General features: G+C 70.5%; 81 protein-coding genes (1 of these 81 cut by a window edge). 36 read left to right on the top strand and 45 right to left on the bottom strand.

Annotated features, from left to right (window positions below; all coding sequences use genetic code 11):
* Together IG98_RS0123760 and IG98_RS0123755 are read left to right on the top strand one after the other, a co-directional pair.
* On the top strand, positions 1-2,413 hold a 2,413-nt coding region (locus tag IG98_RS0123760), incomplete at its 5' end, for an ATP-binding protein (RefSeq protein ID WP_037971070.1).
* Positions 2,414-2,416: 3 nt separating this feature from the next.
* Positions 2,417-3,049, top strand: a complete 633-nt coding sequence (locus tag IG98_RS0123755; RefSeq protein WP_030916154.1) for a response regulator — start codon at positions 2,417-2,419, stop codon at positions 3,047-3,049.
* A gap of 22 nt (positions 3,050-3,071) precedes the next feature.
* Here IG98_RS0123755 and IG98_RS0123750 read toward each other — a convergent pair whose 3' ends face one another.
* Both IG98_RS0123750 and IG98_RS0123745 read right to left on the bottom strand, forming a co-directional pair.
* A complete protein-coding gene (locus tag IG98_RS0123750; protein ID WP_030916153.1) occupies positions 3,072-4,286 on the bottom strand; it encodes an NYN domain-containing protein in 1,215 nt (404 codons plus the stop codon).
* Positions 4,287-4,562: 276 nt separating this feature from the next.
* Positions 4,563-6,881, bottom strand: a complete 2,319-nt coding sequence (locus tag IG98_RS0123745; RefSeq protein ID WP_211264072.1) for a zf-HC2 domain-containing protein — start codon at positions 6,879-6,881, stop codon at positions 4,563-4,565.
* A 159-nt stretch (positions 6,882-7,040) separates the two neighbouring features.
* Here IG98_RS0123745 and pyrE point away from each other — a divergent pair, with 159 nt between their 5' ends.
* Positions 7,041-7,577, top strand: coding sequence for an orotate phosphoribosyltransferase (pyrE, locus tag IG98_RS0123740; protein WP_030916149.1), 537 nt, complete (start codon positions 7,041-7,043; stop codon positions 7,575-7,577).
* A gap of 116 nt (positions 7,578-7,693) precedes the next feature.
* On the opposite strand, the gene IG98_RS0123735 is transcribed toward pyrE, so the two are convergent.
* Positions 7,694-8,119: a hypothetical protein gene (locus tag IG98_RS0123735; RefSeq protein ID WP_030916148.1), complete on the bottom strand. Its 426-nt coding sequence runs from the start codon at positions 8,117-8,119 to the stop codon at positions 7,694-7,696.
* A 332-nt stretch (positions 8,120-8,451) separates the two neighbouring features.
* Here IG98_RS0123735 and fbaA point away from each other — a divergent pair, with 332 nt between their 5' ends.
* From fbaA to IG98_RS0123715, 4 genes are all read left to right on the top strand, one after another.
* Positions 8,452-9,474, top strand: a complete 1,023-nt coding sequence (gene fbaA / locus IG98_RS0123730; RefSeq protein WP_030916146.1) for a class II fructose-bisphosphate aldolase — start codon at positions 8,452-8,454, stop codon at positions 9,472-9,474.
* 169 nt (positions 9,475-9,643) lie between these two features.
* A complete protein-coding gene (locus tag IG98_RS0123725; protein ID WP_030916144.1) occupies positions 9,644-10,063 on the top strand; it encodes a DUF3151 domain-containing protein in 420 nt (139 codons plus the stop codon).
* A gap of 150 nt (positions 10,064-10,213) precedes the next feature.
* The gene (locus IG98_RS0123720; protein WP_030916142.1) at positions 10,214-11,497 is read left to right on the top strand and encodes an adenylosuccinate synthase; all 1,284 of its coding nucleotides are present in this window, start codon (positions 10,214-10,216) and stop codon (positions 11,495-11,497) included.
* Between the two features lie 188 nt (positions 11,498-11,685).
* Positions 11,686-12,612, top strand: coding sequence for a glycerophosphodiester phosphodiesterase family protein (locus IG98_RS0123715; protein WP_030916139.1), 927 nt, complete (start codon positions 11,686-11,688; stop codon positions 12,610-12,612).
* Positions 12,613-12,621: 9 nt separating this feature from the next.
* Here the strand turns inward: IG98_RS0123715 and corA are convergent, their stop codons facing one another.
* Entirely contained in the window at positions 12,622-13,740 is a 1,119-nt protein-coding gene (gene corA / locus IG98_RS0123710) for a magnesium/cobalt transporter CorA (RefSeq protein ID WP_030916138.1), read from the bottom strand.
* 446 nt (positions 13,741-14,186) lie between these two features.
* Here corA and purD point away from each other — a divergent pair, with 446 nt between their 5' ends.
* The 5 genes from purD (at position 14,187) to IG98_RS0123685 (ending at position 20,726) form a co-directional block, all read left to right on the top strand.
* Positions 14,187-15,419 carry a phosphoribosylamine--glycine ligase gene (gene purD, locus IG98_RS0123705; protein WP_030916135.1) on the top strand — a complete coding sequence of 411 codons (1,233 nt, stop codon included), beginning with the start codon at positions 14,187-14,189 and terminating at the stop codon, positions 15,417-15,419.
* Positions 15,420-15,545: 126 nt separating this feature from the next.
* Complete coding sequence (locus IG98_RS0123700) at positions 15,546-16,580, top strand: hypothetical protein (protein WP_157594476.1); 1,035 nt, start codon at positions 15,546-15,548, stop codon at positions 16,578-16,580.
* A gap of 244 nt (positions 16,581-16,824) precedes the next feature.
* Positions 16,825-18,093, top strand: a complete 1,269-nt coding sequence (gene murA, locus IG98_RS0123695) for a UDP-N-acetylglucosamine 1-carboxyvinyltransferase (RefSeq protein ID WP_030916131.1) — start codon at positions 16,825-16,827, stop codon at positions 18,091-18,093.
* Between the two features lie 225 nt (positions 18,094-18,318).
* Positions 18,319-19,608, top strand: a complete 1,290-nt coding sequence (locus IG98_RS0123690) for a GTP cyclohydrolase IIa (protein WP_084195590.1) — start codon at positions 18,319-18,321, stop codon at positions 19,606-19,608.
* A gap of 176 nt (positions 19,609-19,784) precedes the next feature.
* Entirely contained in the window at positions 19,785-20,726 is a 942-nt protein-coding gene (locus IG98_RS0123685; RefSeq protein WP_030916127.1) for an EamA family transporter, read from the top strand.
* A gap of 42 nt (positions 20,727-20,768) precedes the next feature.
* Here the strand turns inward: IG98_RS0123685 and hisC are convergent, their stop codons facing one another.
* Positions 20,769-21,830: a histidinol-phosphate transaminase gene (gene hisC / locus IG98_RS0123680; protein ID WP_030916116.1), complete on the bottom strand. Its 1,062-nt coding sequence runs from the start codon at positions 21,828-21,830 to the stop codon at positions 20,769-20,771.
* 62 nt (positions 21,831-21,892) lie between these two features.
* On the opposite strand from hisC, the gene IG98_RS0123675 reads away from it, so the two are divergent.
* On the top strand, positions 21,893-22,555 hold the full coding sequence (locus tag IG98_RS0123675) for a Uma2 family endonuclease (protein WP_084195589.1): 663 nt from the start codon (positions 21,893-21,895) through the stop codon (positions 22,553-22,555).
* Between the two features lie 84 nt (positions 22,556-22,639).
* On the opposite strand, the gene IG98_RS0123670 is transcribed toward IG98_RS0123675, so the two are convergent.
* The 5 genes from IG98_RS0123670 to IG98_RS0123650 form a co-directional block, all read right to left on the bottom strand.
* Positions 22,640-23,308: an NUDIX hydrolase gene (locus tag IG98_RS0123670; RefSeq protein ID WP_030916110.1), complete on the bottom strand. Its 669-nt coding sequence runs from the start codon at positions 23,306-23,308 to the stop codon at positions 22,640-22,642.
* Positions 23,309-23,327: 19 nt separating this feature from the next.
* On the bottom strand, positions 23,328-25,145 hold the full coding sequence (locus tag IG98_RS0123665; RefSeq protein ID WP_030916107.1) for a DUF4434 domain-containing protein: 1,818 nt from the start codon (positions 25,143-25,145) through the stop codon (positions 23,328-23,330).
* A 60-nt stretch (positions 25,146-25,205) separates the two neighbouring features.
* Positions 25,206-26,294 (bottom strand): glycosyltransferase, encoded by a 1,089-nt coding sequence (locus IG98_RS0123660; RefSeq protein ID WP_030916105.1) that lies wholly within the window; start codon positions 26,292-26,294, stop codon positions 25,206-25,208.
* Positions 26,295-26,313: 19 nt separating this feature from the next.
* Positions 26,314-27,579 carry a nucleotide sugar dehydrogenase gene (locus IG98_RS0123655; protein WP_030916103.1) on the bottom strand — a complete coding sequence of 422 codons (1,266 nt, stop codon included), beginning with the start codon at positions 27,577-27,579 and terminating at the stop codon, positions 26,314-26,316.
* Positions 27,580-27,708: 129 nt separating this feature from the next.
* Positions 27,709-29,259: a glycosyltransferase family 4 protein gene (locus tag IG98_RS0123650; protein ID WP_245651679.1), complete on the bottom strand. Its 1,551-nt coding sequence runs from the start codon at positions 29,257-29,259 to the stop codon at positions 27,709-27,711.
* On the opposite strand from IG98_RS0123650, the gene IG98_RS45195 reads away from it, so the two are divergent.
* The 3 genes from IG98_RS45195 (at position 29,243) to IG98_RS0123630 (ending at position 33,107) form a co-directional block, all read left to right on the top strand.
* Complete coding sequence (locus tag IG98_RS45195; RefSeq protein ID WP_169750167.1) at positions 29,243-29,767, top strand: hypothetical protein; 525 nt, start codon at positions 29,243-29,245, stop codon at positions 29,765-29,767. The two genes, IG98_RS0123650 and IG98_RS45195, sit on opposite strands and share 17 nt — an antisense overlap.
* A 49-nt stretch (positions 29,768-29,816) precedes the next feature.
* Entirely contained in the window at positions 29,817-30,986 is a 1,170-nt protein-coding gene (wecB, locus tag IG98_RS0123635) for a non-hydrolyzing UDP-N-acetylglucosamine 2-epimerase (RefSeq protein ID WP_030916092.1), read from the top strand.
* 63 nt (positions 30,987-31,049) lie between these two features.
* On the top strand, positions 31,050-33,107 hold the full coding sequence (locus IG98_RS0123630) for a glycosyltransferase family protein (protein ID WP_030916089.1): 2,058 nt from the start codon (positions 31,050-31,052) through the stop codon (positions 33,105-33,107).
* A gap of 555 nt (positions 33,108-33,662) precedes the next feature.
* Here IG98_RS0123630 and IG98_RS45190 read toward each other — a convergent pair.
* The 5 genes from IG98_RS45190 to IG98_RS0123605 form a co-directional block, all read right to left on the bottom strand.
* Positions 33,663-33,965, bottom strand: coding sequence for an ATP-binding protein (locus tag IG98_RS45190; protein ID WP_051752744.1), 303 nt, complete (start codon positions 33,963-33,965; stop codon positions 33,663-33,665).
* Positions 33,966-34,327: 362 nt separating this feature from the next.
* Positions 34,328-34,651 carry a hypothetical protein gene (locus IG98_RS0123620; RefSeq protein ID WP_030916082.1) on the bottom strand — a complete coding sequence of 108 codons (324 nt, stop codon included), beginning with the start codon at positions 34,649-34,651 and terminating at the stop codon, positions 34,328-34,330.
* Positions 34,652-35,039: 388 nt separating this feature from the next.
* On the bottom strand, positions 35,040-35,312 hold the full coding sequence (locus IG98_RS0123615; RefSeq protein WP_030916079.1) for a GlsB/YeaQ/YmgE family stress response membrane protein: 273 nt from the start codon (positions 35,310-35,312) through the stop codon (positions 35,040-35,042).
* A gap of 160 nt (positions 35,313-35,472) precedes the next feature.
* Positions 35,473-37,023, bottom strand: a complete 1,551-nt coding sequence (locus IG98_RS0123610; protein ID WP_084195588.1) for an SPFH domain-containing protein — start codon at positions 37,021-37,023, stop codon at positions 35,473-35,475.
* 32 nt (positions 37,024-37,055) lie between these two features.
* Positions 37,056-37,256: a hypothetical protein gene (locus IG98_RS0123605; protein WP_030916074.1), complete on the bottom strand. Its 201-nt coding sequence runs from the start codon at positions 37,254-37,256 to the stop codon at positions 37,056-37,058.
* A gap of 456 nt (positions 37,257-37,712) precedes the next feature.
* Here IG98_RS0123605 and IG98_RS0123600 point away from each other — a divergent pair, with 456 nt between their 5' ends.
* Positions 37,713-39,710, top strand: a complete 1,998-nt coding sequence (locus IG98_RS0123600) for a flavin monoamine oxidase family protein (protein WP_245651678.1) — start codon at positions 37,713-37,715, stop codon at positions 39,708-39,710.
* A gap of 251 nt (positions 39,711-39,961) precedes the next feature.
* Here the strand turns inward: IG98_RS0123600 and IG98_RS0123595 are convergent, their stop codons facing one another.
* Positions 39,962-40,768 carry an SDR family NAD(P)-dependent oxidoreductase gene (locus IG98_RS0123595; RefSeq protein ID WP_030916068.1) on the bottom strand — a complete coding sequence of 269 codons (807 nt, stop codon included), beginning with the start codon at positions 40,766-40,768 and terminating at the stop codon, positions 39,962-39,964.
* A 159-nt stretch (positions 40,769-40,927) separates the two neighbouring features.
* On the opposite strand from IG98_RS0123595, the gene IG98_RS0123590 reads away from it, so the two are divergent.
* From IG98_RS0123590 to IG98_RS0123575, 4 genes are all read left to right on the top strand, one after another.
* The gene (locus tag IG98_RS0123590) at positions 40,928-43,396 is read left to right on the top strand and encodes a sensor histidine kinase (protein ID WP_051752743.1); all 2,469 of its coding nucleotides are present in this window, start codon (positions 40,928-40,930) and stop codon (positions 43,394-43,396) included.
* The gene (locus IG98_RS0123585; protein ID WP_030916058.1) at positions 43,393-43,800 is read left to right on the top strand and encodes a roadblock/LC7 domain-containing protein; all 408 of its coding nucleotides are present in this window, start codon (positions 43,393-43,395) and stop codon (positions 43,798-43,800) included. The genes IG98_RS0123590 and IG98_RS0123585 overlap by 4 nt, the downstream gene beginning before the upstream one ends.
* A 67-nt stretch (positions 43,801-43,867) precedes the next feature.
* On the top strand, positions 43,868-44,215 hold the full coding sequence (locus IG98_RS0123580; RefSeq protein WP_030916054.1) for a DUF742 domain-containing protein: 348 nt from the start codon (positions 43,868-43,870) through the stop codon (positions 44,213-44,215).
* Positions 44,196-44,771: a GTP-binding protein gene (locus IG98_RS0123575; RefSeq protein ID WP_030916052.1), complete on the top strand. Its 576-nt coding sequence runs from the start codon at positions 44,196-44,198 to the stop codon at positions 44,769-44,771. Before IG98_RS0123580 ends, IG98_RS0123575 begins: the two co-directional genes overlap by 20 nt.
* 61 nt (positions 44,772-44,832) lie before the next feature.
* On the opposite strand, the gene IG98_RS0123570 is transcribed toward IG98_RS0123575, so the two are convergent.
* From IG98_RS0123570 to xylA, 6 genes are all read right to left on the bottom strand, one after another.
* On the bottom strand, positions 44,833-45,204 hold the full coding sequence (locus IG98_RS0123570; protein WP_030916041.1) for a DUF742 domain-containing protein: 372 nt from the start codon (positions 45,202-45,204) through the stop codon (positions 44,833-44,835).
* Positions 45,201-45,590 carry a roadblock/LC7 domain-containing protein gene (locus tag IG98_RS0123565; RefSeq protein ID WP_030916034.1) on the bottom strand — a complete coding sequence of 130 codons (390 nt, stop codon included), beginning with the start codon at positions 45,588-45,590 and terminating at the stop codon, positions 45,201-45,203. Before IG98_RS0123565 ends, IG98_RS0123570 begins: the two co-directional genes overlap by 4 nt.
* Before the next feature lie 114 nt (positions 45,591-45,704).
* Positions 45,705-47,924 (bottom strand): sensor histidine kinase, encoded by a 2,220-nt coding sequence (locus IG98_RS0123560; protein WP_051752742.1) that lies wholly within the window; start codon positions 47,922-47,924, stop codon positions 45,705-45,707.
* A 141-nt stretch (positions 47,925-48,065) separates the two neighbouring features.
* A complete protein-coding gene (locus IG98_RS0123555; RefSeq protein ID WP_030916029.1) occupies positions 48,066-48,725 on the bottom strand; it encodes a DUF998 domain-containing protein in 660 nt (219 codons plus the stop codon).
* 118 nt (positions 48,726-48,843) lie between these two features.
* Positions 48,844-50,214 carry a xylulokinase gene (xylB, locus tag IG98_RS0123550; RefSeq protein ID WP_030916026.1) on the bottom strand — a complete coding sequence of 457 codons (1,371 nt, stop codon included), beginning with the start codon at positions 50,212-50,214 and terminating at the stop codon, positions 48,844-48,846.
* Positions 50,211-51,362, bottom strand: a complete 1,152-nt coding sequence (gene xylA / locus IG98_RS0123545; protein ID WP_030916024.1) for a xylose isomerase — start codon at positions 51,360-51,362, stop codon at positions 50,211-50,213. The genes xylB and xylA overlap by 4 nt, the downstream gene beginning before the upstream one ends.
* A gap of 79 nt (positions 51,363-51,441) precedes the next feature.
* Here xylA and IG98_RS0123540 point away from each other — a divergent pair, with 79 nt between their 5' ends.
* From IG98_RS0123540 to IG98_RS0123525, 4 genes are all read left to right on the top strand, one after another.
* The gene (locus IG98_RS0123540; RefSeq protein WP_030916022.1) at positions 51,442-52,590 is read left to right on the top strand and encodes an ROK family transcriptional regulator; all 1,149 of its coding nucleotides are present in this window, start codon (positions 51,442-51,444) and stop codon (positions 52,588-52,590) included.
* 179 nt (positions 52,591-52,769) lie between these two features.
* Complete coding sequence (locus tag IG98_RS0123535; protein WP_030916020.1) at positions 52,770-53,645, top strand: LysR family transcriptional regulator; 876 nt, start codon at positions 52,770-52,772, stop codon at positions 53,643-53,645.
* A gap of 70 nt (positions 53,646-53,715) precedes the next feature.
* The gene (locus IG98_RS0123530; RefSeq protein WP_030916017.1) at positions 53,716-54,744 is read left to right on the top strand and encodes a tartrate dehydrogenase; all 1,029 of its coding nucleotides are present in this window, start codon (positions 53,716-53,718) and stop codon (positions 54,742-54,744) included.
* Between the two features lie 7 nt (positions 54,745-54,751).
* Positions 54,752-55,639 (top strand): alpha/beta fold hydrolase, encoded by an 888-nt coding sequence (locus IG98_RS0123525; RefSeq protein ID WP_030916015.1) that lies wholly within the window; start codon positions 54,752-54,754, stop codon positions 55,637-55,639.
* Here the strand turns inward: IG98_RS0123525 and IG98_RS0123520 are convergent.
* From IG98_RS0123520 to IG98_RS0123495, 6 genes are read right to left on the bottom strand one after another with little or no spacing between them, the layout of a single operon-like run.
* Entirely contained in the window at positions 55,616-57,472 is a 1,857-nt protein-coding gene (locus IG98_RS0123520; RefSeq protein ID WP_051752740.1) for a S9 family peptidase, read from the bottom strand. The two genes, IG98_RS0123525 and IG98_RS0123520, sit on opposite strands and share 24 nt — an antisense overlap.
* Positions 57,462-58,430 (bottom strand): ABC transporter ATP-binding protein, encoded by a 969-nt coding sequence (locus tag IG98_RS50755; protein ID WP_037971067.1) that lies wholly within the window; start codon positions 58,428-58,430, stop codon positions 57,462-57,464. Before IG98_RS50755 ends, IG98_RS0123520 begins: the two co-directional genes overlap by 11 nt.
* Positions 58,427-59,398: an ABC transporter ATP-binding protein gene (locus IG98_RS50750; RefSeq protein WP_030916010.1), complete on the bottom strand. Its 972-nt coding sequence runs from the start codon at positions 59,396-59,398 to the stop codon at positions 58,427-58,429. Before IG98_RS50750 ends, IG98_RS50755 begins: the two co-directional genes overlap by 4 nt.
* Complete coding sequence (locus IG98_RS0123505; protein WP_030916008.1) at positions 59,395-60,279, bottom strand: ABC transporter permease; 885 nt, start codon at positions 60,277-60,279, stop codon at positions 59,395-59,397. The genes IG98_RS50750 and IG98_RS0123505 overlap by 4 nt, the downstream gene beginning before the upstream one ends.
* Positions 60,276-61,241 carry an ABC transporter permease gene (locus IG98_RS0123500; RefSeq protein WP_030916006.1) on the bottom strand — a complete coding sequence of 322 codons (966 nt, stop codon included), beginning with the start codon at positions 61,239-61,241 and terminating at the stop codon, positions 60,276-60,278. The genes IG98_RS0123505 and IG98_RS0123500 overlap by 4 nt, the downstream gene beginning before the upstream one ends.
* Before the next feature lie 6 nt (positions 61,242-61,247).
* Entirely contained in the window at positions 61,248-62,927 is a 1,680-nt protein-coding gene (locus IG98_RS0123495) for a peptide ABC transporter substrate-binding protein (RefSeq protein WP_051752738.1), read from the bottom strand.
* 178 nt (positions 62,928-63,105) lie between these two features.
* On the opposite strand from IG98_RS0123495, the gene IG98_RS0123490 reads away from it, so the two are divergent.
* Positions 63,106-63,870 carry a TetR/AcrR family transcriptional regulator gene (locus IG98_RS0123490; RefSeq protein WP_211264071.1) on the top strand — a complete coding sequence of 255 codons (765 nt, stop codon included), beginning with the start codon at positions 63,106-63,108 and terminating at the stop codon, positions 63,868-63,870.
* Here IG98_RS0123490 and IG98_RS0123485 read toward each other — a convergent pair.
* Both IG98_RS0123485 and IG98_RS0123480 read right to left on the bottom strand, forming a co-directional pair.
* Entirely contained in the window at positions 63,811-64,899 is a 1,089-nt protein-coding gene (locus IG98_RS0123485) for a M20 family metallopeptidase (protein WP_030916000.1), read from the bottom strand. The genes IG98_RS0123490 and IG98_RS0123485 overlap by 60 nt on opposite strands.
* 201 nt (positions 64,900-65,100) lie before the next feature.
* Positions 65,101-65,553 carry a MarR family winged helix-turn-helix transcriptional regulator gene (locus IG98_RS0123480; protein WP_030915998.1) on the bottom strand — a complete coding sequence of 151 codons (453 nt, stop codon included), beginning with the start codon at positions 65,551-65,553 and terminating at the stop codon, positions 65,101-65,103.
* Positions 65,554-65,625: 72 nt separating this feature from the next.
* Between IG98_RS0123480 and IG98_RS0123475 the strand changes: the two genes are divergently transcribed.
* A complete protein-coding gene (locus tag IG98_RS0123475) occupies positions 65,626-66,135 on the top strand; it encodes a VOC family protein (protein ID WP_030915996.1) in 510 nt (169 codons plus the stop codon).
* Between the two features lie 182 nt (positions 66,136-66,317).
* On the opposite strand, the gene IG98_RS0123470 is transcribed toward IG98_RS0123475, so the two are convergent.
* Both IG98_RS0123470 and IG98_RS0123465 read right to left on the bottom strand, forming a co-directional pair.
* Entirely contained in the window at positions 66,318-67,280 is a 963-nt protein-coding gene (locus IG98_RS0123470; protein ID WP_245651682.1) for an asparaginase, read from the bottom strand.
* Between the two features lie 255 nt (positions 67,281-67,535).
* Positions 67,536-68,453 (bottom strand): SDR family oxidoreductase, encoded by a 918-nt coding sequence (locus IG98_RS0123465; protein ID WP_245651677.1) that lies wholly within the window; start codon positions 68,451-68,453, stop codon positions 67,536-67,538.
* A gap of 307 nt (positions 68,454-68,760) precedes the next feature.
* Here IG98_RS0123465 and IG98_RS0123460 point away from each other — a divergent pair, with 307 nt between their 5' ends.
* From IG98_RS0123460 to IG98_RS54635, 6 genes are all read left to right on the top strand, one after another.
* A complete protein-coding gene (locus tag IG98_RS0123460) occupies positions 68,761-70,161 on the top strand; it encodes an MFS transporter (protein ID WP_169750168.1) in 1,401 nt (466 codons plus the stop codon).
* Between the two features lie 244 nt (positions 70,162-70,405).
* The gene (locus IG98_RS0123455) at positions 70,406-71,644 is read left to right on the top strand and encodes a sensor histidine kinase (RefSeq protein ID WP_030915980.1); all 1,239 of its coding nucleotides are present in this window, start codon (positions 70,406-70,408) and stop codon (positions 71,642-71,644) included.
* Entirely contained in the window at positions 71,635-72,276 is a 642-nt protein-coding gene (locus IG98_RS0123450; protein ID WP_030915977.1) for a response regulator transcription factor, read from the top strand. Before IG98_RS0123455 ends, IG98_RS0123450 begins: the two co-directional genes overlap by 10 nt.
* Positions 72,277-72,282: 6 nt before the next feature.
* Positions 72,283-73,071 carry a DUF4097 family beta strand repeat-containing protein gene (locus IG98_RS0123445; RefSeq protein WP_030915974.1) on the top strand — a complete coding sequence of 263 codons (789 nt, stop codon included), beginning with the start codon at positions 72,283-72,285 and terminating at the stop codon, positions 73,069-73,071.
* A 99-nt stretch (positions 73,072-73,170) separates the two neighbouring features.
* Entirely contained in the window at positions 73,171-73,800 is a 630-nt protein-coding gene (locus IG98_RS0123440) for a TetR/AcrR family transcriptional regulator (protein ID WP_030915970.1), read from the top strand.
* A 210-nt stretch (positions 73,801-74,010) separates the two neighbouring features.
* Positions 74,011-76,413: a GH1 family beta-glucosidase gene (locus IG98_RS54635; RefSeq protein ID WP_063766265.1), complete on the top strand. Its 2,403-nt coding sequence runs from the start codon at positions 74,011-74,013 to the stop codon at positions 76,411-76,413.
* A gap of 21 nt (positions 76,414-76,434) precedes the next feature.
* Here the strand turns inward: IG98_RS54635 and IG98_RS0123430 are convergent, their stop codons facing one another.
* The 9 genes from IG98_RS0123430 to IG98_RS0123390 form a co-directional block, all read right to left on the bottom strand.
* Positions 76,435-80,190, bottom strand: coding sequence for an nSTAND1 domain-containing NTPase (locus tag IG98_RS0123430; protein ID WP_051752735.1), 3,756 nt, complete (start codon positions 80,188-80,190; stop codon positions 76,435-76,437).
* A gap of 607 nt (positions 80,191-80,797) precedes the next feature.
* Positions 80,798-81,442: a hypothetical protein gene (locus IG98_RS47225; protein ID WP_051752732.1), complete on the bottom strand. Its 645-nt coding sequence runs from the start codon at positions 81,440-81,442 to the stop codon at positions 80,798-80,800.
* The gene (locus IG98_RS0123420; RefSeq protein ID WP_030915958.1) at positions 81,435-81,962 is read right to left on the bottom strand and encodes a hypothetical protein; all 528 of its coding nucleotides are present in this window, start codon (positions 81,960-81,962) and stop codon (positions 81,435-81,437) included. Before IG98_RS0123420 ends, IG98_RS47225 begins: the two co-directional genes overlap by 8 nt.
* A 26-nt stretch (positions 81,963-81,988) precedes the next feature.
* The gene (locus IG98_RS0123415) at positions 81,989-91,894 is read right to left on the bottom strand and encodes a cell envelope integrity TolA family protein (protein ID WP_030915956.1); all 9,906 of its coding nucleotides are present in this window, start codon (positions 91,892-91,894) and stop codon (positions 81,989-81,991) included.
* Positions 91,895-91,957: 63 nt separating this feature from the next.
* On the bottom strand, positions 91,958-92,305 hold the full coding sequence (locus IG98_RS0123410; protein WP_030915953.1) for a hypothetical protein: 348 nt from the start codon (positions 92,303-92,305) through the stop codon (positions 91,958-91,960).
* Entirely contained in the window at positions 92,302-92,706 is a 405-nt protein-coding gene (locus tag IG98_RS0123405; protein ID WP_030915950.1) for a YbaB/EbfC family nucleoid-associated protein, read from the bottom strand. The genes IG98_RS0123410 and IG98_RS0123405 overlap by 4 nt, the downstream gene beginning before the upstream one ends.
* Positions 92,707-92,881: 175 nt before the next feature.
* Positions 92,882-93,271: a hypothetical protein gene (locus IG98_RS0123400; protein ID WP_030915947.1), complete on the bottom strand. Its 390-nt coding sequence runs from the start codon at positions 93,269-93,271 to the stop codon at positions 92,882-92,884.
* Positions 93,268-94,173 (bottom strand): SseB family protein, encoded by a 906-nt coding sequence (locus IG98_RS0123395; RefSeq protein WP_245651676.1) that lies wholly within the window; start codon positions 94,171-94,173, stop codon positions 93,268-93,270. Before IG98_RS0123395 ends, IG98_RS0123400 begins: the two co-directional genes overlap by 4 nt.
* 212 nt (positions 94,174-94,385) lie before the next feature.
* Positions 94,386-94,841, bottom strand: a complete 456-nt coding sequence (locus IG98_RS0123390; RefSeq protein ID WP_030915941.1) for a hypothetical protein — start codon at positions 94,839-94,841, stop codon at positions 94,386-94,388.
* Between the two features lie 271 nt (positions 94,842-95,112).
* Between IG98_RS0123390 and IG98_RS0123385 the strand changes: the two genes are divergently transcribed.
* Together IG98_RS0123385 and IG98_RS0123380 are read left to right on the top strand one after the other, a co-directional pair.
* Positions 95,113-95,751 carry an HNH endonuclease family protein gene (locus IG98_RS0123385; RefSeq protein ID WP_211264070.1) on the top strand — a complete coding sequence of 213 codons (639 nt, stop codon included), beginning with the start codon at positions 95,113-95,115 and terminating at the stop codon, positions 95,749-95,751.
* 44 nt (positions 95,752-95,795) lie between these two features.
* On the top strand, positions 95,796-96,020 hold the full coding sequence (locus IG98_RS0123380; protein ID WP_211264069.1) for a hypothetical protein: 225 nt from the start codon (positions 95,796-95,798) through the stop codon (positions 96,018-96,020).
* 79 nt (positions 96,021-96,099) lie between these two features.
* On the opposite strand, the gene IG98_RS0123375 is transcribed toward IG98_RS0123380, so the two are convergent.
* Positions 96,100-96,705, bottom strand: coding sequence for a TetR/AcrR family transcriptional regulator (locus IG98_RS0123375; protein WP_245651675.1), 606 nt, complete (start codon positions 96,703-96,705; stop codon positions 96,100-96,102).
* A 33-nt stretch (positions 96,706-96,738) separates the two neighbouring features.
* Here IG98_RS0123375 and IG98_RS0123370 point away from each other — a divergent pair, with 33 nt between their 5' ends.
* Entirely contained in the window at positions 96,739-97,182 is a 444-nt protein-coding gene (locus tag IG98_RS0123370; protein WP_157594474.1) for a VOC family protein, read from the top strand.
* 6 nt (positions 97,183-97,188) lie between these two features.
* Here the strand turns inward: IG98_RS0123370 and IG98_RS0123365 are convergent, their stop codons facing one another.
* The 3 genes from IG98_RS0123365 to crcB (IG98_RS0123355) all read right to left on the bottom strand — a co-directional run.
* A complete protein-coding gene (locus IG98_RS0123365) occupies positions 97,189-98,298 on the bottom strand; it encodes an acyltransferase family protein (protein WP_030915931.1) in 1,110 nt (369 codons plus the stop codon).
* Positions 98,299-98,380: 82 nt separating this feature from the next.
* Positions 98,381-98,737, bottom strand: a complete 357-nt coding sequence (gene crcB / locus IG98_RS0123360; RefSeq protein ID WP_037971066.1) for a fluoride efflux transporter CrcB — start codon at positions 98,735-98,737, stop codon at positions 98,381-98,383.
* A gap of 1 nt (position 98,738) precedes the next feature.
* On the bottom strand, positions 98,739-98,958 hold the final stretch of the coding sequence (gene crcB, locus IG98_RS0123355; RefSeq protein WP_051752730.1) for a fluoride efflux transporter CrcB. Its footprint extends 287 nt past the window's final position; the window shows 220 of its 507 coding nt (coding positions 288-507); its start codon lies off the right edge, out of view; its stop codon occupies positions 98,739-98,741.

Genomic DNA, 98,958 nt, shown 5'->3' with positions numbered 1-98,958 from the left:
GACCCGCAAGATCGACGTCAACGCCCAGGGCGAGATCCTCGCCCTGAAGACCACCATCAACACCATGGTCGACCAGCTCTCCTCCTTCGCCTCCGAGGTCACCCGGGTCGCCCGCGAGGTCGGCTCCGAGGGCCAGCTCGGCGGCCAGGCCCGGGTCGAAGGCGCCGAGGGCATCTGGAAGCGCCTCACCGAGAACGTCAACGAGCTCGCCGCGCGCCTCACCACCCAGGTGCGCGCCATCGCCGAGGTCACCACCGCCGTCGCCACCGGTGACCTGACCCGCTCCATCACCGTCGACGCCGAGGGCGAGATCGGCGAGCTGAAGGACAACATCAACATGATGGTGGCGGTGCTGCGCGACACCACCACCGCCAACCAGGAACAGGACTGGCTGAAGTCCAACCTGGCGAGGATCTCCCGCCTCATGCAGGGCCATCGCGACCTGATGGAGGTCGCCAAGCTCATCATGAGCGAGCTGACCCCGCTGGTGTCGGCCCGCTACGGCGCCTTCTACCTCGCCGATCCCTTCGGCGACCACGACCTGCACCTCATCGCCGGATACGGCGTGCGACCCGGCAGCGGCCCCCGGCAACGGTTCGCCACCGGCGAGGGCATCATCGGCCAGGCCGCGCTGGAGGGCCGGGGAATCATCCTCAGCAACGTGCCCGCCCGCTACCTGACCATCGACAGCGGACTCACCACCTCGACGCCCGCGCAGATCGTCGTGCTGCCGGTCCTGTTCGAGACCCAGGTGCTCGGCGTGCTGGAACTGGCCTCGTTCAGCGAGTTCAGCGAGATCCACCACGACTTCCTGAACCAGCTCGTCGAGACCATCGGTGTCACGATGAACACGATCATCGCCAACTCCCGTACCGAGGACCTGCTGACCGAGTCGCAGCGTCTCACCACCGAGCTGCGGGAGCGTTCCGACGAGCTCCAGCGCCAGCAGGAGGAGCTGCGCCGCTCCAACGCCGAACTGGAGGACAAGGCGGCGCTGCTGGCCAAGCAGAACCGGGCCATCGAGATCCAGAACTTCCAGATCGAGCAGGCCCGGCGCACGCTGGAGGAGCGCGCCGAGCAGCTCGCGGTCTCCTCGCGCTACAAGTCCGAGTTCCTCGCCAACATGTCCCACGAGCTGCGCACCCCGCTGAACAGCCTCCTCGTGCTGGCCAAGCTGCTCACCGAGAACGCCGACGGCAACCTCACCGCCCAGCAGGTGGAGTTCGCCAGGACGATCCACGGCGCCGGGTCGGCCCTGCTCCAGCTGATCAACGACATTCTCGACCTGTCGAAGGTCGAGGCGGGGCGGATGGACATCCATCCCCAGCAGATCTCCCTGCCCAAGCTCGTCGACTACTTCGAGGCCACCTTCGCCCCGCTGGCCCAGGACAAGGGCCTGTCGTTCACCGTCGAGGTCGACCCGTCGATACCGCAGGAACTCCGCACCGACGAGCAGCGCCTCCAGCAGGTGTTGCGCAACCTGCTCTCCAACGCGATCAAGTTCACTCCCAAGGGTGAGGTACGGCTACGCGTGATCCACGCCGGTCGCTCCGTCGCCTTCGTGGACGACACCCTGCGCGGCGCCGACGGCATCCTGGCCTTCGAGGTGGTCGACACCGGCATCGGGATCGCATCGGACAAGCTGGAGGTCATCTTCGAGGCGTTCCGCCAGGCCGACGGCACCACCAGCCGGAAGTACGGCGGCACGGGTCTGGGCCTGTCCATCTGCCGCGAGATCGCCCGCCTGCTCGGCGGCGAGATCCATGTGATCAGCAAGGTCGGCGAGGGCAGCACCTTCACCCTCTACCTGCCACCGTCCTACGGCGGTCCGTTGGCCTCACGTGACGGGGGGGCGAGCGCCCCCAGTGCCTCCTCCCGCAACCCGGCGCTCATCGGCGTGCTCGAAGGCTCCGACGACCTGCCGGAGCTGGCGCGGGGCGACGACATGCCCCTGCCGCACTTCCCCCCGCAGGGCGAGGGCAAGCCGTGGAAGGGCGACGACCCGCTGACCGGGGCGAAGATCCTGATCGTGGACGACGACATCCGCAACGTGTTCGCACTGACCAGCGTGCTCGAACGCTACGGCTCCACGGTGATCTACGCGGAGAACGGCCGCGAGGGCATCGAGCAGTTGGAACGTAACGAGGACGTCGCCCTCGTCCTGATGGACATCATGATGCCGGAGATGGACGGCTGGGCCACCACCTCAGCGATCCGCCGGATGCCACAGTTCGCGGACCTGCCGATCATCGCGCTGACCGCTAAGGTCATGCGAGGCGACCGGGAGAAGAGCATCGCATCCGGCGCCTCCGACTACGTGCCCAAGCCCGTAGACGTCGACCGCCTGCTGGAACGGCTACGCGGCTGGCTGACCAGAGGCAAGCCGACCGGTGACTCCGACGAAGGCGTGTGATCGATGCCGGACAGAGCCAAGATCCTCCTGGTGGACGACCGGGAGGAGAATCTGATCGCGCTGGAAGCCATCCTCAGCTCACTCGACCTGATACCGGTCCGGGCGAAGTCCGGGGAGGAGGCGCTGAAGGCCCTGCTCGGCACGGAGTTCGCGCTGATCCTGCTCGATGTCCGGATGCCGGGCATGGACGGGTTCGAGACGGCGGCCCACATCAAGCGTCGCGAGCGCACCCGCAACATCCCGATCATCTTCCTCACCGTGGTCGACAGCGCGCCCGACTACGCCTTCCGCAGCTACGCGGCGGGCGCCGTCGACTACCTCACCAAGCCTTTCGACCCCTGGGTGCTCCGGGCCAAGGTCGCGGTGTTCGTGGAGCTCTACAACATGAACCGCAGGATGGCCGAGCAGGCCGCCATGCTCCGCGAGCGCCTCTCCGCCGAGCTGCCGCCCGGTGAGGCGGACGAGCAGGCGACCGTGCTGCCCGAGCTGTCCAAGCGCCTGGCCGCGGTCGAGAAGGAGCTCGCCCGGGTCACCGAGCTGGCACACAAGAACGACGTTCCCGGCCTGGTAGGCCCGATATCCGATCTGACCAGCCGCCTCAACCACCTGCGCGCCGGCTTCGACGCCCTCACCTGACCAGGGTCGCGAAGCGCGAACCTCAGCGGCGGGCGCGCTCCAGGGCGTCCCAGAAGCCGCGGCGCAGGGCGTGGCGGACCTCGTCGTGCAGCAGGAAGTCGATCGGCAGCGAGGAGCCCTGGAGCAGCCGTGCCTCCAGGTCCGAGGGCATCCGGGGCTTACGGGCGAGAACCGCCTCCAGCCACAGGGCGGGGGCGTCCTTGGCGACGGACTCGCCGAAGTCGTGGCCTTCCTTGTGCGCGGCCTTCACCGCGTCGGAGAGGGTCGTCGCGGCACCGGTCCCGGTGCTCTGCGTCGGCACGGGGGCCGACTGAGGGCCGCTGTAGGCGCCCATCTGCGACGCCTGGTAGCTCGGCATGCCGCCGGTGTTGCCCAGCGAGTACTGCGGGGCGGACGGCAGCGGACCGGTCGAGCCGTTGACGGCCGCGTGCGACGGCGTGGGAGCGGGTGAAAGCGGCGGTGTCTGGGGGGGCGAGGCGGCCGGGGCGGCCGGGGTCGCCGGGGTGGTCTGCGACTCCTGGGGGTAGCTCGGATAGGCGGAGGGCAGCGCGTGCTGGGCATGCGCCGCACGGGGTGCCTGGACCGCGGGGACCGGGCCGGTGGCCGGACCGGCCACCGGGGAGCCGTTGCTGCCGCGAGTCGCGACGGGGTGGCCGTTGGTACCGTGCTGGTGGCCGTTGACCGCCAGGGGCGGCGCCTCGTCGCCGATCAGGCTGACGTGCGGCCGCAACTGGCCGGCACCGACCTCGATCAGGTCGTCGCACTCCTGGCGGAGCGTGCGGGAGACGGCCCAGCTGCCGTCGGCGCTGATGTGCACCACGGTGACCCGGATACCGAGATCCTGGGCGTCGCAGACGACCTGCGCCAGGTCCTCGTCGCCACTGACCACGACCGCGTCGCAGACCGCGCCGTTGCGGGCCAGCGTCATCAGGTCGCGATGAACCTGGGCGTCGACGCCCTCGCGGCGCCCGGGGCGGATACGCGACAGGCGGAGCTTGAGGCCGGGGATGTCGGCCAGCGTGTCGTGCTCGGGAGTGCGCCGCCCCTCCACCGTCGCCTCGTACCAGTAACAGCGGAGCAGCGGCAGGCCGGTACGCTCTCTCGACAGCTTGTTGAGCAGTTGGAGCAGCCCCGGGTAATCCCAGGAGACCGCCTCGCGATGGCGGGTTCCGTGCACCGCCATCGCGCCGTCGGACAGCAGGTAACCGGCGTCCACGAACAGCGCGCAACGATCCACCTGACACCGCCCTTCCTACGTGGCCCGATCCTCTGGCTCAGACAAGCCCGAAAGAGCCCAGACAGACGGCCCTTCCTCAGGGTAATCAAGCGACTGACCGTCCGAGGGTGAATCCCGACGATTCCACCCGCGCTCGACCATACGCCGGACCGTTTACGCAGACCGTACCAGTTTGTCCCGTTCGTCAACCCCCTCCGCAGGGTGCTTATACGCCATCCATCTCCGAGGTCTTGCACCGCGTCCGTCCTACCGGCGGCCCGGCCCCCTCGAAGGCGCCTACGGAGCGGTCCGTACGCTCACCGCCGCCGCGCCGAAAAGCAGGACGTCCTGGTGCGTGCTGAGCTCCAGCACCGGGGCGCGGCCGAGGCGTGCCCGGAAGCGGTCCACATCCGTGCCGAAGGTCGCGCGGGTGCCTCTCGCCCCGGTGGCGGATCCGTCGAAGGGATTGCGCGGGTCCCGCTCCCCTCCGGCGGGCCGGAGGGTCCGGCCACCGAGCCTCACCCGATCACCCACGACGCCCGCGTCACCCTCCCAGGTCACCAGGGCCACCTTCGCGGGCGCGTCGGTGGGCGTCAGACCTCCGAGCGGTATCCGCATCGAGCGATGCCCCCGCTCCAGCACCGTCGCGGTGTCGACCACGACGGTCTGGCTGTACGGCCTGCGCGGGTCGGCCACGATGATCACCAGGCTCCACCCGGCATGGCGCGAGAGGCCCGGCCGTATCGAGGCGTCGGCCACCCAGTACGTCCCGCGCGCCCTGCCCAGCAGCCGCGTCACATCGGCGAACGCCTGGTAGCCCCGCCCCACGGGCAGCTCTCGCTCCACCACCCGCGCAGCCCTGACCTGCCGGTACTCCGTCTCCCCCGGCACCTTGAGCTTGATCCGCCCGCTGGGAGGCGCGCTCGCCGACCAGTAGAGCCCCGCCCAGACCACCTTGCCGGCCGCCGGCGGTACGAGCCGGGCGGCGCTTGAGGAGCTCGTCGAAGGATCCCCGTCACGATCGAGGGGACGCATCTCCCAGCTGTTGTTGTCGCGCCGGCCGCCCTGCCCCGCGCGGGCCGCCTCGCACCCTGGCTCCGAGGGCGCGCAGCTCAGCAGGGTGTTGCCGATCGCGGAGACGGCCACCCGGCCGTCGGTGGCGAACCGCGCCGGAGCACCCTCCGCCCGTACGCCGCTGCGCGACCTGGCGGCCACCCGCGTCCCCGCCGTGGAGACCGTGACCGAGGGCACCGCCCCGTAGGCCGCGTCGTCCGACACCAGGACTCTCAGGAAGACCGCCGTGGCCCGGCCCGCCGGCAGCGGACCGCGGACGCACCGGGCACCTCGCCGCCACGCCCGGCAGGACCAGCCGTCGACCGTGCCGACCGGTGTGACGGCACCGACGGAGTGTCCCCCGCGGGATCCGGAGGGCAGCGTCACACCGCGCGGCAACCCTACGTAGGCGACGACCTCCTCGCTCTGCCCACGACCCGCGTTGCGCAGCCGCACCGCCACGATGCCGGCCTCGGACCTGATCAGGGCACCGAGCGCGTCGATCCTGGCCACCAGGCGGGGCGCGAGCCAGGAACCCGTCCGGCCGTCCTGCCCCGTTCCCGTCGGCCCCGGCCCGGTCTCGGCCGGCTCGCCGGCGCCGGCCCCGCCGCTCTCCCCTGCGGACGCCTTCGGCTGTCCGGAGGGTGTCGGTACGACGCCTGGGAGCGCCGGGGCCATGACGATCGGCTCGGAGGCCGCGCTCGGCGGGGGCGCGGGCTCCGCACCCGATACCAGCACGAGCGTGGCCGCCGTCACGACCGCGGTGGTGACCGCACCGGCCATGACCGCGCGTCGCACGGCTCGGGGAGCCCGCCGCCAGCGGCCGGGCAGTCCGCCCCCCGTCGTGACGCCCATCCTGCCGAGCGCCACCAGGTAGGCGGGGAACACGGGACCGACGACGAGCGGGCCGATGACGGAGCGGATGCTCTGGCCGATGCCGGTCAGCTCCGTGAGCACCGCGCGGCAACCCGAGCAGCCCTCCAGATGCTCGTCCACGATCCTGCTCTGTTCCCTGGTCAGGCCGCCACGGATGTGGTGGCCCAGCCTGGCCAGTGCGGGCCGGCACTCGGGCGCGGTCGTCTCGGCCAGGTGGATGCGCAGGCACGCCTGGCGCATCCCCTCCCGCGCCCGGTAGGCGAGCGCGGCCGCGCCGTTCACCGTCAGGCCGAGCAGGAGTCCGGTGTCGTCGGGCCTGGCCCTCTCGACCTCGGCGTGCCACAGGACGAGCTGCCACCTCTCCGGCATGGACAAAAAGGCCCTGGCCACCGGCGAGCCCTCCAGGTCCGCCGTACCGGAGGTGTCACCGACGGTACGGCGGAGGGCGGTGAGCAGGTGGACGCGGAACGCCTGCTCCGGGCCGTCTCCCTGGTCGATCACCTGGTGAACCGCCGCGAACGTCTCCTCGACGACGCTCTCGGCCCCGCTCTCGGCACCGAGGAGCAGGCGGGCCAGCGCGTACGCCGCGGGAGCGTGCCGCTGGTGGAGCACCCGGTAGGCGGCCACGTCGCCGTTCCTGACGGCGGCCAGCAGTTCAGCGTCGCCTTGAGATGTTTTCACACTCATTGTGACCTCACCATTACCCGGAGTTGCCTGCCGGATAATCCCGCAGTCCGCGCCGCGCGTAAACCCGGATCGCACTTTTGCCATCCGGCGGCCGGATCGGCGCCGCTCCCCGGCGGCCCCGGATCGGGCGGTCTTCCGGATCGCCCTAACCTTGGTGCCATGAGCGATCGCGAGAACCTGCTGGCAGAGATCAAGGGCAAGGGTGTGGTGCACGGCAAGGTCGTGTTGTCCTCGGGCAGAGAGGCCGACTTCTACGTGGACATGCGCCGGGTGACCCTCGACGGGCAGGCGGCACCGCTGGTGGGGCGGGTCATGCTGGACCTCACCGAGGATCTCGACTACGAGGCGGTCGGCGGGCTGACGCTGGGCGCCGACCCGGTGGCGACCGCCATGCTGCACGCGGCCGCCGCGCGGGGCAGGACGCTCGACGCGTTCGTGGTGCGCAAGGCGCAGAAGGCCCATGGCATGCAGCGCCGGATCGAGGGGCCGGATGTGGCGGGGCGGAGGGTGCTGGCGGTGGAGGACACCTCCACGACCGGCGGATCCCCGCTGACCGCGGTGGAGGCGTTGCGCGCGGCGGGTGCCGAGGTCGTGGCGGTCGCCACGATCGTGGACCGGGGGGCCTCCCAGGCGATCGCCGATGCCGGGCTGCCGTACCGGACCGCCTACACCCTGGCCGACCTCGGCTTGGACTAGAGGATCGACCGGCGCCTGCCGGGCCTTCCACGGAGGGGACCGGTCTCGGTCACCGCGGCGCGCCTCGTGAGGCGCCGTCCGGCCGATCCTCGCCACGGCGAGGATCGGCCGGAGCACTACCGGTTTCGGGAGACCGTGAACTCCTGGCGCCCCACCTCGCCAGGTGCGCGGACGGTCCCGTTCACCTGGACGCGGACCGCGGCGGAGTCGGCCAGCACGACGTCGACCTTGGGGTCGAAGGACTGGAACTGCTCGCCCCTGGTCATCTCCCGGTCGAGCAGCACATCACCCCCGGTGACCTTCAGGAAGACCGTGGGGCAGTGCTCCCGCAGGCACTCGACGAGGACTGTCGGCACCCGCTCGGCGGTGGCGGAGGCGGCCGGAGAGGCGTCCTCCGGTGACGTGCCGGTGATCGGCGCGGCCGACGGGTCCGCCTCGGCGCCGGAGCTGAGACTGCCGATCAGCGAGAGAACCCCGACCACGATCAGGACGACGAGAGCCAGCGCCGCCAGTCCGGCGAGGACCAGGCGGGCTATACCCATAGGGTCAGACCTGTGGCGTCCCACACAGTGGAGATTAGCGGTTCATGAGGATATTTCACGACTGACCCGGCGGATCAGTCCCGAAGCCCCGAAATCCTAGAAGATCCCCTATAACCAACCAGGTCATACTGGAGATCCCGTACCGGCGAGCGCCAAGAGTCCTCCGGAGGTTTCCTACCGGTGGGCGCCAAAACCATGCAGGGGGCACATCCGTACGCCCCGAAGTGGTGGCGGAGCTATCCGGCTGGGAAGGAACCCGGAATACTGGCCCATGGGCGATGTCCTCATAGCCCCGTGCCAGCTGCCCACAGCCGTCTCCAGGAGATGACACGATGCCCATCGCGACCCCAGAGGTCTACGCCGAGATGCTCGACCGGGCCAAGGCGGGAGGTTTCGCCTATCCGGCCATCAACGTGACCTCGTCACAGACCCTCAACGCCGCGCTCAGAGGGTTCGCCGAGGCGGAAAGCGACGGCATCGTCCAGGTGTCGACCGGCGGCGCCGACTTCCTCTCCGGCACCACGGTCAAGAACATGGTGTCCGGCTCGGTGGCCCTGGCGGAGTACGCCCGTGTCGTCGCGGCCAACTACCCCGTGACGATCGCCCTGCACACCGACCACTGTCCCAAGGACAAGCTGGACGGTTTCGTGCGCCCGCTGCTCGACATCTCCCTTGAGCGGGTCGCCAGGGGTGAGGACCCCCTCTTCCAGTCGCACATGTGGGACGGCTCCGCCGTGCCGCTGGACGAGAACCTTGAGATCGCCAGGGAGCTCCTGGAGAAGACCGCTCGCGCGAAGATCGTCCTTGAGGTGGAGATCGGCGTCGTCGGCGGCGAGGAGGACGGCGTCGTCGGCGAGATCAACGAGAAGCTCTACACCACCCCCGAGGACGCCCTCGCGACCGCCGAGGCCCTGGGCCTGGGCGAGCGCGGCCGCTACATGCTCGCCGCGACCTTCGGCAATGTGCACGGCGTCTACAAGCCCGGCCACGTCAAGCTGCGGCCGAGCGTGCTCAAGGAGATCCAGGACGCGGTCGGCGCCAAGTACGGCAAGGAGAAGCCGTTCGACCTGGTCTTCCACGGCGGCTCGGGCTCGCTGCTTGAGGAGATCCACGAGGCCATCGCCTACGGCGTGGTGAAGATGAACATCGACACCGACACGCAGTACGCCTTCACCCGCCCGATCGTCGACCACATGTTCAGGAACTACGACGGCGTGCTCAAGGTCGACGGCGACGTCGGCAACAAGAAGGTTTACGACCCCCGCTCGTACGGCAAGGCCGCCGAGACCTCGATGGCGGCACGAATCGTCGAGGCCGCCCAGCACCTCAAGTCGGCGGGCACCAAGATCTCCTGATCACCCGGCGGCCGACGCAGACCGGGAATTCTCGGTAGAGAAAGCGTCTTGGTCCGGGTAGAACCGGTCAATGTTCGGAGGGTCCCCGCCAGGTCACGAAATCGGCTTCCGAAAAATCCCCGGGAGCCGATCTTGGCCTGGTGCGGGTTCACCAGATAGGACTGTCTCTATGGAATCGCACGAGAACCTTCTCGCCGGCCCGCCGCCCACCCTGCTCCCGGACCTGCCCGAAGCTCGACAGGCGCTGGAATCCGGCGCCCAACCATCCGACGTCGCCGCGCGTTTCCCCGCCTATCCGACCGCCTGGGCGGCACTCGCGGACGAGTACTTCGCGGCGGGACACGCCGTGACGTCGTACGCCTTCGCTCGCACCGGCTACCACCGGGGCCTGGACCAGCTCCGCAGGGCGGGCTGGAAGGGGCACGGCCCGATCCCCTGGGAGCATCTGCCCAACCAGGGGTTCCTGAGGTGCCTGCACGCACTGGCCCGCGCCGCCCAGAGCATCGGGGAGAAGGAGGAGGCCGAGCGGTGCTTCCAGTTCCTCAAGGACTCCAGCGCCGAGGCTTCCAAGGAGCTGACCGGCCGCTGATCCGGCCCCGATCCGCCCCTTGATCTGCCCGTGGGATCTCTCGCCCGAGGTGGGAGATCCCCATTTCGGACGCCGTCGGGTATTCTCACCACGCAAGAGCCCCTGTAGCGATTGCGCCAGGGGTTTCGTTTTTGCGGTGGGAGAATCACAATGCCGGCTGTCGTTCTCGTTGGTGCCCAGTGGGGCGATGAGGGCAAGGGTAAGGCTACCGACCTACTTGGTGATCAGGTCGACTATGTCGTCAGATACCAGGGAGGCAACAACGCGGGCCATACGGTCGTCATCGGCGACCAGAAATATGCGCTGCACCTGCTGCCGACGGGAGTGCTCTCACCGAACGTCATCCCCGTGATCGGCAACGGTGTCGTCATCGACCCGGGCGTGCTGCTGAGCGAGATCGACGGGCTTGAGGCCCGCGGGGTCTCCTCCGAGCGGCTGCTGATCTCCGCCAACGCGCACCTGATCATGCCGCACCACAAGGCCCTCGACAAGGTCACCGAGCGCTACCTCGGCAAGGCCAAGATCGGCACGACCGGGCGCGGCATCGGCCCCGCGTACGGCGACAAGATCTACCGGATGGGCGTGCGGGTCCAGGACCTGCTGGACCCGGGCATCCTGCAGAAGAAGATCGAGGTCGCGCTGGGGGAGAAGAACCAGATCCTCACCAAGATCTACAACCGTCGGATGATCGACGCGAACAAGGTCCTGGACGAGTATCTCGGCTACGCCGAGCGCCTCAAGCCGCACATCGCCGACACCTCGCTGATCCTCAGCAGGGCCCTGGACGAGGGCAAGGTCGTGCTGCTCGAAGGCGGGCAGGGCAACCTGCTCGACATCGACCACGGCACCTACCCCTTCGTCACCTCCTCCTCCCCGACGAGCGGCGGCGCCTGCTCGGGTTCCGGCATCCCGCCGACCCGGCTCACCCGCGTGATCGGCATCCTGAAGGCGTACACCACCCGCGTCGGCTCGGGTCCGTTCCCGACCGAGCTCGACGACGAGATGGGCGACTGGCTGCGCACCACCGGCGGCGAGTACGGGGTGACCACCGGCCGCAACCGCCGCTGCGGCTGGTTCGACGCGGTCATCGCCCGGTACGCCACCCGTATCAACGGTGTCACCGACTACTTCCTCACCAAGCTGGACGTGCTGTCCGGCCTGGAGAGGATTCCGGTCTGCGTCGCCTACGAGGTCGACGGGGTCCGGTATGACGAGATCCCGATGACCCAGACCGACTTCCACCACGCCAAGCCGGTGTACGAGGAGTTCCCCGGCTGGCAGGAGGACATCACCGGCGTCAGGAGCTTCGAGGACCTGCCCGCCAACGCGCAGGCGTACGTGAAGGCCCTGGAGCAGATGAGCGGCTCCAGGATCTCCGCGATCGGCGTCGGCCCCGGCCGCACCGAGACGCTCCAGATCCACCCGCTGATCTAGGTCCGTTCCCGCCGATCCCCGCCGCGGCGGGGATCGGCCGGGTGACGCCGCACGAGTACGGTGGCCGGCGGCACCGCGGTGACCAAAAGCGCCAAGGGCCTGGTTTCGACCGGTACGGCCTATGCCCGGCGACGCCAAGGCGCGAGCCGTAATGGGGGATCGGTACGCGAGGTGGATAAGGTCCCTGTGTGCATGCCGAGATTCACGGTCACCGTGGGGCCCGTGGGCTCCGTCCCGAGAACACCCTGCCCGGTTTCGCCCACGCCCTGGAGCTGGGCGTCGACGCACTGGAGCTCGACGTCGCACTGACCGCCGATCGGCGGCTGGTGCTCACACACGACCTCACAGTGTCCGCTGTGACCAGCACCGACGTCCGGCCCGCCTTCCGCGACGACCCCGCCTTCCCGTACGTGGGCAGGCCGGTCGGCGAGCTCACGCTGGCGCAGCTGCGCACGCTGGAGTGCGGAGTGCGGGTGCCACGCCACCCCGAAGACCGGTTCGCCCCGACCCAGCTGCCGGTGCCGAACACCCGGATGCCGACCCTGGGTTCCGTGCTGGGGCTGATGGACGCCTACGGAGCCGACGGGGTGCGGGTGCACGTGGAGCTCAAGTCGGACCCGACCAGGCCCGATCTGAGCGCCGAGGTCGGTGAGTTCACCGAGATGGTGGTCGCCGAGCTCGACCGGCACCGCAGGCTCGACCGGGCGGCCATCCTCAGTTTCGACTGGCGCGTCCTGCGGATCGCCCGCTCCCTGGCCCCCGCGACCGGGCGGTACGCCCTGATCGAACGTGCCACCATGGACAGCGCCTGGCTCGACGGCCTCCGTCTGGAGGACTTCGGCGGCGACGTCCCGGCCGCCGCCGCCGAGGCCGGGGGCACCACGCTCTCCCCCGAGTACGTGATGGTCGACCCCGAGTTCGCCCGGCGAGCGGAGAAGGCCGACCTGCCGCTGGCCGTGTGGACCGTCAACGACCCCGGGCGGGCGGCCGAGCTGCTCGATCTCGGAGTGGCCGCGATCGTCACCGACTATCCCGACCGGATGATCGCCCTGTGGGCCGGGCGGGGCATGCGTGTCCCGAAGCCGGTCACCCCCGCCCGCCCGATGAGCGCCTGAGGGCTCGGATCACATCCAGCCGTTGCGGCGGAAGCCCCGGTAGAGCAGCGTGCAGGCGATGACCATCACGCCGAGCACCAGCGGGTAGCCGAAGACGGAGTCGAGCTCGGGCATGTGCTCGAAGTTCATGCCGTAGATGCCGGCGATCATCGTGGGGACGGCCATGATGGCGACCCACGAGGAGATCTTCCGCATGTCCTCGTTGGCGAGCGCGTTGGAACGGGCGAGCGCCGCCTGCAGTATGGAGTTGCAGAGTTCGTTGGACGACTCGACCTGCTCGCAGACGCGGGCCAGGTGGTCGACGACGTCACGGAAGTACTCCCGCATCTCGGAGGGGATCATCCGGCGCTGGGCCAGCGTGGACATCGGCGCCTGGAGCGGTGTGACGGACCGCTTCATCTCGATCATCTCGCGCTTGAGGTTGTAGATCCGGCCGATGTCACGGGCGCTGACGTCCGCGAAGACCATCGCCTCGACGTCCTCCAGCTCGGTCTGCATCCGGTCGGCCACGGTGAGGTACTTGTCGACGACGTGGTCGGCGATCGCGTGCAGCACGCCGGTGGGGCCCCGGCTGAGCAGCTTGGGCTTGTCCTCAAGGCGCTCCCGCACCTCCGAGAGCGGGCAGTGCCGGCCGTGCCGCACGGTCACCACGAAGTCGGTGCCGACGAACACCATGATCTCTCCGGTGCCGATGATCTCGCTGGTCGCGGTCAGCACGTCGTGGTCGAGGTAGGCGACGGTCTTCAGGACCACGAACAACGAGTCGCCGTAGCGCTCGACCTTGGGTCGCTGGTGAGCCTTGACGGCGTCCTCGACGGCGAGCGGATGCAGGGCGAAGACCTCCGCCAGCCACTCGACCTCGGGGGCGTCGGGCTCGTGCAGGCCGACCCAGACGAACGCGTTGTTCCCTTCGACGGACGCGTTGTGCGCACGGACGAGCTCCAGGGCGTCGGGGATGCCCAGGGCCTGGATCTTCTTACCGTTGATGTAGGCGGCGTACTCGACGAGCGAGTCGCTCGGCGGGACGCAGACACCGCTCATCCGCGCACCGAGCGAGACGGCGGGCGCGTGCGGGGCACGGATCGTGCGGACGTGCCTGATACGGGGAAAAAGGAGCGAGGAGCGCATGGCGAGCCTTTCCCGCCCAACCTGGCGGGATTCCGCACGCGATGCGCTGTCACCACAAGGGGAGGCGACGATGCGTGCGGCGCCGGTCGGGCACCGAGATGGGGTGGTCGAGGGTGCGCACAGCAGGCGTGCGCGAGCACGTACTGCTGGGATCGCCAGAGGACATCCCGAACCACCTCCAATCAGCAAGAGACACGCAAAGCAACTCAAAACTTAACACGAACGGGGGGATGGCTCTCAGCTTACTCCCAGGTTCAAGCATCGATCATGCACAACCTGACAAAATTCACACCTGTTTACCGGCACCTCCCGCGCCTGTCGACACATCGCAAACCCCCAGAGTTATCCACAGTCTGTGGATAACTCTGGGGGGCGGGCACCGGCGAAATCCGGGGGTGCCGGACACGGCCCGAGGGACGATCCTGCGGGACGATAGGCTCTGACAAGTGCGCGTTCTTGTGATTGGAACCGGCGGGCGTGAACACGCCCTGTGCCGGTCGCTGGCGGCGGACCCCCAGGTCACCGAGGTTCACTGTGCTCCCGGAAACGCGGGTATCGCGCAGGTCGCGACCCTGCATCCGGTGGTACCGACAGACCCGGCCGCGGTTACCGAACTGGCCGAGCGGCTCCGGGCGGAGCTGGTCGTGATCGGCCCCGAGGCCCCGCTGGTCGCCGGCGTCGCCGACGCCGTCAGGCAGGCCGGCATCCCCTGTTTCGGCCCTTCACGGCAGGCGGCCCAGATCGAGGGTTCCAAGTCCTTCGCCAAGGACGTCATGGTCGCGGCGGGCGTGCCCACCGGGCGGTCGCACAGCTGCGTCACGCCGGAGGAGGTCGCCGCGGCGCTCGACGAGTTCGGCACGCCGTACGTGGTCAAGGACGACGGTCTGGCCGCCGGCAAGGGCGTGGTGGTCACCGACGACCGCGAGGAGGCGCTCCGGCACGCCGCCGCCTGCGGGCGGGTGGTCATCGAGGAGTTCCTCGACGGCCCCGAGGTCTCGCTGTTCGCGCTCTGCGACGGCGCCACGGCCGTGGCGCTCCAGCCCGCCCAGGACCACAAACGCGCCTACGACGACGACCAGGGCCCCAACACCGGCGGGATGGGGGCCTACACGCCGCTGCCGTGGGCCCCGGACGACCTCGCCGACCAGGTGATGGCCGAGACCGTCATACCGACCGTCACCGAACTGGCCAGGCGTGGCATGCCGTACACGGGGGTGCTGTACGTGGGGCTGGCCCTCACCTCCAAGGGCCCGAAGGTGATCGAGTTCAACGCGCGGTTCGGTGACCCGGAGACCCAGGTCGTGCTGGACCGGCTCCAGACGCCCCTCGCGGGCCTGCTGCTCGCCTGCGCGAACGGGACGCTCGACCGGTTCGGGCCGCTCTCCTATCGCGACGGCGCCGCGGTGACCGTGGTGATCGCGGCGGAGAACTACCCGGCGGATCCGGTGAAGGGCGACGTGATCGAAGGGCTGTCCGACCCGGTCGAGGACGCCTACGTGCTGCACTCGGGCACCGCGCTGGACGGCGACCGGATCGTCTCGAACGGCGGCCGGGTGCTCAGCGTGGTCGGCACCGGGCCGGACGTCCCCGCGGCGCGGGCGGCGGCCTACAAGGCGGTGGAGCACATCCGGCTGCGTGGCTCGCACCATCGCACCGACATCGCGGGCCGCGCCCTCTGAAAGCGGCACGATCTCTGAAAACGGCACAGCCTTCCCCGGCGAGGCGTAGCGCCTGATCGGCATGTCGCGATAAGCCTGGGGCAGCCGATGCCCCGCCCCAGGCCGACTCCGCCCCCCGGAGGAACGATGTCGCTTGATCCAGCGTTGACCGCCGAGCGGATCGGCGACACCGGCGTGTTGCGCTGGCCGGGCACCTGGCGGGTCTACGTTGCCACCCGGAGCGAGGAGATCAGGGCCGACGCCGAACGCGCCCTGACGATGTGCGACGAGGCGGGCCGGCTGATCTCGGCGGGCGAGGGCATCGGCACGCACCTGGCCCGCGCGCAGGCGTACGCGCGCAGCAGGCACGGCGTGCGGCGCTGGCTGACCGGCCAGGCCATCGAGGGCGCCTGGTCCAACGTCAACAGCGCCACCGTGATGCTGTACGGCGTGCTGCCGGTGGCGGAGTTGTGCGGGCGGGCGCCGGAGGTGGTCGCGATCGGCCGGGCCTATCTGCCCGGCGACGACCCCCGGCTTGTCCACCTCCAGGCCAGGCTGGCGGTGGGAGACCTCGGTGAGAACGACAGGCCGCTGATGCAGTCGGTGCTGCGGGCCGCGTACACCGCGCAGGCGATGGACACCGGGCGGGTACGCAGCTTCCGCAACCTGCTCCTCGGCGGGGTGGTCATGCTCTCCCTGATCGTGCTGAGCGTGGTGGCCATCGGTGCGATCTGGCCGGACGTCATCCCGATGTGCGGCGACCAGTCGGTGATCCGCAACCAGGGGCTGATGCCCGCCCAGATCTGCCCGACCGGCGGCCTGCGGCCCGGCCACGGCGACGTCCCGCTGGTGGCCCTGATCGGCATGCTGGGCGCGGCGCTGGCCACCGCCGCCTCGCTGTCGACCCGCTCGGAGATGTCCACCCGCTACTCGCTGGCGGTCGTCCAGAACCTGCTCAAGGCGCCCGCGGGGGTGGCCACGGCCGTGCTCGGGCTACTGATCCTGAACTCGGGCTTCGTGCCCGGTTTCGCGGGGCTCGGCTCGCAGCCCGCGATCCTGGTCTGGGCGATGGCGTTCGGATACGGACAGCAGGTCGTCACCCGCTTCGTGGACCAGCGGGCCGACAATCTCCTGTCGGCCGCCTCCCCGCTCACCGCCGCGGTGAACACGAAGGGCAGGTAACATCCGAGGCCCGGGATCTCCCGGTACCGCGCCCCACAGTGACACCCGCGAGCCCGGAAACCGCAGGCGAAAGCGTGGTGGCCGCGCAACGCGACGGCGGCTGATGACTTATCGACCGGTTCACGGGCAGTTCACCCTCGAACTGGCCGGTTCAGGGGCATCCAACGACTACTGTTGGCCGATAACCTCGGCTGCCGCCTCGCGCCACACGAGTTATCCAGAACACTTCCAAGGAGCATGACGCATGGTCCGTTACCGCGTGCGCGGTGGCAACCCACTTCGTGGAACCGCCTTCATCCAGGGTGCCAAGAACGCCGTGTTGCCCATGATCGGTGCCGCGCTACTGGCTTCCAAAGGTCGCACGGTCCTGCGCAACGTCCCCATCATCGAGGACGTCCGGCGTGCGGTCGAGCTGGCGGAGACGGTCGGCGCCAAGGTCGAGCTCCACGAGGCGGAGCGCACACTGGTGATCGACGCCTCGACGCTGAGCAGCCCGGTGCTGCCCGCGGAGATCGCCCGGCGCTTCCGCGGCTCGGTGCTGTTCGTGCCCGCCCTGCTGCACCGTCTCGGCGAGGCGATCATCGAGGGCGTGGGCGGCTGCAACCTGGGCAGCCGCAACCTCGACTTCCACTACCTGGGCTACAAGCGCCTGGGCGCGATCGTGGACGAGGGTGACGCGGTCATCCACGTCAAGTCGGCGGGCCTCACCGGCGCCACCCTGTACCTGGACACCCCCTCGCACACCGGCACCGAGAACCTGATCATGGCCGCCGCCCTCGGGCGCGGCACCACCGTGATCGAGAACGCCGCGCTGGAGCCCGAGGTCCTCGATGTGATCGACATGCTGACCCGGATGGGCGCGAAGATCAGCGGCGGCGGCACCGGGTTCATCACCGTGGAGGGCGTGGAGGAGCTCCAGGCCGTCGAGCACACCGTGATGCCGGACCGCCTCGACGCGGGCGTGTTCGCCATGGCCGCCGCCGTCACCGGCGGAGAGGTCAACCTGGTCGGCGCCGACCTGGACCACCTCGGCGTGGTCCGCTACAAGCTGGAGCAGATGGGGGTGGAGTTCGCCGACCACGGCGCGGTGCTGCACGTGCGCAGGGATCGCCCGCTGCGTCCGATCAATGTGATCACCGACACCTATCCCGGCTTCGCCACCGATCTGCAGTCGCCGATCATGACGGTCGCCTGTCTCGCCGACGGCGCCAGCTACATTCATGAACGAATCTTCGACGGTCGTTTCGCTCTGGCCTCAGAACTGAACAAAATGGGCGCCGATATTGAAGTGAAAGAGAACAGCGCCGTCGTTCGTGGTGCGACTCCGCTCACTGGAACACAGGTGACCGCTCACGACCTGCGCTCGGGAATCGCCCTCGTGCTCGCGGGCCTGGCCGCTGAAGGGGAGACCGTGATCGGATCGGGATATCTCATCGACCGCGGGCACTCTTATCTGGCCGAGCGCATGCAGGCCCTGGGCGGCGATGTGCGCCGAGAGATTTCAGCGTCATAATCAGCGGGTTTGAGCTGCTCAAAAACCGCGCTGACCTGTGTAAACGATGCCAGTCATGGGTTTACCCCGGAAGCAGCTTCCGGAATTGGCCGCAAATCGGGCGTGACATTACGGCCCTCACAAGCGATCGTTCCAAAAGAGAGCCGAAAACAAACGGACGGCATGATGGGACGAACATTGGTCGAGCGGGCCGAAGAAGCGCCACGAGTGTCACGCCCGGGTGCCATGACACCAGACCTCACCATCGGTGTGGTGGGCCCCCATGACCTCGTTGAACGGGTGATGTTGATGGGGCACGCGGCGGCCCCATTACCCTGCCGCCTGGTGGCGGCGGCGTACCGTGACGAGCAGGAAGCCGCGGACAAGGTCACTCGGTTGGGAGCCGGGGTGGACGCATGTCTGTTCGCCAGCCCGGTCCCCTACGACCTGGCCCGGCGATCGGGGGTGCTGACGATGCCCGCGACGTATGTCCAGCTCGGCGGCGCCGCGCTGATCGCCGCGCTGGCGAGGGCCGCGTTGGACGAACGGATAGACCCACGCAGGGTCAGCATCGACATCCTGAGCAGAGCAGAGGTCGAGGAGGCCTATAGCGATCTGAGCCTTCCCTCAGGGGACGTGCAGAGCCGCGACGAGCCGGGCGCCACCGGCACGATCGCGGCCTTCCATGAACGCCTCGCCCGCCAGGGCAGCACGAGCGGGGCGCTCACCTGCCTGCCCGCGGTCGCCGACCGCCTTCAGACGGCAGGGGTGCCCGTGGTCAGGATCCGCCCCACCTCCGCCGCGGTGCGTACGGCGCTGCACACGGCGGCGCTGCTCGGCGCGCACCACCGGCTGGAGGAGTCACAACTCACCGTGGTCCTGGTGGAGGTGCCCACGTTGCGCGAGCCGGTCCGCCGGGCCGCGCCACGCTACTGGCGCGACGAACTCCGGCTCTCCCTGCACCGATTGCTGGTGCAGGAGGCGAACCGGATCAACGCGTCGGTCATCGCGGTCGACGATCACAGCTACATGGTCACCGCGACCCGCGGCTCGGTGGCCGCGGCCACCGAGGGGTTCCGGGTCCTGCCGTTCGCCGCGCGGGTCCGCGACGAACTCGGCCTGGCGGTCGAGGTCGGCGTCGGCATGGGCCGTACCACCCACGACGCCGAGTCGCACGCCAGGGCCGCTCTGGCGCGCACCCAGGCGGGCAAGCAGGCCCAGGGCTTCGCGGTCGACCGCGAGGGCAGGGCGCTGATCCCGGCTCCCAGGATGCCTCCTCAGGGCGCCGGGCCACTGAAGCCCAAGGGTGTGGAGGTACTGGCCCGGCTGGCCGCCAAGCTTGAGGGTGGGGACACGGTGGTGGACGCGGAGGGCGCGGGCAAGATGCTGGGCGTCACCCCGCGTACGGCACGGCGATTGCTGCGCACGCTGGTAGACGAGGGACTCGCGTGGCCGCTTCCGCCGAACCGGACGCCGCAACCCGGCCGTCCTCGCCAGTTGTACCGGCTGATCGTGGAGAAGCTCGGCACCCGCTGAGCCCTCCGCCTTTCGACCTGGAGGCTTCCGCCGCACCCGGACGGCGGAACCTCCCAGGTCACTGCCCGCCCCGGCGGGGCGAGGATCCGCCAGGCCGCGAGCGCCGATCTCAGCGTGGCTGAGGGGACCGAACCCCGCGCGCGAGATGTCGGCCCCTGCCAGTATTGTCACGAGCTATGCGTCATGACAGTGCTGACAGCCGTAAGACGCTCCTCGTCTGGGGGGCGCTGGCGATCGTGTACGTGGTGTGGGGATCCACCTACCTCGCGATCATGATCGTGATCGAGACGATGCCCCCGCTGCTCAGCGGCGCCATCCGCTTCGTCACGGCCGCGCTCGTCCTCGGCGTCGCGGTACGCCTGCTGAAGGGGCGCGAGTCCTTCCGGATGACCTGGAAGGAGGCCGGTGGGGCCGCCCTGGTCGGCCTGCTGCTGCTGAACGGCGGCAACGGCATGGTCGCCGTGGCCGAGCAGCACATCTCCAGCGGGCTGGCGGCGCTGCTGGTGGCCTCGACACCGCTCTGGCTCGTGATCTTCAGGGTCCTGTTCAGGGACCGGCCGCAGGTGCTGACGCTCGCCGGGGTGCTCATCGGGTTCGGCGGTGTGGCGGTCCTCTCGCTGACCGGTGGGAGCGGCGCGGCCGACAACACCGGAATCGTGATCATCCTGCTGGCGTCGCTGTCCTGGTCGGTCGGCTCGTTCCTGACGTCCCGCATCCCGATGCCCGCGAACCCCTTCACCGCGAGCGCCGTCGAGATGGCCGCCGGCGGCGTCGGGCTCGCCCTGACCGCCACCGTGCTGGGCGAGCACCTCGACCTCGCGGAGGTCTCCACCCGGTCGTGGATCGCGCTCGCCTACCTGATCATGGTCGGATCGCTGGTCGGCTTCACGGCGTACGTGTGGCTGCTGAACAACGCGCCGATCTCGCTGGTCTCCACCTACGCCTACGTCAACCCAGTCGTGGCGGTCATGCTGGGCGCCCTCGTACTGAGCGAGGAGGTCACCGGTTCGATGATCGCGGGCGGCCTGGTGATCGTCCTCGGCGTGGCCCTGGTGGTCTCCACGGAGCGTCGCAGGAAGCCGGAACCCGTCTCCGGCCCCGAGCCCGCGACCGTGTAGGCCACGGGCTCGCCCGGATGCGGGTGTGCCGCGGTGAGGCGGTCAGCCCCGCGGAAAGGCCGCCGCGACCGCCAGGAAGGTGTCGTTGGCCTCGGGCTCGCCGATGGAGACACGGACGCCCTCGCCGGCGAAGGGCCGCACCGCGACGCCCTCGGCCGCGCACGCCTCGGCGAAGTCGAGCGTGCGCTCGTTCAGCCGGAGCCAGACGAAGTTGGCCTCGGTCGCCGGCACCGTCCAGCCCTGGGCGACGAGCGCTCCGCGGACCCGGTCGCGCTCCTTGACCACGGCCTCGACCCGCTCCAGCAACTCGTCCTCGGCCGCCAGCGAGGCGATCGCGGCGACCTGGGCGAGTTGGTTGACCGCGAACGGCACGGTCGTCTTGCGGACCGCCGACGCCACCGGCTCCGCGGCGATCAGATAGCCCACCCGGAGCCCGGCCAGGCCGTACGCCTTGGAGAAGGTGCGCAGCACCGCCACGTTCGGCCGGTCGCGGTAGACACCGATCCCGTCGGGGACCCCGGCGTCCCTGACGTACTCGTGGTATGCCTCGTCGAGCACGACCAGCACGTCCTGCGGAACCCGGTCGAGGAACGCCTCCAGCTCGGCCGCCTGGACCACGGTGCCGGTGGGGTTGTTCGGGTTGCAGACGAAGATCATGCGAGTGTGCGGGGTGATCGCGTCGGCCATCGCCTCCAGATGGTGCCCCTCGCCCAGCAGCGGGACCCGCACCGAGGTCGTCCCCGCCAGATCGGCCAGCAGCGGGTACGCCTCGAAGGACCGCCAGGCGTAGATCACCTCGGCGCCCGGCTCGCTCACGGTCTCGAAGAGCTGCTGGGCCACCGTCACCGAGCCCGCGCCGAGCGCGATGTGCTCGGCCGGCACGCCGAACCGCTCGGCGAGCGCCTCGGTCAGCCCGGTGGCGGCCGGGTCGGGATAGCGGTGCATCTGGCCCGCCGCCCTGGCGACCGCCTCGACGACCGAGGGCAGCGGCTCATAGGGAGATTCGTTCGAGGAGAGCTTGTAGGACCGGCCGTCGGCGGACACCACGGCCTTGCCAGCCCGGTAAGGGGGCATTGTGTCCAGGATCGCGCGGAAACGAGGCATGGCCTTACTTTATGAGCAGCGGGCGGATGAGGCATCATCCTGTAAGACTGGAGGTGAGAGGCATGCCCGACCGGAAGGACGACATGAGCATCGCACCGCTGGCCGAGAGGCCGAGCGCCGAGGCACCGGACGCCGAAGCGGAGTCGCCCGAGCTGGAGCCGCTGCCCGCCTGGGTGTTTCCTCCCAAAGCGGGCTTCTCAGCCGAGGACCTCGACCGGCTTCGAGGGATCCCTCCGCACACGGAACTCATCGATGGCACTCTCGTCTTCGTGAGCCCCCAGACCAACTTCCACATGTCTACGCTCTTTCTCCTGGAGAGCGAGCTACGTCGAGCCGTTCCGGCTGCCCTGCGCGTTCGCAGGGAGATGACGGTGACGCTTGGAAGGCGGCAACGACCCGAGCCGGACATTCTGGTGGTCCACGCCGAGGCCGTGCAGGGGCTGAAGCAGACCACCTACCAACCTGACGACGTCGTCCTCGCCGTCGAGGTGGTCTCCGCCGAATCGGAGATCCGCGACCGGGAGCGCAAGCCCGTCCTCTACGCCCAGGCCGGCATCACCCACTTCTGGCGGATCGAGGAGAAGGACGACCGCCCGGTCGCCTACGTCTACGAGCTGGACCCGGCGACCAGGACCTACGCGCTCACGGGGATCCACCACGACCGGTTGAAGGTCAGCGTCCCGTTCGACGTCGACATCGACCTGACGGAGATCGACGGCCTCTGATCGGCCGCGGGCGGGGTCCACGGCTCACCACGTCGGCCCTCCGCGGCCCGCACCCGTGACGCGATCGAGCAGCTCCGCCGCCTCCTAGTCCTTGAGGGAGCGGAGCATCGGGGGGTGCAGCATCGTGGCGGGCCCGCGGCGGTAGAGCTTGGCGGGGCGGCCGCCGTCGCGGGTGGTGGTGTCACCGGTGGGCACCAAAAACCCCTCGGCCTTGGTGACCTTGCGGTGGAAGTTGCGCGGGTCGAGGGCACGGCCCCAGACGATCTCGTAGACCCGGCGCAGCTCGGCGACGGTGAACTCCGGCGGGCAGAAGGCCGCGCCGAGCGGGGTGTATTCGAGCTTGCCCCGGGCTCGCTCGATCCCGTCGACCATGATGCGCCGGTGGTCGAAGGCCATCTCGCGCAGTAGCGAGGAGACCGGCTGCCAGCTCATGTGCGCCTCGGTGGACGCGGGAAGGTCGGGGGCCAGGCCGAGGTAGGCCACGCTCAGCACGCGCTGGCGCGGGTCACGGTCGGGGTAGCCGTAGGTCTGGAGCTGTTCCAGATGCACGGGCGCGCCCGGCAGACCGGCCCGCTCCGCGAGAATCCGCTCCGCCGCGGCGGGCAGATCCTCGTCGAGATGGATGAAGCCGCCTGACAGGGCCCAGCGTCCCTCGTACGGCGGCTTGTCGCGCCGCCAGACGAGTGCGCACAGCGCCTGGAAACGCACCGTGAGGACGACCAGGTCCACGCTGACGGGAATGCGCGGAACCATGGCAGGCACGTTACACCGGTCAGAGCCTCACCCGGACGTGCAACGGCTCGGAGGCGGCACGCCCGTCGGCCGCGGCGACCGAGACCTCGACCCAGGTGTCCTCGGGCACCTGGGACCAGTCGAACGGAATCCACGCGGTCTCCATCCGCACCGGCAGACCGGGGGGCATGTCCGTGAGGTTCACCCCGGCCACGTCGACGACGCGGGGCTCCTGCTGGCCCTTCCAGGTGATCGTGACCTTGGACCCCATGGGCATGTTGTAACCGCGGATCTCCATGCCGTCCTGGATGTCGCGTCGCATGCGGACCGCGTCGGCCGCGATGGGCCGGTCCCAGTCACGGGCGATCTCCTCGGCGAGGGACGGTGAGCCGCAGGTGTAGAAGTCACTCCACATGTAGGAGACGACCTTGGAGACATAGCGCCCGACCTGCGCCACGGCCGTGTCGAGCCGTTCCTTGTCGGTGCTCCCCCTCTTGTACCCGGCCGCGCAGGTCTCCTCGCCGGACGGCTCGAATGCCTCGACGTTGGCCCAGAGTTCCACGTTGCGGCCCTGCTCGGCCATCTCCGTCTGGACGATCGACATCTCCCGGTAGTAGTCGCGGGTCGAGCCGTGGTAGGCGTCGCCGTTGGTCTTCTCCCCGACGACCGGCCACAGCCGCTTGTCGACCTTCTCCTCGCGCTGGTCGGGCCAGAACAGCCCGACCTTCCCCGTTCCCCGGCTGTCCTGCGGCGCGATGATCCCGACCCCCGTCCGGACAAGGGCCTCGAAGCCCCTGGCCACCTGCCTGGGAGTGGCGCTGAACGGCCGCTGTTTGCGGGCGTCGAGGTAGGGACTGACGAGGACGGGCCTGCCCGGCATCTCCTGTTCGACGATCTCGTGCTGTGAGGCGTACATCCTGAGCGTCGGGTGGTCGTCGTCCGACTCCCCGGTGTACTTCATCTCACGCATCTGCAGTTCGAACGGCTGGTAGAAGCCGCCCAGCGAGCTCCGGTCCCGAAAGCGGGAACCGTAGTCCTGCATGATGCGCCTGGTGAGCGTGGTGAGCGTGTCCGTGCCCTGCTTGGCGGCCCGGGTCTGCTGCGCCGGGTCGCGAGGGGCCAACGGCAGCGCGGGGAACACCTTCACCCCGAACTGGTCACCGAGGTCGAGCAGCTCGGTGAGACTGTCCTCGTGCGCGCCCGCGACCAGGATCACGTGATAGCCGCGCCCCTTGCCCCTGATGTTCTCGCAGCTCGCGTCGTCGCTGCCGTCGTCGGTGGCGACGATCCGGTAGAAGACGGTCTTCCTCGTGACGATCTTCCGCTCGAACTCGGGGCAGCGGAAGAGCTGGGAGCCGAACGCCTCGTCGGTCCGGTAGACGAACGTCCAGCTCACCCGGTTGCCCGGGTTGGCGGCCTTGAGGTCGTTCTCCGCCGCGGTCACGCACGGCACCCCGTTCTCCTCACACGGCTCGTAGCGGGGATCGATCTCCCCCTCGGCGTCGAGGATCCGGCCGTCGTCGTCGACCCTGCGGGCCTGCAGGCCCCAGCCGATCCGGATCACGGTGTCGCCGCCCACCTTGTGGATGGCGGCGAACTGCCGTCGCCAGGTGCAGTGGTCGGCGGTCGGGACGAGCCAGTAGCCGGTGATCGCGTACGGCGCCCCCATGGCCGTGTCGAACGTTCCACACGGGTCGGTGAACTCGGTCGCCTCCGGCACCGGCACCGAAGGGGAGGGCGAGGGGGAGAGCGGCGAGCTCCCGCTGGTCGGAGAGCTGTCTCCGACGGGCGTGATCATCACGAACGCCGCCACTCCCGCGAGGATCGCCACGCCCAGAAAAGCGATGAGCCAGCGCACGTTCAGGACACTACCGTTCTTATGATCTGGCAGACATAAGGAGCTTTGTCATACCGGAAATCAGCTCTTGACGCCCGCCCACGCCTCCAGCTGGGCGACGAAACGACGGGCCGAGTTGGGCCAGTGGTGGTTCGCACGGGCCGCCGCATACCCCCGGGCGCCCTGGGCATGCCTCGCTGAGACGTCGTCGCGGAGGAAGAGCACGGCCTGTGCCACGGCCTTGGGATCCTGCCAGGGCACGACCATGCCGCTGTCGTAGCGCTCGACCAGTTCCACCGCGCGGGGCGAGGGGGTGGTGATCACCGGAATGCCGTGAGCCATGTACTCCACGATCTTCGTGGGCATGGAGTGCCGGTAGTTGGGCTCGTCGTGCAGCAGGGAGAGACCGGCCAGCGCGCCGTCGAGCCGCTTGAGCGCCTCGTCGTTGGGCATGAAGTCGCGCCACTCCAGCACCCCCTCCGCCACCGCCTCGTTCAGCGTCGGCCGCGACTGCGGGTCGGCGTAGCCGATCAGCTCGACCGCCACCCGGTAGGGCTGGAGCAGCCGGGCCACCTCGATGGCCTCGCGTACCCCGCGCGCCTCCGACAGCCAGCCGAGATAGACGATGCGGTCGTCACCCGGCGGCGTCACCTCGTCGGGTACCCAGGTCTCGTTGGGCACCACCAGGTGGGTCTGGCGGAACCGTCCGGCGTAGGCGGTCTCGGCCAGCAGCAGGTGCAGGTGTCGCTCGGCGGTGCCTTCGAGCAGGCGGGCCATGAAGCGCACCGGCGGGCGGAGGAACGCCGGCAGCCAGGGCTTCAGCGACAGCGTCGCCGGAGTGTCCTCGTGCACGTCCCAGACCACCGGGGGCCGCTTGCGCACTCCCACCACCGCGAGCAGCAGCTCGGGGTCATGGATGACCACCAGGTCCACCTGCCCGCGCATCCGCTTGAAGACCTTGCGCGCCGCGCGCACCGCCGACAGCCGCTTGCGCTCGGCGGCACGCGGAAGGTCGATACCGTTCACCCAGGATCGGGCCATGACGCCCCGCGCCGTGTACGGGGCCGCGTACGTGACCTCATGACCGGCGTCCACGAGCGCGCGGATCTGCCGGTGCAGGATCCGGGCGTCCTCGGGATGATGCACCACGGTCATGACGAGCACGTGCACTGCGCGCAGCCCTTCGTCGCTAGAGCCGCTCGACGCGTTCACCCTCGGCGAGCACGCCTCGGGTGTCGAGCACGAGCTTGCCTTGGTCCTCGATAATCGACAGGTCGAAGGCGGCGTGTTGCTGGAGCAACAGCGTCACGTCGGCTTCGACGACTCCCTTGGCGAGGTCTTCCTCGCGCGGCACCTGGACTCCGTCGACCCGCCAGTCCTTGACGTACGGGTCGGTGAAGACCAGGTCCGCGCCCAGCTCCCGCAACGCCCGCGCGACCGGCAGGGCCGGGGTCTCGCGCTCGTCGGCGATGTCGGGTTTGTACGTGACACCGAGCAACAGCACCTTGGAGCCGTTGACCGGCTTCCTGTGCCGGTTGAGCAGGCGCTGCACGCGGGCCACCACGTACGACGGCATCCGCTCGTTGATCTCCTGGGCCAGCTCGACGAAGCGGAACGGATAGCCCAGCTTGCGCACCGTGTAGGAGAGGTAGGACGGGTCGACGGGGATGCAGTGACCGCCGACACCTGGCCCGGGGAGGAACTTCTGGAAGCCGAACGGCTTGGTGGCGGCGGCCTCGATCGACTCCCAGAGGTCGACGCCCAGCTCGTCGCAGAAGATCGCCATCTCGTTGACGAGGGCGATGTTGACGTGGCGGTAGGTGTTCTCCAGGAGCTTGGCCATCTCGGCCTCGCGGGTGCCGCTGACCGGCACGACCTGCTCGATGAACTGGGAGTAGAACCCGACCGCGCGGTCCTTGCAGGCGGAGGTGTAGCCGCCGACGACCTTCGGGGTGTTACGCAGGCCGTACTTGGGGTTGCCCGGGTCGATGCGCTCAGGCGAGAAGGCGAGGTGGAAGTCGGTGCCCGCGGTGAGGCCGGAGCCCTCCTCCAGGATGGGACGGGCGACCTCGTCGGTGGTGCCGGGCCAGGTGGTGGACTCCAGGACCACCAGCGAGCCCGCGCGGAGGTTACGTGCGACGGTGCCGGTGGCGCCCTCGACCGCGGACAGGTCGGGGCGGTGGTCCTCGTCGAGCGGGGTCGGCACGCAGATGACGATGGTCCGGCTGTCGGCCAGCACGGACTCGTCCCCGGTGGCGGTGAATCCTCCCGCCAGCATGTGCTCAAGGTCGGCGTCGGTCAGGTCGTCGATGTAGGACCTGCCCGCGTTGAGAGCAGCGATCTTGCCGGGGTCGACCTCGAAGCCGATGACCCGCAGACCGGCTGCCGTGGCCTCCTTGGCCAGGGGCATGCCGACGTAGCCCAGACCGATGATGGCCAGGTCGTAGGCAGTCACTGGATGACCTTGGAACGCCGGAAACAACACTTCATGGTCGCAAAGGCTATCTCAAGTCCGAACGAGCTACGCCTAATGCGATTGAACGCATCACAAACGGCAGGTATCCCCGGTGCCATGACAAGGTCATTAACCAGCAATCGATCGGTAAATATCACGGTACGTCTCCGCGATGCGGCTCCACGTACGCTTCGCGGCCACCTCTGCCCGTCCAGCCTCACCCATCTCGGCCCTTCGTCCCGGATCGTCACGCAGTCCGGCGATCGCCTTGGCCAGTGCCTCGGGGTCTCCCGCCGGCACCAGAAGCCCGGCGCCGTCGGAACCCACGAGCTCCGACAGGGCGGGCAGATCGCTCAGCACGACCGGTTTGCCGAGAGCCATCGCCTCGACCGGTTTCAACGGCGTGACAAGCCGGCAGACGCGCAGGTCCTCTCGGGGACAGACGAAGATGTCGATCGCCGACTGGGCCTGCAGCGCCTCGTCGGGACCGACCCGTCCCGGCATGATGGCGATGTCGCCGAGCCCCAGTTCCTCGACCTGCTCCAGCAGTGCCGCCCGCTCCACGCCGTCGCCGACGAGCAGCATCTTGACCGGCGCGCCCTCGTCCCGCAGCAGCGCGGCGGCGTTGATCATGGTGGCGAAACCCTCGTAGGCCACGATGCTCGACACCGAACCCATGACGATGTCGCCGGGCTCGATACCGTAGGCGGCGCGGAACGCCGCACCGTCGTACTCGGCGCTGAGCAGCGAGTCGTCCACCGCGTTCGGCGCCAGGTAGATCTTTTCTCTCGGCACCCCGCGCTCGACGATCTCGGTTGCCATGGTCTCGGCGAGCGTGACCACCGCGTCGGCGGAGCGCATGATGAACGCCTCGCGGTCGCGCTGGAGCACGTGCCGCTGGCTGCCGATGCGCTTGGGGTCGCGGGAGGCCCAGGTCTCCTCCAGGAAGCCCCGGACCTCGTAGACCAGCGGCGTGCCGGTCCGCTCGCGCACCGCCAGCGCCACCGAGCCGTTGCGGTGGTCGGTCGCGGCGTGCAGCACCTGCGGACGCAGGGTCCTGACCAGCTCGGTGACCTCTCCGGCGCCACGGATCATCCGCCCCTGGCTCTCGAAGGGCACCTCGCCGCTCGGCAGCAGCCGGTGGTAGGGAATTCCGTCGATCTCCTCGTACGGCGTCGCGTCGGCGTGGCCCTGCATCATCGGCCAACCCCAGCTGGTCACGACGTGCGGATCCAGCCCGGCGGCCTTCTGCGAGGTGACGATGCGGTGCGTGCGAACCGTGTATCCGGCCTGCGTGTACGGCAGTGCGTTGGTCACGCAGTGCAGCACCCGGCCGTGGAACCGCTCACCCACGATCACCTTCGCCTTGGGCGGGATCGGGTTCGGCTGGATCGAGGCCAGTTCCCCGGCGTAGTAGGCGGCCCGGCGCTTGATGAAGGGGTAGCGGGTGTGGGCCTGGAGCACCGAGGCGGCCTCGCTCATCCGGCCGGCGTCGAAGTGCTCCTTCGCCTCGGTCCACGGGCCCTTCACCATGCGCATGCCGAGCTTGCGGACGACGATCTTGGCGCGCCGCGCGACGGGCCAGGCGAACCGGCCCACGATGGGACGGACGCTCGACGGGAGCGTCTCGGCCGCTGCCTGCGCCACGCGTACCGGGTCGGACTTGACCTTTGTCGCCACGACCCGGGAGACGATCACCGGATGCTGGACGAAACCCCTGATCAGCCCGCGCAGGCCGGCCCTGGCCGACTTCGCCGACATCGGAGCCTGTGACACCGGCCCCGCATGGGCCTTCCCTCCGTCCGGGGGCGTCGCCGGAGCGGGGAGCGTCGCCGACGCCTGGGGCGTGTCCGAACCGGGAAGCGTCTCCACGACCGGGGGCGTCTCCGCACTCGGCGGCGGGGCGGGCTCCGTGGGCACCTCCACGGCCGGAGGCAGCTCCACGGCCGAGGTCGTCTCCGGCCCGGACAGCGTTTCCGTCTCCGGGGTCGTCGCCGTGCCCGAGGTCGCCACCGGCTCCGCGTCCGGCGCGGCGGCCGGAGCGGAGGAGGTCCCGGCGGCCGGAGGCGTCACCGATGTGGCGGGTGTCGCCGGCACCGAGGGTTTCGCGGGAGCCGAGGGCTTCGCGGGAACCTTCGCGGGAACCGAGGGGGAGTCTGGCCTGTTGGCATCGGATACCACGCGGTGACCGTACCATAGGCAAGGTTTGCCCCACTGCCGCATGAAAGGCGAGGTCAATGAGGGACTTTGCCGGTCCGGGCGCTTCTCAGGGCCCCGATAATCCCCTTGTCCTGCACGTGCTCGGCGCGCGGCCCAACTTCGTGAAGGCCGCTCCGGTGGTGCGTGCGCTCGCCGAACTGGGCGTGCGGCAGGGCATCATCCACACCGGCCAGCACTACGACGCGCTCATGTCGGACGTGTTCTTCGCCGACCTCGGCCTCCCCGAGCCGATCGCCAACCTGGCCGTCGGTTCCGGCTCGCACGCCCGCCAGACGGCGGCGCTGCTCGTCGGCCTTGAGGACGTGGTGCTTGAGCAGCGGCCGGCGCTGGTCGTCGTCTATGGCGACGTGAACTCGACGCTGGCCGCGATCCTGGTGTGCGCCAAGCTCCACGTGCCGACCGCGCACGTGGAGGCGGGTCTGCGCTCCTTCGACCGGGAGATGCCGGAGGAGGTCAACCGGGTCGTCACCGACGCGCTGTCCGACATCCTCTTCGCCACCTCTCCCGACGCGCTCTCCTACCTGGCCGCCGAGGGTGTCGACCCGGCCCGGGTGCACCTCGTCGGCAACCCGATGATCGACAGTTTGTTCTCCGCGCTTGACCACCTCGACCCGGCCCCGATCCGCTCCCGGCTCGGCCTTCCCGAGCGGTACGGGGTGGCCACCCTGCACCGTCCCGGCAACGTCGACGACCCCGCCTCCGCCAAGGAACTGGTCGAGGCGGTGCTCTCGGTGAGCGAGCGCCTCCCGGTCGTGGTGCCGCTGCACCCGCGCGGCCGGACCCGCCTGGCCGAGGCCGGGCTGGTGGACACCGAGAACCTGCGCATCGTCGATCCGCTGGGTTATGTGGACTTCCTGTCGCTGGTGCGGGGCGCGACGCTGGTCGTCACCGACTCCGGCGGCGTGCAGGAGGAGACGACCATGCTGGGCGTTCCCTGCCTCACCGTGCGGCCCAACACCGAGCGGCCGATCACCATCACGCACGGCACCAACCGGCTGGTCACCCCCGCGCAGCTGCCCGCCGCCGCCGACCTGGCACTGGCGGACGGCGCGGCGACGCCTTCCGGCGAGCTGCCCCCGCTCTGGGACGGCAAGGCCGGTCCCCGGATCGCCCGGGTGATCGAGAGCTGGCTGCGCGGCGGCAACCTCTCCCCGGCCGGGCAATCCGTACCGCCCAAATCACTTTAAAACGGCTATTTCGGCACGGCTTAGGCCGTAGCCTGGCACGACCCCGGACAAAGGCGATCCCCCATGAGCGAAGAGACCCCCGAAGAGCCGAAGTTCCAGCGTCTTGGGCCGATCAACTGGCTGCCCGAGGAGCGCAAGGTCGTCGAGCGCTTCGAGGAGCGCGTCCGGGACCTTGAGCGGCGGCTCGCCATCGCCGAGGCGAAGGCCGACTACGCGCAGTGGAAGCTGGAGTCGACCAAGGTGCAGCGTCCGTACCGGGTGGCCGAGGCGCTGACCGCGGCCAAGGGGTCGGGGGTCACCGCGCTGCCGGGCAAACTGCGCTCCGCGATGCAGACGCGCAAGGGCCCCAAGCCGCCCCGTCCGGTGGCCGAGGTGGTCGCCGAGCTCGACCAACAGGGGCCCGTGGTCGACGTACCGCAGGTCAAGTGGCCGGCCGGTCCGATCGTCCGTCCGGACATGAAGGTCGCGGTCATCCTGGACGACTTCTCCCGGATGGCGTTCAAGTACGAGTGGGACCAGATCGAGTTCGGGCTCCGCGACTGGCCGGAGATCTTCGCCGAGCGCCGTCCCGAGCTGCTGTTCGTGGAGTCGGCCTGGCACGGCAACCAGGGCCGCTGGCGCTACCAGATGACCGGGACGAACGCCCCCAAGCCCGAGCTGCTCGCCCTGATCGACTGGTGCCGCGTCGAGGGGATCCCCACGGTCTTCTGGAACAAGGAGGACCCGCCGAACTTCGACTTCTTCATCGACACGGCCAAGCTGTTCGACTACGTCTTCACCTGCGACGGCGACATGGTCCCCCGCTACCGCGAGGTGCTGGGCCACGACCGGGTCGACGTGCTGCAGTTCGCCGCGCAGCCGCGGGTGCACAACCCGATCCAGGAGAAGCGCGGCCGCCTGAACGACGTGGTCTTCGCCGGCATGTACTTCAGGGACAAGCATCCCGAGCGCCGCGAGCAGATGGAGACCGTCCTCGCCCCGATCCGCGAGCTCGGCCTGCACATCTTCGCCCGCAACGGGACCGTGGACGAGAAGTACGCCTGGCCCGCCGAGTACGTCCCGCACATCGTGGGCGAGCTCCCGTACGACCAGATGCTGGCCGCGTACAAGATGTACAAGGTCTTCCTCAACGTGAACTCGGTGCTCGACTCGCCGACCATGTGCGCCCGCCGGGTCTTCGAGCTGTCCGCCTGCTCGACGTCGATCGTCTCGGGCTGGTCGCGGGCCATCGAGGAGACCTTCGGGTCGCTGATCCCGATCGCCCGCGACGAGCTGGAGTCGTACAACCAGGTCCTGCACCTGATCAACAGCCCCGAGCTGCGCGCCCGCCAGGGGCACCTGGCGATGCGCGAGGTCTTCGACAAGCACCTGTTCTCGCACCGGGTGGACCAGATCCTGGAGCTGCTCGGCAAGCCGGTACAGCGGCGGACCCGGTCGATCTCGGTGGTGCTGCCCACCAACCGGGCCGCCCAGATCGAGCACGCGATCTCCTCGGTGGCCAAGCAGGTCCACCGCCCCGTCCAGCTCGTCATGGTGCTGCACGGGCTCGACATCGACCCCGTCGTGGTGGCGGACAAGGCGCGAATGGCCGGGATCACCGACGTCGTGGTGCTGCCCGCCGACTCGTCACTGTCGCTGGGCGCCTGCCTCAACCTGGGCATCGCCGCCGCGGAGGGCGAGCTGATCGCCAAGATGGACGACGACAACCTGTACGGCGAGCACTACCTGTCGGACCTGGCCCGCGCCTTCGACTACTCCGACGCCGAGCTGGTCGGCAAGGGCGCGCACTACGCCTACTTCGAGGGCAGCAACACCACGATGCTGCGCCTGCCGGGGCTGGAGCACCGCTACGCCTTCCTGGTGCAGGGTGGCACCTTCCTCGGTAAGGCGGACATGTTCCGGCACTACGGGTTCGAGGACGTCACCCGGGGTGAGGACACCCGGCTGGTCCGCCGGCTCAAGGAGGACCGGGTCAAGATCTACTCCGCGGACCGGTTCAACTTCGTCTACTGGCGCAGTGGGGACGCGGGCATGCACACCTGGCAGGCCGACGACATCAAGCTCACTCGTAACGCGCAGTTCTCTTTTGTGGGGCATCCGGACGCGCATGTGATGATCTGATTTTCCGGGTGGATCGTCGCGGGGGTTCCCGCGTGCTCGATGAGGGGTCGGGTTCTCTCGACGTGTTTCTCTGGCGGGGTGTGTGTTCGCGCTCCGGTGGATGGGTGCTCCGGGCGGCCGTCGTTGGTGGCGGGTCTGGGGGTCAGGTCTTCGGCCTGGCGGGCGCGGTGGTCGCGAATTCTTATAAACCCACCCACCTCCGCACCCCCTTCTTCTCCGTACGCCCTGCGGGCCGTAGTCGCTTCCTCGCGGGCCGCCCATCGGGCTCTTCGACGCTGAAGCAATCCGTACGGGGGTCGTTCTGAGGCCATCGCCGTAGCTGAAGCAACGGTGCGGGAAGGAGCGCAGGGGACTCGCCGTAGCTCACCGGGCCCGTCGTGGCCTGCCGTCGCCGACCGGCTTGCCGCGCTTGCTGCGGCTTGTCGTTGCCGGTCAGGCTTGGCTCAGGGGCGAGTGTGATCGTCTGATGGGGCACACCGCGACTCGGACCGCCACTGTGACCGGAGGGAGGGGCACGCCTCGGGCGAGGGACTTCGGCCAGATGGGTCAGATGGGTCAACTGGAGAGGGAACCGGGGCCGTCGGTTCTGTTGGTTTCGTTGGTTGGCAGGTGGAACCAGACGGCGGTGCCCGCTTCGGGGGCGTGGTGGGTGCCCCAGGCGGTGGCCATGGCCTCGACCAGGAGCAGGCCGCGTCCGCCGTCGCTGTCGAAGTCGGTCGCGCGGACGAAGGGGAGGCTGGTCGCCGAGCCGTCGTCGATGACCTCGGCGTGCACCATGCCGCCGCCCAGGCCCAGGCAGACCGTCAGCGATCCGCCTGTTGTCCGTCCGGAGTCGGAGTGGACGACGGAGTTCGTCACGATCTCTGCCTAGGGGCTAACCGGTTGACCGCTCTACCTGAGTCGCTGGGGAACCTCGCCGCCCTCACCAGGCTCAGTGTGGGCGGTAACCGGTTGACCGTTCTGCCCGATTGGCTGGGCGACCTTCCCGCCCTCAGCGAGGGCACCAGGCTCCTACTGAGTGTCTTCTACGAGGAGCGTTGGGGTTGGTGGGGTCAGAAAATTCCACCGGCTCCACCGGCCCACGGCTCTTGATGCCCCGCCGGTCAACCTGCGGTATACGAGCGACCTGTTCGTGATGTGACTCGTTGGGTCCTGGCCTCATGTGGTGCACAGCAACGCTCTTCTGACGGCGCGCACCGGAGATCGGGACACCAGGGATTTCAGCCGCAGGGGCTCATGACGACGGCGAAGCCCTTGAGCAGGCCGACAGCGCCGAGAAGAAGTGCGAGAGCGATCACTCCCCAGGTGACGCCCTTGCGTACCTGGTGTTGGTAGTCGGTGAATCCGGTGGCGGCCTCCCACCCGGCCAGCAGGGCGATGAACACCGCGACACCACCCAGACCGATCCCCGCAAAGTCGGTGTGGTTGCAGGTGGACTCCCCGTTGACCGTCAGGGTAGCGGTCGCGCCCACGCGTATGACGACGGCGAGCAGACCTACGACGAGGGCTGCCCGGGACTTGGCGGATGCTATGCGAAGGTTCATGATCAAAATCTATTGACGCCTGCTTGGGTAGAACTTGTGAACGACTAGCGCCCAGCGCCGGCCTGATGGCGTGGAGCCGCCTCGGGGCGTCGTACGCGTCGGCCAAGCCGAACAGCGCACTGGAGAGGACCGGAGTCTGATCGAACCGGGCCGTGACCAACCTGGCGGAGGGGAGATCAGCGAAGGCCAGGGCGGTGGCTGAATGGGCCACGGACCAAGGAACGGATTACCTCCACCGACAGATCATGACAATCTGCGGGAGGTGCCCTGGTACGGAACACGACGGCACCCCCCGGCCCGGAGGATTCCGGGCCGGGGGGTGCCGGGGCGCTGGTCTCCGGGTTCCCGGCTTTTCCGGGAAGCCGGCCCTAGGCACGGGTGGACTTGGTTACCGGACGCCTCGCCTGCCGTACAGGCTCACCGCCAGGAGGACGCCGACCGCGGCCAGAGCGATCTGGATGACGAGTTCGATCCAGTCGATGCCCGAGGTGGTGGCGACTCCGAGCGCTCCGGCGATCGCGGTGCCGATGAGGGCCGCGACGATACCGATGACGATGGTCAGCCAGATCGGGATGGCCTGCTTGCCGGGCACGACGAGCCGACCCAGGGCACCAATGATGGCGCCGATGACGATGGCGGTGATGATGCCGGTGACTGTCATGTTCTACGCTCCTGTCTGCTCAGCTGCCAGGCGTATGCCCTAGGAAAGACGAACAACACATAACGGAGTGACCCGAATTACTGGCCGCCGGTCACGATCCTGTTGTGAAGTGGTCGTATGCGGGTTCCATCCCGCGATCATTGCCCGGAAAATCCCGGTGTCAGGAGACCCGGCCGGCTGACTTTCCCGGTGTTTCACCACCGGTCGTGTCGCTGGCGGCACCGATGGAGGCCGCAGTGCCGCGGGAAGCGGCGGGGGCGAGGGAGGCGCCGGTGGAAACCTCGGGGCCCGGAGAAGCGGCGGCGGTGCCGGGGGTGGCGCCGCTCAGCAGGGAGCGGACGAGTCCGAGGCCGGTGCCGCCGAGGGTGAGCGCCTTGGCGAGCATCTCCTCGACCCCCTGTGCTCCGTTGAGGACGACCATGTGGTCGACGTTGCCGAAGGACTTCGCCCCCGCCTCGACGATCTGCGGCCAGTTCTCGGCGAGCTGCTGGGCGATGACCGCCTCCTGGTTGTCGGCGAGGGCCTCGGAGCGGGCCCGGATCGCGTCGGCCTCGGCCAGGCCCCGCGCCTTGGCCGCCTCGGCCTCCGCGAGTCCCTGTGCCCTGGAAGCCTCCGCGGCGGCCAGGCCGGTGGCCTTGGTCGCGTCGGCGGCGGCGAGGCCGCGCAGCCGCACGGACTCCGCCTCGGCCGCGGCGGCCTGCTTGACCTGCGATGCCTGCGCGGCGGCGCGGAGCTCGGTCTCGCGGGCCTCGGCCTCGGCCTGGGCGATGCGGGCGTCGCGCTCGGCCTGGGAGGCCGTCACCGTCTCGTACGCCCTGGCGTCGGCGGGCTTGCGGACCTGGGCCTGGAGTCGCTGCTCGGCCAGCGCCGCCTCAAGCTCGGCGGCCCGGGTCTCCTGGACGACGACCTCCTGGCGGGCGGACGCCTCGGAGAGCGGCCCCGCCTGGCGGGACCTGGCCAGCGCCTCGTCGATCTCGGCCTGGTAGGCGGCCTGTTTGATCTGGGAGTCGCGCCAGGCCGCGGCCTTGTTGGCGGCGGCGACCTGCTCGGCCTCGGTGGCCTCCTGGTCACGCTGGGCCTCGGCGATGCGCGCCGAGGCGGCGATCCTGGCGGCGTGCGGCTTCCCGAGGTTGGTGATGTAGCCCGTCTCGTCCTCGATTTCCTGGATCTGCAGGGAGTCGACGATCAGGCCAAGCTTGATCATCTCGTCGGCGGCCGAGGCGCGGGTCTCGCCGGTCAGCCGCTCGCGGTTGAGGATGAGGTCCTCGACCGTCAGGTTGCCGATGATCGATCGCAGGTGGCCGGTGAACAGTTCGTGGATGGCGCCGTTCATCGAGTCCTGCTGGTCCAGGAAGCGGCGGGCGGAGTTGGCGATCGAGTGCAGGTCGTCGCCGACCTTGTAGATCACGACGCCGCGTACCACCACCGGGATGCCCTGCTGGGTGACGCAGGAGACCTGGAGGTTGGCGGCGCGGCTGTCCAGGCGCAGGCGGCGCGCGGTCTGGAATCCGGGGAGCACGGAGGTGCCCTTACCTGTGATGATCTTGAATCCGAGGCTGTCGGCCTCCTCGCTCCTGCCCCGGGCGCCGAGCCCGGAGATGATCAGTGCCTCGTTGGGCTCGGCCACCCGCCAGATGGCCTTGAAGAGCAGGACGATGACAGAAAGGGCGACGATGCCGACGCCCCCGATGACGAAGTACTCCGTAGGCATCGTGGCCTCCGCGGTGGGGGATGAGAGAACTGTCAGCCGAGCGCTCGGGAGACGTAGACGGTGCGCGGCGGGAAGAAGTCGACGATCACCACGATCGAGCCGACGGTGATCTCCTCGTCGGGAACCGTGGGATGCGCGTAGAACGCCTCGACACCCCCCCGGACCACCACCATCACCTCCCCGACCAGGCCGGGGCCGATCTTTCCGGTGACCCTGCCCTCTTTACCGACCACGCGCCACTCCCCGGATCAGCCGTCAGAGGGAGAAACGAATGCGCGCCTCGCACCATGCCGCGACATGAGCTCAGTCGGGCTTCCACCGTTAATCCCCGTGCTTCACTTTATATCGGTAACGAGCCGACTTTCGATAACGTTCCGGCTTATCCTGAAAATTCATACAGCACACCCCCTTGGAACGCGGAATCCGAGGTCAGAGGCGGAAAGGTACGGAGCACCGGGGAACCACGCGGAGTGGTACGTCCCCGATGTGCGCCGGGCGAGGGGAATTTCCGCGGACCGGGCAGGTCACCGCGTGCCGTCGCCGCCCGCCCCTCCTTTCAATTCCCGGCGACCATGACATGACTCTCATGCAGGAGATATCATGACAGCACGCTAATGGCATGGGTAAAAACTTCCCGAAAACGCAGCGCGGCGACCTCGGCGATCCATTCACATCGTGATGATCGCCCCATGACCGATCTTGATGAGATCAATCCACGTAAGGCTCTGGAACTCGGTATGGACCGGCCCATCTCCCGCCGGGACTTCTTCGACGGGATGATCGCGGCCACGGGGATCGCGGCGGCATGCTCGCTGCCCGGGATCGGCGGATGGAACACCTCCCCGGCCAAGGGCGCGGCGAAGGTTCCCCGCCTCGCCGGCGCGGAAGACCTGGAGCTCTCGCCCGACACCTCCTACCCGCCGTCCCTCACCGGGCTGCGCGGCGACACCGCGGAGGCGCTGAGCGTGCCCCACGCCCTTCGTGACCAGCGGTTCTGGGCGTACGCCGGCCTGCCCGAGCCCACCGGCGAGCGCTATGACCTGGTCGTGGTCGGCGCGGGGATCAGCGGTCTCAGCGCGGCCCACCGGTGGTTGGAACGCGATCCGGGCGCACGGATCCTGATCCTGGACAACCACGACGACATCGGCGGGCACGCCCTGCGCAACGAGTTCCGCCCGAGCGCCAGGAAGGGGCCGCTGGTCGCGTACGGCGGGTCACGGTCGATCATCAGCCCGGCGGCGTGGACCCCCGAGGGGAAGGACCTGCTCGCCAAGCTGGACATCCGCCCCGAGAGGCTCGCCGGGGAGCGGAGGCTCTACCCGGACCTGGGGATGTACGACAGCGTCTTCTGCGACCGGGAGACCTTCCCGGTCGAGAGGCTGGTCGTGTTCACCCCCGGCAAGGGGGCGGCGCGGTGGATCGCCGAGCTGCCGGTCGCGGAGCAGGCCAGAAGGGACCTGCTCATGCTGTACGGCGACCCGCCGGACTGGTTTCCCGGCCTGTCCGGCGAGGAGAAACAGGAGCGGCTGGCCAGGCTCACCTACTCGGGTTTCCTCGCCGAGGTCTGCGGGGTCCATCCGGACGTGCTGAAGTTCGTCCAGACCATGCCGAGCGACGAGTGGGCCTACGGCTCCGACGCCTTCGGCGCGATCGACGCCTGGGCCTGTGCCGACGAGCACCGGTACGCCGGATTCCAGGGGCTCGGCCTCGACGCCTCCAAGCCGTCCAGGTACAACTCCCCGACCGTGATCAAGGAGTGGGACGCGGACGAGCCGCGCGCCTACCGCTTCCCCGAGGGCAACCAGGCGATCGTCCGGATGATGGCCGCCCGGATGGTCCCCGGCTTCGCCACGACCGCCGACATGGCGGGGATCACCACCGCGAGCTTCGACTACGGCGCGCTCGACCGACCGGGCAACCGGGTCCGGGTACGCCTGTCCAGCCCGGTGGTCTCGGCGGTCAACGACGGCCGGCCCGAGGCGGCCACCGGCGCCACGGTCGGCTACTTCGACGGCGAGCGGGTGCGGACCGTGCGGGCCGGAAGCGTGATCATGGCCTGCTGGAACTCGATGATCCCCTACCTGGTCGGCGACCTGCCGCCCGCGCAGCGGGCGGCGCTGTACCGGGCGGTCAAGGTGCCCCTGCTGTACGCGACGGTCCAACTCCGTGACTGGCGCGCCTGGCAGGGGATCGGGATCAGGCGGGCCAGGTTCACCGGCGCCCGCTGGTGCGTGGCCGAGCTCGACGACCCGGCCGACGTCGGCGGCTACCGGTGCCCGAGGACACCCGCCGAGCCGATCGCGGTGCACATGGTCAGCACGCCCGTCACGCCCGGCGTGTCACCCGCGCACGGCTCGATCGCCGGCCGGTACGCCCTGATCGAGACGCCGTACGGGCACCTGGAGTACAGCATCCGCGACCAGCTCACCCGGTTGCTGGGCCCGGGAGGCTTCGACGCGGCCCGCGACATCGAGGCGATCACGGTCAACCGGTGGGGGCACGGCCACACCCCTGAGTACGCCACCCCGTGGGATCTCGACTTCTACCCCGACGGGCAGCCACCGGCGACCGTCGCCCGCCGGCCGCACGGCCGGATCGCGATCGCCAACGCCGACTCCGTGCCCGCCGCCCGCGCCGACGCGGCCGTCACCGCCGCCTATCGCGCGGTCGCGGAGCTACAGCGCTGACGGGGTCAACGGGAGCAGACCGAGGGTCCGGTTCATCGACGGCTCATTCCCGGCAGCAGTGACGGTCCGACCTCGGCCGTCAGCGGCCACCGCAGCCGCTGCCAGACCGGTGCGGACCGCCGGGTATCAGGAAACAGTTCAGGTGGCACGGGTCGAGACGGGGCGAGGAGGCCGATGTCGAGCCCGCCGTACAGGATGAGGGGAAATCCGCGCGGTCCCATCGGCGCCACCCCGGTGGGACCGCGCGGCGGCTACCCGACGGCGGCGGCGCTGGCGTCCCAGAGCGCGCGGGCCAGCGCGGGGTCGGCCATTCTGCTGGGGACGGCCGCCGGGGCGCTTTTGGCGAAGTAGCGGCCCGGATGGGCGGTGCCGTCCGGATGGGTGGCGAGGTGCACCATGGTGCTCGCGCCCTCCTCGACGGTCTGGCCCATGCCGGGGATGTTCTTCACCATCCACATCATCAGCGTGGCCGGGGCGAACTCGGTCTTGATCACACCGGGGTGGAAGCAGGTCGCGGTCACCCCGGTGCCCGCGAGGCGCCGGGCCAGCTCCACCGTGAAGAGGGCACCCGCCTGCTTGGAGTCCCCGTACTGGAGCCAGCCGCTCCAGCGCCGCCGCTCGCGGTCGAGATCGGACGGATCGAGGCGCCCGGTCTTGCCCGCCCGGGAGGAGGTGGTGATCACCCGCTCCCCGATCCGCTCCAGCAGCAGGTTCGTCAGCAGGAAGGGGGCGAGGTGGTTGACCTGGATCATCGTCTCGTGGCCGTCGCGGGTGAGCGTGCGCTCGGTGGTCATGACACCCGCGTTGTTGACGAGAATGTCAATCCGCTCGTAACGGGAGAGCAGCTCGGCCGCCAGCCTGCGCACATCGTCCAAGGAGGTGTAATCGCAGGTGAACGTATCCGGGACCGTTCCCGAGACCGCCGTCACCCTTTCTGCCACGCGAGCTGTCTTACCGGGATTACGGCCGACCAGAACAACCCGCTGCCCGCGCCTCGCGAGCTCCACCGCCGCTGCCTCACCAATTCCGGCACTAGCCCCGGTAATCACACTAATCATCCGATCCTCCACTGCGCAGAAAGCGTATTCGGTGCTAGTCTCCTATGCGATCTTCCGGAGGCCTATCCATCCCTAAACCGGCACGAGCCTCCACACGCTCAGAGGTTGGGACGAGTGGACATGGGCTCTAGAAACCGCTCGATTCGGTTCAAGATTTTCTTGCTGTTGCTCCTGCCGCTGCTGTCACTGAGCGCGCTGTGGGGCTTCGCGCTCAACCTGACCGTCGGTGACGGGATCACGCTGCTGAACGCGAACAGCATCTACCAGTCGGTGGGGGTCACCTCCACTGATCTGGGACTACAGCTTCAGGCGGAGCGGACGCAGTCGTCGGTGGCGATCAGTTCCCGGGTCCTCACGAGCGGGATGGGTGAGCAGCGCTCCCGGACCGACCGCGCGGTCGAGGCGTTCAGGAAGGCCACCGTCTCCGAGAGTTCCGGCAGCCCGGAACTGCGTAGCTCACTGGACGCGCTGCTCAGCCAGCTCAACCGGCTTCCGAGCATCCGGTCGGGTGTCGACAGCGGACAGCAGGCACGGCTGACCGTGCTGTCGAGCTACAACCGGATCCTTGACGCGGTCTTCCTGGTGTACGACCAGATGACCGCGGTGCCCGATCTGTCGATCTTCCAGCAGGCCACCGCCATGCAGGGCATGGGCAACGCCTACGAGATGTTCGCCAGGGAGAACGCGCTGATCAGCGGGGCTCTGATCGACTACCGGCTGTCGGAGGAGGAGCGCAAGGCCTTCGGCGAGTACGTCACCACCCGGAACTTCCTGCACACCAAGGGCGTGGCCTCGCTCGATCCCGAACTGGGCGCGACCTACCGCGACACCTTCAGGTCCGCGGCCTTCGAGAAGTTCACGGACCTGGAGAAGGCCATCGTCGGGTCGACCGGCAACCGGCTGGCCCCCGAGGCGGCCAGGTGGAAGAGGACCGCGAACGAGATGTCGGCCTGGCTGGACAAGGTCAACCTCGCCGCCTCCAAGAAGCTGGCGGAGCGAGCCCAGGCGGCGGCCACCGGCATCCTGCTCCGGATCGTGATCGCCGGCGGCGTCGGCCTGATCGCGGTGGTCGCGTCGATCATCATCTCGGTCCGCTTCGGCCGTCGCCTGGCCGCCGAGCTCGCCGGGCTCCGTTCGGCCGCCCTGGAGCTGGCGGACGTGCGGCTCCCCCGCGTCGTGGAGCGCCTGCGGCGCGGCGAGGAGGTCGACGTGCGGGCCGAGGCGCCGCCGATCCAGGCGGGCGGCTCGACCGAGGTGCACGACGTGGCCCACGCGTTCGGCTCGGTGCAGCGGACCGCGGTCGAGGCCGCCGTCGGCCAGGCCAACCTGAGGCGTGGCGTCAGCCAGGTCTTCGTGAACCTGGCCCGGCGCAAGCAGAGCCTGCTCCACCGCCAGCTCACCCTGCTCGACAGCATGCAGCACCGGGCGACCGACCCCGACAGCCTTGAGGACCTGTTCCGGCTGGATCACCTGACCACCCGTATGCGGCGGCACGCCGAGGGCCTGATCATCCTGTCCGGCGCGGCACCCGGCCGGTCGTGGCGCAAGCCGGTGCCGGTGGTCGACGTGCTGCGGGCCGCGATCGCCGAGGTCGAGGACTACACCCGGGTCAACGTGATGCCGGTGGCCGACATCTCGCTCGACGGGGCCGCGGTCGCCGACATCACCCACCTGGTGGCCGAGCTGATCGAGAACGCCACGATCTACTCCCCGCCGCAGACCATGGTGACCGTGCGCGGCGACGTGGTGGCCAACGGGTTCGCCGTCGAGGTCGAGGACCGCGGCCTGGGCCTGAGCCCCATGGAGTACGCGGCCATCAACGAGCGGCTGGCCAATCCGCCGGAGTTCGACCTGGCCGACAGCGACCGGCTGGGCCTGTTCGTGGTGGGCCAGCTCGCCTCCCGGCACGGCATCCAGGTCATCCTGCGCGGCTCACCTTTCGGCGGCACCACGGCCATCGTGCTCATCCCCCGTCCGGTGATCGCCCAGCAGGGCTCGCCGCTCGCCCTCACCGTGGAGCGGACGTCCTCCGCCACCGAACGCGCCGCCGAGCATCCGGGAGAGCTGTTCGACTCCTCCTCGCACGACACGTTCTCACCTCCCGCCAACGGCAACGGCCTGCCCCGCAGGATGAGGCCGACCTCCCCCACCCAGTTCACCGCCGCGCCCGCTCTCAGCGTGGTGACCGACCTGCCGGCCCATGCCCGGTCCGCCGGGCAGGAGGGACATCCGGGCGGGACCGCGGACCAGGAGAACGGCTGGGCCCACGCCCCCTTCACCGCGTCGCTCGAAGAGGCGCCACAGAGGACCCGTGAGACCCTGCGGACACCTCACGAGCCCGAGCTCGGCAATGACGCTCCGACACGTAAGACGGCCACCCAGCCCTCCAAGGGGCCGGGTGGCCTGCCCCGCAGGGTCCGGCAGGCGAACTTGGCGCCTCAGCTCCGTCAGGAGCCCGAGGCGACGGAGCCCGCCCAGCCGGAGCCAAGGGCGGAACCGTGCGAGGAGCGTTCGCCCGACGAGGTCCGCGCGTTGTTCTCCGCCTTCCAGGCGGGTGCGCGGCGCGGACGCGAGGAGCAGGACGATGACTTCGCACACCACACGACAGGCGACAAGGGGGACAAATGACCGGAAAATTGACCAACACCGGCGAGCTGAACTGGCTCCTCGACGACCTGACCACCAGGGTGGGCGCGGTGCGCCAGGCGGTGATCCTCTCCACCGACGGGTTGGCCGTCGGCTTCTCGAAGGGGCTCAACCGCGAGGACGCCGAACATCTGTCCGCGGTCGCAGCCGGATTCCAGAGCCTGGCACGCGGCGCGGGACGTCACTTCGGCGGCGGTGAGGTGCGCCAGACCATCGTGGAGATGGAGTCGGCGTTCCTGTTCGTCACCGCTGCCGGACAGGGCACCTGCCTGGCCGTGCTGAGCAGCTCCGACGCCGATGTGGGTCACATCGCGTACGAGATGGCCATGCTGGTCAAGCGGGTGGGCCAGCATATCTCCACCAGTCCGCGGCAGGGTCTCTCGTGAGCGGGGGAGCGGGTGGCGGCGCCGTCCATGGACCGTCGGATCCCCGAACCCGGTGCCGGAGGTCCGGATGACACACTGGATGGACGAGGAGGCCGGACCGGTCGTCCGGCCCTACGCGCTCATCAGGGGTCGCACCCGCTCCTCCGGTGACACTCTGGACCTGGTCGCGATGGTCACCTCGACCCGCGCCGTCCCGTCCGGGGGATTCGTCCCCGGGCCGGAACAGGAACGCATTCTCGCCATGGTCACCACTCCGACCTCGGTCGCCGACGTCGCCTCGGACCTCAACCTGCCACTCGGCGTGGTCAAGGTCCTTCTCGGCGACCTGCAGGACCACAAGCTCATCTCGATCGGGCGCGCCTCCGCGAGCGAGCGCATTCTCAAGGAAGTGATCAATGGACTTCGGGCCCTCTGACGAACCCGTCGCCCTCAAGATTCTCATCGCGGGTGGCTTCGGGGTGGGAAAGACCACGCTCGTGGGCGCCATCAGCGAGATCCGGCCGCTCCGCACCGAGGAGGTGCTCTCCGACCGCGGTATCGGCATCGACGACGTCGACGGTGTGGAGGGCAAGACCACCACCACCGTCGCGATGGACTTCGGCCGCATCACGATCAGGGAGGGTCTGGTCGTCTACCTGTTCGGCACCCCGGGCCAGGAGCGGTTCTGGTTCATGTGGGACGAGCTGTCCTACGGCGCGCTGGGCGCCGTGGTGCTGGCCGACACCCGGCGGCTGACCGACTGCTTCCCCTCGATCGACTACTTCGAGCAGCGCGGCACGCCGTTCATCGTGGCCGTCAACTGCTTCGACGGCGCCGACCGGCACGAGGCGGAGGACGTGCGCGTCGCCCTGGACCTCGACGTGAACGTGCCGGTGCTCCTCTGCGACGTGCGGCGTCGTGTCTCGGCGAAGACGGTGCTCGTGACTCTCGTGGAGCACTCGCTGAAGGTGCTGACGGCCAGCCAGAGCTGAGAGGCGGGCCGGGGGGTTCCCCGGCCCTCGTCGCTGAGAACTCAGCCGCCCCGCCGGGAGGTCACAGAGCCCGCAGGCCGCTGATCAACTCCCTCAGCAGGCTCTCCGGGGGCCCGGAGGCGGCGGGAAGCGGCGATCTCACCAGGATCAGGCCCTGGTCGAGCAGGTCGCCCAGGAGGACTTTGATCACGCCGACCGGCAGCTCGGCGTCCGACGCGATCTCCACGATCGGGCGAGCCCGCCTGACCAGGTTGAGCAGCCGCCGGTGTTCGGAGCCCAGACACGCTCCCGGGGAGACCGGTGCCCCGGTCGCCACCGCCATCGAGAGCAGGTCGAACGAGGAGCAGGACGCCCTGGTGCGCCCCCCGGTCACCGCGTAGGGGCGGACGACGGGACCGGCCTCCTCGTCTACCCACTCGACGTCGTCGCTCATTGGCCGGCCATCCGGGGTCCGGTGGCCAGATGCTGTCCGACCCGGGTGACCAGGCGGGCCATCTCGTAGGCGATCAGGCCCACGTCGGCGGCGCCGGTGGTCATGACCGACAGACAGCTCCCCTGACCGGCGGAGGTGACGAAGAGGAACGCGGAGTCCATCTCCACCATCGTCTGGCGCACGGCTCCGCCGCCGAACTGCAGGCTGGTGCCCTTCGCAAGGCTCTGGAAGCCGGACGCCACCGCCGACAGATGGTCGGCGTCCTCCTTGGTCAGCTCTCTGGACGAGGCCATCATCAACCCGTCGTTGGACAGGATCAGTGCGTGCGAAACGTCCGCCACACTCGTGACGAAATCATCCAGAAGCCAATAAAGCTCACCCGGCACGTGGTTAAACCCCTTCCCCTCTGATGATTCTGTTGATTTTCATCCCCCACCGGCGCGACGAAGCCGGTCTCATGGACCCGCCTCCGTTCGCGCTCCCGCTCTCACGGCCCCGGCTCAACGCTCGGCACCGCCGTCCTCGTCGTCGGCCCGGCCGCGCTGCCAGCCGGACTGCAGGGCGCTCATCATTGCCCTCGTCTCCTCCGGTGACCGCTCCTCGATCCCGGCGTTGGGCGGACGTGGCTCCCTGACCTGCATCGACGGCATGTTCGCCTGCCGTACCCGACGTGGCAGCCCACCGCCGCCACGCCGCAGCGGCCGCCACAGGTCCGTGGGAATCGGCACCGCCGGCTCACCGGAGTCACCGGACCCGTCGGCACGTTCCGGCTGCCCTCCGAGCTCGGGCCGCGCGCTGATGACGGTGAGCACCGGCGGCTCCAGCGGCTGCTCGACGGACTCCGGCTCCCCGAGCAGTTCCTCGGGGATCAGGACGACCACCCCGGTCCCGCCGTACGGCGAGGAGTGCAGCGCGACCTCGACCCGGTACCTGGCGGCCAGCAACCCGACCACGGCGAAGCCCAGCCGATCGGTGTCGGCCGGGTCGAACTCCGGCGGGCTGGCCAGGCGCTCGTTGATCGCGGCACGCTTCTCCGCGGTCAGCCCGAGCCCTCTGTCCTCGATCTCGACGGCGAAGCCACGGCCCACGAGCTCGCCGCGGACCGAGACCTGGCTGCCGGGCGGGGAGAAGACCGTGGCGTTCTCCAGGAGCTCGGCGAACAGGTGCATCATGTCCGCGACGGCGTTGCCGACCAGGGTGGTGCCGCCCGTCGGGAGGATCCGCACCCGGGCGTAGTCCTCGACCTGGGCGGCGGCCCCGCGCAGTACGTCCTCCATCGGCACCGACGAGCGCCACTTGCGGCCCGCCGCCCCACCGGACAGGATCACCAGGCCCTCGGCGTGGCGGCGCATGCGGGTGGTGAGGTGGTCGAGTCTGAAGAGGTTCTCCAGCGACTCGGGGTTCTCCGCCCGCTTCTGCATGCCGTCGAGCAGTTTGAGCTGACGTTGCAGCAGCGACTGGCTCCGGCGGGCGAGGTTGCGGAAGGAGTGGGCGGCGCCCTCGCGCAGCCTGGCCTGCTCCACGGCGGCGTCCACGGCGCTGCGCCGGACACTGTCGAAGGCGGCGGCGACATCGTGGATCTCGGCTGTGCTGCCCAGCGGTTCCAGCGCGGGCGCCTCGGCCGTCACATCCACCTTCTCGCCGCGGCGCAGCTTCTCCATCACCCGTGGCAGCCGTACCTCCGCGAGGTCGGTGGCGGCCCGCCGCACGCCGGCGAGCTCCCTGGCGATCCCGCTGCCGATCCGGTACGAGACGAGCAGCGACGCGACGACCGCGGCGAGGCCGAGGACGCCGACGACACCGGCGCGGATGTAGACGCCCACGGTCAGCGGCTCGGCCCGCTTGACGAGCATGGGGCCGATCTCCGTCGTCGACCGCTGGTAGACGGCGTCCAGCGCGTCGCCCGCGGCGCGCCAGTCGGTGGCCGAGACATCGCTGCCGCTCAGCAGGCGAGACTCCAGGGCGACGAACCTGGCGTACGTTGAGGAGGCGATCAGCTCCGTGAAGGGGGCGCGCAGCGAGGGCCCCAGCTCGGGGAGCGCCTGTTCCATGAGGAATGCCCGGTTGGCGGCGATCCGGGCGAACACCCGCGCCTCGCGCTCCGTCATCGGGCTCCGCAGCGCCAGCGGGCCCGTGGCGAGTGCCCGCTCACGACTGAACAGGTTCATGCTCTGGTTGACCATCGTGACGGCGCGCAACTCGCGGTAGAGCGGGAGGTCACTGGTGGGACTCAGGGTGTTGAAGAGCCGGTTCAGCGCGTCCGGCAGCCGGGCGAACTCCTCGGAGAGCCCCACCTGGTCGATCCGCCCCGCGTCCACCCTGGCGCGGATCGCGTCGAGCCCCTCCACCTGCCTGATCAGCTCGGCGTGGCGGGTCCTCGTCTCGTCGGACATCACCGCCTGTACCTCGTCCCGGTCCATCTCCTGGCGGAGGCGGGTCCGGGCCTGGTCGGTGACCGCACGCTGTCCCGCGAGGGTCTTGTGGTCGGCGTTGGAGCGGGTGGCCAGATACTCGGCCGACAGGATGTGCTCGCGTTGGATCGCGCTGTTCAGGTTACTTGAGGGCTTACCGACGGATTCGTACAGCGTGCCGATGGAGCGCAGACTCATCGAGTCGCCGATCGTGACGACCGAGGCGAAGCCCCACACAGCCACCAGCGAGGTGAGAGGAATGGCCAGCAGCACCGAGACCTTGAACCGGATGGACTTGCTCGATGCCATGTCACCTCAACGGCTCGCTCACGGAACGCCAGGGGGAGCCCCCGGACGATCTCTAGATCGCCGACGAGAATAGCACTGGCGACTCCTGTTATTTGTAGCCTATTTGTGACATGTCATGAAATAGTCATGAGAAGTGAGAAGTCAGCCTAGAGCGGCGTGTGATGCCTGAGTTGCGCTCCGCGTCCAGGTCAGCCGCGCCAGCCGGGCGGCCAGCACGCCGATCAGCGCGACCTCGGTGCCGAGCAGGATCCACTCGGCGAGACCCGCGAGCACCCCGTGCCCGGGGAGCGCCACATAGGTGATCACCAACAGGCCGAAACCTCCGGCCAGCGCCAGCCACTCCACGGTCCTGGCCACCGGCCGCCACCGCTCGTCCTCGTTGAACCGCGCCACCAGCAGGCCGCCCGCCACCGGCATCGCCACGAACACGGCGATCGACAGGTAGCGGTATGTCTGGCCGATCAGGTCGGTGCCCGTGCCGGGAAGAATTGGGGGCAGCACCGCGAGGAGGACGAGCCCGGCACCCCACACCCGCATCAGCCGCTCGGCCAGGACCCCCACCGGCGCCCCGGTCGCGCGCAGCCCGGCGACCAGCGCGAGGGAGGCGATCCCCAGCGACGCCATGACGAACCCGATGGCTCCGCCGCGGTCCAGCGCGGCGTACTCGCTGATGGTCAGATCGAGCGACTCCCGGTACGGAACCGGGTCGGGCCGCCCCACCACGGCGGCCAGGGCGGCCACCGCGGCCGCCGCGATCCCGGCGCACGCGATCAGGGGGTAGAGCCTTTTCGAGGCGAGCATGGATCAAGTCTGCTCGTCGGAGGAGGTTTCGGGCATCCGGCGGCATCCCTGATCCAACCCTGAGCCATCCCTGAGACGGCCGGGCCGAGGCGCCCCCTCACGTCCCGGCCCGGCCGTCTCAGCGGAGGCCGCGGACCTCGGCGTAGCGATCCCTGATCCCGGGTGCGGGATCGGCCTCGTAGCGCTCGGACCCGCCCGCCTCCCAGGCCGGAGGCTCGTCGCCGCCGAGCAGCCAGGCGGCCTGCCGGGCCGCCCCGTCCGCGACGTACTCCCCCGGCTCGGGAACGACCACGGGCCGTCCGAAGACCGCGGGGGCGATCCGCCGTACGGCCTCGGACCTGGCGCCGCCTCCGATGAGCAGCACCCTGGCCGGGTCGAGCCCGAGGGCGTCGAAGGCGTCGGCGAGGTGGCAGAGCAGACCCTCCACCGCCGCCCTGGCCAGGTGGGCAGGGGTGGAGGTGCCCAGCGTCAGCCCGTGCAGCGACCCCGTGGCCGAGGGCAGGTTCGGGGTGCGCTCGCCCTCCAGGTACGGGACGTAGACGAGGCCGCCGGCCCCCGCGGGCGCCTCCAGGGCCAGCCGGTCGAGCTCGTCGAGGCCGACCCCGAGCAGCCGCGCGGTGGCGTCCAGCACCCTGGCCGCGTTGAGCGTGGCCACCAGCGGCAGGAACCGCCCGGTGGCGTCCGCGAACCCGGCCACGGCGCCGCTCGGGTCGGCACTCGGGCTGTCGGCGACCGCGAAGGCCGTCCCCGACGTCCCGATCGACACCACCACGTCTCCCGGCAGGGCGCCGACCCCGAGGGCCGCCGCCATGTTGTCGCCCGTCCCCGGCGCGAGCCGCACCGTCCCGTTTCCGAGCGCCTTGACCTCTCCCGCGCCCTCGCGTGGCCCCAGCACCTCGGGGAGTTCGGGGAGGGCGCCGAAGGCCACCCGAAGGAGGTCGGTCCGGTACTCCCCGGTCGCGGGCGACCAGTACCCGGTGCCCGACGCGTCACCCCGGTCCGTGACGAACTCCCCGCCCAGCCGCCAGGTGAGCCAGTCGTGCGGCAGGCACACCCTCGCCGTACGACGGGCGGAGTCGGGCTCGTGCTCGGCCAGCCAGCGGAGCTTGGTCACCGTGAACGACGCCACCGGCACGCTGCCGACCGCCTCGGCCCAGCGCTCAGGGCCGCCCAGCTCCCGGACCAGGTCGGCCGCCGCCCCGGCGGAGCGGGTGTCGTTCCAGAGCAGCGCCTTCCTGACCACGTCGCCTGAGGCGTCCAGGCAGACCATGCCGTGCTGCTGCGCGCCGACGCTCATCGCCTCGACGCCGTCCAGCCCGCCCGCCCGGGTGAGCGCCTCCCGCAGCGCCTCCCACCAGGCCCCGGGATCGACCTCGGTGCCCTCCGGGTGGGTCGCGCGGCCCTGGCGGACCAGGGCGCCCGTACGGGCGTCCCTGATCACCACCTTGCAGCTCTGGGTCGACGAGTCGACCCCGGCCACGAGCGTCATCCGCGGACCCCGAGGAGGTGCTCCATGGCAAGCTGGTTCAGGCGGGTGAAGTGGAAGCCGCGCGCGGCCACCGCTTCGAGGTCGAAGGAGTCGCGGCTCAGGTCCGCGATCGTCTCGCCCGGTGCCAGCGTGGGCTCGGAGAGCTCGGCGACCTTGCTCGCGGCGAGTGCCTCGATGACCTCGGGGTCCGCGCGGAAGGCCCTCGCCTTCTCCTTCAGGATCAGGTACGTGCGCATGTTGGCCGCGGCGGAGACCCAGACGTCCTCGGCGTCCTCGGTGCGCAGCGGCTTGTAGTCGAAGTGCCTGGGGCCCTCGTAGCCACCGTTCTCCAGCAGGTCGACCAGGAAGAAGGCGTTCTTCACGTCGCCGTGGCCGAAGATCAGGTCCTGGTCGTAGCGGGGGCCGTGCTGGCCGTTCAGGTCGATGTGGAAGAGCTTGCCGTGCCAGAGCGCCTGCGCGATGCCGTGCGCGAAGTTGAGCCCGGCCATCTCCTCGTGGCCCACCTCGGGGTTGAGGCCGACGCGGTCGGGGTGTTCGAGCTCGTTGATGAACGCGAGCGCGTGGCCGACGGTCGGGAGCAGGATGTCGCCGCGCGGCTCGTTCGGCTTGGGCTCGATGGCGAACCTGAGGTCGTAGCCCTTCTCGATCACGTACGAGGTGAGCAGGTCCATGCCCTCCTTGTAGCGGCTGAGCGCGGCCCGGATGTCCTTGGCGGCCCCGGACTCGGAGCCCTCGCGCCCGCCCCAGCAGACGTAGGTGGTCGCACCGAGCTCGGCGGCCAGGTCGATGTTGCGGATGACCTTGCGCAGCGCGTAGCGGCGGACCTCACGGTCGTTGCTGGTGAACGCGCCATCCTTGAAAACCGGGTGGGTGAACAGGTTGGTGGTGGCCATCGGGACCTTGAGCCCGGTCTCGGCCAGTGCCTTCTTGAAGTTCGCGATGGCCCTGTCCCGGTCGGGCTCGACGGCGAGCAGGTCGTCGTCGTGGAAGGTGACGCCGTACGCGCCGAGCTCCGCGAGCCGGTGAACGCTCTCCACCGGGTCCAGCGGGGCCCGCGACGCGTCGCCGAAGGGGTCACGGGCCTGCCAGCCGACGGTCCAGAGCCCGAAGGTGAAGCGGTCTTCGGGCTTGGGGGTGTAGGCGCTCATCTACGGCTCCTCCGATTTAATCCACTTTATGGACTTAATATGGATCGGGGTGGTGGGATCGTCAAGGGGTGGGTGTTTCATGACACAGGCTGTACGCCATGACTCGATGCGTGCCCGCAACCTCGGCGTGGTCCTCGGCGAGATCCGCAGGAACGGCCCGGTCACCCGGGCGGCGCTGGCCGAGATCACCGGGCTGACGAAGACGACGGTGTCGAAGATGGTCGGCGACCTGATCGAGGCGGGCATGGTCGCCGAGTCCGGCGCGCTGCGGGACGGCGAGCGGGGACGGCCGGGCACCGCGGTGGTGCTCAGCGGGCGGCGGGTCGCCGCGCTCGGTCTGGAGATCAACGTCGACTACCTGTCCGCCTGCGTGGTCGACCTCACCCTCGCGGTGCGGCTCCGATATTCACAGGCTGTGGACAACCGGGCGGCCTCCCCTGTGGAAACCCTTTCCCGCCTGGCAGAACTCGCCCACAGGGCTGTGGATGAAGCCCGCCGGGAGGGCCTGGCCGTCGCCGGATCGACCCTCGCGGTGCCCGGTCCCGTGGACGGGGGGCTCGTGCACACCGCCCCCAACCTCGGCTGGCACCACGTCCGCGTCTCCGACCTGCTGGACTTCCCCGTCGAGGTGGACAACGAGGCCAACCTCGCGGCCCTGGGCGAGCTCTGGTTCGGGTCGGCCCCCGGCGACTTCCTGCACGTGTCGGGGGAGATCGGCATCGGCGCGGGCCTGGTGGTGGGCGGCACCCTGTTCCGCGGCGCGCACGGGCTCGCCGGGGAGCTGGGGCACGTGGTCGTCCATCCGGACGGTCCGGCCTGCCGCTGCGGCGGCCGGGGCTGCCTGGAGCAGTACGCCGGACAGGAGGCCCTGCTCCGGGCCTGCGGTCTGACCGGCATCCCCGAACTGCTGGAGAGCCTGCGCGCGGGCGAGCCCGGCGCGCTGGAAGCCTGCGAACGCGCCGGGCAGGCGCTCGGCGTCGCCCTCACCTCGGCGATCCATCTGATGGATCCCGGCACGATCGTGCTGGGCGGTGTCTTCGCCCCGCTCTTCCGGTGGATCCGCGACCCGGTCCACCAGGCGATGGCCGCCCGGCTGACCGGGATGCGGCACACCGTCCCCGACCTGACCGTCTCCCGGCTCGGCAGCGACGCCGCCCCCCTGGGAGCCGCCGGACAGATCATCCACCGGATCATCGCGAATCCGATCGCGATCCTGTTGCGACGCTGAGACCCGGCTCCTTCGCTCCTCGGTCCAGTCCCCGGCGCGGCCTCAGCGGCCAGGCCGTGGCCTGGCCGGACAACCAAGGCAGGTCCACTCGGGCAAGAAGCAGACCACCGAAGGGGCGGCACGGGGTCTGCTCCCCGTGGTTCCTGGACCCGGATCTCCGAGAGAGGGATGATCCTGCGGTGGACTTCCGGCAGTTGGAGCGGTTTCTCGCGGTCGTCGACCACGGCGGTTTCCATCGTGCGGCGGAGGTGCTCTATGTCGCGCAGCCGTCGTTGTCGCAGTCGATCAAGCAGCTCGAGCGCGAGCTGGGCGAGGCGCTGTTCCATCGGGTCGGCCGCGGTGTGGTACTGACGGAGGCGGGGCGGGAGCTGGTGGAACCGGCGCGGGCGGTCATCCACGCGCGGGGCCTCGCCGTCGGGTCCGTCGAGGCGGTACGGGGCCTGCGGACGGGACGGTTGGAGATCACGGCGATGCCGTCGCAGGCGATCGACCCGCTCGCGGGGGTGATCTCCCGTTTCACGGCGGAGTATCCGGGGGTGCGGGTGGTGGTCCGCGCCGCGGCGACCGCGGAGCAGGTGGTGGAGGCCGTCCGCACCGGCCGGACCGAGCTGGGCCTGCTGGCGGCGATACGGCTCCCGCAGCGGCCCGGTGTGAGTCTGCATCCGGTCGGGCGGCAGCGGTTCGTGGTGGTCTCGTCGGCCGGCGGGCCGTTCTCCGCCGGCGCCCGGGTGAGTCCGGGCGAGCTGTCCGGCCTGCGGGTGATCGCCGGCCAGACGGGCACCGGGATGCGCGCGGTGGTCGACGACCTGATCCGCTCGGGGGTGCGGCTGACGATCGCGGTCGAGACAGAACACCGCGAGGCGATCCTGCCGCTGGTGCTCGGCGGGAGCGGCGTCGCCGTGCTGGCCGACTCGTGGCGGGAGCTGGCCGAGCGGTCGGGCGCGGTCGTGGCCGACCTCGATCCGCCCGTCCATCTGGACGTCGCCTACGCCGGCCACGCGGGCGGGCTCGGCCCGGCGGCACGCACGTTCCTGCGCATGGCCACGCATCGATAGGCGGCGCCGATCGGTGGGGTAGGCAGCCGATCTTGGACCGCGCCCGGGCCCGGCTGCTGGAATCGAGGGTATGAAATCGCATCGCATCGCCGTGATCCCCGGGGACGGGATCGGCACCGAGGTGTGCGGCGCCGCCCGCGCCGTACTCGACGCCGTGGGCCGCAAGCACGCCATCGGCCTCACCTACGACGAGTTCGACTGGTCGTGCGCCCGCTATCTGGCCGAGGGCGCGATGATGCCCGCGGACGGCCTCGACCGGGTGCGCCACCATGACGCGATCTTCCTGGGCGCGGTGGGCGCGCCGGGCGTGCCCGATCACGTGTCGCTGTGGGGGCTGCTGATCCCGATCCGCCGAGGCTTCCAGCAGTACGTGAACCTGCGGCCGATCAAGGTGCTCGGCGGGCGGCGGGGGATCGATCTCGTGGTGGTGCGCGAGAACGTCGAGGGCGAGTACAGCGAGATCGGCGGCCGCCTGTACCAGGGGACGCCGGCGGAGATGGCGGTGCAGGAGGCGGTCTTCACCAGAAGCGGAGTCACCCGCATCGTCGACTACGCCCTGGACCTGGCCGAGCGGCGCACCGGGCGGCTGACCTCGGCGACGAAGTCGAACGGGATCATCCACACGATGCCGTTCTGGGATGAGATCGTCGCCGAGCGGGTGGCTCAGCACTCCGGTGTCACCGTGCAGTCGGAGCACATCGACGCGCTGTGCGCCAAGCTGGTGCTCGACCCGGCGCGGTTCGACGTGATCGTCGCCTCGAACCTGTTCGGGGACATCCTTTCCGATCTCGCCGCCGCGGTCGCCGGCAGCATCGGCCTGGCGCCCGCCGCGAACATCGACCCGACGCGGGCCCACCCGTCGATGTTCGAGCCGGTTCACGGGTCGGCGCCCGACATCGCGGGCCGCGGCATCGCCAACCCGGTCGGCGCGATCTGGACGGCCGCGATGATGCTCGACCACCTGGGCCACCCGGAGGCCGCAGCCGCCATCCTGGAGGCGATCAGTCACGTGTTCGCCACGACCTCCATGCGCACCCCCGACCTCGGCGGCACGGCCACCACCGTGGACCTGACCCACGCGATCCTCGAAGCACTCTGAGGGAGTCATGAGCGTTCCGCTGCCCAGCCCGTTCCAGTCGCGCACGGTGGACGCCGGCGGCGTCGCCGTCCACACGGTCGTCGGCGGTGAGGGGCCACCTGTGCTCCTGCTGCACGGCTACCCGCAGACGCACCTGATCTGGCACGACGTCGCGCCCGCGCTGGCTTCCCGCCACACGGTCGTGCTGACGGATCTGCGCGGGTACGGCGACAGTGCCAAGCCCGCGCCGGTCACCGACGACCTGTACTCCAAGCGGGCGATGGCCGCGGACCAGCTCGCGGTGATGCGGGCGCTGGGCTTCGACCGCTTCGCCGTCGCCGGCCACGACAGGGGCGCGCGGGTGGGCCACCGGATGGCGCTCGACCATCCCGAGGCCGTCGAGGCGCTGGCCGTCCTGGACATCGTGCCGACCAGGCACACGTTCGCCCACGCCGACGCGGCGTTCGGCCTGGGGTACTACCACTGGTTCTTCCTCGCCGCCGGCAACGGCATCCCGGAGAGACTGATCGGCAACGACCCCGAGTTCTGGATTCGCAGCCGGATGGCCGCCAGGCACGCGGGCGGCGCCACGTACGACGAGGCCGCGGTGCGCGAGTACGTGCGCTGCTTCTCAGACCCCGCCGCGATCGCCGCGTCGTGCGCCGACTACCGGGCGGCCGCGGGCGTCGACCTCGAGCACGACGAGGCCGACGCGGCGGCGGGCCGTAAGGTGCGCTGCCCCGTGCTGGCGCTGTGGGGCGCGCACAGTTTCGTCGGACGCACCTACGACGTACTCGCGGTCTGGCGCGAGTACGCCGACGACGTCTCCGGTACGGCGCTGCCAAGCGATCACTACCTGCCCGAGGAGGCGCCGGCCGAGGTCGTCAGGGAGCTAGCGCGCTTCCTGCCCAGGTGACCAGCGCTCACCGCGCAGCGCCTTACGTGCCAGTTCCAGCTCGAGCTCGATCTTGCCGACCACGCCGTCGTTGCCGACGGGTCCGTGGCCGCCTTCGAAGAACCGGAGCACCACGTCGCCTCCGGCCTCACGCAGCCGCCGCGCGTACTCCTCGGCCTGCCGCGCGGGCGTACGGGTGTCGTAGCGGCCCTGGTTGATCAGCACGGGCGCCCGCACGTGCTCGACGTAGGTCATCGGCGAGCTCAGCCTGAACCGCTCGCCGGCGGTCTCCGGGGTGCCGCCGATGAAGCCCCTCCAGGCCGCCTGCAGCGCGGGGTGCATGTCCTCGTAGGCGATCTTCCAGTCGGCCAGTGCGATGAAGGCGAAGCCGCCGGCGAACAGCTCGGGTAGCCGGCCCAGCGAGAGCAGCGTCAGGTAGCCGCCGAACGAGGCGCCGGTGATGAAGACGGCCGAAGGGTCGGCGACGCCCTCATCGACGAGCCGGCGCCAGGCCGCCTCGATGTCCTCCAGCTCGCGGTCGCCGACGGCGCCCCAGAACCCCTCGCGGAACTCCCTGCCGAACGTGACGGAGCCGCGGTAGTTCAGCGAGGCGTAGGCGAAGCCCTCCTCCAGCCACGCCTGCGCGACGGGATCGTATCCGCCGACCTCGGCGAGGTTCGGCCCGCCGTGCACGTTCAGCACGAGCGGCACGGGGCCGCTCGCCTCGCGCGGGGCCGCGACCCACAGCTGCAGTACGGTGCCGTCCTTCGAGGTGACAGGCACCGAACGCAGCGGGATCCCGGGCACCACGGGCTCGGAGGCGAGGAGGGTGCGCGGCTCGCCGTCGCCCCGGTCGAGCGCGAGCACCTGGAGCGGCAGGTCGGCACGCTGCCGCAGCAGCCTGATCTGGCCGCCGGGGCCGTAATGGGAGGCCCATGCGTTGCGCACCGCGCACGCCACCTCGGGGAAGAAGTAGGCCCCGTCGGGGTGCGGGACGCGAAGCAGCTCACCGGCCGGGATGTCGTACTCGTACACCCGGTGGATGCCCTGGTCGACGTGGACGAGCAGCAGCCTGGCGGCGTCGTCCGACCAGTCGAGCGGGACGAGCTCGCCGACGAGCTCCGGCGCGTCGACGTCGATGCGCTCGCCGGTGAGCGGGTTCCACACGCTGGGCCGGGCGTATCCGGTGCGCTCGGTGCTCACCAGCAGCCGCGGGTCCCCCACGACCGGCGAGAACCTGACCCCGCGCACCGGCCCGAGCGGGCCGTCCGAGAGCGAGGCGAGCACCGCGCCGTCCAAGGTGTCGAGCACGGTGACGGCGAAGCGGCGGACACCGGGGTTGTGGTCGGTGGTGTCGATGCTCGCCAGCGTGCCGTCGGCGGTGACCAGGCTGTTCCACGCCTCGTTCCTGCTGCGGAACAGGCGGCTGACCGCGCCGCCTGCCAGGTGGTAGAGCGTGAACCCGGCGTCCGTGACCGCCGCGATGACCACGGCCGAGCCGTCGCGCGCCACGTCGAGGCCGCGCAGCGTGTAGGGAGGAAGGTCAGGGGTGAGATCGACGGGCCGGCCGCCGCCGACCGGATACGACCACAGGTGGCCGACCTCGCCGCCGTCCTCGTCGTGCAGCACCAGCACCGAGCGGCCGTCGGCGGCCGGTACGGGGTCGGCCACGTGCGGCGGCAACTCGGGCAGCGGCGTGGTCGCGCCGGTGGCCGGATCCCAGATCGACACCTCGGCGTCCTCCACGCCGGCCGCGAAGATCATTTCCAGGTCGAGGGCACCGGGACAGGGACGCGCGGACTCCAGCACGGGTACGGAGAAACGCGAGCGCCAGGTGCGGACTTCAGAGGACATCGATCAACTCCGGTTTGTGACAGGCGACGCCGTGCCCGCGCTCGTCCGTGACGAGCTGAGGGACCTCGGCGGCGCAGATCTGGCTGGCCTTCGGGCAGAGGGTCCGGAACCGGCAGCCCGACGGCGGATCCGTCGGGCTCGGGACGTCGCCGGTCAGGATGATCCGGCGACGGGCGCGCTCGGCCCGTGGGTCGGGGATCGGCACGGCCGACAGCAGCGCCTGGGTGTAGGGGTGGAGGGGGCGCTGGTAGAGCTCGTCCGGCGGCCCCTGCTCGACGATCCGGCCGAGGTACATGACGGCCACCTGGTCGCTGGCGTGCCGTACCACGGACAGGTCGTGGGCGATCAGCACGTAGGTGAGGCCGAGCCGGTCCTGCAGGTCCTCCAGCAGGTTGATCACACCCGCCTGAATGCTCACGTCCAGTGCGCTGACCGGCTCGTCCAGCACGATCACGTCGGGTTCGACGGCGAGCGCGCGGGCGATGCCGACACGCTGGCGCTGGCCGCCCGAGAACTCGTGCGGGAAACGGCCGGCGTGCCCGGGGTCGAGCCCGACGAGCTCCAGCAGCTCGGGCACGCGCGCCAGGTCGCGCCCGTGGGTGTCGAGGGCCTCGGTGAGGATGGCGCGCACGGTCATGCGGGGGTTGAGCGAGGCGTACGGATCCTGGAAGACCATCTGGATCCGGCTGCGTGCGTGTCGCAGCTCGGCGGCGGGCAGCGCGGTGAAGTCGGCGCCGTCGAGCAGCACCCGGCCGGCCGTGGGCTCCACGAGGCGCACCAGGCACGCGGCCAGCGTCGACTTCCCGCAGCCGCTCTCGCCCACGAGCCCGAGCGTGGTGCCGCGCTCCACGCGCAGGTTCACCCCGGACACGGCCTGGACGCTGCCGACGCGACGGCGGAACACCCCGCTGCGTACCGGATAGGTCTTGACGAGGTCCACGACCTCCAGCGCCGTCATATCGAGCGAACCTCCTCTACCCGCAGGCACGACGCCGTGTGCCCGGCGCCGATGGGGACCGGCGCGGGGACGGTCGTGTCGCACAGGCCCGCCCTCGCGTGCTCGCAGCGCGGGTGGAACGCGCACCCGGGAGCCCGCGAGGGCTGGCCGGGGATCTGGTAGAGCCGCTCGCCGTGGCGCGCGTCGAGCCGCGGCAGCGAGGCCAGCAGCCCTCGGGTGTACGGGTGGGCGGGCTCGTAGAAGATCGGCTCGACGGCGGCCTCCTCGACCTTGGCGCCCGCGTACATCACGAGCACGCGGTCGGCGACGCCGGCCACCACGCCGAGGTCGTGGGTGATCAGCATGAGCGCGGTCGCCGTGCGCTCCTGGATCCCCCTGATGACGTCGAGGATCTGCGCCTGCACGGTCACGTCGAGCGCGGTCGTCGGCTCGTCGGCGATGAGCAGGTCGGGCTCGTTGGCGATGCTCATCGCGATCATGACGCGCTGGCGCATGCCGCCGGAGAGCTCGTGCGGGTACTGCTCGGCGCGCTTGGCCGGCGAGGGTATACCGACCAGGTCGAGCAGCTCGGCGACGCGCCCGCGCAGCTCGCGGCGCGAGCGTGACGGGTCGTGCACGCTGATGGCCTCGGCGATCTGCGCTCCGACGGTGTGCACGGGGGTGAGCGCGGTGAGCGCGTCCTGGAAGACCATCGCGATGCGGCTGCCTCGCAGCGTGCGCAGCTCGGCCTCCGATCGGCCCAGCAGTTCCTCGCCACGGAACCTGATCGACCCCGTCACGCGGGCCCGGCCCGGCAGGATGCCCAGCACGGCCATCGAGGTGATGCTCTTGCCCGAGCCCGACTCCCCCACGATGCCGAGCGTCTCGCCGGGCGCGACGGAGAACGACAGCCCGGTGACCGCCGTGACCTGGCCGTCGTCGGTGGGCAGCTCGACCGTGAGGTCGTCGACCTCCAGCAGCGCGCTCATGGGCGGCCTCCCTTCGGGTCGAAGGCGTCGCGCAGCCCGTCGCCGAGGAAGTTGATGGCCAGCGCCGTGAGCAGGATGAACAGGCCGGGGAAGTACAGCAGGTAGACCTTGCCCGTGCCGATCAGCCCGGCCGCCTGGCTCAACAGGTTGCCCCAGCTCGACTCGGGCGGCTGCACGCCGTACCCGAGGAAGGAGAGCGTGGACTCGACGATCACCGCGCTGGCGGCGCCGAGCGACGTGCTCACGGCGATCACGCCGGTGAGGTTGGGCAGGATGTGGCGCACGATGATGCGCCGCCTGGTCACGCCGAGCACCGTGGCCGCCGACACGTACTCCTTCTCCCGGAGCGAGAGCACCTGGCCGCGGACCACCCTGGCCACCGTGGTCCAGCCGATGGCCGCCAGCACCGGGACGATCACCGCGGGAGACCGGCCGGCCCCCTGCAGCACGACGGCCAGCACCACGATCGCGGGCAGGACGATGAACAGGTCGGTGACCCGCATGATGATCTCGTCCACCCAGCCGCCGAAGAAGCCGGCGGCCGCTCCTAGAGCGGTGCCCATCGCGGTGGCGAGCACGGCGACGGACAGACCGATCGCCAGCGAGATCCGCCCTGCGTACAGCAGCTCGGTGAGGTAGTCGCGGCCCAGCTCGTCGGTGCCGAACCAGTGTGCGGCCGACGGCGGGGTCGGCCCGAGTATCAGGTCCTGCACGCCCCGCTCGTACGGGGCGATCACGTCGGCGCCGAAGCAGCCGATCAGCAGCACGGCGAGCACGCCGAGCCCGGCGACCGCGAGCCGGTGGCGCAGGAACCGCCTGCGGGCCAGCTGCCACTGGGTCCGTTCCTGCGCGGGCGCCGCCGGGGCGGTGAGCGTGGTCATCGGAGCCTCACTCTCGGATCGAGTACGGCGTAGGCGATGTCGGCGAGCAGGTTGAACACGATCACGACCACCGCGATCACCAGCGTCCACGGCACCAGCACGAACACGTCGCCGGCGAGCAGGGAGTCGAGGAACAACCGGCCCATGCCCTGGATGGCGAAGATCTGCTCGGTGACGACCAGCCCGCCGAACAGCAGGCCCGCGTCCACGGCGGTGATGCTGACGAACGGGCCGAGCGAGGTGCGCAGGGCGTGCCGCACCACGATGCGGCCTCTGGGCACTCCCTTGGCCCGCGCGGTGCGCACGTACTCGCTGGAGAGCGCGTCCAGCATGGTCGTGCGGGTGAACCTGCTCCAGCTTGCCACCAGGCCGACGGTCAGCGTCAGCACGGGCAGAACCAGATGGCGCAGGTAGTCGAGCGGGCCACCGCCCTGCGCCGAGTGCAACCCGACGAAGTAGAGCGGCGGGTCGGCCAGGCCGAGGATCTCCTGCGGCCAGGCGGCGAGGACCTGGATCAGGATCAGCCCGAGCCAGAACGGCGGCATCGCCACGCCGAGGTAGGAGAGGCCGGTGAAGGCCAGGTCACCCGCCGAGTACTGCCGCACCGCCGAGTAGACGCCGACGGCGAGCGCGATCAGCGCGGCGGCCAGCACGCCCCAGACGATCAGCTGCAGTGTGGTGCCGAGCGCGGGCAGGATCAGCCCGTGGACCGAGCCGGCCGTCCGCGAGCTGACTCCCCAGTCGCCGGTGACGAACTGGGTCAGCCACCGCCAGTACTGCTCGGGGATCGACCGGTCGAGCCCGAGGACCTCGGTCATGCGGGCGATCGCGCCCTGGTCCTGCCCGCCACGCAGCTTCGCGAGCGGGTCGAAGGTGGTCCTGACCGCCCAGAACAGTAGGAACGAGGCGATGAGTACGACGGGGACCGAGTAGAGCAGTCGCCGTCCAACGTAGGCGAACATCGGTTCTCAGCCCACCAGTCCCCACTGGGCCAGGTTCCAGAACGGGCCGCGGGCCGGGTCGATGGCCAGCGGCCCGCCGATCCTGTTGTTCCACAACAGGACGTTGGGGATCACGTCGAGCGGCAACAGGGCGGCCGAGTCGGCGAGGAGCTTGTCGGCCTGGCGCGACAGCTCGATCCGCTCGTTCTCGTCGAGCATCGAGGCGGCCGTGCCGAGCACCTTGTCGAGGCCGGGCAGGTCGATGCGCGACAGGTTGAGGCCGGAGAAGCCGTTGTCCTCGGTGGGGATCGCGCCCGAGGAGAAGGAGGCGTCGAGCGCGGGTTGCGGGAAGGTGTCGACGAGGGTCCACAGGCCCATCTGGAAGTCGCCCTTGGGCAGCTTGGCCGCGAACAGGTCGGTGGCCGAGGTGTTGTCGACGGTGACCTCGAAGCCGGCGACGCGCAACTGCTCCTGGAGGATCTGCTCGGTCAGCTCCCGCCGCTTGTTGCCGGTCATCGTGCTGACGGTGAAGCTCGCCCTGGTGCCCGCCTTCGCCCAGATGCCGTCGGCCCCCTTGGCCCAGCCGTCAGCCTGCATCAGGGAGTCGACCTTGGCCAGGTCGAGGGTGTACTGCTCGAAGTCGGTGCCGCCGTACCTGCCGACGAGCGGGGTGTGCGCGCTCTGCGCCGGCCGCGTGACGCCGAGCGCGCCGTACAGGCGGGTGACGATGGCCTTGCGGTCCAGCCCGTGTGACACGGCCTTGCGGAACGTCGCGGAGTCGAAGGGCGGCTTGGCATTGTTGAACCAGACGGCCTCGAGGTTGCCGGACTCGGGGTCGACGGTCGAGCTCGCGTTGGGCAGCCCGCTCATGATCTGGTCGATGGAGTCGAGCTGCGGCGTGGGGTAGAGCGCGTCGAGCTGGCCGGTCTTGAACGCCTGGAACGCCGCCGCGGTGTCGGCCGTGAACTGGAAGGTGACCTTGTCCAGCTTGGGCTTGTCCCCCCAATAGCTCGGGTTCGGCACCAGGACGACCGAGACCCCCTTCGTCCAGGATTCGATCTTCCAGGGGCCGCCGCTCCAGGTGTAGCCGTCCTTCATCAGTGCGCTGCGGTCCTTGCCGTCGAGCAGGTGGCCGGGCAGCACGCCGCCGCCGTCGCTGAACAGGCCCTTCCAGTTGGCGTACGGCGCGTCGAAGGTGACGACGGCGGTCTTCTCGTCGGGCGTGTCGATCTTGGTGATGCGGCTGTATCCGGTCCTGTTCAGCACGTCCTTGCCGTCGCGGATGGCCAGGGCCGTGTAGCGGAAGTCGGCCGAGGTGATCGGCTTGCCGTCCGACCAGACCGCGGCGGGGTTGATCCGGTAGGTGACCTTCTGCGGCGGGCCCGCGGCGACCTCGGGCTCCGACGCCATCAGGTTGGTGGCCACCGGCGCCCACGTGCCGCCGACCTTCCTGGGCTCGAACACGCGGGGAACGGTCGGGACGTCCATGATGTACGTGCCCCAGATCGAGGCGGCGCAGCTGGCGATCCAGTCGGCGCAGTCGGGCTCCTGCTCCGCGCCGATCACGATGCTCCCGCCCTGGCGCACCGGAGCGGCCGTGCTCGGGGCCGCACTCGACGTTCGGCCGGCACCCCCGCTCGTGCACGCGGCCGCGAGGAGTGCGAGGGCAGTGAGCCCGATGACCCCGAGTCTGATCCGTGTGCTCATGCTCTGGCCTTTCTGAAGGTGATGAGGGGAGGGTAAGCGCAAGTCAGAGCACAGGCAAGGGTCTTAGACATGTTTCTAGTCAGTCTCATTGACTATGCTGTGGTCCGGCAGGCCGATCAGCGGGTGCGAAAATGCCAGCACCAGCGGTGGCACAGTGGTCGACTACGGGAGGCTTTTGGTGGCAACTGCACGCCAGCCCAAGGAGAAGCGGGCAAAAGGCGAGGGCCGGCCGCGCCGTGCTCGCGACAGCCTCAACAGGGAGACGATCCTCGCGGCGGCAGAGAAGATCGCCCTGCGCGACGGCCTCGATGCGCTGACGTTCCAGGAGATCGGCGACGAGCTCCAGGCGCACCCGACTTCGATCTATCGCCACTTCAAGGACAAGGACGAGCTGCTGCTCGAGCTGGTGGACGGGCTCAGGGCCCGCTCGTACGGCGGCAGCGTCACGCCGACCGACGACTGGCGCGCCGACCTGCGCACCATCTCCCAGCGGGTGCGCGAGCACTACCTGCGCTACGCGCCGTTCGCGCAGCAGATGGTCATGCGCACCACGCGCCGACCCGTGGAGTTCTCCAACGTCGAGTTCACCCTCGACGCCGTCAGGCGGGCTGGAGTCGACGACAACGAGGTGGCGGCCGTGCAGCGCGCGCTCGGTAACTTCGTGCGCGCCGTGGCGAGCCTGGAGGCGGCCTTCCACACGCTCGACCCCGACGTGCGGCGCAGGGACGAGCTCGCGTGGCAGGTCGAGTACCGCCAGCTCGACCCCGAGAAGTACCCGACGATCGCCCACTTCGCCGACCACCTGCCCAACCTCGGCGACCCCATCGCCTTCGACCTCGGCATGGAGATGATGCTCGACGCGATCGAGGCGCGCGCGGCGCGTTCACGGGCGCGCCAGGGCGTCGATCAGACCGGCGACGAGCCGGGCCCGCTCGGCGAGTGAGGCCAGCTCGACCCACTCGTGCTCGGCGTGAGCACCGTCGCCCAGCGGGCCGAGCCCGTCGAGCGTGGGGACGCCGAGCGCGCCGGTGAAGTTGGCGTCCGAGGCACCCCCGACCGCCACCTCGTCGAGGTCGGGCAGCCCGAGCTCGGCGGCCACCTTGCGGGCCGTGGCGTAGAGCCCACGCGAACTCGCCGGCTCCAGCGGCGGGCGGTTGATCGTGCCGTCCACCCTGACGATCGCGCCGGCGATGCTGGGGGCCAGCGCGTGCATCCGCTCGTCGACCCGCTCCAGCTCGGCCAGTTCCCAGGCGCGCACGTCCACGCGCAGATGGGCATGCGCGGGCACGGTGTTCGTGGTGGTGCCCGCGCGGGCGACCGTGGGCGTGACGGTGGTTCCCCGTCCGGGGTCGGCCAGCCGCGACAAGGCCCCGACCTGCTCCGCGAGTTCGAGCAGCGCGTTCACCCCGCGCTCCGGCTCGAGCCCGGCGTGCGCCGCCCGGCCGGTGATGTCGACGCTGTAGAACGAGCCGCCCTTGCGCGCGGTCTTGACCGCGCCCTCCTGGCTGGGCTCCAGCACCAGGACGGCGTCCGCGCCGGCCGCCACCTCCTCGATCAGCGCCCGCGAGGTCGGCGAGCCGACCTCCTCGTCCCCGGTGACCAGCACGCTCACACCCGCCGGATCGCGGCACTCGGCCAGCGCGGCGAACGCCGCGACCAGCCCCGCCTTCATGTCGAAGACGCCGGGGCCGAACGCGCGGCCGTCCTCGACGCGGAACGGGCGGCGGGCGGTCGTCCCCAGCGGCCACACCGTGTCGACGTGACCCAGCAGCAGCACGCCGCCCTCGCCGGGCGCCCGCCAGAGCAGGTGCGGCGTGCCGCCGTCGCCGACGACCTCCGCCCGCCCGCCGAGGACCGGCTCCCCCCAGGCCCGCAACAGGGCGTGACACTGCTCGAGACCCTCGGCGTGTCCCGAGGGCGACTCAACGGAGACCAGGGCGGCGAGGCGCTCGCGCAACAGGGCGTGATCCATGGCCAGCAATGTAGTCAGGCTTATTGACTATAGCAAGGGCTATCGATCTGACATGCGGCCGGGATCCGCCCCGTGCCAGGGCCGTACGCCTTCTCGCTCGCACAGCGCCACGGTGTGGCGCTCAGTCCGGCCAGCCGGGTTCGCCCGGCGTACCCGCCGGCGGCCTCCGGAGGAGCGTGGGCGCGTCCCCGCGGAGTTCGGTCACGAGGGGTTCGAGGTGGGGAGGAGGGCGGTACAGATTTCCCGCAGGTGGTGGAGTTGGTCAGGGGTCAGGCGGTCGAAGAGGGTCTGGCGTACGGCCTCGACGTGGCCGGGGGCGGCGGCGGTGAGGGCCGCGAGTCCCGCGTCGGTGAGGATCGCCCAGCTCACCCGCTTGTCGGCGGCGCACGGCTCGCGCCGCGCCCAGCCGCGCTCCTCCAGCCGTTTCATCGCGTGCGACAGACGGCTCTGCGAGGAGTTGAGCTCCGTCGCCAGCTCGCTCATCCGCATCATCCGGTCGGGTGCCTCGGAGAGTTTCACCAGCATGGCGTAGTAGGCGTGCGGCATGCCGGAGTCGCGCTGCAGCTGCCGGTCCAGCTCCTCCTGGACGAGCTGCGAGGCGGCCAGGAACGCACGCCAGGTGCGCTGCTCGTCATCGTCCAGCCATCGCGTCACGACGCCAGCTTACTTGAACTCTCAACAAAGCGGGAGTAATCTACTTGAGAGTTCAAGTTTTTGGGAGGAACCATGCCGGTCCAGCGGCTCAACCACGCCGTTCTCTTCGTGCGCGACGTCGAACGCAGCGTCGCCTTCTATCAGGAGGCGCTCGGCTTCACGGTGGTCATGGGCATGCCGGGCGCCGCGTTCCTGCAGGCCTCCGGGTCCACCAACGACCACGACCTCGGCCTCTTCGAGATCGGCGCGCAGGCGGGCCCCTCGGGAGCGGGGCGCTCGACCGTCGGCCTCTACCACCTGGCCTGGGAGGTCGACACGCTGCGGGAGCTGGAGCGGATCGCCGTCAAGCTCGGCGAGCTCAACGCCCTCGTCGGCGCCTCCGACCACTCCACCACCAAGGCCCTGTACGCCAAGGACCCCGACGGGCTGGAGTTCGAGGTCTCCTGGCTGGTTCCCGCCGACCTGCTCACCTCGGAGACGCTGAGCGGGCGCAGCGGTATCAAGCCTCTCGACATCGCCAGGGAGAAGGAGCGCTACGGCGCCGACACCCGCGGCGGCCTCGGCGTCTCGATCCCCGTCTGATCATCTCGCGTGGCCGGGACATCCATCCGGGGAACGACCGACCCGCGTAGGGGAGAGGAAGGTGATCCGGCGGAGGCCTCCCCAGCCCTCCGCCGGATCACGGACTCCCCGGACCTGCCCACCCGGTTCGGGGATACTCCCTTTTCTACGATTTTCAGCCGCCCATAATTTCCTCGCGGGGGTCAGAGCCTGCCGAACCAGTCGCGTACCGCGTCGATCCCGCCGGTCCCGAGGGCGACCATCAGCGCGCACCGGGCCTTCGAGGGCGCCAGGCCGCGGGCCCCGATCGCCCCGACGCGGGCGGCGAGCCCGGTACCGAGGCGCATCTCGTCAAGCGGGACCGCACCGGTACGGCACCTCGACGCGACGACCACCGGGATCCCCCACTCCGTCAGCTCGGCGATCGTCGTGAAGAGCCCGACCGGCACGTTGCCCAAGCCGGTCCCCTCCAGCACGACGCCCTGCGCTCCGGCGTCCACCACGGCGGTGAGCAGCACCGGTTCGATCCCCGGATAGGTCTTGATCAGCGCGACGTCCGACGCCGGGTCCCCACCGAAGGCGGGCGGCCGGCGCGGTGGGGCGGACAGCGTCTCGACCCGGCCGCCGATCATCCGGCCCAGCACCGGGAAGGGCGCCGACGAGAACCCCGCGACGCTGGTGGCGTCGACTTTGGTGACCCAGCGGGCCGCGTGGATCTCGTCGTTCACGCACACGACGGCCCCGGCGCCCCGCAGCGCGTCGTCGGCCGCGGCCGCGAGCGCGGAGGCGAGGTTGCGCGGGCCGTCGGGGGAGAGCTCGTCCAGGGAGCGGACGGCACCGGTCAGCACGATGGCGCCCTGCTCGGCCGCCCGGCCCGCGAGCAGATCCACCAGGTACGCGGTCTCCTCCAGCGCGTCGGTGCCGTGAGTGATCACGACACCGTCGAATCCGCGTTCCAGGATGGCCGAGCGCGCCCTGCGGGCCAGCTCCAGCATGGTCGAGGGGGACATGTCCCAGCTGGGTTCCGCCATCACGTCCTCGGCCACCACGTCCGCCACGATCACGCCGGGCGGCAGCGCCCGCAGCAGCTCGGCCCCGGAGGCGACGCCCGGACGACCGGGGGCGTAGGAGTGGGCGATGGTGTCACCGGTCGCCAGCAGCAGCACACGCTTCAAGGGCGGGATCCCTTCGGCCGTAACGCGTTCGGTCCCGCGGACGGCCAGGCGGAGCGGAGAGCACCGGACCCCCTACCCGGCACCCACCGATGCGGGCGCCCCCGGAGTCGGTCTTCCCTATTTATAACCCACAGGTGCCCCTATCGGGGTTATGTCCGAGGGCGGCACGGACTTCGGCGCGGTGTCACCTGCCGCCAGGGCTACCCGACGTTCCACCGCGAACGGCGCACCGGACAGGAAACACCGTCAGGAGGTCCGGGCGAGAAAAGCCCGGTAGTACGTCATGAAGTCGGGCTGCGAGCCGTCGATGTCCGTGAAGCCGTACTCCGCCGCCAGCCCGCCCGTGCTGTACGAGCTGCCGGTCCTGGCCATGATCTCCGGGTCGGCGGCGAGCGCGGCCACCGCCCGGCCGATGTAGGCGGGCGTCTCCGAGGCGGCGAAGTGCGGATCCTTCAGCGCGCCGTCCCGCCAGTTCTCCTCGGTGACGCCGAAGTGGTCCAGCATGGCCTCGGAACGCAGGAAGCCGGGGGTCAGCGCGACCGCCGCCACACCGTGCGGCTTCAGCTCGGCGGCCTGGTTGCGGGCGAGCCGGATGACCGCGTGCTTGGCCAGGTCGTAGAAGAACGAACCGCGATAGCCGCCCAGCACCTCGTCGACATCACGCTCGGTGCCGTCGGTGATCTCGACGACCAGGCCGCTCCGCCGGGCGATCATCAGCGGCAGCGCGAAACGGCTGGTGATGATGTGGGTGTCCACGGCCCGGTGCAGCATGCGCAGCCCGTTGTCCAGGTCATGCTCCCAGAGCGGTCTGTCCCACTCGGCGAGCGGGTCACCGCCCCACACGTCGTTGACGAGCAGGTCGAGCCTGCCCTGCTCGCGCCCGATCCGGTCGACGAGCGCGCGTACCTGCTCGGGGTCGGAGTGGTCACAGCGGACGGCGATGCCGGTCCCGCCGCGCGCCGAGACCAGCTCGGCGGTGTCCTCGATCGTCTCCGGCCGGTCGAGGTCCGAGCGACCGTTCCTGGTGCTGCGTCCGGTGACGTACACGGTCATGCCCGCCGCACCGAGTTCGGCGGCGATGCCGCGTCCGGCACCACGGGTCCCGCCCGCGACGAGCGCGACGGCTCCGCCCGCCTGCACGACATCTCCCTGATGGTCCTGCACGGGATCTCCTTCTCTGTCTGGCCTCGGGTGTGCGGAGGCCACAGCTCGGGCGAATGCCCCACGACGGCGCGTGAGATCCCGCCGAGCCCCCACCCCGTTAGTGAATGACTGTTTGTTAACAGTACCGGGTCCGGCTAGGTTTATAAACGAACAGATGTTTATATACGAGAGAGTAGGGTCATGCACGAGAGCACAGCGGGTTCGGTGCCGTCCCGGGGCCTGCCGGACAGCCGCCCGCGATACACGATCACCGGGAAGAAGCCCGTCGAGCGCGGGCAGGCGACCCCCCTCTCCAGAGGCCGGGACTGTGGCTGACCCCCGTCCGGTCCAGCGGCCCGGACTGCTGCTCACCGTGCTGTGCACCGCGCAGATCATGCTCGTGCTGGACCTGGTGGTGGTGACGGTCGCCCTGCCGTCGATGGGCGCCGACCTGGGCATTTCCCCGGCGGACCTGCAGTGGGTCGTCACCGCCTACGGCCTGGCGTACGGCGGATTCATGATCGCCGCAGGGCGGGTCGGCGACCTGTTCGGACACCGGCACGTGCTGGTCGCGGGGCTGGTGGTCTTCACCGCGGCGTCGGCCCTGGCCGGGCTGGCGAGCGGCCCGGCGACCATGTTCGCCGCGCGAGCCCTGCAGGGTGTGGGCGGCGCCCTGGTGTCACCCACGGCACTGGCACTGGTCACCACGGCGTTCGCCGAGGGCGACGCGCGCAACCGGGCGCTCGGCGTCTGGGGTGCGGTGGCCTCTGCGGGGGCGACCGGCGCTGCTCTGGTCGGCGGCCTACTGACCGACCTGGTGCACTGGCGGGCGATCTTCATGATCAACCTTCCCGCCGGCGTCGCTGTGATCGTGATGGTGCTGCGACTGGTTCGCGATCATCGCCCCGGCGGGGAGCGCCGCCTCGACCTGGCCGGAGCCGTCCTCCTGACCGGCGGCATGGTCCTGCTGGTCGCGGCGGTGACCCGCGCGTCCCAGGGCGGGACGGCGACCGTCTGGTCGATGGCGGTGGCCTCGGTCGTCGCCCTCGGGGCATTCGTGGTCGTCGAGCGCCGGGTGGCCGTGCCGCTGGTGAAACCGGCGATGTTCGCCAACCCCCACGTGAGGTATGGGAATCTGATCTGCGTCCTGTCCGCCTCAATCGTGTTGGTGACGCAGTACTTCACCACGCTCTCCCTGCAGAACGTGGCCGGGCTGTCCCCCTTGCAGACCGGGCTGGCCTTCGCCCCAGTAACCGCGGTCATCGTCGCAGTCTCTGGAAAGGCGGGAGCCCTGATCGCCCGGTTCGGGCTGCGGCGGATGCTCGCGGGCGGTGCCGCGGCCGCCGCGCTGGGGCTGCTCGTGCTCGGCCTGTCCCCGGCGGACGCCCTGTGGGCCGGGGTCCTGCCTGGCCTGCTGCTCAGCGGGCTGGGCGCCGGGTTGATGTTCGCCCCCTCGATGATCGTGTCGACCACCGGGGTGCCTGAGGGCGACCAGGGGCTGGCGTCCGGGCTGCTGAACACCTCCTTCCAGCTCGGCGCACCACTGGGCCTGGCGGTGATGAGCGCGGTGGCCGCCGCTGTCACCGGTGGGGAGACCGGCGCGCAAGCGCTCGCCGACGGCTACCGGTCAGCTTTTCTGTGGGCTCTGGCACTGCCCACGCTGATCGTCGTCGCCGTCGCCGCCCTGCCTCGCGACCGGTCCGCCCAGCCGGAGTCCTCCCCAGCCTGACCGGGCCCCCGTGCCGCCCACAGGCCGCTCCCGCACGACTTCACGGGTGTGGGAGCCCGCCCCCGGGCTCCCACACCCGTGAGGCCCCGGGGGCATCGGGGATCTCGACACCGTTTCCGCCCCAGACCCGGGCCCCGGCTCGCGCCGGGAGGCACCCCGGCCGCGCAGGGCTGGGGTTTGCCCCACCTTTTTCTGGGATACCTCGCCCATGTGCCCCGGCCGCCGCAGTCCCTACGGTGGTCCCATGAGCGGCATCGAGGCGACCACTCCCTGGTCGAGGATCAGCGCCCACTGGTCGGCGCGGACCTGGCTCCGCACCGTGCACCTGGTGACGGGCCTGCCGATCGCCCTGCTGGGCGCGGCGGTGATCGTGGGGCTGACCGTGGCGTCGGTACTGTTCGTATGGACCGTGGTGGTCCCGGTGGTCGCTCTGCTGCTGTTCTTCTGGGTCGTCCGGCTGCTCACCCGGGTGCAGCGATCCCGGTTCGCCGCCTTCCTCGACGTCGACATCCCCCCGGTCCCGCGCCGCCCGCTGAGCAAAAACCCCTTCGGCCGGCTGCTCCAGGAGGCCAGGACGCGGAGCACCTGGCGCCTGCTCTCGTACCACCTGCTGGCTCCGCTGATCAGCGGCGTCGGCGCCGCCTCGGCCGTCGGGGCGTGGGCGGGCGGCCTGGTCACCGCCGCGCTCGCGATGCGGAGCTGGGCGATGGGGGAGACCTGGCAGAGCACGGTGTTCATCCTCGTCTCGGGGACGTTGCTCGTCTCCGGGCCGTGGGTGGCCCGCGGATTCGCCGTGCTGGACGTGATCGCCGCCGAGGCCCTGCTCGGGCCCAGCCTCAGCGACCAGCTGGTGCTGCGGGTCGAGACGCTGCAGGAGAGCCGGGCCGGGGTGGTCGACGCCGCGGACGCCGAGCGCCGCCGCATCGAGCGGGACCTGCACGACGGCACCCAGCAGCGGCTGGTGTCACTGGCGATGAACCTGGGCATGGCCCGCGCGACCCTCACCGACCTGCCGGAGCCGGCCCGCGAGGTGATCGTGCAGGCGCACGAGGAGGCCAAGCAGGCGCTGAAGGAGCTGCGCGACTTCGTCCGGGGGCTGCACCCGGCCGTGCTCAACGACCAGGGCCTGGACGCGGCGCTGTCCGGCCTCGCCGCACGGGCCCCGTTCCCGGTACGGCTGGACGTCGGCATCTCCGAGCGGGTCTCTCCCACGGTCGAGGCGGTGGCGTTCTTCGTGGTGTCCGAGGCGCTGACCAACATCACCAAGCACGCGCGGGCGTCCGGCGCCGAGGTCACGGTGGAGCGCCGCGGTGACCGGCTCCACCTGGCCGTCCGCGACGACGGCCGGGGCGGCGCGGACCCCGACCTGGGAACGGGGCTCCGCGGCCTGGCCCGCCGGGTCGGTTCCGTGGACGGCATCCTGTACGTCGACAGCCCGCCGGGCGGGCCGACGACGATCAGAGTGGAGCTACCGTGCGCGTAGTGCTCGCCGAGGACTCGGTACTGCTGCGAGAGGGGCTCATCCGCCTGCTCGGCTCGGTGGGCATCGAGGTCGTGGCCGCCGTCTCCGACGCCGAGGGGCTGCTGCGTGCCGTGGACGAACACGTTCCCGACCTCGTCGTCACCGACGTGCGGATGCCGCCCACGCACACCGACGAGGGCCTGCGCGCCGCGCTCGTACTGCGCCGCCAGCGGCCGACGCTCGCGATCCTCGTGCTCTCCCAGTACGTCGAGGAGCGCTACGCCACCCAGCTGCTGTCCACCGCGACCAGCGGGATCGGCTACCTGCTCAAGGATCGGGTGGCCGATGTCGAGGAGTTCCTCGACGCGCTGCGCCGGATCGCCGCCGGAGGCACCGCGCTGGACCCCGAGGTGGTCGCCCAGCTCCTGCTGCGCAGGCACAGCGACCCGTTGGACCGGCTGACCCGCAGGGAGTACGAGGTGCTCTCGCTGATCGCGGAGGGCCGGTCCAACACCGGGATCGCCGAGGCCCTGGTGGTCTCGGAGAGCGCGGTCGGAAAGCACATCAACAACATCTTCACCAAGCTCGACCTCTCCGGCGCCGACAAGGACCACCGCCGGGTGCTCGCCGTCCTGCGATTCCTGAAGGTTTGAGAGAACATGCCGATACGGAGCAACGCCAGAAAAGCCTGGATCATCGTGGGCGGTGCGCTCACCGCGCTCACCGTGGGCCTCACCTCCATCGCGGCGTGGAGCGAGGTCACCCAGGCCCGCCGGGTCTCCGAGACCACGCTGCGGTCCCACGCGCTCGCCTCGCCGGGGATCGTCGTGGAAACCACCGGTTACGTCAACGTCTCGGTCGTCGGTGGCACCGATCGGCGGCTGGACCTGGAGCGGACGCTCCAGTGGACCCTGGACCGGCCCGTGGTCACCGAGGACTGGGACGGGCGGACGCTCACGATCGGCGTCCGCTGCCCCAGCGGCGACCGTCCGGACGGCCCGAACTGCCGGGCCGACTACACCCTGAGCCTGCCCATGACCACCGGCGTCGAGGTGACGAGCCGCTTCGGGACCGTGTCGGTCAACGGCGTCCGGGGCGACCTGCGCCTCTCGACCGCCATGGGCGACGTGATCGTGGAAGGCTCACGGGGCGCGCTGCGGGTGCGGGCGGAGGCGGGAAACGTGAGCGGCACCGGCCTGCGGTCCGCCGGGGCCGACGTCGAGACCGGCCGGGGGAACATCGATCTGGGGTTCGCGGGCCCGCCCGGCGACGTCAGGGCCGTGGTGCGGACGGCAGGGGACGTGGAGGTCAGAGTGCCGGGCGAGGATGGTTACGACGTGCGGGCCGGCGACGGGAACGCGATCATCCAGGTGCGGCGTGACTCCGCCGCCCCTCGGCGGATCACCACCCTGACCGCGGCGGGCGAACTGCGTATCCTCCCCTCGTGACCCGCGCCCTCGCCAACGACGTATTACGCACATAGGTTTGACCGGTTCAAAACCAGTACGTGGCCCTCTCCGCCCTCGCGCGGGACTTGAATTGGAATCATGCTTCCCTCCGACGACCCGCGGGGCCAGGCGGTCATCGACAGCGCGGCGCGGCTCTTCGCCGCGTTCGGCTACGACGGCACGTCGCTGCACGATATCGCGGAGGCCTCGGGGGAGGACATGGCGTGGTTACAGCAGCGGTTCGGCGACAAACGTGAGCTCTACCTGACCGTCGTCGACCATGGCAGCCGACTGGAGCGCGACATCGTGACAGATGTGATCAGCGCGCTCCCCGCCGCCGATCCCGAGGAGGCCCGTGCCGTCGTGTACCGGCTCTCGGAGCGCTTTCTGGAGTTCTTCCTCGCCAACCCGCAGGTCCCCTCGCTGTGGGCACACCGCTGGCTCGGCGACGCCGCCGACATCCCCGGGCTTGAGGAGGCCTACAGGGACCCCATCGTCCACCTCGTCTGCGACGCGTTGCGCCCCGCCGTGGAGGCCGGACTGATCGACGACCAGGTGAACCTGGAACTGACGGTGCAGACGCTGATCTGGAGCGTGTCCGGGTTCATGCACGGTGAGATCAGCACCGATGGACGCGGCTCCGCCTCCACCGACCCGCAGGCGCTGCAGTCCTTCCTCGCCCATCTCCGGCAGTTGATCGACCGCATGTTGACCGTTCACGGCGGCTGAGGGCGTGCGGCCCCGGAGCGGCCGGACGGACACACCCCTGTTGTGGCGGTATCGGTCACTGTGTCGCCGTTCACAGACGCGGGGGCGGTCCTCTCGACGCCGGACCTCTGCCGTGCTCAGAATGTCGGTGAGGTGTTTCCATCGGCCAGGATGTTCCGCGCGTCCTGACGATCGCAAGAACCGACGGGGGTTTGTCGAAGGATGACCGCAATGACCATCTCGGCCCGAGGCGAGACCCTGGCCTTTCCCGACGGCTTCGTCTGGGGTGCGGCCACCGCCGCGTACCAGATCGAGGGCGCCGCGCGAGATGGCGGACGTGGTCCGTCGATCTGGGACACCTTCTCCCACACGCCCGGCAGGACCACCGGCGGCCACACCGGCGACGTGGCCTGCGATCACTACCACCGCTACGCCGGCGACGTCCGCATGATGGCGGAGCTGGGGCTCGGGGCGTACCGGTTCTCGGTGGCCTGGCCCCGGATCCAGCCGTCGGGCTCCGGACCCGCCAACGCCGCCGGGCTCGACTTCTACGACCGGCTGGTGGACGAGTTGCTGGCGGCCGACATCGCGCCGTACGTGACGCTCTACCACTGGGATCTCCCCCAGGCGCTGGAGGACCTCGGCGGGTGGACCAACCGCGACACGGCCCACCGCTTCGCCGACTACACGCGGATCGTGCACGACCGGCTCGGCGACCGCGTCGGGACGTGGATGACGGTCAACGAGCCGTGGGTGGCCGCGGTGCTGGGGTACGGCATCGGCGCGCACGCGCCGGGCCGCGCGTCGGCGGCGGAGGCCTTCCGCGCCTCCCACCATCTCCTGCTCGCCCACGGGCTGGGCGCCCGGGTGCTGCGCGAGGCCGGCGCCCGCGAGATCGCGCTCACCCTGAACCTGGCGCCGGTGATCACGCCCGGCCAGGTGAGCGACCCGGACCTCGTGCCGTCCGCCGAGGACGCCGAGGCGGTGAACCGGGTCGACTGCCTCATCAACCGGCAGTTCCTCGACCCCGCCCTGCGCGGGAGCTATCCGGAACCGGTGCTCGCGATCATGGACCGCACGGGCGGGCTCGGCCACATCCGCGACGGCGACCTCGAAGCGATCAACCAGCCCGTCGACCTGCTCGGGATCAACTACTACACGCCCTGCGTGGTGCGGTCGGAGCCCGGCGAGCCTTCCAACGCCGCCCACCCCGGCACCGAGGACATCCTCTTCAGCGGCGCCCACGCCCCGACGACCGCGATGGGCTGGGCGATCGTGCCGACCGGGCTCTCCCAGCTGCTCACCCGGCTCTCGCGCGACTACCCCGAGGTCGGCCTGCTGGTCACCGAGAACGGCGCCGCGTTCGACGACGTGGTGACGGGTGACCACGTGCACGACACCGACAGAACCGCCTTCTTCGAGGGCCACCTGCGGGCCGCGCACGCCGCCGTCGAGGCCGGTTCGGATCTGCGCGGCTTCCTGGTCTGGTCGCTGCTGGACAACTTCGAGTGGGCCGAGGGATACCACAAGCGCTTCGGAATCGTGCACGTCGACTTCGAGACGCAGCGGCGGCTGCCCAAGGACAGCGCGCTCTGGTACCGCGAGGTGATCCGGCACAACGGGCTGCACCGCGAGCGTGTCCGGCGTCCCACGCTGGAGGCGGTCGCCGCCCGCGCCGGCGTGTCGAGGTCGACGGTCTCCCGGGTGATCAACGGTGAGGGCACGGTCAGCGACGAGTTCCGCGCCATCGTCCTGGACGCGGTCAACGAGCTGGGCTACGTACCCAACTCGGCGGCCCGCTCCCTGGTGACCAGGCGCACCGACTCGATCGCGCTGGTCGTCTCCGACCCCTCGACCGGGACGCACGCCGACGACCCGATGTTCTCCGCGATCGTCCGCTCGGCCACCCGGCATCTGGAGGACGCGGGCAAGCGGGTCACCCTCATGCTCGCCGACTCGGCCGAAGGCCGGCTCCGGGTCGAGCGGTACGCCGCCTCGGGGCACCTGGACGGGGTGGTGCTCAACTCGACGCTGAGCTCCGACCCGCTACCCGCCGCGCTGGCCCGTACCGGCATCCCCGTCGTGTCGCTCGGCAGGCCCGCGGTGTCGGTGCCCTCCTCGTACGCCGACATCGACAACGTCGGCGGCGCCGCCTCGGCGGTCAGGCACCTGCTCGCTCGGGGACGACGGCGGATCGCCGCGATCGCCGGCCCCCCGGACACGATCGCCGCGCAGGACCGGCTCAGGGGATACCGCGAGGCGCTGCACGACACCGGGCACCGGTCGATCATCGCCGTCGGCGACCTCACCCTCGCCTCGGGCGCGGACGCGATGTGCCAGCTGCTGCGGGACGACCCGGCGCTCGACGCGGTCTTCGTGGCCGGTGACCTGATGGCGATCGGCGCCCTGCGGGTGCTGAGCGAGTCGGGGCGGCGGGTGCCCGACGACGTCGCGATCGTGGGGTTCGACGACATCGAGGCCGCCTCCCACACCGTGCCCGCGCTCACCACGGTACGCGCACCCAGGACGGACCAGGCACGGGCGGCGGTGCGCCTGCTGCTGCGCCAGCTCGACGGAGGCCCCGCCTCGTCGACGATCCTGCCCACCGAGCTGGTCATCCGGCAGTCCACCTGACGCACCGGCCGCGAGCCCCGGTCAGCGGGAGGTCCGCAGGTACGCCTTGCGTTCGTCCGGGGTCAGTTCGCGGATGGTGCGGTCACCGGCGAGCCTGAGCACCTCCTCCATCGGGCCGCACACGTCGCACCGCCAGACCCGCACCGTGGCGTCGCCGTGCGCGGTGATGAGGTTACGGCTGTCGCGGGCGAACTCCACGCTCTCGACTGAGGCGCCGTAACCGTGGAAGACCATCGGCTCGCCCTCACCCTCGGCCGCCCAGATCCTGACCGTGTTGTCGTTGCCGCTGCTGGCCACCCACTGCCCGTCGGGGCTGAAGGACACGCTCCACACCAGCCCCCGGTGACCGCGGAGCACCGTCGGCTCACCGCGTCCCGAGGCGTCCCAGACCCGGACGGTACCGTCGCTGCCGCCGCTGGCCAGTCGCCGCCCGTCCGGGCTGAAGGACACACCCCACACCATCCCCTGGTGGCCGCGGAGCACGAGCGGCTCACCATGTCCCGAGACGTCCCAGACCCGGACTGTGCCGTCCTCACCCGCGCTCGCGACCCGCCGGCCGTCAGGGGCGAAGACGACCTGCCTGACCACCCCTCGATGGCCGCGGAGCACGAGCGGCTCACCATGTCCCGAGGCGTCCCAGACCCGGACCGTGCCGTCACTGCCCCCGCTGACCAAACGCCGCCCATCCGGGCTGAACGCGGCGTTCCACACCGTCTCCAGGTGACCGCGGAGCGCGACCGGCTCACCGTGTCCGGAGGCGTCCCAGACCCGGACCACACCGTCCCGCGTGGCGCTCGCCACCCGCCGCCCGTCCGGGCTGAAGGAGACGCCGAGCATCTCCCCGCCGCCGGGACTCAGCACCACCGTGCCGCCCTTGCCGGTGACGTCCCTGATCCGGACCGTCCCGTCACTGCCGGCGTCGGCCACCCGCCGCCCATCCGGGCTGAGCGCCGCGTCCCATACCTCCCCGGTGTGACCACGCATGATGACGGCGTCACCCACCGCCGTCACATCCCAGAGCCGCACGGTGCCGTCATCGCTCGCGCTGGCCAGCATCCGGCCGTCGGGGCTGAAGGCGGCGCTCCACACGGTCCCCCGGTGACCGCTCAGCAGCAGGGGGGCGATGGTGTCGCCCGCACCCCAGACGTTGACCGTGCCGTCGTTGCCCACGCTGGCGATCCTGCGCCCGTCGCGGCTGAACGCCACCCCCTCCACGGTGCCGTCGTGTCCGCGCAGCACCATGGAGGAACCGTCGCCCGGTATGTCCCACAGCCGCGCGGTGCCGTCGGTGCTCGCGCTCACCAGGCGCCGGCCGTCCGGGCTGAACGCCACGTTCTCCACCGAGTTCTCGTGCCCCCGCAGCACGGTGGGCCGTGCCTCGCCCTCCGGATCCCAGAGCCGCACCGTACCGTCGCCGCCCCCGGTGGCCAGACGCCGGCCGTCCGGGCTGAACGCCACCCCCAGGGCCCGCCCCCTGTGCCCGCGGAGCACGATCGGGGGGACCTCGGCACCGGCCCATCCGCCGCCGCCCGCCTTCCACACCCGTACCGTGCCGTCATCGCCGGCACTGGCCAGGCGCCGCCCGTCCGGGCTGAAGGACACGTTCCAGACCTCTCCCTTGTGCCCCAGGAGAACGGCGGGCCGGTCACCGCCGGTCAGATCCCACACCCGTACGGTGCCGTCGACGCCGGCGGTGGCCAGGTAGCGTCCGTCGGGGCTGAACACCGGGCTCCACGCCTGGCCTTCGTGCCCCCGTAGCACGACCGGGTCCCCCGCCGGCAGGCCCTGCCCGGTCGTCCGCCATACCCGTACGGTCCCGTCACCGCTGCTCGTGGCCAGCAGGCGTCCGTCCGGGGAGAAGGCGACACCGCAGACCTTGCCTCCGTCGACGGGCAGGATGAGACGCACCCGGGAGTCGACGACCGCCTGCCGCAGGACCGCGGCGGCCTCGGCGGTGGGGCTGACCTCGTACGCCCGCCGGGCCATCAGCAGGCTGAGCTGGGGATCGAGCTGGAGCTGTCCTCGGGCGTCGGCGGCGAGCTGGCGGGAGTAGGCGAGATTCTGCTCATGCCTGGCCCGATCCGCCTGGACGAGGGCCATCACCGCCAGCGCGCAGACCACCATGCCGACCGCCGTCACGCTGATCAGCAGACGGCGGGCCCGCCTGCTGCCCGCCGCGCGCTCGCGGGTCTCGCGCGCCCGCGCGGCCTCCAGGAAGGCACGCTCGGAGTCGTTGAGCCGGTCGAGCTCGCGACCGTCCCAGGCGGTCAGGCGTATCCCCCGGTAGAGCAGCTCGTCCGCACGCCCGTGCTGCTCCCACTCCGCCGCGGCCTCGGTGAGGCGCCGGTGCAGGCGTACCAGCTCCCGATCCTCGGCGAGCCAGCCCCGCAGCCTGGGCCACGAGCGGATGACCGCCTCGTGCGCCACCTGGACGCTGTCCTCGTCGACGGTGAGCAGCCTGGCCTCGGTGAGCCTGGTCAGCACGGTCGCCACCGCCGTGCCGTTCGGTCCGGACAGCAGTTCGTCGGGAGCGACGCGACGGCGGGTGTCCTCGGTGCCCTCGCCCAGCGCGGTCAGGCGCAGGAACACGTTCTTGACCAGACGGCGCTCCCGGTCATCGAACTCGTCGTAGACCCGCTCGGCGCTCTGCGCGATCGCCCCCTGGATGCCACCGGCGGCGCGGTACCCGGCCAGTGTCATCGCGTCGCCCCTGCGCCGCTTCCACGTCTCCAGCAGCGCGTGCGAGAGCAGCGGCAACGCCCCCGGCTCCCGGCGGCAGTCGCCGAGGATCGCCTCGACCAGCGCCCGGTCGACCTTGAGCCCGGCCCGGACCGCCGGTCCCGTGACCACCTGCCGCAGGTCCTCCTCGTCCATGGGGCCGATCAGCAGCTGCCGGTCGCGCAGCGCGGCCACCAGCGGCGGGTACTCCGCGCACCGGGCGTAGAAGTCCGCACGGGCCCCCAGCACCACCCGTGCCCGGTCGTCGGTACCGTCCGCCGCGGTGAGCAGCCAGTCGAGAAAGGTCACCCGTTCCCGCTCGTCGCGGCAGAGCGTGAAGACCTCCTCGAACTGGTCGACCACTATCACGACGCGTGCCGACCTCGGCCGCCCCTCAAGCAGCTGGCCGATGTCGAGGCGGGCGCTCCCGTCCTCGGCCAGCAGCCCCGCGTGCAGCGCCGAGGCACTGGCCGCCAGCTCGTTCGCCATGGCGATCGCGAGCTCCTCCAGCGGATGCTCGCCCGGGGTCAGCAGCAGCGTCGGCCACGCCTTGCTCCCCCGCAGTGCCCCGTCCCACAGCGCCGGCAGCAGACCCGCCCGCAGCAGCGAGGACTTGCCGCTCCCCGACGGGCCGAAGACCGCCAGCAGGGAGGTGTCCTCCAGCCGCGCGCGCAACTCACCGACCAGCTCCCGGCGTCCGAAGAACCGGTCGGCGTCACCGGGATCGAAGGTCACCAGTCCCAGGTACGGGGCGTCCGCGTCCTTGTCGGCCCGCTCCGCCGCGTCGGCTGAGGCGAACTCCGCGGCCAGCGTCCGCCACCGCCTCTCCCAGACCTCGGGATCGCCGCCACACGCCTCGACGTAGGCCAGGGTGACCGCGAGCGTGGGGAAGATCTCCCCACCGGCCGCCTCCGACAGTGCGGTCACCGAGTAGTGCGCCCGCCGGGACAGCTCCCGGTAACTCGGCCGACCGGCCTCGGTCCGCAACCGCCGCAGCTCTGACGCGAACCGCTGCAGCGGGCCCGCGTCGGGATCGAGAGCCCTTTCCGGTCGCCCCATTCAGCCCCCGCCGGCACACGATCGTCGCTCGTCTTCTCCCGAAGATCGATTCTGGACAAGCGAGATGCAACCATGCCTGGCCCTACAGGTCCAGTGGATGGCAGGAATACCTCATGGGCATGACGGGATCGGCGCCCGTCGAAAACGACGTCGCCGATGGGCACCTCACCCCCGCACCGGCCCCTCGAGAAAACGGTGCGGGGGTTCTCGTGCCGCCGTTTCGGAATCGTTCTCATGCGATCCGGTGGCGAAGCGCCGGCTCCTCCGTTCCCCAGCGGAGGGCCGGCGGCCGGGCACCGCCCGAACCGACTTCGGCCTGCGGACCGATGTAGGCCGAGACGGGGCCCGGTGCTCGTGCGCGCCGCACATCATCCAGCCGCTTTCGCGGCGCTCGTGACGGGCGCGCGGTCGGAAAGGTACGCGGATGCGGACAGGGACTACATCTCCGGTCTCGACACCGGGGAGGATGTCACATGGCGTCCCTTCGGTCAGTGAGCCGCCTCATCGACGGGCTTTACCCACCTGTTTACCGGTTTCCGCTTTGTCCAGCACATATCTCGCTTAATGGACAAACAATCTCCCCGGTCGGGAGCGGTCGGGCATCGCCTCAGGCGGGGCCGTCGTCCTCGGCGTGCAGGCGGAGGAAGTCGTCGAGGGCGGTGCGGTAGTAGGCGAGGTCGTCCTCCAGCCTGGCCCGGGTGAAGCGCGCGGGTTCGCTCTCGTAGGCCGCCCGGCCCATCTCGGTCCAGAACGACACCTCGGGCAGCTCGCCGGCGCCCTCCGGCACGAACTTCAGCGCCTCCAGCACCGCGTCGGCCGCGAAGCGCCAGTCCGACACGATGGCCCGGTACCGCTCGTCCGAGGAGGGATCGGCGGCGAAGAAGAGCGCCGCCTCCAGTGCCCTGCGCGCGTAGGTGGCGCCGATCAGCACCCACTGCCCGGGGTCGATCAGCTCGGAGATGCCCGAGCCGAACGTCAGCTCCTCCCGCCTCGCCTCGGTCTCGGCGGCGTAGGGCACGAAGACCTCAGCGCCATCGAGCCGGACCCGCCACCCCTCCTGCTCCTCGGTCAGCACGGCGCGATCCGCCGCTCCCGATCCGTCACCGGGCACGGTCAGGTCGAGGTGGACGTAGGCCTCGACGAGCGAGCGGGCCGGGCCCCCGCCGTAGTCGGCAAGGTCGTCGTCCGGCCAGGTCGGACCGTCCGGCTCCACGGGACCGTGCTCGCCGGAGAGGTCACCGGGGTCAGGCATACCGGGCCACCAGGTCACGGTAGGTGTCCCGGACGACCAGCAGCCGGTCCAGCTGGAAGCGCCCCGGCTCGACCTCGCGCATCCGCAGCCCACGCTCCGACCAGAACCCGTCGTCGGGCACCTCGTCCTGTCCCGGCGGGATGAACTTGATGACCTCCTCGACCGCCGCGCCCGCCACCGACAGCACGCGGTGCGCCTCGGCCCGGTCGCCGGCCGGTACGTTGCTCGCGGTCAGGTCGGCCACCCACAGCCACTCACCCGCGTCGAGGAGCTGGGAGGGCTCCCGTCCGCCGAAGGTCGGATAGCCCACCGGTGGGGCGGGGCGCTCAGGTAGGCCGAACAGGAACTCGCGCTCGGCCCCGCAGCCGTCACAGGTGCCGGCGTAGCGGTCGGCGAGCTCGCCCTGCACGCTGACCACCCCTCGGCCCCAGGTCGTCTCCGCCGAACCGCACTGTTTGCACGGATGCAGGTCGAGGTAGAGATGTGCCTCGTCCCTGGCACGCGCGACCGCGAATGTCATGACCATCTCCTCCTTGGAAGCTCCCATCATGCCTCGGCCACCGACGCGTTCCTCCGCAGACCGCACTCACACGGCCCGTCCTGGGGGCACAGGCACTCCGGCTTCTCCTCCTCCGGGGGGTACCAGCTGGTGCCGTTGCTGATGGGGCGCGTGCGTTCCAGATAGTCGTTCAGGCGCGACCACGAGCCGTCAACCGAGGCGGCGCCTGCCGCCGGCCTGGCCCCGCCGTTGATCAGCTCCGCGATCCTGCTCTGCCTCGGTACCGTCGGCGCCGCCCTCGGCCCCGAACCCCAGGGCGGTGCCGGCGGGGTGTGCCCGCGCCGGTCGATGTCGGCCGCGACGGCGTCGATCGCCTCGGCGAGGCGGAGTCGCTGGTCCGCCTCGGTGGCCGCCCGCCACTTGCGTGCCAGGTGGGCGTGCTCGTTGAGGCGCGGGGTGAGGCAGTGGTCGGTACTCTCGGCCTGCTCCGACAGCGAGGTCCGCACCACGCCCTGCGGCGTCCCCGCCACCGTCGCCGCGTGCTCCTGGGCGACGTGCGAGATCTCGTGCACGAGCACCGCCGAGACCACGGCGGGGTCGGTCCGCGGGGCGATCCAGATGAGGTGCGGTTCCTCGAAGGTGCCCGCGCGCACATCCGTGCGGCCGATCAGGCCGTCACCCGGCTCGCCCACGGCCACCCGGGCGTACTGGACGCCCTCGGCCACGGCGCCGCGGGCCGGGATGCCCACGGCCAGCATCGCGACGTCGAGCGGTACCCCCGGCGTGATCTCCGTGCCCTGCCCGGTCGTCCAGCCGAGCGACGTGACCGCGCCGCCGAGGTCGGCGACCGAGATGTCCTGGCCGACGACCTCGGACACGGACAGGTCGGACTGTCCGGCGGGCCTGGCCTGGGTGTCGAACGGGGTGCCGGGCAGCGCCGGCGAAGGCGCGCTGACGCCGCCCTGCGCCACGCTGCCGCCCCGTACCGTGCCGCCACCCTGCGGTGCGGTGCCGGTCTCCCCTGTAACAGGCCAGATCGGCTTGTCCGGGTCGACGGGCGGGGCGCTGTCGTTGAGCGCGGCCGCCACCTGGTCGGTGAAGGTGCCCGGGACGGCCGAGGTCATGAAGATCAGGCGCAGGTCGAGGTCGCGCCGCGCCGCCGCGGCCCGCACGCCGGGTGGCAGCGCGGCGACCGCGTCGGTGAGGCGGCTGTCCAGCGCGGCCGCCACCTGGTCGGTGAAGGTGCCCGGGACGGCCGAGGTCATGAAGATCGAACGCAGGTCGAGGCCGTGGCGCGCCGCCGCCGCGAGGGGCCGGGGCGGCAGCGTGGCGATCGCCTGGGCGAAGCCCCCGTCGGGCATCTCGCTGTGCAGGGAGCCGTCGGGGGCCGCCAGATAGCGGTGTGTGACACCTCCTTCGCGCACCGCGACCCGGACGACGGCATGCCGTTCGCGGGCCGCCACCCGGGCGTCGGTGAGCTGGTCGATCAGACCCTGGCGGTCCTGGGCGGGCACGTGGCGGAAGGTCGGCTGGGTCCCGTCGTCGAAACCCCAGTCGGTGCCGACTCCGAGTCCGGCCTCCAGCCTGGCGTTCATCTCCGCCAGGTCGGCCTCGAAGACGGTCACATAGGCGAAGCCCGAGGCGGCGCCGGGCATCCGGACCGGGTTCTTGACGGGCTTCTCGCTGCCGTCCGGCAGGCGTGCCTTGTGCTGGAAGGTGAGGTCGTAGTCCACCCGGACGCGGACGGTCACGGCCTTGCCCTTCTCGAACTTGCTGGCCTCCTTGCGCACGCCGCTGGAGTTGGAGACGCCCTCCGACGCCTGCTCACCCCGTGAGACGCCGACATTGGTGCCGGTCTGGGCCTGCGACCCGCCCGTGCTGCCGCTCACGGGCAACAGGCGGCCGCGCGAGACCGACGTGCCGGCGACGTTCATCACCCGGTCGACCTCACCGATCTCGGCGTCGAAGGGGCCGGCCACGACCTGCAGGTCCGACAGGCGCGTCTCGACCCGGACGTCCACCCCCTGATGGCGGAAACCCTTGCGCACCACACGGACCAGCTCGTGCCCGCCGGGCCCGGCCATCCGCGCGAACGCGGCGGCCATGGGCACCGGCAGGAGCCGGGCGTCCAGCCTGGCGCTCTGCTCCCTGGAGACCGCGTCGCCGAGCATCGACGCGAGCTGCCGCTGGATCACCTCGAACAGACTGCGGCCCGTCCGCGGGTCCGAGGCCGCCTGCACCGAGTTCACATAGTGGGCGGGCGGCACCTCCACCCGCCGGGGGTCGATCACCGGCGCCGGTTCCGGCTGCCTGTCGTCCACCGGCCTGGTCATACCGGTCGGCAGTCGCCTGGCCAGCGTGGCGTCGTATCTGAACTCCGCCCTACTGGCGGGCCGGCCCTTGACCCGGTCCACCCCGGCGCGCACCCGGCTCCGCACCGGGCCTCTGCGTACCGGGGTGCGCTCGACCTCGACGACCAGCGTGAACTCCTGCTGAATCCGGTCCAGGCCGTTGAACTGCGCGGTCCGTTGCATCTTCGTGTGCTGCTCGGTGCTCGACGCCGAGAACGAGCGGCCCCGGTCGGTCCCGGTCCCGCGCGTGCCTCCGTTGTCGGTGCCGGAGTGGCCGTTCTCCGCGCCGAAGCCGTGGGAGCCGTTGTAGGAGCGGGAGTTGGCGACTTCCCGGTAGCCGTAGTCCTGCTGGATGACGCCCGCGTCGGAGGTGTGGCCCAGCAGCGTCGCCTCGTCGGCGGCGTCGGGGTTCTTGGGCACCAGCCGCGCGCGGACGGTGACCAGCTCGGCCCTGCCGGTGTTCGGATCGGCCAGCGTCTCGTAGCTCTTGACGAAACCCCGCTCGCTGAGCATCGCGTCGAGGTGCCCTTCGACCCGGTCGAGAGCGAGGTCTCCCCTGAGACTGCTGCTCATGATGGGGCTGGCCGCGAGCGCTCTGGGCGCGACCTCGTTGACGGCCGCTCGCCCCGCGTCCAGCATCGAGACGGGCTTGCCGGTGGAGTCCTTCACGCTGAAGGACTCCACCAGGCTCATGCCCATCGTCTGCGCGTAGTGCGGGGCCACCTGGACCCGGCTCAACGTCCTCACCAGGTCCGCCGAACGGCTCAACGCGTTCTTGAGCCACTGCTCCGCGTTCTTGCCCTGTGAGTCGGCCACCGTCTGTGCCAGGTCGCTCACCTTCCCGAGCGCCTCGATCAACGCCTCGGGCGTGTGGCGGTCGGCGAAGCCGGTGTCCTGCCCCGCGCTACGGGCCTTGCCCAGCTCCAGCAGATATTTCTGGAGCAGCGAGGTCGCGAGGGTCCGGTCGAGTGTCATGCTGCCGTTGCGGAACCTCTCCACCGCGTCGGCCACCTGATGCAGAGGCAGGTCGAGCTTGCCGTCGGTATAGAGGGTCAGGGCGTCGTACTCGGGGATCGAGTAGATGACGGTCCGGCCGTCGTGCTGGGTCGTCGAGGACGTGCCGGGCAGGCTACCGCCCAGTTCGGAGGGGTTGGCGTGGCCTTCCTGTCCGGTGAGGGCGAAGCTCACCTGGCTGCGGAAGATGTACTGCTTGCCGGTCTCGATGGTCAGCCGCTCCCGGCCCCAGATGTCGAGCTCGGAGTGCGATCCGGACCGGCCGGCCGAGCGGGAGTGGTTGGCACCGCCGCCGTCGCTGGAGGTGGCGCCGCCGTCGGAGTCCGACAGGCTGCCCGAGGTGCCCGCGGAGTGGCCCCAGGACCCGCCCCAGGAGATGCCTGCGCTGCCCAGGGTGAGGTTGATGTCACCGACCACCAGGTCGACCGCGCCCAGCAGCTCCGCCTCGCCGAAGGCGCCCGTGATCGACAGTGCCGCCTGGGTGGGCAACGCGCCCTGGGGGCGGACGCTCGCTCCGCTGCGGTACGGCGTGCTGCGCCACTCCGGATGCGCAATGAGGCTCCGCACATTGGTGAACGCGGCGAGGTGGTGGTAGGCGGCGGAGTCGGCGCGCATGCCACGGGGCAGCACGCGGGTCGCCGCATCGAGCATGCCGGTGGTGTCCATGTGCAGCAGCGTCGCCCTGCTCAGGATCTCCTCGGAAGGTGTGCCGACCGGATGGGGGGCCGGTGCCTTCGCGAGCGGGAGCAGGTCGGCCGCGAACCCCAGCCGGGCGCTGCCGTCCGCCTCCAGCTTCGACACCGTCTCGCCCCGGTGGATGATCTCGGCCGTCAGCTTGTGGCCGACGTCGAAGAGCGCGACCTCGCCGTTGCTCTCCACGAGGGTCACCCGGTTGACGGTGACGGCGGCACTCGAACCGATCGAACGGTTATGGCTGCCGCCGCCGCTGACGCCGACGTTGCCGGTCAGCCCGTCCTCGCCCTCGGCGGGGCCCTCCTTGCTGCCGAGAGAGACTCCGCCGCCGGCGTTCCACGACCGGCCGCTGGAACGGCCCGCGGTGTCGGAGCCGATGTCGAGGTTGACCACGGCCTGGGCGTCGGTGCGCCCGACGAAGGTGGCGTTGTCGAAGTCCTGCTTCAGCCGGATCCGCACCGTGTAGGTCTCGGGCGCCGCGTTCCACCCGTAGCGGACCAGGCTGAAGAGGATGCCGTCCTGGGCCGCCTGGTCGTAGCCGGTCTCCAGCCGCGCCGCGGCGAGCTGTTCGAGCACCTCGCGCAGGTTGATCATCTGGGCGGCCCGCTCCAGCGGGTTGCCGGAGTAGATCGGAATGCCGTCGGCGTCGAACTTCGGGACCACGCCGAGGTCACCGAGCTCCGTCAGGAGGTCCTTCGTGAGCTTGTCCTCCCCGGTCAGCCGCTGCACCTGGCCCGGGCCCACGCCCTTCATCTGACCGGGACCGTCACCGAGGAAGGATGGGATCTTGCCCAGCCGACCCGGCGGGGGGGTCCTGACCGGGTCGTCCCTGAGCACCTCGTCGCCGTTGGCGTCGAGCAGTGGCCTCCCCTTGGCGTCACGGAGCAGGGCCGCGCTGTCGACGGGCAGGCCGTAGCGGTAGGCGTCCGTCTCGGGGATCCGGAGCAGCGCGGTGCTCTCGCCCCGGACCGTGGGCCTCGGTCTGGCGTCACCCACCAGGTGCACGGAGACCTCGTGCTGGAACACCATTCGGTAACCCTGGGTGTGCCCGGTGTAGCGCTGGACGCCCGGGTGGATCGCCTGGCCGTTCGCGAACGCCGATTCGGATCGGGAGACCGACCGGGAGCCGTTCGCGCCCGGTCCGAGCGTCGGGTCGTAGTCACCGGGCCCGTTGACGTCGACCAGTCCGGGGACGGTGGGATTCGCCGAGAGGGACCCGCCGAAGGAACCGCCGAACGACTCGCTGCCGGAGGCGGTGGAGAAACCGACCCGCAGCAGCTCCTGCCACTGGTCGCGACTGGGCTGACCGACCGGGGTGGCCAGCTGCCACACCGGCCTGGAGTTGATCGTCACGGTGGCGATGGGCCGGCCGTGCGGGTCGGTGATGACACGTATCATCCCGTGCGGGTCGTTAACCGCCTCCCCGAGTCTGCCGGGCAGTTCCTTGGTGATGATCGTGTGGATGTTGTCGCGGGTGATGTCGCCGATGTCGGTGTGCTTCTCGCCGAGTTTTCCCATGACGTCTTCGGCCAGCTCGTTCAGGCCGGACATGTCGCCGGGGACGTGCTGGGGCAGCGCGTCGGTCCGCGTGGCCGGATCGATGGTCACCGTGCTGCTCGGCGGCTGGTCGGCGTAGACGTGCGAGATCCAGAGACGCTGCGAGGCGGCGTCCTCCGGGTTGCCCGAGCCGACCGTCGCGACCTCCTGCCAGCCGTCCTCCCGGGAGGTGCGGATATGGACCTCCCAGGTGGCGGCGGCGTCGAACAGCATGGACTCGCCCCTGTCGTCCTCCACCTGCCCTTCCAGGGAGTATTCGGCGGCGCTGGGGCCGCGCGACCAGCCGCGCCCGGCGTTGGCGCCGACGGCGACGCCCACCGTCTGGACCACGGCCTGGGACAGGCTTCCCTCGGGGAGGAGCGGGGCGAGCACTCCGGTGTTGAACCCCACTGACAGGCCACCGCTGCCGGCCTCGGTGGAGCGGATCGACTGGCCGCCCTGCGGCAGGGTACCGAGCATGATCTCGGACGCCTTGATCGCCGGGTCGAGGATCTCCACCATGTCGGAGAGGGTGAGCTTGATCTTCAGCTCGGCCGTCGACCTGCCCTCACCGACCCGCATCACCATGCCGTCCACGGATACGATCTTGCGGAAGTCGGCGCGCAGGATGTGCTGCAGCTCCTCGGGCGTGAACCGGCGGCCGATCCCCCGCTCGGCCAGCCCGTCGTTGATCCTGTCGGTCAGCGCGGTCAGGTGCGGCAGCCTCCCCGTCGGAAGCGCGCTGGACAGGGCGATCGCCTGCGGGAGCGCCTCCTGCACCGCCGCCAGATACTCCGCGTGCCGCTCGCCCGCCACGGTCAGCCCGGCGCGTACGCCGGCTCGGGCCAGCGTGGCCTCCTGTCCGGTCGCCCTGGCCGCGAACTTCACTCTGGCGAGCGCGGTCTCGTAGGCCTGCCGCGTCGCCTCCGCCCTGGACAGCGCCTGTGAGTACGCCTGGGCGATCCGCAGATGCCTGCCCTGCTTGGCGCGGTGCCCATCGCGTTCCTTCCGCTTCGCACGGGCCCGAGCGTCCTTGCCCTGGTCGTGCATGCGGGAGATCTCTTTGGCCTCGTGCTTGGCCTTCCTCGCGGCGAGGTCGGCCTGCTGCGCGCTGTCCTGGTGCGCGGCGACCTGCCCCCTGAGCTCGGCCTCGGCCAGGGTCACCGCGTCGATCAACGTCCGCAGCTCGTCGGCCGTCGGGGTCTGGGTCGGTACGGCGGGCGTGTGAGCCGGCCGTTCGGACGTGATCGGCCTCCAGGGCAGAACTGGAGGAACCTGCCCGTGCTCGCGTAGCTCGCGGGCCACCCCGTCCAGGTCGACCTGGAGCAGCCGTTTCTCGGCCGGCGTCGCCGCCGCCAGCCACTTGCGGGCCAGGAAGGCGTGCTCGTTGAGTCGCGCGGTCACGCACTCGTCGACGGTCGCCGGCCGTGACCTGCCGGGGAGCATCCTGCGGATGACGCCCTGTTTGGCGGCGGGGGGAGCGGCCACCCGCTGCAGGGTGTCGGTGATCTCGTGCAGCCAGACCCGCGCGACCTGGTCGCCGGCCATGCCCGGCGTGAAGCGGACCCGGTGCGGATCGGTCTCGTCTCCGGTCCTGACATCGGTCTCGGCCATGTTGCCGGAGCGCACGCCGCCGACGTCGGGGCGGAAATGCTGGACACCGTGGTCTTCGGTCCGCACCAGCAGCGTCGAGCCGTCCGCGGACCACTCCCACCCCCGCACTTCCTGCGTCAGGAAGTCCGACGCCAGCAGCTCGTCGATCGCGGCGTGCACCTCGTCGAGACTGAGGTCGGGTCCGGCGGGGCGGCCATCGGTGACATACCTGGTGTGAGCGATCGGCCGCGAGGTGACCGTGCCGGGACGGCTCGTGACCCGCGCGGGAGCGGGAGAGGTGTCCTTGCCGAAGGCCATGGTCCCGTTGAGGGCCACGAGCGCCTGGGTCCGCAGCGTGGCCGGGCTCCGGTCGGCGTGGGCCGAAGCCTCCAGCAGGGAGCGGAGGCGCCCGAGGAACTCGGCGGTGATCAGGTAGTCACCCGACGCGTCCGACACGAGCAGTGAACCGTCCGCGAGCTTGACGGCGTTCGGGGCCAGGCGCTGCAGCGCGCCGTGTGCCCTGAGACCGGCGGGTTGCGCGGCGGCGAGCAGGGCGGCGTACACGTCGTCGTCGGAGGTGACGCGGGTGACGAGTTCCTCGTCGAGCAGGGCCCGCGCCTCGGTGCGGAGCGTGTCGTCGTCGGCCTGCGCCGCACGCTGCTCCAGCTGACCCCGCACCCGGGCCACCGCCGTCGCGGGGACGACGACGTCGGTCCCGGCGAGCGGGACGATGAGGCTCCCGTCGGGCAGCAGCACGGCGTCCGGATACCCGTCGGCCAGCACCTGGTTGACGGCGTCCCTGACCCTGCCGGCGAGGGGGGTCGCCGGGCCCTGGGCGAGCGCGGTGTCGGGGGTCGTGCCGGTGTCTGGCGTGGTGTCGGTGTCACCGGCCGGTGCGGTGTCGGTGGTGGCCTGCGAGGGGATCTCAGGCCGGGCCGCGTCGGAGGTCGGGGCGGCATCGGGGGGCGAGGTGGTGTCATCGGCGGGCGGAGGGGTCTCAGGCCGAGGCGCCGCGTCGGAGGTGCCCGTGTCCACCCCGGTGCCGTCCGAGGCGGCGGTGCTGTCGGACGCCGCCGGGGTGGTGGTGTCGGTCCGGGCATCCGGCGCGGCCGCGGGGCTGGTGTCGCCCGTGTCCGGAGTCGTCGTGCCCTGCGCGGCCGATGCCGGGTCCGGAGCGGCTTGGGCCGACGTGGTCTGGGCCGACGTCGTCTGGGCGGACGTGGTCTGGGCGGCGGACCCGTCCGGCGTGCTCGACGTGGCTCTCGGTTCCTGGCCTTCCTGCTGCTCCTCCTGCTCTTCCCGAGCGTCCGGGGTCGTGGTCACCGGCCTGTCGGTGTCGGTGCCCGTCCGCGGCGAGCCCCGCCGGGTGCCGTCCGCGTCGGCCGAGGACGCCGAGGGCGGGGTGCGCCTGCCGTGGTCTGCCGGGTCCGCGGTGGCCTGGCCGCTTCGCGAGGCCGCGGTACCGGTCGAGGCGGGAGCGCCGCCTCGGGTGCCACCTGTCGGGGAACCGGCTCCGCCGCCGGGGACGGAGACACCCGCCGTACCCGGGCTGCCACCGCCCGTACCTCCGGTGGTGGGGTCGCTGCCGCCGGAGCCGCCCGCCACGCCTCCGGAGCCTGCGCCCACACGGGCGGCGTCGGCGAGAGCCGCCGCGTCGTAGGCGGAGGCCAGGGTCGTGCTCGGGTTGGCGAGCGCGACGTAGACCTCGGGGTTGAACGGGCTGGTCGTCCCGGTACGCCCGACGCCGCCGAAGAACGCGCCCGTTATCGAGTCAGCCGTGAACGGATTGCTCCACTGGTCGTACACCAGGCCGTTGGCGACGAAGCTGCCCGCCGGTGAGCCCACGACGTTGCTGAGGCCGGTGCTCAGGGCCCGCCCCCCGAAACCGGGTACGCCCCGGGTGATCCGGGAGACCGGACCGGCCACCCCCATGCCGACCATCGCGCCGGTGCCTGCGCCGATGGCGGCGGCCTGGGACTTCTTCCAGTCCCACTCCTTACGGGTACCCATCTTGATCTGCTGGTACTGGGCCATACCGTCGATGAAGACCTCCTCGCTCACCTCCTCGATGAGCTCCCTGCCGATCGGCGAGGCCAGCACCCGGGCGATCAGGCCTCGGCCGGTCGCGCCGCTGAGCACGGTGAGCCGGGCCAGGCCGGCGGCACCGGCCTCTCGGCCCGCGAGGGTGGCCAGCCGGACCAGGATGCGGCTGATGGCCGAGCGGGCCGCCGCCGCGTACGGGCCGATCAGCGGGGTGGTCGAGCCGGCGGTGAAGAAGGCGACGTAGAGCGTGATGGCGATGGCGACGATCGTGACCCAGAACGCCACGTTGATGGAGAGCTTGGAGTACTGCGTCTCGACGGCGAAGTTGTCGACCTGCGCGGTGTAGGCGTTCCCTTTCCGGGAGACGCCGGCCAGACCGGCCTGCTCGCCGTACAGGGACTGGGCGCGGCCGACGAAGTTGGCGGTGGCCGGGATCTGCAGGTTGGTGACGACGGTGCGGACCGCCCTGCCCGCGGGCTCGGTGTACGGTTCGAGCCCGGTGCTCAACCCCTCCAGTGCCTGGGCCAGCTCCGACAACTTGCTCTCGCTGGCCTCGGGCCACTTCTGTCCGGCTGACAGCAGCGGGATCACCGTGTGCAGCACCCAGTCGGGCAGGCCGTCGGTCTCCCAGGCGGGCCTGACGTCCGTGGTGATACGGACCGCACCCTGCTGGGTCGGCTGTCCGCCCTGATTGACCGTGTCGGTGGTCGTGCCCGTGGCCATACCGTCCCCCGCTCCGTCACCTCGGCCCTGACCTGCCCCGCCGCGCGCCTCGGTGGACGCGTGTCAGACCTGGCGTACCGTGTTCCGGCTGATGTCCTCGGCGATCGCCTGGTCGGTGCCGAGCGAGTTGCCGAGAGTCTCGCGCAACCTCGGGCCGGCCTCGACGATCTGCTGGACGATGTGGGAACCGTTGAAGAGCATGAGCCTGGGCCCGCCGTCCCGCAGGAAGGACTGCTTGAAGGCACGGCCCTCGGTGCCGTCGCCCCAGGGCGCGGCCTCGATGAGATCGGCGATCCGGGTCATCTGCGACGCGTAGAACTTTTCCAGCTCGCCGGACGTGACGTCCCACTCCGACAGCCCACGTTTCACCATGGGCGTGAAGATCTCCAATCCGTCGTTGGGATCCTTCACCGCTTCCCCTCCATCTGGTCGGCGAGCTGGGCCATCAGGGATTCGAGGTCGCCGACGAGGTGGGTCTTCATCTGGTCGGCCGGGATCAACGGCTCGAAGACCTCGATGATCCGTTCCTGCGCCGTGGCCGCCGCCCGCTGGACGGTCTCGGTGATCGAGTCGGCCAGGGCCCGGGCGTCGGGATGCCGGTAGACGCGGGGGTCGATGTCGAGCCGGACCAGCTCACCGCGCGACCCGACGGTGACCGACACCAGGCCGTCGCGTGACGTCTCGGTCACCTGGACGGCCCTGGCCTTGGCGTGCAGCTCGGCGCCTTCGTCCTGAAGCCGCATGAAGGTCGTGCGCAGCTCGTCCGCATAGGCCCGCAGGCCGGCGGCATCCCCTCCGCCGAACGTCTCCATGGCACCCCCTCACCATGCGCACCTGCCCCTCAGGTGCCGCAAGTGTTACTGATCAGTTTCCGTCACATGAACATCATTCAACAAGAGGTAGGGAGAAAATGCCGATTTTCTGCCAAACCAGCCCTTCGGTGCTGAGGGGGATGTTCCCTCTTTAACACCGCAGAGCCACCGAACCTCACAGGTCCAGTGAGACCACGTGCTCCCGGATCTCACCGACCTCGCCACGCGGGATCCAGGAGCGGTAGACACCGCGTTCGATCCGTTCCAGGCCGAGCGCCACCGCCTCGGGCGCGGAACCACCCAGGTACTCCAGTAGCAGCTCGCCCGCACGCTCGTCGTGCACCTGGAATTCGACGCCACGCCACTGGCAGACCATGGTCACGAAGTGCACGGACTCGCACTCGGCGGCCGGGACGGTCCGGACGTGGCAGCCAGGCTCGACCTCTTCGAAGCCCTCGGCCGGCTCCGTCAGGCGAAGCCGCAGCCATGTCTCCAGCGCGGACGAGTCGGGGCTGGCGGGATAGTCGGCGCCTCGCCAGCGGGCACGGTAGGAGTGCCAGGTCATGACGTCTCCGTCCGGGTTGTGACGAGCAGCCAGCGCCGCAGGTCGCCGTGGTAGAACGCGCGCCGGTGTTCGGTCCCCCGAGCGGTCAGCTCCCAGATCTCGGCACCGTGGGTGAGCCCGACGCCGTACACCTTGTACTCGCGGATGGTCTGGTCGACGTTGGGCACCAGGCCCAGCCCCACGAACGGCGGCTCCTCCACCACCCACCCGGCCACCGCCTCGCGGCGTGCCTCATCCACTCCCCCGTACGGCGTGCGGTACAGGCCGAGGCCGGCCGGACGCCAGCGCAGCAGGTTGAGCCCGCCGTCGGCGGTGAGCAGGTCGGGCCGGCCGAGCGCGTCGGCCAGCACGGCCGGCGTGGCGATGTGCGAGACGTCGAAGGCGTGATGGCAGTAGCCGGAGACCCGGGGTTCACCGCCGGAGAACAGATCCTGGATGTCGGCCGGGCGCAGCGGCTTCTGCAGCACGGGGACGCCGGCTTCGGGGGCGAGCGCGAGGTCCTGAGCGAGGGTGGGGACGGCGAGCCTGGCCACCGTGCCGGACTCCAGGAGAAAACCGACGGGCAGCCCGGGATTGACCGCCAGTCCCCAGCGGGAGTCGGGCCAGCCGGCGGCCAGCTCCACCATCGAGACGATCCGGTGGTGCTCGGTGATACCGCCGGTGGCCAGCGTCATCATCTCAGCCGAGGTGTAGGCCAGCAGCCAGGTCCGCTCGGCGTCGGCCGCCGTCGGCCAGGCGACCGGCTCGGCCCCCTCCGCCGCGGCACGGGTGATCGGCAGCACGAAGTCGGCGTCCTTGAGCAGGCTCAGGCACAGAGCCGTCCGGCCGGCCTCGAACGCCGCCCAGAGACGCTCCTCGAACGGGTTGGCGGGCGGTACCGGGGTCGGGTTCGAGGACAACACGCGGAAGACCCTACTAACGACCAAAGGCGGGCGTCACCCAGAGGGGCCCGTCACCGCAGGTCAGTGGATGTTCCCAGCGGGGCTCGACGGCCATGGTCGTCGCGGGGGCGGCCATCATGGCATCCGGCCTTCACCGGCGCGCCGAGACCGGCGGCACCCCGGCGCCCGACGAGGCCCGATCCGTCGTCGACCGGGCCCCGTACCCTGACCGCTCAGAAGGCGTCGCCCCAGCGACCGCAGTCATCGAACTTGTCGGTGCCCTCGCAGACCCGGACCTTGAAGTCGTCGAAGCCGCTGCTCTTCTTGAACCCGCCGAACCGGTCGACGTCACCGTGACCGAGGGTCTTGAAGACCTTGGTGTGCGAGCCGAACCGGTCGTGCCACTTGAACCACACGTAGCTGTAGGAGCGGTCATGGTCACGGTCGAACAGGTCGCCGTAGAACCAGTAGCGGCCGTCCTCCTTGGTCCAGTAGCCCTTGTAGTAGGACCGGTGCCCGAAGTCCTCGCCTTGGCCGAAGCCGGAGTAGTAGGGGCCGAAGAAGTGCTTGCTGAAGGTCTGGGCCTGCTGCGGGGCGGTCGAGGCGGTCGCCGCCGGGGCCATGGCCACGCCGGCCAGCAGTGAACCGGCCAGGGCCGCTCCGGCGAGAAGTGCGCGTTTCGTGCTCATGTTCGTGCTCCCGTGAGTGCGGTGTGGAGACGTGTCGTTCGGACACCACAGACGTTAGGAAGTTACGAAGAACCCTTCTGCGTACGAATCCACACTCATCCCGGAGAATGCACTATTACGCATTCCCGCCCTTCCGTGGCGGCCAAGGAACCCGTGTCGCGGCGGTCCGGGGCCGAACCGAGTCATGATCACGTCATCGCTCCGGCAGGGATCTCCATGAGCGCGCGCTGGAGCGGCCGGGCGGCGGTATCGATCATTACGGTGCTGGCGCGTGAAGATCCTCATGCTGACGGGCGCCGTGGCGTCCGCCCTCGTCCTGTCCCTGCCCGCCATCGCCTCGACGGCACCGGCGGTTCTTCCCGAGCCGCCGTCCGTCACCGTCGCCCAAGCCGAACTCGACCAGTTGAAGACGGCGGAGCCGCGCCCGATGACCGGCTACTCCCGTGCCAGGTTCCCGCACTGGTCCGCCCAGGGCGGCGCCTGCAACACCCGCGAGAAGGTCCTCGCCAGGGAAGGCTCGCTCGTCTTCCAGGACGGCAGGTGCCGGCCCGTCTCCGGCGCCTGGAAGTCGGCCTACGACGGGAAGATGATCACCTCCGCGAGCCAGGTCGACATCGACCACGTGGTCCCCCTGGCCAACGCGTGGCGCTCCGGCGCCGACGGCTGGACCACGGAGAAGCGCGGCGAGTTCGCGAACGACCTGAAGAACTCCCAGCTCATCGCCGTTTCCGCCGCGTCGAACAGGAGCAAGGGCGACCAGAGCCCCGACCAGTGGCGCCCGCCGCTGGTGAGTTACTGGTGCACCTACGCGCGCGCCTGGACCGACGTGAAGTTCGACTACGGCCTCACCGTGACCGACGCCGAGCGGGCGGCCCTGAAGAGCATGCTCGACACCTGCGGCACGGAATGAACGAGCGGTACCGGTCCGAGGTGACCGCCGGTCCCGGTGGGGTGATGACCGACGAGGTGGGAACCGTCACCGGAGACCTCACCGTGGTCACCGAGATCACCGGCGGCCAGGCCGCCGTCCGCGTGCAGTACACCGGCGCGGAGGAGTGGTACGTCGCCACGGGCAGCCCGTTCCCCGTCTCGGCGGGCAGCGGCGAGCGGATACACGAGGCGGTGGTGGCGATGATCCGGCACGGCGCCCCCGAGGGCGTCGCCCAGGCGACCGGCTGACACCACCGCCGATGCCCCGCTCTCCGGCAGGGAGCGGGGCATTTCGCTCCGGACCCGGAGGTGAGCGTGCCCCGACCGCCTACCGGCGGTCTCGAAGGGATTCCAGCAGGTGCGACAGCTCCTCGGTGACGGCCGGGAGGTCGCCGGGATCCGTCGAGCGGGCCAGCCACAGGGCCGCCTCGTTCATCGCGCCGGACAGCAGGCGGGCCAACGGCTCCACGGGCCGGTGGGCGATGACCCCCGCCTCGATCAGCGTGACGAGCGCCTCGGTGAGGTGCCGCGCCGAGAACGCCTCGTCCATGGCCCGCCACTCGTTCCAGCCGAGCACCGCTGGACCGTCGACGAGCATGATCCGCTGTACGTCGGGGTCGCGGCTCACCGCGAGGAAGGCCCGGCATCCCGCGACCAGCTGCTCCCACGGGTCGTCGTGCGCGTCCGCCGCCGCCGAGACCCGCTCGCCCACCTCCCGCTGCACCTGCTCGACGACCGCGTGGAAGAGGGCGGCCTTGCTGTCGAAGTGGTGGTAGAGCGCGCCCTTGGTCACGGCCGCCGCCCCGACGATCTGCGCCAGGCTCACCGCGGCGTACCCGTGCCGCGCGAACAGCGTCCTGGCCTCCGCCACCAGCATCCGCCTGGTCTCCAGCCGTTGCCGTACCCGGTCCATCGCGGCTCCCATCGTTGGCATACCGGTGGTATGTTAACTCCACATACCAACGGTATGCGAATATGTCGAAAGGAGGGGGCCGTGTCCCTCACCGGCTTCTACCCGGTCGTCTGCACCGATCGGATCACCGAGTCCCGTGACTTCTACCGGCGGTTCTTCGGCTTCGAGACGGTGTTCGAGGCGGACTGGTACGTGAGCCTGCGACGGCCGGAGCCGCCGCACTACGAGCTGGCGCTCGTCGACCACGACCATCCGACCGTGCCGGAGAAGTACCGCTCGGCGGTGCGCGGGCTGATCCTCAACTTCGAGGTGGCCGACGTCGACGCCGAGCACGACAGGCTGGTACGACGGGCGGGGCTCCCGGTCGAGCTGACGTTGCGCACCGAGGAGTTCGGGCAGCGGCACTTCATCGTGGCCGCACCCGACGGCGTGCTCGTCGACGTGATCACCCCGACCGAGCCGTCCGCCGCCTACGCCGGACAGTACGCCGCTCCGTGACCCGGTTCAGCCCCGGCCCAGCCGCCTGCCGAGGCGCTGGGCCGGGGCCTCGATCAGCCGGTGGGTCAGGTAGCAGAGCGGCAGCAGCACGAGGAAGAAGAGCGGGAGGTTCGGGCTCACCCGCAGCAGGAGCGGATGGAGCAGGTAGAGGGAGAAGCTGATCACCCCGAGATGGGCGAGCCATCGGGGGAACGACCTGTGCCGTAGCGCGAACGCGGCGCCGAAGAAGGCGACGGCGAGCGAAAGCGCGGGGGCCCAACCGGGATCGTCCTTGGCGAGGGCCCCGCAGGCCAGGACCGTCAGCACGGCGGCGACGGCGGCGGACCATCGGATCGTGCCCTGCTCGGCACGGTAGACGGCCGTACCGGCGAACATCATGGCCAGCACGGTCAGGCCCTGCCAGGCACCGATCCTGCTGCCCAGGATCACCAGCGCCAGCCCGAGCAGGCCGCCCGTCACCGCGGCGGCCGTGCGCGCCCCGCCGCGCGCGGTCGCCGACACCACGATGACCACGACGACCACGACGCCGAGGAGCGCGGCGACCAGGTCGGCGCGGCCACCGATGACCGGACGGGTCAGCAGGAGTCCGAGAGGTACCGCCGACACCGCCAGGACGATCGCGACCGCCGCCGACCGGTGCGCCTGCCGCACGGTGAACAGCCCGACCGCCATCAGGTAGAACGCCATCTCGTAGGAGAGCGTCCACATCACGTCGATGACGGCGGGCACGCCGAGCAGTTCCTGCAGCATCGTCAGGTTCCCCAGGGCGACGAGCGGCGCGGGGCGGGTGCTCACGCCCGGGTGGAGGGCGAACACACCGGCGGAGGCGAGCAGGAACGCGAGGCCGAGCGCGGCGAGCAGCAGGGGCAGGAGGCGGAACGCCCGACCGGTCCAGAAGACCCGCAGGTCGCCGCGCCGTTCCAGGGAGGCGGGGATGATGTAGCCGCTGACCAGGAAGAACACGAAGACGCCCCAGGTGCCGACGTCGATCCTGCGGTCCACCTCGGCCCAGAGGCCCGGGATGAAGGTCCACCCGGAATGGTGCAGCGCGACGGCCAGCGCGGCGGGTCCTCGCAGGGCGTCCAGCCAGGCCAGCCGGGAGGGAGTCGGGGCCATTCGCCCGACTTTAGGCGATAGATACTGGTTCTCGGGTCTCCCCGGCCCGCGACGTCATCGCCCCCCGGCTACCGAACGGCGATCACACCATGCGGAACAGGGCGTACAGGATCACAAAGACGACAAAGCCCAGCACCACGCTACCGATCGTGTTCATGAGGGCCTTGGCGTACGCGCCGTCCTGGAAAAGATGGACGGTGTCCAGTTCGAAGGTGCTGAACGTGGTCAGCGCACCGCAGAAACCGGTGCCGACCAGCGCCTCCCACTCGGTCCCCACCCCCACGCCGTGCAGCAGGCCCAGCAGGCCCGCACCCAGCAGGTTGACCACCAGCGTCCCCCAGGGGAACGCCTTGCCGAACCGTGCCTTGACCTTCGTGTCGAGCAGGTAGCGCAGCATGGCGCCGAAGCCGCCGCCGATGAGCACCAGGATGATGGACATGTCACACCACCCTTGACGTTCCGCCGCCGGGATGCGGAATCAACCGCCCAAGGTAGAGTCCCACCGCGACGGCGATCCACCCGACCACCACGCTGAGTACCGCGTAGGTGAGGCCCATCTCCCACCTCCCGTTGTCGACCAGGCGGTGTATCCCATCGATGAGGTGGGAGAACGTGGTGAAACCGCCCAGGTAGCCGGTCACCAGGAACAGCCGGGCGGAG

The sequence above is a fragment of the Streptosporangium amethystogenes genome, from assembly GCF_000721075.1.
In the GTDB taxonomy this organism is placed as follows: Bacteria; Actinomycetota; Actinomycetes; order Streptosporangiales; family Streptosporangiaceae; genus Streptosporangium; species Streptosporangium amethystogenes.
This window is presented reverse-complemented; position numbering and strand designations above follow the sequence as displayed.

Excerpts from the sequence above, each read along its gene's own strand:
- IG98_RS0123755 (WP_030916154.1), top strand. The coding sequence starts at position 2,417 with ATGCCGGACAGAGCCAAGATCCTCCTGGTGGACGACCGGGAGGAGAAT.
- IG98_RS0123745 (WP_211264072.1), bottom strand. The coding sequence starts at position 6,881 with ATGAGTGTGAAAACATCTCAAGGCGACGCTGAACTGCTGGCCGCCGTC.
- pyrE (WP_030916149.1), top strand. The coding sequence starts at position 7,041 with ATGAGCGATCGCGAGAACCTGCTGGCAGAGATCAAGGGCAAGGGTGTG.
- IG98_RS0123735 (WP_030916148.1), bottom strand. The coding sequence starts at position 8,119 with ATGGGTATAGCCCGCCTGGTCCTCGCCGGACTGGCGGCGCTGGCTCTC.
- fbaA (WP_030916146.1), top strand. The coding sequence starts at position 8,452 with ATGCCCATCGCGACCCCAGAGGTCTACGCCGAGATGCTCGACCGGGCC.
- IG98_RS0123725 (WP_030916144.1), top strand. The coding sequence starts at position 9,644 with ATGGAATCGCACGAGAACCTTCTCGCCGGCCCGCCGCCCACCCTGCTC.
- IG98_RS0123720 (WP_030916142.1), top strand. The coding sequence starts at position 10,214 with ATGCCGGCTGTCGTTCTCGTTGGTGCCCAGTGGGGCGATGAGGGCAAG.
- corA (WP_030916138.1), bottom strand. The coding sequence starts at position 13,740 with ATGCGCTCCTCGCTCCTTTTTCCCCGTATCAGGCACGTCCGCACGATC.
- IG98_RS0123700 (WP_157594476.1), top strand. The coding sequence starts at position 15,546 with ATGTCGCTTGATCCAGCGTTGACCGCCGAGCGGATCGGCGACACCGGC.
- murA (WP_030916131.1), top strand. The coding sequence starts at position 16,825 with ATGGTCCGTTACCGCGTGCGCGGTGGCAACCCACTTCGTGGAACCGCC.
- IG98_RS0123690 (WP_084195590.1), top strand. The coding sequence starts at position 18,319 with ATGACACCAGACCTCACCATCGGTGTGGTGGGCCCCCATGACCTCGTT.
- IG98_RS0123685 (WP_030916127.1), top strand. The coding sequence starts at position 19,785 with ATGCGTCATGACAGTGCTGACAGCCGTAAGACGCTCCTCGTCTGGGGG.
- hisC (WP_030916116.1), bottom strand. The coding sequence starts at position 21,830 with ATGCCTCGTTTCCGCGCGATCCTGGACACAATGCCCCCTTACCGGGCT.
- IG98_RS0123675 (WP_084195589.1), top strand. The coding sequence starts at position 21,893 with ATGCCCGACCGGAAGGACGACATGAGCATCGCACCGCTGGCCGAGAGG.
- IG98_RS0123670 (WP_030916110.1), bottom strand. The coding sequence starts at position 23,308 with ATGGTTCCGCGCATTCCCGTCAGCGTGGACCTGGTCGTCCTCACGGTG.
- wecB (WP_030916092.1), top strand. The coding sequence starts at position 29,817 with ATGAGGGACTTTGCCGGTCCGGGCGCTTCTCAGGGCCCCGATAATCCC.
- IG98_RS0123630 (WP_030916089.1), top strand. The coding sequence starts at position 31,050 with ATGAGCGAAGAGACCCCCGAAGAGCCGAAGTTCCAGCGTCTTGGGCCG.
- IG98_RS0123620 (WP_030916082.1), bottom strand. The coding sequence starts at position 34,651 with ATGAACCTTCGCATAGCATCCGCCAAGTCCCGGGCAGCCCTCGTCGTA.
- IG98_RS0123615 (WP_030916079.1), bottom strand. The coding sequence starts at position 35,312 with ATGACAGTCACCGGCATCATCACCGCCATCGTCATCGGCGCCATCATT.
- IG98_RS0123610 (WP_084195588.1), bottom strand. The coding sequence starts at position 37,023 with ATGCCTACGGAGTACTTCGTCATCGGGGGCGTCGGCATCGTCGCCCTT.
- IG98_RS0123600 (WP_245651678.1), top strand. The coding sequence starts at position 37,713 with ATGACCGATCTTGATGAGATCAATCCACGTAAGGCTCTGGAACTCGGT.
- IG98_RS0123595 (WP_030916068.1), bottom strand. The coding sequence starts at position 40,768 with ATGATTAGTGTGATTACCGGGGCTAGTGCCGGAATTGGTGAGGCAGCG.
- IG98_RS0123585 (WP_030916058.1), top strand. The coding sequence starts at position 43,393 with ATGACCGGAAAATTGACCAACACCGGCGAGCTGAACTGGCTCCTCGAC.
- IG98_RS0123580 (WP_030916054.1), top strand. The coding sequence starts at position 43,868 with ATGACACACTGGATGGACGAGGAGGCCGGACCGGTCGTCCGGCCCTAC.
- IG98_RS0123575 (WP_030916052.1), top strand. The coding sequence starts at position 44,196 with ATGGACTTCGGGCCCTCTGACGAACCCGTCGCCCTCAAGATTCTCATC.
- IG98_RS0123570 (WP_030916041.1), bottom strand. The coding sequence starts at position 45,204 with ATGAGCGACGACGTCGAGTGGGTAGACGAGGAGGCCGGTCCCGTCGTC.
- IG98_RS0123560 (WP_051752742.1), bottom strand. The coding sequence starts at position 47,924 with ATGGCATCGAGCAAGTCCATCCGGTTCAAGGTCTCGGTGCTGCTGGCC.
- IG98_RS0123555 (WP_030916029.1), bottom strand. The coding sequence starts at position 48,725 with ATGCTCGCCTCGAAAAGGCTCTACCCCCTGATCGCGTGCGCCGGGATC.
- xylB (WP_030916026.1), bottom strand. The coding sequence starts at position 50,214 with ATGACGCTCGTGGCCGGGGTCGACTCGTCGACCCAGAGCTGCAAGGTG.
- xylA (WP_030916024.1), bottom strand. The coding sequence starts at position 51,362 with ATGAGCGCCTACACCCCCAAGCCCGAAGACCGCTTCACCTTCGGGCTC.
- IG98_RS0123540 (WP_030916022.1), top strand. The coding sequence starts at position 51,442 with ATGACACAGGCTGTACGCCATGACTCGATGCGTGCCCGCAACCTCGGC.
- IG98_RS0123530 (WP_030916017.1), top strand. The coding sequence starts at position 53,716 with ATGAAATCGCATCGCATCGCCGTGATCCCCGGGGACGGGATCGGCACC.
- IG98_RS0123525 (WP_030916015.1), top strand. The coding sequence starts at position 54,752 with ATGAGCGTTCCGCTGCCCAGCCCGTTCCAGTCGCGCACGGTGGACGCC.
- IG98_RS0123520 (WP_051752740.1), bottom strand. The coding sequence starts at position 57,472 with ATGTCCTCTGAAGTCCGCACCTGGCGCTCGCGTTTCTCCGTACCCGTG.
- IG98_RS50755 (WP_037971067.1), bottom strand. The coding sequence starts at position 58,430 with ATGACGGCGCTGGAGGTCGTGGACCTCGTCAAGACCTATCCGGTACGC.
- IG98_RS50750 (WP_030916010.1), bottom strand. The coding sequence starts at position 59,398 with ATGAGCGCGCTGCTGGAGGTCGACGACCTCACGGTCGAGCTGCCCACC.
- IG98_RS0123505 (WP_030916008.1), bottom strand. The coding sequence starts at position 60,279 with ATGACCACGCTCACCGCCCCGGCGGCGCCCGCGCAGGAACGGACCCAG.
- IG98_RS0123500 (WP_030916006.1), bottom strand. The coding sequence starts at position 61,241 with ATGTTCGCCTACGTTGGACGGCGACTGCTCTACTCGGTCCCCGTCGTA.
- IG98_RS0123495 (WP_051752738.1), bottom strand. The coding sequence starts at position 62,927 with ATGAGCACACGGATCAGACTCGGGGTCATCGGGCTCACTGCCCTCGCA.
- IG98_RS0123485 (WP_030916000.1), bottom strand. The coding sequence starts at position 64,899 with ATGGATCACGCCCTGTTGCGCGAGCGCCTCGCCGCCCTGGTCTCCGTT.
- IG98_RS0123475 (WP_030915996.1), top strand. The coding sequence starts at position 65,626 with ATGCCGGTCCAGCGGCTCAACCACGCCGTTCTCTTCGTGCGCGACGTC.
- IG98_RS0123455 (WP_030915980.1), top strand. The coding sequence starts at position 70,406 with ATGAGCGGCATCGAGGCGACCACTCCCTGGTCGAGGATCAGCGCCCAC.
- IG98_RS0123445 (WP_030915974.1), top strand. The coding sequence starts at position 72,283 with ATGCCGATACGGAGCAACGCCAGAAAAGCCTGGATCATCGTGGGCGGT.
- IG98_RS0123440 (WP_030915970.1), top strand. The coding sequence starts at position 73,171 with ATGCTTCCCTCCGACGACCCGCGGGGCCAGGCGGTCATCGACAGCGCG.
- IG98_RS54635 (WP_063766265.1), top strand. The coding sequence starts at position 74,011 with ATGACCATCTCGGCCCGAGGCGAGACCCTGGCCTTTCCCGACGGCTTC.
- IG98_RS0123430 (WP_051752735.1), bottom strand. The coding sequence starts at position 80,190 with ATGGGGCGACCGGAAAGGGCTCTCGATCCCGACGCGGGCCCGCTGCAG.
- IG98_RS47225 (WP_051752732.1), bottom strand. The coding sequence starts at position 81,442 with ATGCCTGACCCCGGTGACCTCTCCGGCGAGCACGGTCCCGTGGAGCCG.
- IG98_RS0123420 (WP_030915958.1), bottom strand. The coding sequence starts at position 81,962 with ATGACATTCGCGGTCGCGCGTGCCAGGGACGAGGCACATCTCTACCTC.
- IG98_RS0123415 (WP_030915956.1), bottom strand. The coding sequence starts at position 91,894 with ATGGCCACGGGCACGACCACCGACACGGTCAATCAGGGCGGACAGCCG.
- IG98_RS0123405 (WP_030915950.1), bottom strand. The coding sequence starts at position 92,706 with ATGGAGACGTTCGGCGGAGGGGATGCCGCCGGCCTGCGGGCCTATGCG.
- IG98_RS0123400 (WP_030915947.1), bottom strand. The coding sequence starts at position 93,271 with ATGACCTGGCACTCCTACCGTGCCCGCTGGCGAGGCGCCGACTATCCC.
- IG98_RS0123390 (WP_030915941.1), bottom strand. The coding sequence starts at position 94,841 with ATGAGCACGAAACGCGCACTTCTCGCCGGAGCGGCCCTGGCCGGTTCA.
- IG98_RS0123380 (WP_211264069.1), top strand. The coding sequence starts at position 95,796 with ATGACCGACGAGGTGGGAACCGTCACCGGAGACCTCACCGTGGTCACC.
- IG98_RS0123375 (WP_245651675.1), bottom strand. The coding sequence starts at position 96,705 with ATGCCAACGATGGGAGCCGCGATGGACCGGGTACGGCAACGGCTGGAG.
- IG98_RS0123370 (WP_157594474.1), top strand. The coding sequence starts at position 96,739 with ATGCGAATATGTCGAAAGGAGGGGGCCGTGTCCCTCACCGGCTTCTAC.
- IG98_RS0123365 (WP_030915931.1), bottom strand. The coding sequence starts at position 98,298 with ATGGCCCCGACTCCCTCCCGGCTGGCCTGGCTGGACGCCCTGCGAGGA.
- crcB (WP_037971066.1), bottom strand. The coding sequence starts at position 98,737 with ATGTCCATCATCCTGGTGCTCATCGGCGGCGGCTTCGGCGCCATGCTG.